Consider the following 115,343-nt stretch of genomic DNA (forward strand, 5'->3'; position numbering starts at 1 on the left):
AAGACGATCAGATCCGGCTCGGAGCAAAGTGCCATCGCCGTCATCACGCGCTGCAACTGGCCGCCCGAGACCTGGTGCGGAAAGCGTTCGCCGATGGTTTCGGGGTTCGGCAGGCTGAGCTTCTTGAACAGCGCAACGGCGCGCTTCTCGGCCTCGGCACGCGTCGCCGTACCGTGCAGCAGCGTGGCTTCCACCACCTGGTCCATAAGCTTGTGCGCCGGGTTGAAGGCGGCAGCCGCCGACTGCGCGACATAGCAGACCTCGCGGCCGCGCAGCTTGCGGAAGCCCTCCTTGCCGCCCTTGAGGATGTCGCGGCCGTTCAGGATCACCTCGCCGCCGGTGATGCGCACACCACCACGGCCATAGCCCATCGACGACAGGCCGATGGTCGACTTGCCGGCACCGGATTCGCCGATCAGGCCAAGCACCTTGCCCTTCTCCAGTGTCAGCGAGACATCGTGTACCAGCACGATGTTCTTCGGCGGTTCGCCAGGCGGAAAGACAGTGGCCTCGATGCGTAGATTGCGGATGTCGAGCAGCAGGCCAGGTTTCGCTTTGCTGTCAGCCATCACCCGCGTCCTCCCTTCAGGCTTGTCGTCCGGTTGAGTACCCAGTCGGCAACCAGGTTGACGGAAATCGCCAGCAAGGCGATTGCCGCCGCAGGGATCAGGGCTGCCGCAATGCCGAAGACGATGCCGTCCTTGTTCTCCTTGACCATGCCACCCCAGTCGGCATCCGGCGGTTGCACGCCAAGGCCGAGGAAGGACAGGGTCGACAGGAACAGCACGGCATAGATGAAGCGCAGGCCGAGTTCCGAAACCAGCGGCGATAGCGCATTGGGCAGGATCTCGCGGAAAATGATCCAGGCGCTGCCTTCGCCACGCAGCTTCGCCGCCTCGACATAGTCCATGACGTTGATGTCTACGGCCACAGCCCGTGACAGACGATAAACCCGGGTCGAGTCCAGAATGCCCATCACCAGGATCAGGATCACCAGGTTGGTCGGCAGCACGGAGAGCACGACGAGGGCCATGATCAGCGTCGGGATGGACATCAACAAGTCGACAAGACGCGACAACAGCGTATCGAACCAGCCGCCGAACACCGCTGCCGAGAAGCCGAGGATGGCGCCGAGCGAGAACGACAACGCGGTAGCCAGCACCGCGATGAAAAGCGTGATGCGCGCCCCGTAGATCATGCGCGACAAGAGATCGCGGCCGAGATTGTCGGTGCCCAGCCAATGGGTCGCCGACATCGGCTCCCAGACGTCGCCGACGATTTCGCCATTGCCGTGCGGCGCGATCAACGGCGCGAAGATCGCCGCCAGCACGAACAGTGTCGTCAGCACGATGCCGATCAGCGCGGGGATGGGGATGCGTTTGATATCGAGCATATCCGCCCCCTATTTCGGATGTCTGAGACGCGGATTGGCGACGATCGCCGCGACGTCCGCAATGATGTTCAGGCTGATATAGACGGCAGCGAAGATCAGGCCGACCGCCTGCACCACCGGCACGTCGCGCTTGGTGACGTGGTCTACAAGATACTGTCCCATGCCTGGGTAGACGAAGATCACCTCGACCACGACGACGCCGACGATGAGATAGGCGAGATTGAGCATGACGACGTTGATGATCGGCGCGATCGCGTTGGGGAAGGCATGCTTGCGGATGACGTTGAAGGCCGACAGGCCTTTCAGTTCCGCCGTCTCGACATAGGCCGACTGCATGACGTTGAGGATCGCCGCGCGCGTCATGCGCATCATGTGGGCCAGCACCACCAGCGTCAGCGCCGTCGCCGGCAAGGCGATCGCCTGCATGCGCTCGCCAAACGGCATGCCGTCATAGACGGTCGAGATACCGGGGAAGATCTGCCACTTCACGGCGAAGAAATAGACAAGCACATAGCCGATGAAGAATTCAGGAAACGAGGTCGAGGCCAGCGCCACTCCGGAGATCAGCTTGTCGACCCAGCCATTGCGGTAGCGCACCGCGATCAGGCCGAGGATAATCGCCAGCGGCACAGCGACGATCGCCGCCCAGAAGGCAAGGAACAGCGTGTTCCACAGCCGGCCCTTGATCGACGTCGCGATATCCTGGCCGCTCGACATGGCTGTGCCGAGATCGCCGGTCAGGACGCCGCCGAGCCAGTGGAAATACCTGACATAGGCGGGATCGTTGAGACCGAGCTGCTCGCGCAGATTGGCGAGCGACTCCGGTGTCGCCGATTGTCCGAGGATGGCTTGGGCAACGTCGCCGGGCAGAATCTGTGTGCCGGCGAAGATCAGGACCGAAACGGCCAGCAACAGGAGAAGGCCCAGCGCAACGCGCTGGGCAATTAGCTTCAGGATGGGTGAAGACATATCCGCAAAGCCGGGCTCAGGCCTGCAGCCAGCACTTCGCCAGGGCGTAGCCGTTCATCAATTCCTGATGCGGATCATCGACCCAGCCATCGACCTTGGCGCCGGTCGCGTCGATGAACTGGTTGAACATCGGCAGGATCAGGCCACCGTCGTCGCGCACCATGACGGCCATGTCGTGGTACATCTGCTTGCGCTTGGCCTCATCGAGTTCGGCGCGCGCCGCCAGCACCATCTTGTCGAAGTCCGGACGGATGAAGCGCGTGTCGTTCCAGTCCGCCGTCGACAGATAGGCTGTCGAATACATCTGGTCCTGCGTCGAGCGGCCGCCCCAGTAGGAGGCGCAGAAGGGCTGCTTGTTCCAGACCTCGTTCCAGTAGCCGTCGCCCGGCTCGCGCTTGATCTCCAGCGTGATGCCGGCCTTGGCCGCGCTCTGCTGGAACAGCTGAGATGCATCGACGGCGCCGGGGAAGGCGACATCCGAAGTGCGCAGCAGCACCGAGCCGTCGTGACCAGATTTCTTGAAGTGGAACTTGGCCTTGTCGGGGTCGTACTTGCGCTGCTCGATCTCGGTGAACAGTGGATAGGACGAATTGATCGGGAAGTCGTTGCCGAGCGAGCCATAGCCGCGCAGAATCTTGTCCAGCATTTCCTCGCGGTCGATCGCCAGCTTCAGTGCCATGCGCAGGTCGGCGTTGTCGAACGGTGCCGTGTTGCAATGCATGATGAAGACGTAGTGGCCAGGGCCCGCGTGGTTGCGGATGGTGACGCCCGGCAGGCGCTTGATCAGGTCGACGATCTTCGGCTCGACGCGGTTGATCATGTTGACCTGGCCGCCCTGCAGGGCCGCCGTGCGTGCCGTGGCGTCGTTGATGACGATGACTTCGACCTGGTCGGCATGGCCCATCTTGTCGCCTTGCCAGTAGTTGGCGAAGCGCTCGCCGCCGTGGCGCACGCCTGGCTCGTTGGTCTTGACCACGTAGGGTCCGGCCGAGATGCCGGCATCGGGCTTGTCCTTGCCGCCGTTGGGCTGGACGATCAGGTGATAGTCGCTGAGCAGGTAGGGCAGGTCGGCATTGGCTTCCTTCAGCGTCAGCACGACTTCCTTGCCGCTGGCCTTGATGGTCTCGATGCCCTTCATGTAGCCCAGCGCGCCGGACTTGGACTTCTCGTCCGAATGGCGCTCGAGCGTCGCGGCCACGTCTTCGGCGGTCACGGTCTTGCCGTTGTGGAATTCGACGCCGTCGCGGATCTTCAGCGTCCACACCTTGGCGTCGTCCGAAGAGCCGATCTCCTCGGCAATGCGGTTCTCGAGCTTGCCTTCCGGCGACAGCTCGACGATCATTTCGCCCCAGCACTTGCCGAAGGCGAAGGGCACCTGCGTCATCATCAGCGCCGGGTCGAGGCTGTTGGTGGATTCGCCGCCGACCAGACCGGCCTTCAGCGTGCCGCCCTTGATCGGGCCTGCCGCGCGCGCTGCACTCGAAAGCAACGAGTTGGCGAAGGGCGCGGTGACGCCGAGCGCTGCCGCCCGGCCGAGAAAATCGCGACGGCTCAGTTTGCCGGATGCGACCCGCCGGCTAAGGAATTCGAGTTCGTTTGACATGTTGAGTTCCTCACTCTGTTGGTTCGACTCTGCGGTCGTTTTTCTTGTTTCTTGTGAGAAGAATAATGACCGCAAGGGAAAGCGGTAAGCAAGACCGAATGCGACATGCCGTGGCGTAAATCGTACGTCGCATTTGGACCAACGGAATCCGTGCTCAAAGGAGCGCGCGCGGCACCTTCTCCTCGAAGTTGCGCTCGAAAACGAGAGTTTCGCCCTCATAGGCCTCGATTCGGGCACTGACGATGAAGTTTTGCGCGTCCGATCGCATCTCGGCTGTTGTTTCGGTGCGCACCGACCATCCATTTCGCGACAGGGTCTGCGTCCAGTGCGTTTTCCCCGAGGCTGACAAGGGATGGTCGGGATGGATCGTCCAGGTCTCGCGGGCGATGCTGCCATGGGCCAGGCCGTGCTCGAGATCGCGCAGCTCGCCGAAATCATCCGTTATGGAAAGCGTCACAATTCCCGTCTTCTCGTCGCGGTTGACATGACGCTCGGAATTGGCGGCGCGGATCGTTTCGGTCGCCCAGGGCGTGGCGGCTTCAGGCTCGGAGAACGTCACTTCGTCGCCTGTTGCCAGCGGGCGCAGCGGCAGGGCGAGCGTGGCGGCCGACAGAGCGAGTCGGACCGGTTCCGGCGACGGCCAGATCATCGGCCAATAGGCGTTTGACACGGCGATGCGCAGATGGTGACCGGCCGGCACGCGATAGGCACATTGATCGAGCACCACGCGCACAGACACGGTTTCGCCCGGCACCAGCGCCTCGGGGAACTCATGTGACTTGCGATGCGTCAGATTGAGCACGCCGTAGGAGATCAGCTCAGACGCACCGTCTGGATGCACGTCGCAAAGCCGGATCGCGATGTTGGCCTGCGGACGGTCGCAGGAAAGCCGTACCTCAACTTCGGGCGCGCCGACGATGTCGATCGCCTCACGGAGTTCCGGCTGGTCGAAACACACCGACAAGGCGTCGTCGGGACGCTGGTCGCCGGGCAGTTCGGGGCCGAAGGTGAACGGGAAATACTCACCGCCGGCGAGGCCGCAGCTTTGCGGCGAGGCGACGATGGCGGGCTTGCTGCTGTCGGCGACAAGCTCGATCGATTGCGTCTTGACGGTAGACGACGGCCATTCCTGCTCCGCGACCCAGCGGCCGGGCCGCTCGGGATGCCAGCGGGCGGGGCGGACACTGTCCATGACATAGGCACGGTAGGCCGGGTCGGTCTCGACGCCGGTATCGATGCCCTTCAGCCAGCGGTCCCACCAGCGCAACGCCTCCTGCAGAAAGCCGATGGCGGGTTTGGGAGCGGCGTAATGCGGGTATTTGTGGATCCACGGCCCAACGATGCCCTTCACCGGAGACGGGATGTTGGTGACGAGGTGCGAGATCGTGTTGCGGTAGCCGTCATGCCAACCGCCGATCGACAGCACCGCGGCCTGGATGGCGGAATAATCCTCGCAGATCGAGCCGCGTTTCCAATAGGCGTCGCGATGTTGATGGCTGAGCCACAGCGGCGCCAGGAAAGGCTGGTTTTCCAGCCGGGTCAGCCACAGATCGCGCCACCGGTTGTCGCCGGCCAGCAGCGGATCCGGCGGCCTTGACGAATAGGACAGCATGGTCGAGGCCCAGCCGAAATTCTCGATCAGCAGGCAGCCGCCCTTGTAGTGGATGTCGTCGGCGTAGCGGTCGACGGTCGAACACAGGCTGATCACAGCCTTCAGCGCTGGCGGCTGCTTGGCCGCCACCTGCAGGCAGTTGAAGCCGCCCCAGGAAATGCCCATCATGCCGACATTGCCGTTGCACCAGGGCTGCGATGCCGCCCAGGCGATGACATCGCAGGCGTCCTGCAATTCCTGCTCGGAATATTCGTCGTCCATCAAGCCTTCGGAATCGCCATTGCCGCGCATGTCGACGCGGATCGACGCATAGCCGTGGCCGGCGAAATAGGGATGGGTCAGCTGATCGCGAAAGATGGTGCCGTCGCGCTTGCGATAGGGCAGGTGCTCGAGGATCGCCGCCACCGGGTCGTCGCCGGCATCTTCCGGCATCCACACCCGCGCCGACAGCCGGCAGCCGTCGTGCATGACGATCCCCATGTCCGGAAATTCGATGACCTTGCGGGGAAATTCAGTGACGGTTTTCATGCGGGACTCCAGGATCGCCAGATGATGGAGCCGGTGGGGTCGCGTCGTGGGCCAGACAACGAATTCGGCTGGTCAATCCGCGTCAATTCAGCGGAATGTCGTTTTCGGCCTTGCTCGCCTGGTAGGCGTCGGACAGGTCGTCATAGCGTGTCGAGATCTTGCCGATCCGCGTTTCCAGGCGCTGACGCTCGGCTTCGGGGAGCGACCGCACCAGCCTGCGGATCGAAAAGCTCTTCCAGTAGGCGTTCTCGGCATTGTAGCCGCCGGGATCGAGGGTGAAGACCTCCTTCAGGATCTTCAGATCATGCGGGATGGCGAAGCTGTCGCGCGAATCTTCATGGCTGAACAGATAGTAGAAATTGTCGAAGCCGGTCCAGGTGATCGCTGACAGGCAGAGCGAACAGGGTTCGTGCGTGGCGATGAAGATGGCGTCTTTCGTATCGACGCGTTCAGCCTTGGGCATTTCGTAGAAGCGCTTCAGGCAGTGCACCTCGCCATGCCAGAGCGGGTTTTCCATCTCGTTGTTGGTCTCGGCCAACACCAGCGAACGGTCGTCCTTGCGCAGGATCGCCGCGCCGAACAGCTTGTTGCCGTGGGTAACGCCTTCTGCCGTCTTCGGCACGATGTCCTGCTCGATGACATCGAGCAGCCGGTCGATCAGGGAAATGTCGGTCATTACAGGCTCTCGTCGGGAAGATGGATCTCGTAGGCGTGCGAGAAATGGAACTCTTCGAGGTTGGAGCCGTCGCCGCCACGGTCGACGATCAGGAAATCCTGAGCCTCGCCGAGCGGCGTCAGCACGCCGTGCCACAGATTGCGGGAATAGTTGATGCCCTGTCCGGGCGCGGTGATGAAGGCATGCGGCTCGCCTGGCCCCTCATCGCCATCATGACAGACGACGACCAGGAATGGCCGTGGCGACAGCGGGATGAAGGCCTGGCTGCCGAAGGGGTGGCGCTCGACCATGGTCAGCTTCAGCGGCAATTCATAAGGCGTGCCGCGCACCATCGAGATCAGCACGCGGGCGTTCGGCCCAGTCGCTTGCGCCGTGGCGAGGTCGTGGTAGCGCTCGGCCTTGCCGCCATTGATCGGGTAGTGATTGTCGCCGCCCATGTCGATGACGTCGCCGAATTCGGCAAAGCTCTCGCGCGTGAGCGGCCGCGCGACGATGCGGGTCACGGCGCCCGCCTTGCAATGCCGGCGCCGCCGAGCTTGGCGTGGCGGTTGACGTCCTTGTAAAGCAGATAGCGGAATTTGCCCGGGCCACCGGCATAGCAGGCCTGCGGGCAGAAGGCGCGCAGCCACATATAGTCGCCGGCCTCGACCTCGACCCAGTCCTGGTTGAGGCGGTAGACCGCTTTGCCTTCCAGCACATAGAGCCCGTGCTCCATGACATGGGTCTCGGCGAAGGGAATGACCGCGCCGGGTTCCAGCGTCACGATGGTCATGTGCATGTCGTGGCGCAAATCGGCCGGATCGACGAAGCGTGTCGTCGCCCATCGGCCCTCGGTGCCGGGCATCGGCGTCGGCGCGATGTCCTGTTCATTGGTGAAAAAGGCTTCCGGCGCGTCGAGACCGTCGATCGCCTCGTATGCCTTGCGGATCCAGTGGAAGCGGACAGCGGCCTTGCCTTCGTTGCTAACCGTCCAGCCGCTGGCCGGCGGCAGGAAGGCGAAGCCGCCCGGCCGCAACACATGTTTCCTGCCGGCAAGCAGAACCGTCAATTCGCCCTCGACCACGAACAGGGCGCCCTCGGCGCCGGCGTCGGGCTCCGGCCGCTCGCTGCCGCCACCGGGCGCAACCTCGACGATGTATTGCGAGAACGTCTCGGCAAAACCGGACAGCGGCCGCGACAGTATCCAGACGCGGGTCTTGGCCCAGAACGGCAGGGCGCTGGTGACGATGTCCTGCATCACCCCCCTGGGGATGACGGCATAGGCCTCGGTGAAGACGGCGCGGCCGGTCAGAAGTTCGCTCTGGCCGGGATGGCCGCCATGCGGCGCGTAGTAGGTTCGGTCGGGCATCCGGATCGTATCCATGGGTTCAAGCCTATTGCGGGAGCATGTCCTTGAGGCGGAGCAGCGCGATGCGCTCGACCTGTTTGCAGGCGGTCTCGAATTCAACGCCGCGGCCGTTGCCGATGCGCGCCTCGAATTCCGCCAGGATCTCCTCCTTGGTCTTGCCCTTCACCGCGATGATGAATGGAAAGCCGAAGGTGGTGACGTAGGCGGCGTTGAGCTTGGAAAACAGTTCGCGTTCCTTGTCGGTTAGTGCGTCGAGACCGGCCGAGGCCTGTTCCCTGGTCGATTCGGCCGTCAGCCGCCTAGCCTTGGCCAGTTTGCCCGCAAGATCGGGATGGGCATTGAGCACCGAAAGCCGCTCGGTCTCGCTGGCGGAACGAAAGATGCGGCAGAGCGCGTTGTGCAGGCCGCCTGACGTGTCGTGCGCCGCACCCAGTTCCAGCTCGTAGGCACGTTCGGCGATCCACGGCGAATGCTCGAACACGCCGCCGAAGGTGTGGACGAACGTCTCGAATTCCATCTTCGACGGGCGCAGTGCCGCCGGCCGATAGGGATGGTTCTCTTGCCAGTGGCGGGCGATCTCGATGCGCCGCGCCAGCCAGACCTTGTCATGCGATTTGACATAGTCGACGAAGCGTTTCAACGCCGCCACGCGGCCCGGCCGTCCGACGAGGCGGCAGTGGAGGCCGATATTCATCATCCGCGGCCGGCCAGCCTTGCCCTCGGCATAGAGCGTGTCGAAACTGTCCTTCAGATAGGCAAAGAATTGGTCGCCCGAATTGAACCCTTGCGGCGTGGCGAAACGCATGTCGTTGGCGTCGAGCGTGTAGGGGATGATGAGCTGCGCCCCATCCGCGTGCTCGAACCAGTAGGGCAGTTCGTCGTCATAGGTATCCGACACATAGTCGAAGCCGCCTTCTTCGGCCACGAGCCGCACGGTGTTGACCGATGTGCGGCCCGTGTACCAGCCGGTCGGGCGCTGGCCGGTCACCTCGTAATGCAGGCGGATCGCCGCTTCGAGATCACGGCGCTCGTCCTCGGCGCTGTGGTCGCGGTAGTCGATCCATTTCAACCCGTGCGAGGCGATCTCCCAACCGGCTTCCTGCATCGCCGTGACCTGGTCGGGCGAGCGCGCAAGTGCTGAGGCGACGCCGTAGCAGGTCACCGGCACCTCGGCCTCGGTGAACAGGCGATGCAGCCGCCAGAAGCCGGCGCGGGCACCGTATTCGTAGATCGATTCCATGTTCCAATGGCGCTGGCCCACCCACGGTGCCGCGCCGACGATTTCCGACAGGAAGGCTTCCGACGCTTTGTCGCCGTGAAGGACGCAGTTCTCGCCGCCCTCTTCATAGTTGACGACGAACTGCACGGCGACATGCGCACCGCCTGGCCATTTCGGATCTGGCGGGTTGGCTCCATAGCCGCGCATGTCTCTGATGTAACGCATCGTTCCTCCCGCCGGACATCGCCCGCAGTATGATCAGGATATCGAAAGGGCTGCTTGCGCATTCCCCCGAAAATTTTTGAAAGTGTTTTTGTCGCACTCCGCTCGACCGGGACTTATGCATCGCCTTTAATTGGCGCACAATTCATCAGTAACGTTCGACTGTACCGGAATGGGAGGCGGCCAGTGGCAGAAACGTCGAAAGCCGATGGCGGGCGTCTGACGACCCACGTCCTCGACACGGCGACCGGCAAGCCGGCGGCGGGATTGTCGATTGCGCTCTATCACCTCGACGGCGATGGGCGGACACATCTGAAGACCGTGGTGACCAATGCCGATGGCCGTTGCGACGCACCGCTGCTTGCCGGTGCCGAGTTTCGCGCCGGCGAATACGAACTGGTCTTCGCCGCCGGCGACTATTTGCGCCAGCAGGGGTTGAGCCTCGCGAAACCGGCCTTTCTCGACCTGATACCAATCCGTTTCGGCATGGCCGAAGCGGTGCACTATCATGTGCCGCTGCTCGTCTCGCCCTATGGCTATTCGACCTACAGGGGGAGCTGAAGCATGGCCAAGGTCAGCATCCGCAACGAGATCCGTTTCATTCTCAATGGCAGGGATGTCGTGCTTTCATCGGTGGCATCAGACGCCACCTTGCTCGACTGGCTGCGGCTCGACCGTTCGCTGCGCGGCACCAAGGAAGGCTGCGCCGAGGGCGATTGCGGCGCCTGCACCGTGCTGGTCGGCAAGCTCTCGGCCGGTGGGCTGGTCTACGAAAGTGTCAACGCCTGCATCCGCTTCCTCGGCTCGCTGGACGGCACCCATGTCGTGACCGTCGAGCATTTGCGCGGCCTTCCCGGCCAGTTGCACCCGGTGCAGCAGGCGATGGTCGATTTCCACGGCTCGCAATGCGGCTTCTGCACGCCGGGCTTCGTTATGTCGCTCTATGGCCTGTGGATGAAATCATCAGACCCATCGAACGCAGCCATCGAAAAGGCTCTGCAAGGCAATCTCTGCCGCTGCACCGGCTACGAGGCGATCATGCGCGCGGCCCGTGCCATCTCCAGCTACGGCAAGGTGGCGAAGGACCCGCTGGCGGTGGAGCGCAAGGCGATCACCGCGAGGCTGGAGGCGATGCATGACGGCGCACGGGTCGAGATCGGCTCGGCCGAGAAGCGGCTGATCGTGCCGGCTGATGTCGACGATTTCGCCGCCCTGCTGGACAAGGAACCTGGCGCTACCATCGTTGCCGGCTCGACCGATGTCGGCCTGTGGGTGACCAAGCACATGCGCGATATCTCACCGGTGATCTTCATCGGCGATCTCGACGGGCTTGGCACCATCGCCGAAGACAAGGGCGTCATCACCATCGGCGCCGGCGTCACCTACACCGAGGCGTTCTCGACGCTCGCCAAACGTATCCCGGCACTGGGGCCGCTGTTCGATCGTATCGGTGGCGAACAGGTGCGCAACATGGGCACCATCGGCGGCAACATCGCCAATGGTTCGCCGATCGGCGATACGCCGCCACCCTTGATTGCGCTCGGCGCGCGGCTGACGCTGCGCAAGGGCAAGAAGCGGCGGACGATCCCGCTGGAAACTTTCTTCATTGCCTATGGCAAGCAGGACCGGCTGCCCGGTGAATTCGTCGAGGCGGTGCACGTTCCCATCCCCGCCAAGGGCACGAAATTCGCCGTCCACAAGATCACCAAGCGCCGCGACGAGGACATCACGGCGGCACTCGGTGCCTTCTTCCTGACACTGGCCAAGGATGGCACGGTCGCGGATGTGCGCATCGCCTACGGTGGCATGGCGGCGACGCCAAAGCGGGCGTCGGCTGTCGAAAAGGCGCTGCGTGGCAAGCCGTGGACCGAACAGACGGTCGAGGCAGCGATGGCTGAATATGCCAAGGATTTCACCCCGCTCACCGACATGCGGGCCTCGGCCGAGTATCGGGCGCTGGCGGCGCGCAATCTGTTGCTGCGCTTCTTCGCCGAGACCAGCGGCACCAGGGAGCCGATCCAGGTTTCAAGGCATGAGGCGGCATGATGAACAAGCACGCCACCCCCAACCCCAGGGCTGAAAAGATCGCCGGCGGCGTCGCCACCGACCAACGCCACGATTCCGCCCACAAGCATGTCGACGGCACTGCGGTCTATATCGATGACATGCCGGAACCGGCCGGCACGCTGCATGTCGGCCTTGGCCTGTCCAAGGTGGCGCATGGCATTCTGAAAAACGTCGACCTTTCGGCGGTGCGGGCCGCACCGGGTGTCGTCGATGTGCTGACCTATGCCGACGTGCCAGGCGAGAACGACGTATCGCCGAGCAACATGCATGACGATCCGGTCCTCGCCCAGGACAAGGTGCAGTTCTTCGGTCAGCCGATCTTTGCGGTGATTGCCGAGACCCGTGACGAGGCACGCCGCGCCGCGCGACTGGCAAAGATCGACTATGACGAGCTTCCAGCGGTCATCGATATCTGGGACCTCGATCCGGTGAAGGACAGGCAGGTTACCACGCCGCTGACTCTCAGGCGTGGCGATGCCGCCGCTGCTATTCAAGCCGCGCCACGCCGCATCAAGAACCGCATGTGGCTTGGCGGCCAGGACCACTTCTATCTCGAAGGCCAGGTTTCGCTGGCCATCCCCGGTGAGGACGATGAGGTGATCGTCTATTGCTCGACCCAGGGGCCGAGCGAGACGCAGCATCTTGTCGCCCATGCGCTTGGCGTGCCAAGCCATGCCGTGACGGTGGAAGTCCGTCGCATGGGCGGTGGCTTCGGCGGCAAGGAAACGCAGGCCAATCAATGCGCCGCGATCGCCGCGATCGCTGCCAAGAAGCACAAGCGCGCGGTCAAGATCCGGCTCGACCGCGACGAGGACATGACCGCCACCGGCAAGCGGCACGATTTCGCCATCGATTATGAAGTCGGCTTCGATGACGAGGGCAACATCCTCGGCGTCGACTTCACCTTCGCCTTGCGCTGCGGCTTCTCCGCCGACCTGTCGGGCCCGGTTGGCGATCGCGCCCTGTTCCACTGCGACAACGCCTATTTCTATCCGAACGTGCTGGCCAAATCGGCGCCGCTCTACACCAACACCGTTTCCAACACCGCCTTCCGCGGCTTCGGCGGTCCACAAGGCATGGTCGGTGCCGAGCGCGTCATCGACGAGGTCGCCTTCGCTGTCGGCAAGGATCCGCTCGAAATTCGCAAGCTGAATTTCTACGACCCGATGGAGGCGATCGGCAGCCGCAATGTCACGCCCTATCACCAGAAGGTCGAGGACAACATCATCCACCGCATCGTCGCGGACTTGGAGGAAAGTGCCGGCTATGCACGGCGCCGCCGCGAAATATCGGCCTTCAATGCCAACAGCCGCTTCATCAAGCGCGGCCTGGCGCTGACGCCGGTCAAGTTCGGCATCTCCTTCACCAAGACCGAGTCCAACCAGGCCGGCGCGCTGGTGCATGTCTATGCCGACGGCTCCGTGCACATGAACCATGGCGGCACCGAAATGGGGCAGGGCCTGCACCTCAAGGTGGCGCAGGTCGTGGCGGAAGAATTCCAGATCGATCTCGACCGGGTGAAGATCACTGCCACCACCACGGCCAAGGTGCCGAACACGGCGCCGACGGCGGCGTCTTCTGGCGCCGACCTCAATGGCATGGCGGCCCAGAACGCCGCCCGGCAGATCCGCCAGCGGCTGACCGACTTCGCCGCAGAGAAATATCAGGTCCCGCTCGACCAGGTGGTGTTCCTGCCCAACCGGGTGCGCGTCGGCAACCAGGAAGTCAGCTTCAACGATCTGGTCAAGCAGGCGTATGTTGCACGCGTGCAGCTCTCGGCTGCCGGCTTCTACAAGACGCCGAAAATCCACTGGGACCGCAGCAAGGGCCAGGGCCACGCCTTCTACTACTTCGCCTATGGCGCGGCCTGCGCCGAAGTGTCGGTCGACACACTGACCGGCGAATATGTCGTCGAGCGCGCCGATATCCTGCACGATTGCGGCCGCTCGCTGAACCGGGCGATCGACATCGGCCAGGTCGAAGGCGGCTTCATCCAGGGCATGGGCTGGCTGACAACGGAGGAACTGTGGTGGGATGACAAGGGCCGGCTGCGTACGCACGCGCCGTCAACCTACAAGATCCCGCTCGCGTCGGATCGTCCGAAGATTTTCAACGTGGCGCTGACCGACTGGTCGCAAGCCTATGAGCCGACCATCCATCGTTCCAAGGCGGTTGGCGAGCCGCCCTTGCCTCACGGCATGGCGGTTCTGCATGCGCTGTCGGATGCGGTGGCCAGCGTCGCCGACCACAGGATCTGTCCGCGCCTCGATGCTCCGGCAACGCCGGAACGGGTGCTGATGGCGATCGAGCGGCTGAAGAACGAGGTCAAGGCCAGCGCCTGAATCCGGCAAAACGTGCAATTCAAGCCGAAAAAGCCTATATTTCCCAATCGGGAACGAGAGCGATGAACTCGAAAGTGCAAAGCCTGAAAGCCCTTCTCAGCGCTGCCGGCCGGGTTGCCCTGGTCGAAGTGGCCGGCACCAAAGGCTCGACGCCACGCGAGAAAGGCGCCTTCATGCTCGTCTCGCAAGCGGCAATCTTTGGCACGATCGGCGGCGGCCAGCTCGAGTATATGGCCATCGACAAGGCACGGCAGATGCTGGGGTCTTCACCGGCCGGCCAAGGCCGTCGGGACAAGCAAGCCCGCATCGAGGTCGACGAGGTCTGCGCGACCCTCGACGTGCCCCTCGGCCCCGAGATCGGCCAATGCTGCGGCGGCCGCGTCGAAGTGTTGATCCGGCTCGTCGATGCGGCGTTGGCGCAGGAGCTGGTCGCAGCCGCGGAAGCCGAAGAGGCGCACCTTCCCTATGTCTACATCTTCGGCGGCGGCCATGTCGGCCAGGCGCTGGCCTCCGCGGTGGCCCTTCTTCCTGTGCATGCCGTCGTCATCGAGACGCGGGCCGAGGCTCTGGATGGCATGCCGGAAACCGTCGAGACGCGGCTGACGCCGATGCCGGAAGCGATGGTGCGCGATGCTCCGGCCGGCAGCGCTTTCGCTATCCTCACCCATGACCATGCGCTGGATTTCCTGATCGTCGCCGAAGCGCTGAAGCGCGACGACACCGCCTATGTCGGCATGATCGGCTCGAAGACCAAGAAAGCGACGTTCAAGAACTGGTTCTTGAAATCGGCGGACGGCAGCGAAGTCGAATTCGCCCGCCTCGTCTCGCCGATCGGCGGCGATGCCGTCAAGGACAAGCGCCCGCCCGTCATCGCGGCGCTGGCGGCGGCCGAAATCATGACGGCGCTGGTTGTCCACGTCGCAAAATCAGCCGCCGATCGGGCCTCGCGCCCCAAGGTCATAGCCGGCTAAGCTTGTGTCGCGGCTTATGCCGGCCGTTTCAAGCCCAGGTGGTCGCGCAGCGTGCGGCCTTCGTAGTCCTTGCGAAACAGGCCGCGCCGCTGCAGTTCCGGTACGACCAGCTTGGCAAAGGCGTCGAGTTCCCCGGGGAAGAAGGAGGGCATGACGTTGAAGCCGTCGGCTGCGCCGCCTTCGAACCGCGCCTGCAGCTCGTCGGCGATCTGGGTCGCCGTTCCAACGATGCGCCAATGGCCACGCGCACCCGCGAAATGCCGCGCCAGCTGGCGGATGGACAGGTTGTCGCGACGTGACTGCTCGATGACCAGCGCTTGCCGGCTCTGCATGCCTTCGCTTGGCGGCAGCTGCGGCAGCGGTCCGTCGATCGGATAGCGCGACAGATCGGAAATGCTGAGATAGCTGGACAGCAGTGCTACGCCAACATCGTCGGGGATGAGTTCCTGCAACTCCTCGTATTTTGCCTGGGCTCGGGCCTCGGTTTCCGCCACCACCGGTGCGACGCCGGGCATGATCTTGATGTCGTCCGGCGCGCGCCCATAGGCCGCCAGACGCCCCTTCAGATCGTCATAAAACGCCTTCGCCTCCTCGAAAGTCTGTGCTGCGGTGAACACCACGTCGGCGGTGCGGGCGGCTAGGTCGCGGCCGACATCCGAGGCGCCGGCCTGAACCAGCACCGGTGCGCCCTGCGGCGAACGCGGCAGGTCGAGCGGATCCCGAACCGAAAAGCTCTGGCCGTCATAACCGGAAGCTCCGTCGAGCGTGCCGCGCCAAAGCCCGGCGACCACCTCGGCGAATTCACGCGCCCGTTCATAGCGATCGGCATGTGGACGCAAGCCGGTCGAGCCGAAATTGGCGGCTTCAATGGGACTGGCTGACGTCACCAGGTTCCAGCCGGCCCGGCCGCCGCTCAGATGGTCGAGCGCCAGGAAGGTCCGCGCCAGCCCGTAGGGCTCGTTGTAGCTTGTCGAGGCCGTGGAAACGAGACCGATGCGGCTGGTCTGGGCGGCCAGAGCCGAAAGCAGGCTGATCGGCTCGAAGCCGATCGAGCGTGACGTCTGGCTGGCGATGCCGACATTGGCTTCCCGCAGGCCGGCGGCGTCCTCGCAGAAGACCATGTCGAACTTCGCTGCTTCCGCCGTGCGCGCCAGCTGGATGTAATGGTCGATGTCGATGCCTGCTGTCGCATGCGCCTTGGGGTGGCGCCAGGCGGCGATATGGTGGCCAGTCGCCCACAGGAAGGCGCCGAGCTTCATCTGGCGGGGAGCAGTCATTGGTCGCCTCCCGCCGTCAGGCCGAGGTGCGAGCGCAGGGTTGCCCCGTGATAGCTCTCTCGAAACAGGCCACGCCGCCGAAGCTCCGGCAAAACCAGATCGACGAAATCGTCGAGTGCCGAAAGTTGCGCCGGCATCAGCATGTTGAACCCGTCGCAGCTTTTCGCCCGGAACTGTTCGTCAAGTTTCTCGGCGGTGACAGCCGGCTCACCATCCATGATCGGCGAGACATTCATCAACGCCTTCACGGCATCGGGGTCGCGCCCGCAGGCTGTGACGCGGCGCTTCAGATCGTCATAGCGTGCTTTCGCACTGTCGATCAGCCCGTCGTCCAGCAGGACGACATCGGCGGTGCGGGCGGCGCGATCCATGTCTGATACCAACAGGCCGGACAGGACCAGCACCGGTCTGTCCTGCGGCGACCGCGCGACGTTCAGCGGTCCGCGCACGGAAAAGAACGCGCCCTTGTGGTCGAGCAAATGCATCTTTTCGGGATCGTGGAAGCGGCCGCTGCCCTTGTCGAACTTGAGCGCGTCGGCATCCCAGCCCTGCCACAAGCCTTGGACGATGCCAATGTATTCCTCGGTACGGCGGCGAAAGTCGTCGGGCGAAAAGCCCTCGGGACGACTGAAATTGGCCGCTTCGCGCGGATCCTGCGCCATGGTCACATTCCAGCCGGTGCGGCCATGGCTGATGATGTCGAGCGACGCGAAACGGCGCGCCAGATTGTAAGGCTGGTGCGCGACCGTCGAGGCAGCGGCGACCAACCCGATCCTGCCCGTCACCGTCGCCAGTGCGGCCAGCAACGTCGTCGCTTCGAAGGGCGTCTGCCTGTTTGCAGCATCGCTGCCGGACGCCGGCGCGGAATCGGCGAAAATCACCATATCCAGCCCGGCCGCTTCGGCCTTTTGCACAAACCGCGCCAGAAGGCTGAAGTCCGGCTCGCCCCCGGACGATGGATCGGTGGTTACCGGAAACGGCGAAACGGCAAGATGCATTGTGGCGCCGTTGTCCATCGATGGTCCCTGCAAGACGAAATGCCATCGGAACTATGTTCGCCACATCCAGCGATGGCAACCGCTGGCGCTGGGCCAACTACTGGTCACTTGCCGGCCAGCCATCACTTTCCGGCCAACCCCTATTTGCCAGCAAGCAGGTCGTTGATCAGCCGCTGACAACGCTCGGCCATGAAATCGAGCAACAGCCGCACCTTGGGGTCCTGCAGCTTCTTGTGTGGATAGACGGCGGCGAATTGCACCGGCGTTGGTGGCGTGCTGCTCAGGATAACCTTCAGCCGCTGGTCGCGGATGAAAGGTTCGACCTCGAAGCGCGGCTTGTTGATGATGCCGCGGCCGGACAGCGCCCAGCCGGTCAGCACATCGCCATCGTCGGTGTCGTAGGGTCCGTGCACCTCGAATTTCTGCGGGCCGGTGGGGGTCTGCAGCGTCCACACATATTCGCGCGCGCCGGAATAACGCAGCATCAGGCAGTCGTGCTTCTTGCCGATCAGTTCCTGCGGCTCCGTCGGTTCGCCGCGCGCTTCCAGATATTTCGGCGCCGCCACCAGCACGCGTTCGCATTCCATGATGCCGCGCATCCTGAGGCTGGAATCCTCGATGATGCCAAGCCGGAACGCGACATCGATGCCCTCCTTCATGATGTCGACATTGTGGTCGGACAGCCTCAGCCGCACCTCGATGTCAGGGTATCTGTCGTGGAAGTCAGGAATGCCCGACGCCACCAGCCTGCGGCCGAGGCCGAGCGGTGCCGTCACCTTTATGGTGCCGCGCGGCTGACCGGAAAGCGCCGAGACGGCGGCTTCCGCTTCGGTGATCGCCTCCAGCACCTGCTTGGCTCCCGAATAGAAAACCGTGCCATGCTCGGTCGGCATCAATTGACGTGTGGTGCGGTTGAACAGCCGCACGCCAAGGTGCTTCTCCAGTTCCTTGATGCGGTTGGAGGCGACCGCCGGCGAGATTCGCATGTCACGCCCTGCCGCCGACAGATTGCCGAGTTCGACCACGCGAACGAAGACGGCGATGTTGTCGAGATAGGCCATGCGGATTTCGTGGCTTTCATCCAGCTGCGCGCAACGACTCTAGTATTTTCCATTTTTTTTTGAAAGTCATCGCACACCTCGCCTCTTTCCGTTTGCGCGCGACACCGTAAAGTCGCGTCATCGGCAGGGACGACTTCAATGATGGATTTCGCGATTTTCTGGGACTGGCTGAGCTTTGCGGTGCGCTGGCTGCATGTCATCACCGGCATCGCCTGGATCGGCTCGTCTTTCTATTTCGTCGCGCTCGATCTCGGCCTGCGCCAGCGGCCGGGCATGCCCGTCGGCGCCTTTGGCGAAGAATGGCAGGTGCATGGCGGCGGCTTCTACCACATCCAGAAATATCTGGTGGCGCCTGCCGAGATGCCCGAGCACCTGACCTGGTTCAAATGGGAATCCTACGCCACCTGGCTGTCCGGCTTCGCCATGCTGTGCGTCGTCTATTATGCCGGGGCGGATCTGTTCCTGATCGATCCCAACGTGCTGCCAATGTCGGTACCGGTCGGCATCCTGCTGTCACTGGCGACAATCGGCGTCGGCTGGGTGGTCTACGATCTGTTGTGCCGCTCGCCGCTAGGAAAAAGCGACACCGGCCTGATGCTGGTGCTCTACTGCGTGCTGGTGTTCATCGCCTGGGGGCTCACCCATCTGTTCACCGGGCGTGCCGCCTTCCTGCATCTCGGCGCCATCACCGCGACGATCATGTCGGCCAATGTCTTCATGGTCATCATCCCCAACCAGAAGATCGTCGTCGCCGACCTCATCGCCGGCCGCAAGCCCGATCCGAAATACGGCAAGATCGCCAAGCAGCGCTCGCTGCACAACAACTACCTGACGCTGCCGGTGTTGTTCCTGATGCTGTCGAACCACTATCCCTTAGCGTTCGGCACGCAGTTCAACTGGGTCATTGCCTCGCTGGTGTTCATCATCGGCGTGCTGATCCGGCACTATTTCAACAGCGTCCATGCGCGCAAGGGCAACCCGACCTGGACCTGGCTGGGAGCCCTTGTGCTGTTCATCATCATCATCTGGCTGTCGACCGCGCCGAAGGTGCTGACCGGCGAACCCAAAGAGTCCGCCGCGGCGCAGGTCTATGTCGCCTCCGCGCACTTCCCGGCCGTGCGAGACACGGTGCTCGGCCGCTGCTCGATGTGCCATGCGGCGGAGCCGGTCTATGAGGGCATCTATCATGCGCCCAAGGGCGTGATGCTCGACACCGACGCCGACATCGCCAACCACGCCCGTGAGATCTATCTTCAGGCCGGACGCAGCCACGCCATGCCGCCCGCCAACGTCTCCCAGATCACCGACAAGGAACGGGCGCTGCTGGTGGCCTGGTTCGAAGGCGCGGGGAAATAAGCATGACCTCGACACTTCTGCGCGGCCGCACGCTGTCCTTCGTGCGCTGGCCCGAGACCATCGATGACCATTCCGCCTGGCGCTACGAGGAGGATGGCGGCCTGCTGATCCGCGACGGTCGTATCGTCGCCGCCGGCGCCTATGCGCAAGTCGAGAAACAGGCCGGTGAGGGCGCAAGGAAGGTCGACCACCGGCCGCATCTGCTGCTGCCGGGCTTCATCGACGCGCATGTGCATTTCCCGCAGATGCAGGTCATCGCTTCCTATGGCGCCGAACTGCTCGACTGGCTCAACACCTACACCTTTCCGGAAGAGACGAAGTTCGCCAATGCGCAGCATGGCCGCCGCATCGCGCGGCTGTTCCTCGACGAGATGGTGCGCCATGGTACAACGACGGTGGCAGCATACTGCTCGGTGCACAAGGCGTCGGCTGAAGCCTTCTTTGCCGAGTCGCATGACCGCAACATGCTCAACATCGCCGGCAAGGTGATGATGGACCGCAATGCGCCCGACGGCGTGCTCGACACGCCGCAATCCGGCTATGAGGACAGCGAGGCGCTGATCAGGGAATGGCACGGCAAGGGGCGCCAGCACTATGCGATCACACCGCGCTTCGCCATCACCTCGTCGCCGCAGCAGATGGAGATGGCTGGCGCGCTCTGCCGTGAACATCCCGACCTGCATATGCAGACGCATCTGTCGGAAAACCACGCCGAGATCGCGTTCACCCAGGAACTCTATCCGTGGTCGCGTGACTACACCGACGTCTACGAGCATTACGGGCTGCTGGGGAACAAGAGCCTGTTCGGCCATTGCATCCATCTGTCGGAGCGCGAGGCGGACGCGCTCTCGGCAACGGGCTCGGTGGCGGTGTTCTGCCCGACCTCGAACCTGTTCCTCGGCTCTGGCCTGTTCGACTATCAACGCTTCCGCCGCCGCGAAAAGCCGATCCGTATCGCCGCTGCCACCGATGTCGGCGGCGGCACCAACTATTCGATGCTGCGCACCATGGACGAAGGCTACAAGGTAATCGCGCTGAACGGCGAGAAGCTCAATCCCTTCCAGTCCTTCTGGCAGATAACGCGCGGCAATGCCGAAGCACTGTCGGTGGCGCAAAAGATCGGCACGCTGGACGAAGGCACCGATGCCGACATCGTCGTGCTTGACGCCAGGGCGACGCCGGCGATGCGGCTCAGGATGGAGACGGTCGAGACGCTGGCGCAGGAGCTGTTTCTCCTGCAGACCTTGGGCGACGACCGCGCCGTGCGTGAGGTCTATGTCGCCGGGCGGGCGGCCAAGACCGACCTGGCGACGTAGAACGCTTCGATGTGTTCTTTGCTTGACCCGGCGGCAGCCATCGGTCAAAGCGTGCGGCGAAGTTGACAGGGGAACGACATGGCCGTTGCTGACGACATCGCTCTGATCAAGAGACAGGAAGAAGTTCTTGTCTTCCCCGCCTTCGATGAGGCCGTCGCCTTCAAGATCGGTTCGGCCATCCGTGATCGCGCGCTGACCGAGAACCTGCCTGTTATCGTAGACATCAGAACCTTCGACCGGCCGCTGTTCTATGCCGCGATGCCCGGCTCGAACGCTTCCAATCCCGACTGGGCGCGGCGCAAGATCAATGTCGTCAAGCGGTTCCTGAAAAGCAGCTATCGCAGCGTGCTGGAGCAGCAGCGCCCCGATCGCACCTTCAAGATCGGCGAAGGGCTGGATATCGCTGACTATGTGCTGGCCGGTGGTGGTTTTCCAGTCACCGTCAAGGGTGCCGGTGTCATCGGTGTGATCGCCGTCTCCGGCCTGCCGGAGCGCGAGGATCATGGCGTCGTCGTAGAGGCGCTGTGCGATCATTTGGGCATCGACAAGCGCGGGCTGGTACTGCCCCCGGAAGAAAAATGAGCGATCCCAAGGCCTTCCTCACCGCCATTTTCGGCGCCGCCGTCGCCGCCGCCGATCCCGAGCGAACCATCCGGGATCATTTGCCGGCGAAGCCCGGCGGCCGCACCATCGTCATCGGCGCCGGAAAAGGCTCTGCGCAGATGGCGGCGGCCTTCGAGAAGGTCTGGGACGGCCCGATCGAAGGGCTGGTCGTCACCCGCTACGGTTATGGTGCGCAATGTGAGCGCATCGAAATCATCGAGGCGGCACATCCGGTTCCGGACGCCGCCGGGCTGGAAGCTTCGCGACGGTTGCTGGCCAAGGTCCAGGGTCTGACGGCGGACGATCTGGTCGTGGCGCTGATTTCCGGTGGCGGTTCGGCGCTGTTGCCGTCGCCCGCCGGCAGCCTGACGCTGGCTGACGAGATTGCCGTCAACGAGGCGCTGCTCGCGTCCGGTGCCCCGATCGCGGCGATGAACACTATCCGCAAGCATATCTCCACCATCAAGGGTGGCCGGTTGGCGGCCGCCGCCTGGCCGGCCAAGGTGGTGTCGCTGGTCGTTTCCGACATTCCCGGCGACAATCCGGCGCTGGTCGCCTCCGGTCCGACCGTCCCCGACACCGGCAGCCGCGAGGACGCACTGGCGTCGATATCAGCCTACGGCATGAAACTGCCGGCTGCGGTGATGGCGCATATCAACGCGCCGGCCGCCGATGCACCAAGTCCCGGCGATGAACGCTTTTCGCGCAACGAGGTGCACCTGATCGCCTCCGCCGGCGTGTCGCTCGAAGCGGCGGCGGCGGAAGCCAAGCGGCAAGGCGTCGAAGCGGTCATCCTCTCCGACGCCATCGAGGGTGAGGCGCGCGAGGTTGGCGGCGTCCATGCGGCAATCGCCCGCGAAGTGGCGACGCGCAACCGGCCATTTCCAAAGCCGGTGCTGGTCCTGTCCGGGGGTGAGACAACCGTGACGCTGCGCGCCAAGGGCAAGGGCGGCCGCAACTCGGAATTCCTGCTTGCCTTCGCCATCGGCATCAATGGCGTCGATGGCATCCACGCGCTGGCCGCCGACACGGACGGCATCGACGGTTCGGAAGACAATGCCGGCGCCTTTGCCGACAGCTCGACCGTGTCACGCATGCGTGCAGCGGGTGTGGACGCCAAGGCAATGCTGGCCGGCAACAATGCCTGGACGGCCTTCAACGCCGTTGGCGATCTGTTCCTACCCGGCCCTACGGGCACGAATGTCAACGACCTACGAGCCATCCTCATCAGGTAATCTCAACCGGCCATGAGCCGCTTCACCTGTTTCATGTCGCGCAGGAAACGCTCGCGTTCGGCTTCCTTGTCGGCAGGTTCATGGATGCGCAGGATGAAGGAGGGGTGGATGGTGATGAAGATGCGTAAGCCGTCCGCGCGCTCGATCACCTGGCCGCGCATCTTTGTCACCGCGATCGCCTTACCCAGCAGCGACAACGCCGCCGTTGCGCCAAGTGCCACGGCAAGGTCTGGCTTGATCAGTTCGAATTCCCTGTCGATCCACCAGCGGCACGCCTGAACCTCGCCGGCATTCGGCTTGGAGTGGATGCGCCGCTTGCCGCGCGGCTCGAATTTGAAGTGCTTGACCGCGTTGGTGACGTAGACCTTTTGGCGGTCAACCCCCGCGTCAGCGAGAATGGCGTCGAACACCTTGCCTGCCGGACCGACGAAAGGTTTGCCGGCGAGGTCTTCCTGATCGCCCGGCTGTTCGCCGACGAACACCACCTTGGCGTCATCAGGACCTTCGCCGAACACGGTCTGGGTCGCGTCGCGCCAAAGCGGGCAACGCTGGCAGCCCTTCGCCGCCTGGCGCAGTTCGGAAATGCGTGCCGCATCGCCTTCCTGCGTGGCGGGCTCACGCTTCGGCCAATGCCTGGCCTGCACCTTGGCGTGGTGCGGCGCGGGCGTGGTCGGCATTCTGGTGATCATGTCTTTGGCGGCCTTGTCCGCACCTGCGATCAGATCTGGAATGAGCGAGGCCTCGGGAAGGTTCCGCCAGTATTTCTTAGGCATCTCCTTCTGCATTGCCTTTACCTTCAGCCGCGCCGGATTGAAGATGTGCTCGAAATAGGTGAGCCACAGCGCTTCGGTGTCATCCTGCGTTGGCGCATCGCCCTTGGCAGCGCCTGGCCCGATCGCCAGCCTCTCGCCATCCCAATCGGCTGACACATGCGGCGTCAGGATCGTCCAGCGCATGCCGGTGAAACGCCTGACGAAGAAAGCCGCGTTGCGCTCGACGATGAAATGATCCGGCTCGAACCAGGCAACATAGCGCTCCTCATCACCGTCACCGATCTTCCGGAACCGCACGAAGGCGCGCATCTTGTGGATGTCGCGCCGCACCGCCGTTTCCATAGTATCGAGGCGCCCGGTGTCGGGATCCGATGCGATCGCTAGCAGCTTGGGTTCTGTGCGCAGCCGCCACAGCACCCGGTAGAGAAGGGCGAACCGATCGGGGTCGGCGTGGCAGAAGGCGATTTCGGCATGCTCGATGAAGTCGCGCGGGACAACGAGTTGCACGCCCGCAGGCACGGTCGGCAAATCGCTTTGATTGGAGCCCGGCTCGACATGCCAGCCGATGTCCTCGGGCCTGACCTCATTCAGCGCCAGCCGTCGTGCCGCATCACGCCAACCGGAAAAGTCCGTTTCGCTGTCGAGCCGCACGCTGTATCTGGCAAAGTCGAACTGTGCCGGCTGCATGGTCAAAACAGCGACAATTGTTCGCAAGGTGGCACGATCTTGGCGCGCAATCCGGCCTTGTCAGTGAGCGTACCCGGCGACCACCCTTCTGCAATGATGAACGGGCGTAATTTTGCGATCGATTGGCAGAGGCGTCCGACGTCTTCCAGCCGCAGCCGCCGGTGGCGGCGGGTCTCCAGGATTTTCGCGATCAACTTCGTGCCAAGACCCGGAACGCGCAGCAGCGCCTCACGGTCGGCACGGTTGATGTCGATGGGAAACTGTCCCCGGTTGCGCAGCGCCCAGGCCAGCTTCGGATCGATGGCGAGGTCGAGCATGCCATCGCTGCTGCCAGCCAGGATCTCCGGCTGCGAAAATCCGTAGAACCGCATCAGCCAGTCCGCCTGATAAAGCCGGTGTTCGCGCATCAGCGGCGGCTTCTGCAAGGGCAGGGACGACGACAAATCCGGGATCGGGCTGAAGGCGGAATAGTAGACGCGTCGCAGATGGTAGCTGCCGTAGAGCCGCGCGCTGGTGTGCAGGATGCCGTCATCAGAGGTCTTGTCGGCGCCGACAATCATTTGCGTCGACTGCCCGCCCGGCGCGAAGCGTTCGCGCTTTTTGGTCCTCAGTGTAGGTTCGGCTTTTTCTTCCATTTTCTGGCGCAACCTGGCCATGGAAAGTCGGATTGTTTCCGGCTTCTTTTCCGGTGCCAATTTCCTGACTCCCTCGTCGGTGGGTAGTTCGACATTGATCGACAGCCGGTCTGCGTAGAGTCCTGCCATCTCGACCAGTTCCTGCGAGCTCTCCGGGATGGTTTTCAAATGGATATAGCCGGAGAACTTCTCCTCCAGCCGCAGCCTTCGCGCCACCTCGACCATCTCGCCCATGGTTTCGTCTGGCGAGCGGATGACGCCTGAGGATAGGAACAGGCCTTCAATGTAATTGCGCCGGTAGAAATCCATGGTCAGCTTCACCACCTCGTCGATGCTGAAGCGGGCGCGCCGCACATTCGACGACGAGCGGTTGATGCAATAGCTGCAGTCATAGATGCAGAAATTGGTCAGAAGGATTTTCAGCAGCGAAATGCAACGCCCGTCCGGCGCGTAGGAATGGCAGATACCCATGCCTTCGGTGGAACCAATGCCGCCGGATTTGAGCGAATCCTTTTTCGCCGCACCCGACGAGGCACAGGAGGCGTCGTACTTGGCGGCATCGGACAGGATTGCAAGCTTTTCGCGGACGGTGAGTGCGCTCATCCGTTCATGGTATGTTCTTAAGGGCTGGCGCGCCACCTCATTTGTTGGACGCGGCTAAAAAGTGATCGCCGCCCGATCACAGAGCCATCACACCTCGTGCAGATAGAGGTGGTAGTCCAGTTCGCTGACCGTGCGTGCCACGCGCAGGTATTCGGACTGCTTGATCGCCACGAAGGTGCGGTGCAGGTCCTCGCCGAGCGCGCCCTTCAGGAAGCTCGACGCCCTGGCTGCTTCGATGGCGGCACGCCAGTCGACCGGCATCGTCGTGCGCGTGATCGCTGCCTCATAACCATTGCCTGTCGTTTCCGGGCCGGGGTCGAGACCTTCGTCGAGGCCTTTGATGATGGCGGCAAGCACCGTCGCGGCGATCAGATAGGGGTTGGCGTCGACGCCGGACGGCCGGTGCTCGATGCGCCGGTTCTTCGCGTCGCCCGCCGGCACGCGCAGCGCCACCGAACGGTTGTTGACGCCCCAGGTCGGCGCCACCGGTGCATAGGATTGCGACACGAAGCGCCGCCAGGAATTGGCGTGCGGTGCAAACACAAGCATCGATTCGGCCATCGTCTGTATCAGGCCGCCGAGCCCCTGCAGCAACGGCAGCGACCAGCTCTCGCCACCGGATTCGGCAAAGACGTTTCGGCCGGCCTTGTCCTGCAGCGAGACATGGAAATGCATGCCCGAGCCAGCATATTTCTCGATCGGCTTGGCCATGAAACAGGCGGTGACGCCGTGGCGCCGCGCTTGCGCCCGCACCAGCCGCTTCAGCATGACCAAATCGTCGGCCGCCCGCATCACGTCCTTGCGGTAGTTCAGCGTCAATTCATACTGGCCGGGCGCATACTCGGAAATCACCGTCTCGGCCGGAATGCCTTGCGCCTTGGCCGCCGCATAGATGTCTGAGAACAGCGGCTCCATGCCGTGCAGGTGATCGACGGAATAGACTTCGGTCTTGCCCGAGACGCGGCCATCGAGCACCGCGCGCGCCGGCTGCACCTTGCCGTCGGCATCGCGCTCATTGGCCAGCAGGAAGAATTCCAGCTCGAAGGCGCCGGCCGGATAAAGTCCCTTGACCGCGAGCATATCGACCTGCCGTGCCAGCGCCAGCCGCGGATCCGACGACATTGGCTGGCCGTCGAGGTAATACATCGCCATCAGCAACTGGCCGCGCGGCGGATTTGTACCGTAGAGCGGCACCAGCGTGCCGGGGATCGGCCAGGCCCTGAGGTCGCCATCACCGGTGGTCCAGATCAAACCGGTCTCGTGCACGTCCTCCCCGGTGATGTCGAGGCCGAGGATCGAGATCGGCATATGCCGGCCGCTCTCGAAAATGCTTTTCAGCTCGTGCCGGCGCACGATCTTGCCGCGGCCGACGCCATTGGCGTCGGTCAGCACGATATCGAAGGCTTCGATCTCGGGATGGGCGTCGAGAAAGGCTTGCGCCTCGGTGGGCGTCGAGCCCGAAGGTGAGGTCATGATCTGTCCGGCTTTGCTTGGCGCGCCCATCGGTCAGCTTGTCTCATGCCGCAAGCTTTGCCGCAACCGCGCCGAAGGCGGTGATCAGCCGGTTAACCTGGGCGCCGGTGGTTGCAGGCGAGATCAGCATCATGTTGTGGAAGGGCGCGATCAGCACGCCGAGATTGACCAGTGCGATATGGATGGCCGCTTCCAGTTCCGGCGCATGCGCCGTCTCCGCCTCGGCGCCATTGCGCAGCGGGCCGGGTGCGCAGATGAACTCGACGCGCGCCCCGACGCGGGCAACATGCCAGGGCAGCCGATAGCGGTCGATCACGCCGGTCAGCCCGGCATCGAGCCGCCGCGCCAGATGGTCCATGCGGGCGTAGTTTTCCTCGGTCATCACCTGTTCGAGCGTCGCGCGCATCGCCGCGAACTGCAGCGGATTGGCCGAGAGCGTCGTGCCCATGCCGGAATAACCCGGCTCCTTGGTCCTGTTGTAGTCGGCGCAGCGCAAGGCGACATCGTCGCTCATGCCCCACACACTTGCCGGCACACCGCCGGCGATCGGCTTGCCCAACACGAAGAAGTCCGGCTCCAGCCCGTATTTCCTGGTGTAGCCGCCGGGGCCGGTTGAGATCGTATGCGTCTCGTCGATCAGAAGCAGGGTGCCGGCTTCACGCGTCAGTCTGCGCAGCGCGTCATGGAAGCCCGGATCGGCCAGCACCATGCAGGAATTGGTCAGCACAGGCTCGGCGATGACGCAGGCCACGTCCTTGTCTTTCAGGGCCGCTTCCAGAGCGGCGACGTCGTTGAACTCAATCACCTTGGCCGTGCGGGTCAGGTCACGGAATTCGCCCGCCAGCCCTGGCCGGTTGACCGGGATACCATCGACCAGCCGCACCATCGTCTCGTCGACCGAGCCATGATAGCAGCCATTGAAGACCAGGATCTTTTCGCGCCCGGTGACGGCGCGGGCAACCCGCAGCGCAAAGCGGTTGGCATCGGTCGCCGTCGTCGCGATCTGCCAGAACGGCAGGCCGAAACGCTGCTGCAGCAGGGGGCCGATGGCCAGCGCGTCTTCGGAGGGCAGCATATAGGTCAGGCCGCGCCCGGCCTGGCGGCGGATGGCGCGCGCCACCGGCGGCGGCGAATGGCCGAACATCGAGCCGGTGTCGCCGAGGCAGAAATCGTCGAGCCTAATACCGTCGATGTCGGTGATCGTGGCGCCCCTGGCGTTGTCGACCAGGATCGGAAACGGCGTCGGCCAGTCGTTCATCCAGTGCATCGGCACGCCACCGAAGAAGCCGGGCAGGCCGTTGCCGACCTTCGCCAGTGATTTCGGCCGCGCCTTGCGGAAGGCTGCCGCCTCGATCTCCAGCAGATCGGCAATGCGGTCGCGATCGATGCCGCCGATGGACGTCCTTGAAGTGTCGCTGCTGTGCATGAAAACCCCTCTGGTCGGTTCCCTCTTAGCCAATCCGTGTCCGCAACCGCAATCGGCCGCGCATCTGCCCTGCATTGGCTCAGCCGCTGGTGCGGTGCTTGACCTGGAACCCGAAGTCAGCACCAATGTGGATGGCAATGGGCGTGCTGGGAGGGGAAATGCGGACGATCATCTGTGCAGCGGCGCTGTTCCTGTCGGCCGGCACGGCCTTCGCCTCCGGCGGCATCTGGTGCAATGTCGATGATACGGCGGTGAAATTCGAGGTCGGCGCCGGCGTCACCAGAGGCATGGGCGGCCCTACTTTTAATTTCAACGGTAACCTTGAAATTCTTGGTCGGCCCGCCAGTGACGATCTGCGCAAGACGGTGTTTGAGGATTCCAACCTGACCCAGTACTGGCTGGACAACAAGGAGTTGCGGCTGAACGTCTACCAGGAGCATCAGCTCGCAGATGCCTACAACTATGTCGAACTGACGATCCTGACCAAGACCAGCGACGAAGGCGTCTATCACGGGCAGTACACGCTTGCCGTCTATGACAGCACGGCTGACAAGGACGGCGATGGCAAAACCGCCGATCTGACCGGCAAGGTTTCCTGCGGCGCCGAGTGACCCGCTGTTTTGAAGCTACCCGGTGATGTCGATGACGCCGCAGTCGCCGGCAGCACTGCCGAAGGCGACGCGGCGTTCTTCCTTGTCCCACATCATCGAGGTGATCGCGCCCTTGCCCGGTCGCCGCAACAGCACTTCCTTGGCATCGGAAAAGCGCACCGCCATCACCATGCCGTCATCATAGCCGACGGCGACGACATCCTGGCTCGGGTGGCAGGCGACCGCCGTCACCATGGCGTTGCCGCGCGTGCCGAGTTCCAGCGGCGCCTTGCCCATCGGCCCGTCCTTGCCCGAAAACGGCCAGACGATCGCCGCCGGCGCGCCGGAACTCGCCAGCCATTTGCCTTTCACGCTCCACGACAGGCTTTTGACCTTGCCGGGATAGCCGGTCATGCGCATGTGCTTGCCGTCGGCGAGCTTCCAGCCGTGCAGCGCGTTTTCTTGCATGGTGGTGACAAGGAAGGCACCGTCCGGCGAAAACGTGATGCCGGTGTGGGCGCCGGCCCATTCGAGCTCCGCCGGCTTGCCTTCCGTGGCCGGGAAATGCAGCGTCGCGCCATTGTAGCGGGCAACGCCGAAGCGCATGCCCTTGGGCGAGAAGGCGAGTCCTTCGACCGAGCGCGGATGGGCGAATTCCCCGGTCTTGCCGTCGGCAAAACGTACGAAGGCGGTCTTGCCCGTCGCATAGGCGATGGCGCCCTGCGGCCCGGCGGCGACGCTGGTGATCCACTTCTTCCCGGCGCTCGCCAGTTCCTGGATGTTGCCGCCTGCCTTCACGGCAAACACCTTGCCGTCCTCGCCACCGGTGATCAGCCGGTCATTGGCAGTATCATGGAAAGCGGCGAGCAGCCCGTCATTGGCCTGGACTGTCTTGTGGCCATGCTCGAGTCGATGGACGGCGCCATCGGCCAGCGCGAAATGCGGCACGTCGGCGAGGAAGACGGCGGCGATGCAATGGCCTTCGAGATCAAGCGGGGCGACGGTCGGCATGGGAGACTATTTCCATTCGAGATTCTGCTTGCGACTCACCCTTACGGGGTTGGGCCATAGGTCTCAACCCGTGCTTCGGAGCGTCGTAGGGAGAGAAAGGGGCGCCAGCGCGGCTTCTTCCTTCTCCCCTTGTGGGAGAAGGTGGATTGGCGCAGCGCCAAGACGATTGAGGGTGCTGGACGGAGTTCTGTCAATGCCAAGCTGGAACACCCCTCTTCCGACCGAGCTTCGCTCGGCCACCTTCTCCCACAAGGGAAGAAGGAAGAAGGACAGCGAAATCAGGCCGCCTGGCAGGCGTCAAAGCTCTTCTTCAGCCGCTCGGCGTCGAGTTCGCGGCCGATGAACACCAGCCGGCTCTCGTGCTTCTCGCCATCCTTCCACGCGCGCTGGTGGTCGCCTTCGATGATCATGTGCACGCCCTGGATGACATAGCGCTCGTCGTCGCCCTTGAGCGCGATGATGCCCTTCAGCCGCAAGATGTTCGGGCCTTCCATCTGGGTGATCTTCTCGATCCACGGGAAGAATTTCTTCGAGTCCATCTCGCCGCCGCGCAGCGACACCGACTGCACCGTCACGTCATGGATATCGGAAGGATGCGCGTGATGGTGGTGGTCGTGTCCGTCATGATCATGGTGGTGGTGGCCATCGTGATCGTGGTGGTCATGGTCATGATCATGATGATCGTGATCGTCATGCGCCTCGAGGAAATGCGGATCGTTTTCCAACGCCCTTGAAAGGTCGAAGGCACCGCGGTCGAGCACTTCGGACAAGGCGACGCCGGCGCGTGTCGTGCGATGGATCTTCGCCGCCGGATTGATAGCACGGATCGTCGCCTCGACCTTGGCGAGCTCTTCCGGGGTGACGAGGTCGGTCTTGTTGAGCACTACGACGTCTGCGAAGGCGATCTGGTCCTCGGCTTCCCTGGAATCCTTGAGCCGCAGCGGCAGATGCTTGGCGTCGACCAGTGTCACCACCGCGTCGAGCCTGGTCTTGGAGCGCACGTCGTCGTCCATGAAGAAGGTCTGCGCCACCGGCACCGGATCGGCGAGGCCGGTGGTCTCGACCACGATGGCGTCGAAGCGGCCCGGCCGGCGCATCAGCCCCTCAACGACGCGAATCAGGTCGCCGCGCACCGTGCAGCAGACGCAGCCATTGTTCATTTCGTAGATTTCCTCATCGGATTCCACGATCAATTCGTTGTCGATGCCGATTTCGCCGAACTCATTGACGATGACGGCGTAACGCTTGCCGTGGTTTTCCGACAGGATGCGGTTGAGCAGCGTCGTCTTGCCGGCGCCGAGATAGCCGGTGAGAACGGTTACGGGAATCTGCGTCTGTGCGTCGCTCATGGCTTGCCTCGAAGAATTTGCGCCTTGAAAAAGGCCTCGAAAAAGGGATTGTCGGCTCCATATAGGATGTGTGCCGGGCTTTTGCACGAGGCAAACCGATGGGCCAAACCGGCTTGCCGAAATTACCGAATTTTCATTGGTGAGAGCCGCCATCGCAGCCTGGATCAGGACGCTGGAGGCCAATTGGAGAGGCAGATATGTCCGGCAAGCCATCCTCCTTCTCCTTGAGCCGGCGCAAGGCGCTCGGCTTGATCGCGGTGACCGCCGGTGGTGGTGCCTTCCTGCCAGCCGCGGCAATCGCCGCCCAGTCTTCGGCCCATGCCGGGCTTACCCTGTTCGAAAGCGGTGCCGGCGTCTGTGCCATCACACCTGAGGTGACGGAAGGGCCGTTCTATTTCGACCCGAAACTCGAACGTGCCGATGTCACCGAAGGCAAGAAGGGCCTTGCCCTCACGGTCAGGCTGCAGGTTGTCGACGCGGCCTGCCGCCCGCTTGCCGGCGCCCGTGTCGACATCTGGCATTGCGACGCGCAAGGGGCCTATTCGGGCTACCCGGGACAAGGTGACGGCCGCGATGTCGACACGTCGGGCCAGACCTTCCTGCGTGGCTGGCAGAGGACCGATGCAAACGGCATCGTTTCCTTCGCCACCATCTATCCCGGCTGGTACCGCGGCCGCACCACCCATATCCATTTCAAGGTCTTCCCCGACGACAGTTCGGTGATGACCGGCCAGCTGTTTTTCCCCGACAGTCTCAGCGAACAGATCTTCACCACTGTCGCGCCATACAATGACAGGCCCGGCAAGCGTGACACCTCGAACGCCAGCGACGGCATTGCCAGGCAGGCTGGACCGCTGTCGCAGGCCGCACTGCGCGAGGTGGAGGATGCCTATCAGGCGCTGATGGTCGTCGCGATGAAGCCCGGCTGAGCCACATTTCCTCACGCACGTCGCCCGCGGCGAAAACTCCTGTCCCGAAAAGTCGTTTGTCATCTAACTGAAATAAACATCTGGCATTAGCCAGGGCGGACACCACAATGCTTGCCGGCAAAGCTGTTTGGAGCGCCGGAATCTTTTTGATCGTCGATTGCCAACCGGCCGGCTGCCTCTATGCTGATCGCACCGGTACGGCCGAAGAGGGATGACCATGGCCAAGGCGGACAAGACTGCAACAATGAGCCGGCTGCATTCGGCGGCAAGGCTGGCAAGAACCGCGCTCGCGGCGCGGCTTCTGGCGCACGGCTTCTATGCCGGCCAGGACCAGATCATGCTGGCGCTCGACCGTGAAGACGGCCAGACGCCGGGTAATCTCGCCGGTCGCCTCGGCGTGCGCCCGCCGACCATCACCAAGACCATCAACCGGCTGCAGGCGCAGGGTTTCCTGGAAAAGCGCGCCTCCTCGGCCGATGCTCGCCAGGCTCATATTTTCCTCACCGACACTGGCCGCGACATCATCCACGCCATCGAGAAATCGGTGAAGAAGACCGAAAAGCAGGCGCTGAAGGGCCTCGACAAGAAGGACCAGAAGGCGCTGTTCAAGCTGCTTGCCCGCATCGAGGCCAACCTCTCGAACGAGGAATTGGTGTTGATCGACGACGACGCCGAGACGGACGACTGATCGCCGGCGCAACGATCAAGCCGCTGCCGCCGCAGCGCCCTGGATCAGCGACGACCACCGCCCCGGTGTCATGCCGAACGCTTTCTTGAATTGCCTGATAAAATGGCTTTGGTCGCTGAAGCCGGCCGCGATGGCGATCTGCGCCAGGGGCTCGCCGGCAGCGATCATCCGCCTCGCGCGCTGAAGCCGGCGCATTACCAGGAAGCGATGCGGGCTGGTGCAGAAGGCGGTCCGGAACTGCCGTGACAGGGCATAGCGGTCGAGCCCGGTGATCGCTTCCAATTCGCCCGAACGCACGGGGCGGCCGAAGTTTTCCGTGAGATAGTCGCGCGCCAGCGTGGCCGCCCGCCATGCCGTTCTGGCCATCGGCTTTGCCGGCTGGCCGGCATGCCGGGCCAGGCTTTGCATCAGCCGCGCGAGGAAGTCGGCAACGAACAGCTCGTCGAGTTCCTCCTCCAGCGGCCCCAGCGCCGAAAGCAGCGTTGCGCACAAGGTGTCGTCCGTCAGCACGCCCTCCCTGACGAAGGGCAGCGACGCGCCGCCAAGGCAGTCGAGCATCAGCGACGGCTCAAGATAGAGCATCCTGTAGCGCAGGCCGTCCTCGGTGCCGGCGCCGCCGTCATGCAATTCGTCGGGATGCAGCGCGATGATCTGGCCTGGCAGGCTGTGGCGTGTCGCGCCGCGGTAGCGAAACGTCTGCACGCCGTGCAGCGTCACCCCGATCGCATAGGTGTCGTGGCGATGCAGGTCGAAGGCGCTGCCATGGAAGCGCGCCTCGATCCGCTCCATGCCGGCAGGGTCGGAGGCGGAGATGATGCAGTTTTCCGCTGCATCAGTGCACAAACGTCCAAGACCCTCGAAGGCCTGGCTGCCTAGATCGTGCGACATCTTCTCCTTCAGCCTCGCATTGGGGCACAAACTCGAATGGTCAATGTCTCATGTTCGATACGAAATTTGCAATCGTCCTCAGGGAGGATCTGCCGGTCTGGCAGAAACTCAACGTCACCGCTTTCCTGACCAGCGGCATTGTTGCCCAGTTTGCGGACATCATCGGCGAATCCTATCGCGACCGCGCCGGCAATCTCTACAATCCACTGTCAATCCAGCCGGTCATCGTGCTGTCCGCCGACCAGGCGACGCTCGGCACGATCCACCGGCGCACGCTGGAGCGCGGCGTGACGACATCGCTCTATGTCGAGGAGATGTTCGCGACCGGCCACGATGTAGCCAACCGCGCCGTCTTTGCCGAATTCGCGCCCGATGACGCCAAGGTGGTCGGTATCGCGCTTCGCGCCGACAGGAAGATCGTCGACAAGATCACCAAGGGTGCCCGCATGCACGCCTAAGGTGTGTCGAGATTCAGGTGATGCCGGCCTGCAAACGGCGGCCTCCTGCGCTTCCGGTGCTCACGTACTCTAAGTACGCTCCGCTCCGGTTCTCGAAAGCCACCGTTTTCGGCTCGGCCTGACCTGAATCTCAACACACCATCGCCCCATGGACTAAGCCTGCCGGCGGCTGTTGTTGTGCCAGCCGGCTTTGGCGTGGCGGCGCGCGACAATTGGCTTGCTGGCAAGCCGCATTTCCCGCAAAGGTGGGCTTCAGCCCAGCTTTCCATCCGGCCTGCACGTGAATGCTCCCCAAAGACATCCAGAAAGCGCAACGCCGCCGGTGGCGATCCTCTGCATGCTTTCCACTTATGTCTTCTTCACCTTTCTCGACACCAGCAGCAAATATCTCGTCCTGGCCGGCGTATCCGCGCTGATCGTCGCCTGGGTACGCTTTGCCGTGCATGTCGTGCTGGTCGGCACGCTTTTGCGCGGCTGGCGCCAACCGGTGCGGTTTCGCCCGGTCAACCTGCCGGCCCATATCCTGCGCGGTCTGTTCCTGTTCGGCTCGACCATGTTCAACATCCTGGCGCTCAGGTCCCTGCAACTGGCCGAGACCACCTCGATCTATTTCTTCGGGCCGATGGTGATCACCGCACTCGCCGGCCCGTTGCTTGGCGAATGGGCCGGCTGGCGGCGCTGGCTGGCGATCCTGGCTGCCTTCGCCGGAGTTCTCATCATCACCCGGCCAGGCGTAGGGGTCTTCGGCATCGGGCATCTCTTCGCGCTCGGCTCGATGCTGTCGAACTGCTTCTACGTCATCATGACGCGCCGCATGTCGGCGAGCGAGACCTCGGAAAGCCTCATCCTGTTCTCGGCACTGGCGCCGGCGGTGCTGCTTTTGCCCTTGCTGCCGTTTTCGTTCTCCCTGCCGCATGACGGCTGGCACTGGTTCGTGCTGCTCATGCTTGGCGTGTTCGGCGGCGTCGGTCACTGGCTACTGGTCCAGGCCTACCGGCTTGCGACGACCACGGCACTGGCGCCCTATCCCTATTCGCAGATGGTATGGATGATCATTTCCGGCTGGATCGTCTTCAAGCAGTTTCCCGACCGTTGGACACTGCTTGGCGCCGCAATCATCGTCGCCAGCGGCCTCTACATCGTCCATCGCGAGCACCGGCTTCGGCTGCAGAGCCGCGCGGCCTCGGATGTCGAGGCGGAAGCGTTGGCAAAAAAACTTTGATTTGCCGCCGATCGATGGCATAACGCCGCCTTTAAACAGTTTAGGTCTGGAACTCAGGTCGTTCGGGGAGCGCAAGGCGCTGGCACAAAAAATCAAGCTTTCGACGATCGCGGATGCGCTCGGCGTATCCACGGCCACGGTGTCGCTGGCGCTGCGTGACAGCCCGCTGGTTGCCGGCGCCACACGCGACCGCATCAAGGAACACGCCCGCGCCATCGGCTATATCTACAATCGACGCGCCGCCAGCCTGCGCACCTCGCGTTCGGGCATTGTCGGCGTCGTCGTCCACGACATCATGAACCCGTTCTTCGCCGAGATCCTGCGCTCGATCGAAAGCGAACTCGACCGCAGCCGGCAGACCTTCATACTGTCCAACCACTATGACCAGCTGGAGAAGCAGCGCACCTTCATCGACACGCTTTTGCAGCTTGGCGCCGACGGCGTCATCATGTCGCCGGCCATCGGCACACCGGCTTCCGACATCCTGATGGCCGAGGAGAACGGCCTGCCTGCGGTGCTGATCGCTCGCACCGTCGAAGGCGCCGACGTGCCGGTCTTTCGCGGCGACGACGCCTATGGCACCGGGCTCGCCACCAACCATCTGATCTCGCTCGGCCACAAGCGCATCGCCATGATCGGCGGCACCGACCAGACCTCCACCGGTCGCGATCGCTATCAGGGCTATGTCAACGCCATGGAGGCGGCCGGGCTGGAGGTCAGGCCGTCTTGGCGCATCGCCGGCCCGCGCACCAAACAGGCCGGCTTCGAGGCCTCGGGGCAGTTCCTGGCGCTGAAGGACAAGCCGACGGCCGCCTGCTGCTGGAACGACCTTGTCGCCATCGGCCTGATGAACGGCATTGCACGTGCCGGCCTGGTGCCGGGCGTCGACATCTCCGTCACCGGCTATGACGATCTCGAAGAGGCCGCGATCGCGACGCCGGCGCTGACCACCGTCTGGAACGGCCAGCGCGAAGTTGGCCGCCGCGCCGCCAGTGCGCTGCTCGACAAGTTGAATGGGCAGACGGTGCGTCCGTCGCAGGAATTGATCAAGCCGGAACTGCATGTGCGTCAGTCGACCGGCAAGCCGGTGGAGCGTGCATGACCAAGGCCGAACAATTGCAGACCGTCGCCGTTCTGGTGCCGGGCGATTTCAACGGTCATGCGATCGACCGCATCGACCGTACGTTCCATAGAGTCAGAATCGAACGCGCCGATCCGGCCCTGGTCACCGATGAGATGCGCAGCAACGTGCGTGCCATTGCCTCGTTCGCCGGCATCAATGCGGCGATGATGGATGCATTGCCTAATCTCGAACTCATCGCCTCATTCGGCGTCGGCTATGATTCGGTCGATGCCGGCCATGCGGCCGCGAACAACATCATGGTCACCAACACGCCGGATGTGTTGACCGAGGAGGTTGCCGACACCACGATCGGGCTGCTGATCAACACTGTCCGCGACCTGCCGCGCGCCGAAACCTGGCTGCGTGACGGCAGCTGGGTGCGCAACGGCAACTATCCTTTGAGCCGGCTGACCCTGCGCGGGCGCAAGGTTGGCATTTTCGGCATGGGCCGCATCGGGCTGGCCATTGCCCGTCGGCTGGAAGCTTTTGGCCTGCCGGTCGCCTATCACAACCGGCGTCAGGTCGAAGGCTTGGGCTACCAGTACCATCGGACCCTGAAGGGCCTCGCCGAAGCGGTCGACACGCTGATTTCTGTGGCGCCCGGCGGTGCCTCGACGGAAAAGGCGGTCGGCGCCGAAATCCTGTCGGCGCTCGGCGCCAACGGCGTCTTCGTCAACATCGGTCGCGGCAGCACGGTCGACGAGGCAGCGCTGGCGGCAGCGTTAGCCAACGGCACAATCGCCGCTGCCGGCCTCGATGTCTTCGCCGACGAACCGAACGTGCCCAAGGCGCTGCTCGACGCGCCGAACACCTCGCTGTTGCCCCATGTCGGCTCGGCCTCGCACCATACACGCCGCGCCATGGCGGATCTCTGCGTCGACAATCTGGTGTCCTGGTTCACCGAGCGCCGGCCGCTGACCCCGGTGCCGGAAACGGTCAACGTGAAGGCTGCCAGCTAGCCAAAGGCAACTCGATGGCTGTGAAGCCGCCCGAAAATTCCACGATATCGATTGTCACCAGTGGCCGGGAACAGATCGTTTCGATTCCATACCCAAAGCCGCCGGCTGCCACCTATCTCGCAGGCGTATTCATTCTTTTCTGGCTAGGCGGCTGGGCTGTGGGTGAGGTTTCCGCCGCCCGTGAACTGATGACGATGCCTGTTGGAGGCGGAACGGCATTTCTCGTATTCTGGCTTTGCGCATGGACGGTCGGGGGCCTGTTCGCAATGCTGTCCATTCGCCGCGTTTTCCAGAAATCCGTGCCTGAAGTGATAAAGCTCGAGGTCGCCGGGCTCGTCTATGATTCGGGAACGCCGCCCTTCAAGATGCCCATCTCCAGGTCATTCCCAGCATGGCCCGCTCTGTTTCCGAAGCGGACCGCACTTAAGATCGACCGGACCCAGCTCAAATCGCTGAGACTCCGCGAGGGCGATACATGCAACCGCCTGACAGTCGACGCTGGTGCCCAGCGAGTCGAACTCGCTTCGGCCGCCACCGATGTCGAGCGCGAATGGCTCTTCAAGTTCCTTTCCGATCGCTATTCGCCGGCTGTCCCGCAATAGTTCGACTCGTTCCGTTTTCGTCCTCGGCAGCCATTGATGCTCTGCATTGCCACACCTATTAACGTCCGCTTAACCCTTTGAAATCATTCTTCATCCTGTCCGGATGCGGGATGAAGACGATGAAAATGCTTTCCGTAGTGATCGCCGCCGTCGCGCTGTTTGGCGGCGTTCAGTTGTTGCATGATGGCAGTGGTGAAAGTGCCGCCGGTGAGGTCGCGCCGTCCAACAGCTTCAGGCTGGTGGCCAATGGCGACGAAGGCAATTGCGCGGTCACGCGCGGCGCTGCGGTTTCGGATGACCTGTCGCTGTTGACGGTGGCACCGAACTGCCGCCGGCTCCTGCCCGGCATCGAGCGGGCCAAATTCTGGCGGGAGGAACAGGACGGCACCGTCGCCTTCAGCGCCAACGGCGTTGATCCGATCGTCACCTTCGCCGTTGCTGACGGCGACGGTTACGAATCCTATGCCCCGGCCGCGCCATTGTTGTCGCTGGCAGCCACCGGTGATCCGAGGGACTGATTATTCCGCAGCGGCACGCGCACCGGCCTTCGCCACGGCGTGCTGCCGCACGGCATCGCCGAAGGCACGGAAAATCTTGGCCGAGTTGCTGTCCGATTTGACCCAATATTCCGGATGCCACTGCACCCCGACGGCGAAGGCGCGTGAGTCGCGCACCGAAACCGCCTCGACCGTGCCGTCGCTCGCGACCGCCTCGATCTGCAGCTTCGAGCCGAGCCGGTCGATCGCCTGGCGGTGCAACGAATTGACCTTGATGTCGCCTGCACCGAACACGCCGGCCAGACAGCTTCCGGGCTTGATCGAAATGGTCTGGTGGATGGCGAAGCGTTCGTCCTGTTTGTCGCTCACCGGCGCGCGGTGGTCGAGCGAACCCTCGCGCTCCTGGATCTCGGTGCCGAGCGTGCCGCCAAGAGCCACGTTCATCTCCTGGATGCCGCGGCAGATGGCGAGCAGCGGCACGCCGCGCTCAACCGCCCTGCGGATCAGCGGCAGCGTGGTGGAGTCGCGCGCCGGGTCATAGGGGCCATTCGCCTCACTGGCGTCGCCACCGTAGAGCGAGGGATGCACATTGGATTTCGAGCCGGTGACCATGACGCCGTCGACCGACGATAGAAGTTCGTCGAAGTCTAGCCTGTCGCCGAACGATGGCACCAGCAGCGGGAACACGCCGGCACCGGCAATCGCCGCTTCCAGATATTGCTGCGGGGCGGCATGCCAGGTGTAGTTGTCGAACTGACGGACGTCGGTCGATATGGCGACGAGCGGCTGATGCATTTTGGCTCTGTTTTCCATCTGGGCAAAGGGTGTCCTGCCCACAAAATAGGCGATCCGCCGGCATTTTTCCATGACAAGTTTCGCCATGTTGCATGGGCCACGAAACGGCCTGTTAGACTATAGTTGCAGGGCAGCTGGGCTTCGCCGTCAAATCGGGCCGCCGCGCTGGACTCGACTTCTTGCCTGTGTATTGTTTCGCGCGGACCGATGCGGGAGCGAGGATTTCCCGAACGTCGGTCTGTTGGTCCAAAAGGGAGGAACTGCATGGATCGTCGTTCATTCATTCGCAAGGCTGGTGTTACCGGCGTCGGTGCTGCAGCGGCGGCGGCCACGCTCGCGGCGCCGGCAATAGCCCAGTCCAATCCCAAGGTGACGTGGCGACTGGCCTCGTCCTTCCCCAAGTCGCTCGACACCATCTATGGCGGCGCCGAAGTGTTCTCCAAGATGCTGTCGGAAGCCACCGATGGCAACTTTCAGATCCAGGTCTTCGCCGCCGGCGAACTCGTGCCAGGCCTTCAGGCCGCCGACGCCACCACGGCCGGCACCGTCGAGGCCTGCCACACGGTGGCATATTATTACTGGGGCAAGGACCCGACATGGGCGCTCGGTGCGGCGGTTCCCTTTTCGCTCAACGCGCGCGGTATGAATGCCTGGCACTACCATGGCGGCGGCATCGACCTGTTCAACGAGTTTCTCGCCACGCAGGGTCTTTTCGGCCTGCCAGGCGGCAACACCGGCGTGCAGATGGGTGGCTGGTTCCGCAAGGAGATCAACACCGTCGCCGACCTGTCCGGCCTCAAGATGCGCATCGGCGGCTTTGCCGGCAAGGTGGTGCAGAAGCTCGGCGTCGTGCCGCAGCAGATCGCCGGCGGTGATATCTATCCGGCGCTGGAAAAGGGCACCATCGACGCGGCCGAATGGGTCGGCCCGTATGACGATGAGAAGCTCGGCTTCTACAAGGTCGCGCCCTATTACTACTACCCCGGCTGGTGGGAAGGCGGTCCGACCGTCCATCTGATGTTCAACAAGGCGAAATACGACGAGCTTTCGCCGGCTTACAAGTCCCTCCTGCGCACCGCTGCCCAGGCTGCCGATGCCGACATGCTGCAGAAGTACGATTCTCTGAACCCGGCAGCGGTGAAGCGGCTGGTGGCCGGTGGTGCGAAGCTGCGCCCGTTCAGCCAGGACATCATGGCCGCCTGCTTCGAAAAGGCAAACGAGGTCTATGCCGAAATGGAGGCCACCAACGCGCCGTTCAAGAAGATCTGGGAATCGATCAAGGGCTTCCGCAAGGAGCACTATCTCTGGGCGCAGGTGGCCGAATACAATTTCGACACCTTCATGATGGTCCAGCAGCGCAATGGCAAGCTGTAGACCATCCATTGCCTCCTTGGAGAGACCCCGGGCCCGCTCGCCCGGGGTCTTTCTTTTCAGGCTGGCGAGGAACTGATCTCGACTAGGATTCCGCCGGGGGCAAGGCAGTAGAAGGTGGTCGAATTGACGCCGCCGCGCGTCAGCTCCTGGACCTCGCCCGGCGCGAGGCCCGCATCGGCAAGCTCGGCCTGCTTGGCGTGCACAATGTCTGGTTTGCCGACGAAGAAGCCGACGTAAAAACCATCGGGATAGGCGGCCGTCTCTCCCTTGCCCGGTGTCATGAGGTTGAGGGCAAAGCCGTCGGCTCCCCGTAGGAGCGCGAAGGCGTCCTTGCCGCGCATGGCGAGAAGCTCGAAGCCGAAATGGCTGGTGAAGAAGCCGGCAAGAGCTGCGACTTCGGTGGTAACGAGATTGGCATGGTTCAGTTTCATGGTCTTTGTCCTGTCGCGGGTTGAAAGGCGGACAGGCATGGCTGCAGACCGTGAGCCGGCGGGGCCGTGGCATCAGGAAATCCGGACACGACCCAACCGGCCCACGGACTTTCGCCTCGCTTGCCGGCCGCGGGTTCTCCCGCAAATCATGCGGCGAACAGGCCTCCGTTCAAAAGCGGAAGAGACCGGACTACCGAACCGGCCATGTCTTTTTCGGCGCGCACCCAATAGCCGATCGATGGATTGCCGGCAAGCGCGCAAGGCCAAGCGATGGCCGGGCCGCTCAGCCTGGGTGCGGCACCACCAGCACCTTGACCTCGCCAGGCGCCGGCGGATTGGCGATCACCGCTGCCGCGTCTTCGAGCGCCACCTGCCTGGAGATCAGCCGGTCGATCTCGATTGCGCCCGATGCAATGAGCTCGGCGGCGCGGCGATGCGTGAAGGGATTGAGGAACGAGCCGAGCACTTTCAATTCCCGGAACAGCAGGTCGAAGGGCTCGAATTCCGCTTTCATGCCTTGCGGCGTCACGCCGACGATGACGACCGTGCCGCCGGCGCGGGCCAGCCGCATTGACTGCTCGACGGTCTCTCGCACGCCCGCGCATTCGAAGACGACGTCGACACCGCCTGGCGCCATGCCCGCCGGTCCGGCCACGGCATTGATGACATCGACGGCGGTCGGATCGACCGATGCCGTGGCCCCGAGATCCTCGGCGAGCGCGCGCCGTGAGGCTTGCCTGGTCGACAGTATGATGGTCGTGGCTCCGGCCAGACGCGCCAGCTGCACGGTGAGCAGTCCGATCACGCCGCCGCCAAGCACGACCACCGAGCTGCCTGGTCTGATTTCGGCCAGGTCGACGCCATGCAGGCAACAGCCGAGCGGTTCGCAGAAGGCACCATGCGTCGGTTTCAGGCTGGCAGGCAGGAGGAAAGCCTGCTTCTGCGGCAAGGCAAGGTATTCGGCAAAGCCACCATCGCGATGAATGCCGATGGCGCGCAGGTTGCTGCAGAGATTGACCCGCCCGGCATGACAGTGCGCGCAACGCCCGCAGGCGATGTTGGGGTCGCCGGTGACACGGTCGCCAACGGCAAAGCCCGATACGGATTTTCCGATTGCCTCGATGGTGCCGGAGAATTCATGGCCGGGCGTCACCGGCGGCGTACACGGAAATTCGCCGTGGAACAGATGCCGGTCCGTGCCGCAGACGCCGCAGGCTTCAACGCGGACCAGAAGCTCATCCGGCCCGATGTCGGGTTTGTCGACCTCGCGCAGGGCGATGCTGCCCACCGCTTCCAGCCGCACCGCTTTCATGATCCTGGCCATGCTGGTTTCAGTTGAAGCTTGGCGGTTGCGACAGGTCCGGCTGCGGTGCCGCCGGTTTGGCCGGCGGCGTGTCGCCGAAACTCGGCGGTTGCGACAGATCGGGCGCGGCAGGAGCGGCCGGGGCCGTGCCGCCATTGGCCGGCGGTGTACCAAGCGGCGAAAGGCCGGGAATCTCCGGCACCTTGTAGTCGATCGTGCCGGGATCGACCACCGTACCCTTGTAGTGCATCACCATCTGCGGGAAGGCGATGGTCAGCCCGATCATGATCACCTGGATGCAGACGAAGGGCACCGCGCCCCAATAGATCTGTCCGGTGGTCACTGGCGCGATCTGTTTGCCGGTGAGGCGGTCGAGGTAGGGCACGCGGGCGGCGACCGAGCGCAGGTAGAACAGCGCGAAGCCGAAAGGCGGATGCATGAAGCTGGTCTGCATGTTCACGCCCAGGAGCACGCCGAACCAGATCAGGTCGATGCCGAGCTTGTCGGCGGCCGGCGCCAGCAGCGGCACGATGATGAAGGCGAGTTCGAAGAAGTCGAGGAAGAAGGCAAGGAAGAAGACGAGGATGTTGACGCCGATCAGGAAGCCGACTTCGCCGCCCGGCAGCGAGGTCAGCAGGTGTTCGACCCAGATGTGGCCGTTGACGCCGTAGAAGGTCAGCGAGAACACCCGCGCGCCGATCAGGATGAACAGCACGAAGGACGACAGCCGCGTCGTCGAGGTCAGTGCCTGCTTGACCACGTCCAGCGACAGGCGACCTTTCGCCGCCGCCATGATCAATGCACCGACAGAGCCCATGGCGCCGCCCTCCGTCGGGGTGGCGATGCCGAGGAAGATGGTGCCCAGCACCAGGAAGATCAGTGCCAGTGGCGGGATCAGCACGATGATCACCTGCTGCGCCAGCCTGGACATCATGTTGAAGTTCAGGCGTTTGTCGGCAATTGCCACGATGTAGATGAAGAGCACGCCGGCAGTGGCCCCGAGAATGTCGGCATTGTCGCCATGCGCCGGCGCGAGATAGCGATACGCCGCATAGGAGATGGCCGCCGTTACCGCCAGCGCCACCAGCAGCGACGTGACGCCATGGCCTAGCGTGCGCGCTTCCAGCGGCAGCGCCGGCACCAGTTTCGGCCGGAAGATCGAAACGATCAGGATGTAGAGCGCGTAGAGACCGGTCAGGACAAGGCCGGGAATCAGCGCGCCCGCATACATGTCGCCGACCGAGCGGCCGAGCTGGTCGGCCAGAACGATCAGCACCAGCGACGGCGGGATGATCTGGGCGAGCGTACCTGACGCGGCGATGACGCCGGATGCCAGCCGGCGATCGTAGCCATAGCGCAGCATGATCGGCAGCGAGATCAACCCCATGGCGATGACGGAAGCCGCCACCACGCCGGTGGTCGCCGCCAGCAGTGCGCCGACGAAGATCACCGCATAGGCGAGGCCGCCGCGGATCGGTCCGAACAGCTGGCCGATCGTGTCGAGCAGGTCTTCGGCCATGCCTGATCGCTCGAGCACGATACCCATGAAGGTGAAGAACGGAATGGCGAGCAGCGTGTCGTTCGACATCACCCGGCTGCCATAGAAATTATCCGGCAGTGCGTGCAGAAGCGGCCAGGCGAGGTTGATCGATCCTCCGGAGTAGGGCGAGAGGAGCACGCCGATGAAGAAGAACATCAAGCCGTTGGCGGCCAGCGAAAAGGCGACGGGGTAGCCGATCAGCAGGAAGATGATCAGCGAGGCGAACATGATCGGCGCCATGTTCTGGGCGATGAATTCCATCACGAGCGCACCTCGTCGGCCAGCGCCTTGGCTTCCAGTTCGGCCTGCTCATGCGCGGAGATGAAGGGATTTGGGTCGTCCATGTGGCCACGCATGATGGCGATCTTCTTGATGATCTCGGAAATGCCCTGCAGCGCGAGCAGGAAAAAGCCGACGAGCAGGATGGCCTTGGCCGGCCAGATGATCAGTCCACCGGAGTTGTTGGACATCTCGCCGCTGCGAAATGACAGCGACACATAGGGAACGAAATAGATGACCATCAGCGTCACGAACGGCATCAGGAAGAGGATATGGCCGAGCAGGTCGATCCAATGCTGCACGCGGCGCGAAAACAGGCCGTAGACGATGTCGATGCGGATATGCTCGTTCTGCTTCAGCGTATAGGCGGCGGCCAGCATGAAGGCGGCGCCGAACAGATACCACTGCAGCTCCAGCCACGCGTTCGAGGATATGTCGAACACCTTGCGGATGATGGCGTTGGCGGCACTGACCAGGATCGCCAGCAGGATCAGCCACGACACCCATTTGCCGATGAATTCATTGAGGCGATCGATACCCCGCGACAGAGCGAGCAGCCCTTGCATGCAGTCCTCCCTTGTACGGAGGCGTGCCGGCTCCCCCTCGTTCCGTCACGCCGCGTGGCCCAACGGTATGCCGCGCGTGGCCGGACGGGTCAACAAGGATAGAAGCAGCAAACGTCATCGCGTGGGAGGGCAGGGCCGGATACCGCCGGTCTGCCCCGGCGTCATGCAACCAAAGTCTGAGGGATTCAGGCGATTTTGCCGGTGTCGCGGCCGGCACCGATCAGCACCAGCGTGGCGACCAGGAACAGATACATCCAGGCGTCGCGCCATTCGACCGGGAAATAACCGGCCCACAGCGATTCAGCCATGCCGAAGGCGGCCGCACCCAGCGCCGCGCGCGGCGGCGAGAGATAACCGCCGACCGCGGTCACGAACAGGATCTTCAACCCGTAGACAAGGCCGGAGCCGAAGCTGACATTGCCGTAATAGAGGCCGGCCATGACGCCGGCGAGCGCGGCGCAGAAGCCGCCGAACAGCACGGCCTGCCGGAACACGCCGCGCACGTCGACGCCGCACATCGCGGCTGCCTTGGGGTCGTCGGAGACGGCGCGCCAGCGCCGGCCGAAGCTCGAGCGGGCAAATGCCCAGGCGGCCAGCGCGATTGCCGCCAGCACCACCGCGCAATCGATGAGCTGGATGAGCGTCAGCGTTGCCCTGAAGGTCGCGTCCTGCGCGAAAATGATCGGCTGCGCCAGCATCGGCGGCAGCCACAGATCATGTGTGTCGGAGGCGATGCGGCTTGCCTCCGACAACAGCAGCAGGATGCCGAGCGTCGTCACTACGATCGCATTGGGCGAGCGGTCGGCCAGTGGTTCGAAGACGCTGCGTGACAGGACATGGCTGACCAGCGCGGCGTAGAGGAAAGCCGAGACGATGCCGAGTGCCACCGCCGCCAGCAGCGTCAGCCACAGTACCTGATAGCCGAAGGCCGCGGTGAGGATCATCGTCTGGCCGCAAAAGGCGAACAGCGCGCCATAGGCAAGATTGGTGCGGTGCAGGATGCCGTTGGTCAGCACATAGCCGAAGGCAAGCAGCGCATAGAGCGCGCCCGAATGCAGCCCGTTCAGCACCTGCTGGAAGAAGTAGAGCATGCAAAACCCTCGGATCATGTCGTCCAGAAGCAACTGACGTGACGACGACATGTTCAAAAAGGCTGCGGGGGACCGCATCCCTGCGAAGGTTTGCATCGCTGAATCTAACTTGTCAAATGCGATTTATCGGTTAGATTTTCGGCATGACGGTATCCTGGACCCCACACCGCTTCACTGGCGGCCTGCTTGCGCTCGACACGACGAACACCGTGGTGCTGCGCGGCGATCCGGAGCGAACCTTCGATCGCTTCGATGATCCGATCGAGATCGCCCGCTTCGCCGATGCGGCGAGCGGCTTTCGCGCCGCCGAGCTGGGCGACAGGCAACTGGTGGTATCCTCGCCGGTGGCAATCGCACCCGTCGTGCTGTCGATCCGCGAGGCGACGGACCGGCTGTTTCGCGGCGCTGTGTCGAAAGGCACGGTTGCCACCGCCGATCTGCCCGGGTTCCTGACGGCCTGCGCGGCGGGGCTGGCTGGCAGCCGGACCGAGATCGGTGCGCCGGGTAGGCCGTTCGGTGATCCCCTGACGCCGATCGCCTTCGAGGCGGCGCTGGCGGTTTCCGCCCTGTCGCTGCTGCGCGACGACACCGTCGCGAGGCTCAGGATCTGTCCCAACTGCACCTGGCTGTTCGTCGACAGAAGCCGCAATTCCAGCCGTCTTTGGTGCGACATGGCGGTGTGCGGCAACCGTCAGAAGGCAAGTCGTCACTATCGCCGCCGCCGCATGGCGGCCAATGAGGTCTAGGATGCTTAGAGGATTTTCCCGTTTGATCGTTGTCGGCGCCGCCCTGATTGCCGCCGTCGCGCTCGGCGCCTGCCGCGATACCGGCAACAACGAAGGCAAACTGTTCGAGATTTCCGGCAAGATTTTCGTCTTCAACTACCGTCTCGCCAGGGCGACCTATGTCGTCACGCTGCGGCCGCTGCAGCCGATGGGAGACGGCCAGGTGGCGGTCGCCAGCTTCCAGGATCCCGCCGGCGGCGCGCCTTTGGTGGTCGAGCAGAAGGTCTGGCCGAAGCTCGACAAGGTGACGCTGGAGAGCCCGGCCCTGACTTGCGTCGTCAAGAACAAGCCCTATGCGATCGCCATCAGCATCAAGGGCGCCGACGGCGCCATCCTGCAGAAGATCGACACCACCTTGATGTCGACGGAGGACCAGTCGGTGCTGCCCGACCGGCCGCTGGTCATCGATCAGCTCTACACGGCCAATCCCGATCTCGTCGGCCATCCCGACGGCAAGTTGCCGGGCGAACCCAAGCCGGATTGCTCGAAGGGCATCTGACGCATCGCCGCCATGTCCGGCCGCGCGGAAATTTTCGTGCGCCGGGCGACGTCCGCGGAGCGGTTTCGCACACGATTCGGGATCGCCGCGGACTGTTCGTTGCGCGTTGCCTGGCCCCTTCGATTTTGTTTGACCTGTCTTGCAAGGGGAGAAAGGATGCGTCATCCGACTCCGACGTTGGCTGCCTGCCCCCGCGCGGCCTCCGCACAGGAAATGCCTGATGACGCTGCATGACGTCGCGCTCGACGACAAGTTCGACCTCGCAAAGGAGCGCATCTTCCTGTCCGGCGCGCAGGCGGTCATCCGCATGCTTCTGATGCAGCGCGAGCGCGACCGTCGTGCCGGCCTCAACACAGCCGGATTCGTCTCCGGCTATCGCGGCTCGCCGCTCGGCGGCCTCGACATGCAGTTGTGGAAGGCGAAGAAGCAGCTTGCCCAGGCCGACATCGTCTTCCAGCCCGGCCTCAACGAGGAGCTTGCCGCCACCGCTTGCTGGGGATCGCAGCAGACGGAACTGCTGGGCGAGGGCACCCATGATGGCGTCTTTTCGGTCTGGTACGGCAAAGGTCCGGGCGTGGATCGTTCAGGAGACGTGTTCCGCCATGCCAATCTCGCCGGCTCGTCCAGGCATGGCGGTGTGCTCGCCCTGATGGGTGACGACCACATGGCCGAATCGTCGACCAATGCGCACGCCACCGAATTCCTGTTCGTCGACACGATGGTGCCGATCCTCAACCCGGCCGGCGTCCAGGAGATCATCGATTACGGCCTCTACGGCTTTGCCATGTCGCGCTTTGCCGGCACCTGGGCGGCGATCAAATGCGTCAAGGACAACATCGAATCGACGGCCTCGGTCGATGCCGCGCTCGAACGGCTGAACATCGTCGTGCCCGAGTTCGACATGCCGCCCGGTGGCCTCAACATCCGCCACGAGATCGACATGCTCGGCCAGGAGGAGCGGCTGCATGAACACAAGCGCGCCGCGGCCTCCGCCTTCATCCATGCCAACGGGCTGAACCGCATCGTCTATTCGGGCGGCCGCAACCCGAAGCTCGGCATCATCACGCTGGGCAAGAGCTATCTCGATGTCCGCCAGGCGCTGGAGGACATCGGCATCGATGAGGCGGTGGCCAACCGCATCGGCGTGAGGCTGTTCAAGGTCGGCTGTCCCTGGCCGCTCGACCTGCATCATATCGCCGACTTCGCCCGCGGCCTCGACACCATCGTCGTCGTCGAAGAGAAGCGCTCGCTGATCGAGGTGCAATTGCGCGAAAGCCTCTACGGCACCGCCACGCAGCCGGTCATTGTCGGCAAGAAGGACGAGCGCGGCGACTGGCTGTTCCCGGCCAAGGGCGCGCTCGATCCCAACGAAATCGCCATTGCGCTTGGTGAGAGGATTGTGCGGACGATCGGCCCGTCGGAAGAGATCTCTGCGCGGGTGGCGAAGCTGCGACAGTTCCAGGCAATGCTGGCGGACGCCACCGACATCGGCTCACGCACGCCGTTCTTCTGTTCCGGCTGCCCGCACAATTCCTCGACCAAGGTGCCGGACGGCTCGATTGCCGCGGCCGGCATCGGCTGCCACTTCATGGCTCTGTGGATGGACCGCAACACCCTTGGCTTCACCGCGATGGGCGGCGAGGGCGCGCAATGGGTGGGCCAGGCGCCGTTCTCGAAACGCGATCACATCTTCCAGAATCTCGGCGACGGCACCTACAATCATTCCGGCACGCTGGCGATCCGCTTCGCCCTGTCGACCGACGCCAACATCACCTACAAGATCCTCTACAATGACGCCGTCGCCATGACCGGCGGCCAGCCGCACGAAGGCGGGCTGACCGTCGACATGATCGCCAGGCAAGTGCGAGCTGAAGGTGTCGGCCGCATCGCCATCGTCACCGACGAGCCGGATAAATATGCCGGCAAGGCCGAATTCCCGGCCGGCGCCACCATCCATCACCGCGACGACCTCGATCTCGTCCAGCGCGAGCTGCGTGGCGTCCAAGGCGTATCGGTGCTGCTCTACGACCAGACCTGCGCCGCCGAAAAACGCCGCCGCCGCAAGCGCGGCACCTTTCCCGATCCCGACAAGCGGGTCTTCATCAACGAACTGGTCTGCGAAGGCTGCGGCGATTGCGGCGTGCAGTCGAACTGCGTCTCGATCCAGCCAGTCGAGACCGAGTTCGGCCGCAAGCGCAGGATCGACCAGTCGAGCTGCAACAAGGATTTCTCCTGCGTCAACGGCTTCTGCCCGTCCTTCGTTACCGTGCACGGCGCCAAGATCCGCAAGGCCGAAGGCATGGCCGGCAAGGCTGACCCGCTCGACGGCGTGCCGGTGCCCGCCGAATTCCCGCTTGGCGAGCAGGGCTGGGCGGCCATCATCAACGGCGTCGGCGGCACCGGCGTCGTCACCGTCGGTGCGGTGCTCGGCATGGCGGCCCATCTCGAGGACAAGGGCTGCGGCATGATCGACATGGCCGGCCTCGCCCAGAAGGGCGGCTCGGTGTTCACCCATGTCCGTATCGCCCGCACCCCGGACGACATCCATGCCATCCGCGTTTCGGCCGGCAAGGCCGACCTCGTGCTTGGCTGCGATCTCGTCGTCTCGGGCGCCAAGAAGGTGCTGACGGCGGTCCGCGAGGGCCACACCATCTTCCTCGCCAACACCGCCGAGATCATGCCCGGCGAATTTGCCCGGTCGGCCGATTTCTCGTTGCCGGTCGAGCGCCTGAAGAAGGCGATCCGCACCGCTGCCGGCGAGGACAGGGCGCATTTCTTCGACGCCACGCGCACCGCCACCGCGCTGTTCGGCAATTCGCTCGGCGCCAACATGTTCATGCTCGGCTTTGCCTTCCAGCACGGCGGCTTGCCGCTGTCGGCCGAGGCCGTCGAGAAGGCGATCGAGCTCAATGGCGAAGCCGTGGCGATGAACATCGCCGCCTTCCGCTGGGGCCGCCGTGCCGCCCATCAGCCGGATTTCGTGCGCGGCCTCGTCGCCCAGCCGGGTAAGACCGCGCAGGCTGCCGCGGTCGCCGAGACGCTGGACGACATCATTGCCCGCCGCGTCGCATTCCTGACCGCCTATCAGAACGCTGCCTATGGCAAGCGCTACGCCGAAAAGCTGGCCGTCTTGCGGGCCGCCGAGGCCAAGGCCGTGCCCGGTTCGACCGCGGTATCGGAAGCTGCCGCCAGGAACCTGTTCAAGCTGATGGCGATCAAGGACGAGTACGAGGTGGCGCGGCTCTATACCGACGGCTCGTTTACCGCCGAACTGCGCAAGCAGTTCCAGAGCTACGAAAAACTCGAATTCCATCTCGCGCCGCCGATCATGGGCCGCCGCGGCAATGACGGCACGCCGCGGAAATCGAGCTTCGGTCCCTGGATGATGAAGGGTTTTCGCCTGCTGGCGGCGATGAAAGGCCTGCGCGGCACCGCCTTCGACCTGTTCGGCTACACCGCCGAGCGGCGCATGGAGCGGCAGCTTCTTGCGCAGTACGAAGCGGATCTGGAGCTGGTCGCCAACTCGCTGGCGCCGGCCGGGGTCGATGCGGCAATAGCCCTTGCCTCGGTGCCGGCCCTCATTCGCGGCTATGGCCACGTCCGCCAGGCCAGCGCCGAAAAGGCCGCGGGCGAACGCCAAAGGCTGCTCGAACGCCTGTCGGGGACGCCGGCACGGCCGAGACTTCAGGCCGCCGAATGATGGCCTTGTTTACCTGAAGCTAGATTTCCCAGTCTGTCCGGCATTTGCGCACCCTCGGCAACCGAGCCAAAACCACCGTTCTAAGCCTTTCTTAAGGCGGGTGTGGCATGACAAGGCCTAGCGTTGGGCCGACGATATGGGCAGAACAAAGACCGAAAACATCCCCGCGGATGTTTATATCCAGTTTGTGCGGTCGTTGTTCGACAACGCCCACATGCTGGTGATCGGCGGTGCGTGCTACTGGATCCTCGGATTCATGATCTACTTGCGCACGCACAATCCGTTGTTCCTGGCTTTCTCTTTTGTTCTGCTGTCCATCAGCCTTTTCCGCTACTTCGGCATTCGCGCCTTCAGGAAAGCTGGCGGTGTAATAGCCAATGTTGAAGAAGCGCAGCAGTGGGAGCGCAATTACATCCTCAAGGGCAGCCTGCAGGGCCTCGGGCTGGGCACGCTATGCTTCATATCGATCTATGTGTATCCCGATCCCTTTGCCGAACTGGCCGCGACGTCGCTGACCTTGGCAACCTTGGTTACGGTTGTTGGCCGGAACTACGGATCTCCGCGCATGGTGCGGATTTTTTCCGTGACCTTCATTGGTCCGGCAGCACTTGGACTCCTGCTGCGCATGGATGTCCCCTCGGTCCTTCTGGGGCTGATGATCATCCCGTTGACTTTCATCACGATCAACAGCGCCGACCACGTCCGCAACGTGCTTTTCTCGGCGGTCATCGGCCACAAGGAAGCGAGGAAGCTCGCGCGCAGGTTCGATCGCGCCCTCAACACCATGTCGCACGGCCTTGTCATGCTCGGCCCGGACGGGCGCGTGGCGGTGGCCAATGCCGAAGCGGCGCATCTGATGTCGCTCAAGTCGCCGGATGCGCTGCTCGGGCGGTCGATCCATGGTCTTTTGATGCGTGGCGTCGCCGGCGGCATGCTGGCACCGAAGGATTGCCGCTACATCGAAGCCCAGCTGACCCGCGCCCTGCGCGAGGGCCGCGACCGCAAGGTGCTGGTTTCCCTCGCCAACGGCCAGCACTATGAATTCTCGGCTCGCGAAGGCAGCCAGGAACTGGGCGTCATCACCTTCGAGGACGTCACCGCCCGTGTCGAGGCGGAAGACAAGATCCGCTTCATGGCACGCTACGACAACCTTACCGGCCTGCCCAACCGCGCCTATTTCCACGAACTCGTCGGCGAGGCCATGGCGTCCGGCGACCTCGACCGTCTTTGCGGGCTGGCAGTGCTCGACCTTGATGATTTCAAGAGCGTCAACGACACGCTTGGGCATCCGATCGGCGACGGTTTGATCTACGCCGTCGCCGAGCGGCTTGCCGCCATTGCCGGGCAAGGCATCACGGTCAGCCGTTTCGGCGGCGACGAATTCATGATCTTCTTCGACCGCGTCGAGGATGAGAGCCATCTGACCGGCCAGCTCGACGAGATTTTCGCCGGCTTGCAGGGGGAGGTCGACGTCGCCGGTCACGGGCTGCGCATCCAGGCCAGCGGCGGCGCAGTACTGTCGCGGGTCAAGGATACCGATGTCGACGCCATGATCGTCAAGGCGGACCTCGCGCTCTACAAGGCCAAGGAACTCGGCAAGAACAGCTGGCGGCTGTTCGAGGCCTCGATGGATGCCGCCTTCCGCAATCGTCAGCTGATGAAGGCGGATCTGCGCACCGCCGTGGAAAGCAAGGCCCTGAGGGTAGTCTATCAGCCGATCGTTGCGATGAACACCATGCGTATCGCCAGCTGCGAGGCGCTGTGCCGGTGGGACCATCCAGATCTCGGGCCGATCTCGCCCAGCATCTTCATTCCGCTGGCCGAGGAAATGGGCATCATTTCCGAGATCAGCACCTTCGTGCTGCAGGCGGCCTGCACCGAATGCGCCAAATGGCCAGACCAGACCACCGTCTCGGTCAATCTCTCCGCCAAGGATTTCCGCAACCGCGACGTCGTCCAGAAGGTTCGTGATGCGTTGACCAGCTCCGGCCTCGCCGCCGGCCGGCTGGAGATCGAGGTCACCGAAACGGCGTTGCTCGACGACAAGTCGCTGACGCGCCAGTACATCGAGGAGCTGAAGCAGCTTGGCGTGCGCATTGCGCTCGACGATTTCGGCACCGGCTATTCGAGCCTGAGCTACCTGCACAAGCTGCCGCTCGACAAGATCAAGATCGACCGTTCGTTCCTGATCGACGTCACCCAGAACAGCCGTTCGCTCGAACTGCTCAAGGGCATCGTCAATCTGTCTCGACCGCTCGGACTTTCCGTGACCGTCGAAGGTGTCGAGACCTTCGAGCAGCTCAAGATCCTGGCCTTGCAGGTCAAACCGGATCTCGTGCAGGGCTTCCTCTTCGGTGCCGCGCTTAGTGCGTCGGGTATCGAGACGATGTCGAGTGTCACCTGGCCATTCGTCGCGGACCTGCGTCTAACCGGCAAACGGACAGCCCGTTAGAGCAATTCCAGGAAAGTGTGAAACGGTTTTCCGTCCGAAATTGCGTCAAAACAAAGGGATAGAGCAGTTCGCCGTGTTCCGTGAAACGGTGAGCTAGTGTCGTCGTTTCGAAGTTCGCTTGGACTCCTCCCTCGGCGCTGGGTCGTCGAGCGAACGTTCGGCTGAGCCATGCCATGGAGCCTCCTGGTGCGCGACTTCGAAACGCATCGAAGTCTCAGAACGCCATGATCCAGATCGCCCTCGGCGGCATCCTTCTCACGCGAATTGCTGACCAACAAACATTCTCAAACGGCGCTCAGCCGTTAAGGTTAACAGAAGGTAAATCAACAACATCGATATTTCAGCTTGTGTCTCATTTCAGCTCGAATAGCTTATCAGCAGGCGGATTTTCGAGGACAGATAATGGATGCTGCAGGGGCTGCAAGGAATGCGTCTGGCGTGGTCAGCACAGCCGGGGATTCAGTGCTGAATCGATCGATCATGCAATTGCTGGAGCATGTCGATTATCGCCTCATTACAGGCGGCGAAGATCTGGAGGCGATCTACCGACTGCGCTACAAATCCTACCTGCGCTCAGGCATGTGCGGCCCGATCGCCAGCGGAATGTTCGAGGATCGTTGGGACGATCTGCCGAACTCCTACAGGTTCGGTGTCTATTGCTATGGCGAACTGGTCAGCACCATCCGCTTCCATTACATTTCTAGCGAGCACCCGAATTCGCCCTCCGTCGATGCCTATCCGGAAATACTGATCGATGGACTTGCCCGCGGCGAAACCTTCATTGACGGAACCCGGTTCGCAACCGATCCCGACAGCGCGCCGGCGCCCGGAGTGCTGCCTTTCCTGACACTCAGGCTTGCCATGGTGGCCTCGCGCTACTTTGGCCAGAACTCGGTGCTTACGCCGGTCAAGCTCGAGCATTCCAATTTTTATGCCCGTTACTTCAACGCCGTGCAGAGGACCGAGGGTAAAGTGTTTCCGGGCGTTCTTGCCCCGATCGCACTGTTCGAAATCCCTTCCGGCGAAAATATGCGTCTGACGCTCGAACGGTTCCCATTCTTCAGGTCGACGCCGATGGAACAGCGGCTGATGTTTGCCAATCCGGCCATCAACGGACTGACACCCCTGTCCGTCGTGCCAACAGCGAAATATTATCGCGACGCCGCCTGAGGCTCGCGATTTTCGTAAAGCGCCTGGAGCTTTCCGACCACTTCCGCGTTTTGATGACGGCGGCGCTGTCGCCCCAGTCTCTGTCATCATCCCGACGGATTTGTCAGAAGGAACCGGACATGACCATTTCCACGCTTGCGCTCACCCCGCTCATCTCGCTGATCGCCGGCGTGCTGATCCTGGTGATGCCAAGGCTGTTGAACTACATCGTCGCGCTCTATCTGATCGTCGTTGGATTGCTCGGGCTTTTCCCGCACCTCGTCCGCTGAAGGGGCGCTGCGGCGAGGTCACCTCGGGAGCATCCTCCTAGACGCCTGGACCCGGAGATAAGGGTCAAGGCGCAATCCGGCAGCAGGGCCGCCTGCGGGCGCCGGCTGTTTTCCGGCTCCAGCAAGCCGGCTTCAATTTTCCTTTGAGGCAGTTGTCGGCTGTGATGCGGCAATAGCGCCATTGCTCTCGGCCCGGCTTTTCGCTATGTGCCTGAAAGATGTCTTCGAAGGGGTATTGCTATGGCTGATCACACGCCGACCGGTCCTGTCGAACTGGGCGCGAAGATGGACTATGCCGAGCATGACCGCACCTATGCGGGTTTTCTCATGCTCGCCAAATACGGATCGCTCTTTTGCCTAGCCATACTCCTGGCGATGGCTTTTGGCTTCTTCGCGGGCGGCTTCTTTTCGGCGACCATCCTGTTCGTTCTGATTCTGGCCGCCGGCGCCTTTATCCTCCGATAGACTTTTCCGATACCCTGTCCACGGCGCCGCCGCGAGGCCGGTCGGCGTCTTGCGGGAACAGCTTCCGGCCGAAAGGATCATGCGGTGGGACAGACGGTTTTCATCCCTCGTGAACTCGATGCCAACGAGCCGCGCGTCGCGGCTTCGCCCGATACGGTGAAACGGCTGGCGGCGTTGGGTCTCAACGTCCTCGTCGAGACCGGTGCCGGGACGCGGTCGCGCATTCCCGACGAGGAATTCGCCAAGGTCGGCGCCACGATTGGCAAGGCCTCCGATGTTGCCAAGGGCGATGTCGTGCTGAAGGTGCGGCGGCCAACGGAAGCCGAGTTGAAGAGCTACAAGCCGGGTGCGGCGGTCATCGCCATCATGGATCCCTACGGCAATGATGCCGCCGTGGCCGCCCTGGCCAAGGCGGGCGTCACCGCCTTTTCGATGGAATTCATGCCGCGCATCACCCGGGCCCAGTCGATGGACGTTTTGTCCTCGCAGGCCAATCTCGCCGGCTACCAGGCAGTCATCGACGGCGCTTCGGAATATGACCGGGCACTGCCGATGATGATGACGGCGGCGGGCACGGTGCCGGCGGCGAAAGTCTTCATCATGGGCGTCGGCGTCGCCGGCCTGCAGGCTATTGCCACGGCGCGCCGCCTCGGCGCTGTCGTCACCGCGACCGACGTTCGCCCCGCCGCCAAGGAGCAGGTCGCCTCGCTTGGCGCAAAATTCCTCGCGGTCGAGGACGACGAATTCAAAGCGGCCGAAACGGCCGGCGGCTACGCCAAGGAAATGTCGAAGGAATACCAGGCCAAGCAGGCGGCACTCACCGCCGAGCATATCGCCAAGCAGGACATCGTCATCACCACGGCGCTGATCCCCGGCCGGCCGGCGCCCAAGCTGGTGTCGGCGGCGATGGTCGCATCGATGAAGCCGGGCTCGGTGCTCGTCGACCTCGCGGTCGAACGCGGCGGCAATGTCGAAGGCGCTGAAGCCGGCAAGGTGGTCACCACGGCCAACAACGTCAAGATCGTCGGTCACCTCAATGTTCCCGGCCGCATCGCCGCATCGGCCTCGCTGCTCTACGCCAGGAACCTGTTCGCCTTCCTCGAAACGCTGGTCGACAAGACGACGAAGACGCTTGCCATCAACCGCGACGACGACCTGGTCAAGGCGACAATGCTGACCGACGGCGGCAAGATCGTGCATCCTGCTTTCATGAAGGCCGACCGGCAGCCACATGTCGAGCCGGCTGCAATCCCAGCCACGACCATGGTCGCCGACGCTTCGGCCAAACCGGCTGCATCTAAGAAAGCGGCGTCCAAGAAACCGGCCGCACCCAAGTCGCCCTCGTCGAAGTCGAAAGGCATTGCGTGATGGATCAGACCTTGCAGAAAGCCCTCGACCAGCTAGACCAGGCCTCCGCCGCCGTTCGGCTGGCGGTGCAGAATATGGCGACCGCGCCTGGCGGTGCCGATGCGGCGGGTGACGCCGCGCACGCGCTGTCCGGCGGCGCCATCGATCCCTTTGTCTTCCGCTTCGCCATTTTCGTGCTGGCGATCTTCGTCGGCTATTATGTCGTCTGGTCGGTGACCCCCGCCTTGCACACGCCGCTGATGGCGGTCACCAACGCCATCTCATCGGTAATCGTCGTCGGTGCGCTGCTCGCCGTCGGCATCGCGGCTTCCGGCATCGCCGCCGGCTTCGGCTTCGTCGCGCTGATGCTGGTCTCGGTCAATATCTTCGGCGGCTTCCTGGTGACCCAGCGCATGCTGGCCATGTACAAGAAGAAGGACAAGTAGAGCGCCATGAACGCCAACTTCGCGTCCTTCCTCTATCTGGTTTCCGGCGTCCTGTTCATCATGGCGCTGCGCGGCCTGTCGCACCCGACGACCAGCCGTCAGGGCAACCTCTATGGCATGATCGGCATGGGCATCGCCGTCGCCACCACGCTGGCGCTGGCGACCCCGTCGGCTGGCCGCTTCGGCCTGATCGTGCTCGGCCTCGCCATTGGCGGCGGCGTTGGCGCCATCACCGCGCGCCGCATCGCCATGACGTCGATGCCGCAGCTGGTTGCGGCCTTCCACTCGCTGGTCGGCCTTGCCGCCGTCATGGTGGCGGCCGCGGCGATCTATGCGCCGGAAAGCTTTGGCATCGGCACGAATGGCGACATCCATGCCCAGGCTTTGATCGAGATGAGCCTTGGCGTCGCCATCGGCGCCATCACCTTCACCGGTTCGGTCATCGCCTTCTTGAAACTCGACGGCCGCATGTCGGGCAAGCCGATCATGATCGGCGGTCGCCACTTCATCAACGCCGCCCTTGGGATCGCGTTGATCGTGCTGATCGTGCTTCTGGTCGGCACGGAATCGAAACTGGTCTTCTGGCTGATCGTCGCGGCCTCGCTGGTACTGGGCATCCTGCTCATCATCCCGATCGGTGGCGCCGACATGCCGGTCGTCGTCTCGATGCTGAATTCCTATTCGGGCTGGGCAGCCGCGGCTCTCGGCTTCACGCTCGGCAACCTGGCGCTGATCATCACCGGCGCGCTGGTCGGCTCTTCCGGTGCGATCCTGTCCTACATCATGTGCAAGGGCATGAACCGGAGCTTCATCTCGGTCATTCTCGGCGGCTTCGGCGGCGAGACGGCGGCAGCGGCAGATGACGGCATCGAACGCACCGTCAAGCAGGGTTCGGCCGACGACGCCGCCTACCTGATGATGAACGCGCAGAAGGTCATCATCGTGCCGGGCTACGGCATGGCGGTCGCCCAGGCGCAGCATGCGCTGCGCGAGATGGCCGACAAGCTCAAGGCCAACGGCGTGGACGTGAAGTACGCTATTCATCCTGTGGCCGGCCGCATGCCCGGGCACATGAACGTGCTGCTCGCCGAGGCCAACGTGCCCTATGACGAGGTGTTCGAACTCGAAGACATCAACTCCGAATTCGCGCAGGCCGACGTTGCCTATGTCATCGGCGCCAACGACGTCACCAACCCTTCGGCCCGAGACGACAAGTCGTCGCCGATCTACGGCATGCCGATCCTCGATGTCGACAAGGCGCGCACCTGCCTGTTCGTCAAGCGCTCGCTCGGCTCCGGCTATGCCGGCATCGACAACACGCTGTTCTACAAGGACGGCACCATGATGCTGCTCGGCGACGCCAAGAAGATGACCGAGGAGATCGTCAAGGCGATGGATCATTGATCCGACCATGGCGCGATTGAACACACATAAAAGCCCGGCCTCACAGCCGGGCTTTCTTGCTTTTTGAACGAGCGGAACCGGTTCAGCGGCTTGTGATAAACACCGCTTCGTCGTCGTCGCGCTGCCTTCCACCGAGGGCCGCTGCAGCACTGGCGATGAAGGCACCGATGACCAGCGACAGTGCACCAAGCAGTGCAAAAGTCGCACTGCCTTTCCTGGCTGTGTCTGCCGCCTGCTTGGCCTTGACCTTGGCGTCCTCAACCTTCGCAACAAGAGCATCGACACGCGCCTTGGCGTCGGCCTCGGACAGGCCGGTGCGGGCGGCGACCAGCTGCGACAGGTAGGTCTTGTCGTCGGCCGAAATCTCACCCGCCGTGGCACTGGTGATCAGGATGCGCGAGGCCTGTCCGACCGCAGCAGCATCGCTGTCCGTATTGGCGGCCGCGAGCTTGCTCGGATCGGCCGGACGGAACAGCGAATCCACCAGATAGGACGTCGGATTGTCAGTCGAAGCGCCGCCGGCGTTGGCCGAAGCTCCCATGGCGGCACCCGAAGCCACGGTGGAGACTGCCTGCACGCCTGAACCGAGCGCGGTAGAAAGAGCCGAGCCAAGCACGCCGACGACGAGCAAGGTTGCCAATGCCCACGCGAGGAAGCCGTGGGCGGTATCACGGAAATAGACCTCGTCGGTGTGGATGCCGACCCATTTGGTGCGCAGGCGTCCCGCAAGGTAGCCGCCGACACCGGAGGACAGCCATTGCACGATGATCAGCCAGATCGCGGTGGACACGGCGAAGGTGGTGACCGAAGCTCCTGAGCCCGACCAGGGTGAAACCATGCTCAGCCCAAGCCCTGAGCCGAGCAGCATGAGGATGAAGGTCAACGTCGAGGCCGCGAAGGCGCCGGCAATGATCGGTCCCCAGCTGACGGCGGTAGTGGAGGATTCTGTGGATGAGGAAACATCGACAGCCGATAGGGTGGACTGCATGTATTCCCCCTACCGTACAAAAAGCATGATCAGAATAATGATTGGAATCGGGATTCCGAGCAACCAGAGTAAGATACCGCGTCCCATGAAGGCCTCCTGTGAGAAATTGGGGTCGATACCGTCACAATGTCCCTCAGGGACTTCTGTTCCGGCGGGTTTCAAATGATTCCAGGGCGCCGTTGGCGCGTGAGCGCGCCAGACATGGTGAAACCGGAACTGGCAGGATAGCCTTGCCAATTCCTTCGAAGCGCCACTTTCCTTGTCGAGTAGGAAGACAAATGACTCAGAAGACATTCCTGGAGGCGCGAAAAGCAAAAGCCCGGCGGATTTGGGCTGCTGTCCGCAGGCCGCGCTCAGCAATTTTCGTCGGCCTGGTCTTGCTCTCCGGTCTGTTCACCTGGGGCGGGACTCTCGCCGCTACAGTTGGTGCGCCGATTGGCGCGACGTCGGCCAGTCTGGTTGCCAAAAACATCGCGCATCTTTCCCCCGTGGGCTTTGAAGTCGTTCGCGTTCCCAATGGCGGCGAACCGCCACTGGTCGCCGGTATCTGGTACCCGACAACCGCCGAGCCGCACGATGTGCCGCTGGAAAGCTTCAACCAGCGCGTCGCGCCTTCCGGTCCGGTAAAGGGCAGTGCGCTGCCGCTCATCGTGATCTCGCATGGAGGCGGCGGATCCTACGCCGGTCATTATGATACGGCGCTCGCATTGGCGAGAGCTGGGTTCGTCGTGGCCGCGGTCAGCCATGCCGGCGATACTTACGACGACCAGAGCAAGGTGCTGATGCTATGGCGCCGGCCCGCTCAACTAAGCCGGCTGATCGATTTCATGCTGAAGGACTGGCGGGGACACGCCGACATCGATCCGCGGCGCATCGGCGCCTTTGGGTTCTCGAATGGCGGCTTCACCGTACTCGTCGAAGCGGGGGGAATACCCAACCTCGACAGGATTGACCCCTACTGCGCGGCAAATCCCCGACACGATCTTTGCACCGCGCTGGCGAGAGCGGGGGTCCATTCAGTTGCAGAAGCGGTCCAACCACCGCCGGAGGCGTGGAAGCCTGATCGGCGAATCCGCGCCATTGCAGCTGCCGCGCCCGCGTTCGGCTTCATCTTCGACCGCGCCGGCCTCGCCTCGGTTCAAATCCCGGTGCTCATATGGCGCGCGGCCAACGACCGGCATCAACCCAACCCCTGGTATGAAGAACACGTCCGTTCGGCTCTGCCTCGACCACCAGAGTATCGTGTTGAACCCCTGGCGGGCCACTATGCATTCTTGCCCCCATGCAGCGCCCAACTGCGCGCCGCCGCTCCCACGATTTGCATCGACGCACCCGGCTTCGACCGGGCCGCGTTTCATCGGCGCCTGAACGCCGCCCTGGCAAGCTTCTTCAGAGCATCGCTACGGTCTTAAATATCCAGGTTGGCGACCGACAGCGCGTTGTCCTGGATGAACTCGCGCCTCGGTTCGACCTCGTCGCCCATCAGCCGCGAGAACAGCGAGTCGGCGTCGGTGGCGTCATTGACCTTGACCTGCAGCAGCGAGCGCACATTCGGGTCGAGCGTGGTTTCCCAGAGCTGTTCGGCGTTCATCTCGCCGAGGCCCTTGTAGCGCTGCATGGTCAGACCCTTGCGGCCGGTCGCAAAGACGGCGTTGAGCAGCGCCAGCGGCCCCGAGATGGTTTCGGACACGTCCTTGCGGCGCAGCACCGGCGGCGTGCCGTAGACGTCGCTAAGGCGCTGTGCGTAGCGGTCGAGCTGGCGTGCATCGGCCGAATTGATCAGCGCCAGATCGAGATGCGCGTATTCCTTGACGCTGCGCACCGTACGTTCGAACACATAGCCGCCGACGCCTTCATTCGAAGTCGACATGCGGCCGGTCCAGCCGCGCTCGGTGTCCTCGGCGATGATGTCGAGACGTTTAGCAACCCGCTCAGCCATGGTATCGGCGCGGCCGAGATCGGTGAAGACGTCTGGGTTGAGCCCGCCGGCAATCGCCGCCTGTTCGACCACGCCTCTGTTGTAGCGCGTGTGCAACCCGTTGATGAGTTGGCGCACGGCCAGTGCATCGTCGATGGCGCTGCGCAGATCCTGCCCGGCGCGAACCTCGCCCGAGCCCAGCGAAAGCGATGCTTCCTCCAGCCCCGAACCGATCAGGAACTCCTCGAAGGCGCTCTCGTCCTTGATGTATTGCGAGCTCTTGCCGCGCGTCACTTTGTAGAGCGGCGGCTGGGCGATGTAGAGATGGCCGCGCTCGATCAGCTCCGGCATCTGCCGGAAGAAAAAGGTGAGCAACAAGGTGCGTATGTGGGCGCCGTCGACGTCGGCGTCGGTCATCAGGATGATCTTGTGATAGCGTAGCTTGTCGGCGTTGAACTCGTCCTTGCCGATCGAGGTGCCGAGCGCGGTGATCAGCGTGCCGATCATGTCGGAGCCGAGCATGCGGTCGAAGCGCGCCCGCTCGACATTGAGGATCTTGCCGCGCAAGGGAAGGATCGCCTGGTTCTGGCGCGAACGCCCACCCTTGGCCGAGCCGCCGGCGGAATCACCCTCGACGATGAAGATTTCGGATTTCGCCGGGTCGCGCTCCTGGCAGTCGGCCAGCTTGCCGGGCAGCGAGGTGACGCCGAGCGAGCTCTTGCGGGTGATATCGCGCGCCTTGCGTGCCGCTTCGCGCGCCGCCGCGGCCTGGATCACCTTCTCGATGACCACCTTGCCCTCGGTCGGGTGTTCTTCCAGCCAGGTGCCGAGCGCCTCGTTGACCAGACCTTCGACAACCGGGCGGACTTCCGACGAGACCAGCTTGTCCTTGGTCTGCGAGGAGAATTTCGGATCGGGAACCTTGACCGAAAGCACCGCCGTCAGCCCTTCGCGGCAGTCGTCGCCGATCAGCGAGACCTTTTCCTTCTTGGTCAGGCCCGAGGAGTCGCCATAACCGGTGATCTGACGGGTCAGCGCGCCGCGGAAACCGGCCAGATGCGTGCCGCCATCGCGCTGCGGGATGTTGTTGGTGAAGGCCAGCACGTTCTCGTGGTAGCTGTCGTTCCACCACATCGCCACTTCGACGGTGATGCCGTCGCGCTCGGCCTTGATGGCGATCGGCTTGTCGATCAGCGGTTTCTTGACCCGGTCGAGATATTTGACGAATTCCTCGAGACCGCCGTCATAGTGCAGCTCGTGGCGCACGACGTCGGCATGGCGGGCATCGGTCAAAACGATGCGCACGCCGGAATTCAGGAAGGCGAGCTCGCGCAGCCGGTGCTCCAGCGTGCCGAGGTCGAACTCGACCATGGTGAAGGTTTCGGATGACGGAAAGAAGGTGATCTCGCTGCCGCTGCGTCCTTCATAGGTGCCGGCAACCTTGTTCTGCTCATAGCTGCCCGTCGCCTTCAGCGGCGCGTCGGCATTGCCGTGTGTGAAGCTCATCTCGAAGATCTGGCCGTTGCGGCGGATCTTCAATTTCAGCCATGCTGAGAGAGCGTTGACCACCGAGACGCCGACGCCATGCAGGCCGCCCGACACCTTGTAGGAGTTCTGGTCGAACTTGCCGCCGGCATGCAGCTGCGTCATGATCACTTCGGCCGCCGAAATGCCTTCGCCGGTGTGGATATCGGTCGGAATGCCACGGCCATTGTCGATCACCGTCACCGAACCGTCGGGGTTGAGCGTCACGGTGACGAGGTCGGCGTGACCGGCCAGCGCCTCGTCGATGGCGTTGTCGACCACCTCATAGACCATGTGATGCAGGCCGGAACCATCGTCGGTGTCGCCGATATACATGCCAGGGCGTTTGCGGACAGCATCCAACCCCTTCAAAACCTTAATGGAATCGGCGCCGTATTCGGCTTCAACGCCGTTGTTGTTTTCGATCTGGTCGCTCATGAAAACCTGTTGTCTGGATGCCGCTAGCGCGGCGCTAAAAATCGGCCCCGAATCGCGCCTCTGATATTGCGTAGATATAGGCGCAAAAGGCGGTTTTTCCAAGGTTTGCAGGCATTTCCCGAGGGATGAGCCGGCTATTGACGGCGGGCTTCGATCTTCGCCAGCCGCTCGCGCAGAAATTTGATCATGAACTGGTAGCGCGGGGCCAGCCGGCCGCTGCGGTCGAGCTCCAGTGTCATGTCGAGCGCTTGGGAAAGCACCGCCTTGGGGTTCTTGGCAACCTGAGCGTAATCAATCATGGCGACCACCAGATCGCGTTGCCAGGTGGCGTTGTTCGGATCGGCGTCGGCGAGTTTCTGGCGGATGTCGAGACTGTCCTGGAAGGCCTGACGCGCGCCTTTGATGTCGCGCTGCTTGACTTTGAGCATGCCGATTTCGGACAGCGTGATCGACAGGTCGCGTTGCCAGTCGGCATTGGCGGGATCGAGCTTGGCCAGCCGGTCTGCGATGGCGAAACTGTCGGTATAGGCCTTGAGCGCGCCCGCCCGATCGCCTTGTATCGCAAGGATGCCGGCGACCTTCTCGAGGCAAATCGAGAGATCACGCTGCCAGTCCGTGTTGGCAGGGTCGCCGGCCGCCAGCACGCGGGCTATCCCCAAGGCGTCCCGATAGGCGGCCAGCGCCGCCGGCCAGTCTTCCTGGTCGCTCAACGCATTGCCGATCTTGGCGTTGCCGACAGACAGGTCGCGCTTCAGCTCGCTATTGTCCGGATCGCGGTCCACCAGTCGTTCGGCGATCGCTTGGCCCGCCCGATAGGCCGCGAGCGCGCCCGCCGCATCGCCACGCTCGCGCTTGAGATCGCCGATGGTCGTATGGCTGACCGAGACATCGCGCTGCCGCTCGGCATCCTGCGGTTTCTTCGCGGCCAGCGCCAGCCGGATCTTCAGGCTCTCTTCATAGGCCGCCTGTGCATTGTCCAGCTGGCCGGCGGTACGCGCCAGCGCGCCGATCTCGTCATAGCTGATGGTCAGGTCGCGCTGCAGCTCGGCGCGATCCGGTTCATGGTCGGCGAGCTGTTTCTTGATCGACAGGCTTTCCTGGTAGATCTGTGAAGCCCCCGCCAGATCGCCTTGCGTCACCAGCACGTTGCCGATCTTGTCGTCGGCCATGGCGAAGTCACCGAACCACGGCAGATGCTCGGGCTCGGCCGCCGTCAGATCTCGCAGCATGGTTCTGGCGGTCTGATAGTTCTGCAGCGCTGCCGGCAGGTCGCCTTGTGCCAGCCTGATGTTGCCGAGCTTGATGTGGCTGACGGCGAAATCGCGCTTCACGCTCGGGTCGGTCTCCCGGCTGGAACGCAGCTCGAGTATGGACACCAGCGCTGCAAAGGCGCGGCCCGCCGCATCGGTGTTGCCGACCAGGGTGTAGAGCTTGCCAAGCTCATCCAGCGTACGGATATGACGGTCGGCGTCGTCCGGCGTCAGCGCCGTTTGCCCAGCTTCGCCATAGAGGGCCAACACCGATTCATAATCCTTGATGGCGTTAGCATAGTCGAGGTCTGCGCGCGCCGCGCCGCCTGACAGAAAATGCGTCGCGGCTTCGGACAGCGTGCGGCTGACGAAATTGGCCTTCAGCGCGTTGCGCGAGACATTGTCGATGTCGGCGGCCCTGGCGAGGATCGCTCGTGCGCCATCGAAAGCGCCGAGCGACAGCTGCTCCTCGGCCTGCCGGCGCAGCTCCGCCACTTGGGGATCGTCGGAGGCGAGCGTCTTCATTTCGCTGCGCACCTTGACGAAGGCGTCGGCCGCCTCGTGCAGCCTGGCGTTCAGGCTGTCCGCAGACAGATGGCTGGTGTCGGAACCGATCAGCGCGCCATAGAGCGGCGCCAGCGGCATGTCGGCGTCGCTGGCGATCTGCTCGACTTCGCCACGCATTTCGGGCGTCACGTCGGCCATGGCGAGCAGCAGGCGTTCGCGCTCCGGCAGCTGCTCCTTGGCCGCCGTGGCAAAGAACAGCTTCGGCAGGCCGCTCTCGACATAAGGCAGCTGTTTTCCGCGCGACAGGTCATAGACCTCCTGCTGCACGAGCGTCAGCACCGAGCGGATCTCGAGACCGTCGGTGCCGAGATATTTGGTCAGCGCGGTCGTGAACGGCGAATTCTGGCCGCTGCCGTCGGCGGCAGTCTCGCCGGGCGCGGCCGAGAAGGCGAACAGGATGTTTTCGGCGCGGCCAATCCGGCCAAGTCCCGGCTTGACCTTGTCTGCGACGTCCTTTGCCAGGGACGTCGCGCCGCGCCCTTCGCCGCCACTGCCCGAGAAGGGATCGCTGCGGCAGGCGTCGAGCACGATCAGCCCGACCTTGGCCGTGGCGGCCACGGTGTCGCGCACCTCTTCGAGCGGCAGGCTGGTCTTCTCAAGCGCGTCGAGCGAAGAGGCGTCGGCGTCGATCGGCAGCAGCCGGTTGTCGCCAGAAATTTCGACGCCATGGCCGGAGAAATAAACCAGCGCCACGTCGGCATCCTTGGCATCCTCGCGAAAATCGTCGAGCGCGCGGCGCATGCGCCTGAGATCGCGATTGGTTTCGAGAAAGACCTCGAAGCCGAGCTTCTTCAGCGCCGCTGCCATCGCCTCGCCGTCATTGACCGGATTGGCGAGCGGCCGGATCAGGCGGTAGTCGTCATCGGCGATGACCAGCGCCACGCGCCGCTCCGCCACCGCCGAGGCGGTGGTCATAAGCATCAGCAGCAAGGCAAACAGCAAGCGCAAGTCGAACCGCCCCCCGGCTCAGTCGATTGCCGACCATTCCACCTCTTTATGGCATGAGCAAGCCGGGCTTTTGGCCGAAAACCGGCTCCTTCAGGCCGCCCGCATCGGCTTCAGGGCCTCGCTCCAGCGCAACAGCTCGTCCAGCATGGTCCTGGTTCCGCCCTGCACCTGCTCGCTCGCCTGGAAAGAGCCGTCACTCTCGAGCAGTTTCTGATACAGCGGCAAGGAAACCCCTTCGGAAATCGGCATTACACCGACCGCGGTCAGCAGCGGCTTGAGAGCTTGCGCGGCGCGCAGGCCGCCGGAGACGCCGCCATAGCTGAGGATGGCGGCGGGTTTGTATTTCCATTCGCGCGCGAGATAGTCGATCGCGTTGACGATCGCCGGAGCGACGAAATAATTGTATTCCGGCGCCACGAACACAAAGGCGTCGGCGGCATCGATCTCCTTCGACCAGGCCTTGGTGTGGTCGTTCTGGTAGTTGCCAAGCTTGGGGTGATGCGGCTCGTCCAGAACCGGCAGATTGAACGAGGCGATGTCGGTCAGCACCGGTTCGAATTTCCCGTGCTCGCGCGCGAATACCTCCAGCCACTCGGCAAAAACCGGTCCGGCACGGCCGGGCCGCGTGCTGCCGATGATGATGTTCAACTGGTGCTTCAAGGCGGGCTCCTTCCATGGGCAGTATCTGTTGGTGACTGTCACCTACGGCAGAGCATGACCGCGGACAAGGCGGCACCTCCGGGCGAACGGTCACATTCGGCTGAACAGACCGTCTGCTTTCACACTTAGGCTTGCCGTTCGGTCACATGGACGCTCGGATTGCCAGCCACTACATTGATGTATCAGCGGAGCATCCGATGGACGTCCAGCCCGCCCCATTCGTTCCCCCGGCGCCAAAGCCGCGCACGACGCCTCCCTCGACGCTGGAGATGATCCGCATCGTCTACCGCAACCCGCTCGAACTGTGGGGTGAGCACACCTACAACGAGCCCTGGATTTCGGTGAATGGCGTTGGCGGACATCTAGTTGTTGCCAACGATCCTGGCCTCATCCGCCATGTGCTTGTCGACAATGCCAAGAACTACAAGATGGCGACGGTGCGCCAGAAGATCCTGCGGCCGATCCTGCGCGACGGCCTGCTGACCGCCGAGGGCGAGGTCTGGAAGCGGTCGCGCAAGGCGATGGCGCCGGTGTTCACGCCGCGCCACATCTTCGGCTTCGCCCAGCCGATGCTCAGGCGCACGCAAGAGTTCGTCACCCGCTACGAAGACGGTGGCACGTCCGACATCGCTCATGACATGACTCTGCTCACCTACGACATCCTGGCCGAAACGCTGTTCTCCGGCGAGATCGCTGGCGAGCCGGGCAGTTTCGCCAACCAGATCGACCGCCTGTTCGAGACCATGGGCCGCGTCGATCCGCTCGACCTGTTGCGCGCGCCCGACTGGCTGCCGCGGCTGACCCGCATCCGCGGCCGCAAGACCATGGCCTATTTCCGCAAGATCGTCACCGACACGGTCAAGATGCGCGAAGAGAGATTCAAGCGCGATCCCGATGCCGTGCCGCAGGATTTCCTGACACTCCTGCTCAAGGCCGAGGGACCGGAGGGGCTGACGCGGGCCGAGGTCGAGGACAACATCATTACCTTCATCGGCGCCGGCCACGAGACCACGGCGCGCGCACTCGGCTGGACGCTTTACTGTCTCGCGGAATCGCCATGGGAGCGCGACAGGGTCGAGCAGGAGATCGACCAGGTGTTGGCGCGCGAACCCGATCCGACGAAATGGCTCGACGCCATGCCGTTCACCCGCGCCGCCTTCGACGAAGCGCTCAGGCTCTATCCGCCGGCGCCGTCGATCAACCGCGAGCCGATCGAACCGGAGATGTGGAAGGATCTTTATATCCCGAAGCGCGCTGCGGTGCTGGTCATGCCGTGGGTCGTCCATCGCCACAGGAAACTGTGGGACCGGCCCGACGCCTTCCTGCCCGAACGGTTCCACCCGGGAAACCGCGAAAAGATCGACCGCTTCCAGTATCTGCCGTTTGGCGCGGGTCCTCGCGTCTGCATCGGCGCCAGCTTCGCCATGCAGGAAGCGATCATCGCGCTCGCCATCATGCTGTCGCGCTTCCGCTTCGACACCACCGTCGACACGAAACCCTGGCCGGTGCAGAAGCTGACCACGCAGCCGCAAGGCGGCCTGCCGATGCAGGTCACTCGACGTTAGTTCTGGTACTGACGTACTCTCAACACACCTTCGGACTGTCGAATCAAGCCGCGGGCTTGCGCTGCTGGAACTGGCCGGCGGCGCGGAAGCGCCAGAGGTAGCTTGGCAGGATCGTGGCGATCGATTGCGGCTGGATGCCGAGCCCAGCCAATGTCCGGTTGGCCTTGGCCGCCGCGTCCGAAACGATGTTGTGCTCGCGCAGCTGCATCACCTGGTCCTTAGTCAGCAGCGGATTGGGTAAGAGGCCAAGGATCGATGCCTGGATGTTCGCCACCCACCACGGCACCGGCACCAGCAGGCGCTTGCGCTCGATCACGTCAAGCAGTTCTTCCATGCATTCCTTGAAGGTCAGCACCTTGGGGCCGCCAAGCTCGTAGATCTGGCCGCCATCGACCTTGCCCTCGACCGAGCGCGCCACTGCTTCGGCGACGTCGCCGACATAGACCGGCTGGAACTTGGTCTGACCACCGCCGATCAGCGGCAGCACCGGTGAATAGCGCGCCATGTTGGCGAAGCGGTTGAAGAAGTCGTCCTCGGGCCCAAAGTTGATCGACGGCCGGAAGATCACGGCGTCCTTGATCGTCTCCAGTACGGCCTTTTCGCCCAGCGCCTTGGTGCGCGCGTAATCCGATCCGGAGTTCAGATCGGCGCCAAGCGCCGAAACATGGGTGAGGCCGGCGCCGACGGCGCGCGCCGCCTCGGCCACCGCGCGGGCGCCGAACTCGTGGACGGCGGAGAACTTCTGCCGGCCGCTCTCATGCAGGATAGCGACCAGATTGACGACATGGTCAGCGCCCTGCACGGCGCGGTCGATCGACCAGCGCATGCGCACATTGGCCTGCACCGGCTGGATCTGGCCGACATTGCCGAGCGGCTGCAGATGGCCGGCAAGATCGGGCCGCCGGCAGGCGACCCGGATGCGATAGCCGCGCTTGGCCAGCGCGCGCACGACATGGCGGCCGACAAAGCCCGACCCGCCAAAGACGACGACGAGCTTTGGGGTCTGCAGGATTTCGGTCATGGCTGGCTCCGGCGCTCGCAAGCTTGGCTGAAGCCGTTTCATAATCCGTTTTGCGTCGAAGGCAAAGGGCGACGCGTCGTCGCTGCTGTCCTTGTTTCGACCTTGTCAGAACGCCTTGCCGATGCGGGCGTCGACCGAATGGCGGTTGCCACCGCGAATGACGAAGAACAGCAGGATCGCGGCCCACAGAAGCGACTTTTCCGCGCCCGAAAAACCCTGGCCCATGGTGACCCAGTGGAACCACACGGTGACCAGCAGCACGAACAGGCCGGCAAAGGCGGCCGGCCGCGTCAAAAGGCCGATGACGAGTAAAATGCCGCCGAAAAATTCGGTGCAGGCCAGCAGCAACGACCAAAAAGCGCCAGGATAAAAGCCGAGACCCTCGACCATTTCGGCGGCGCCGAAAGGATTGGTGATCTTCTGCGAACCATGGACGGTGAGAAACGCACCGGCAACAGTGCGAAGAACGGTTTCCGCGCCATCATGCAAGGCTGCGTAAAGCCTGCCAAGGACCGGGATGACAAGGTTGTTGCGGGGACTGTCCGTGCTTGCCGACATTGTGACTCCTTGGTTTGCTGATCGTTGCAGACGGCCGATCGGGCCGGTCGAAGTCAAGTAAACAAAAGTTGACATTTTTAAACATGTTTTATTGACGCATCTTGCAGCACCGGCGATTCTCCAAGGTCATGGAGTGACGCAGAAAACCCCGCCGAGGCGGGGTTTCCGGGTGACATCCACGCGAAGCCAGGGGCCGACGGAGCGGCCTGACCTGAGACGGTATCAGGAGGGCGTGAAGCAAGTACGCCCACCCCAGCCCTGAACATCCGACATGGTGCCGCCGACCTTCTTGCAAGCCGCGATGAAATCGGCGCTGCAGTTGGCGAATTTTGCGTGGCCGTTCTTGCAGTAATGATCCTCGGTGGCACCGCCACTCGGGGCGGTGATGACGCCGGGCGCGGACGGTTTCACCGGCGCGGCCTTCAAACTGGCCGCCTGGGTGGCGCCCATGAACGAGCCGAGAAGAAGGACTGCGGTCAGCATAGTGATCTTGGTGTTGGTCATGGCAATTTTCCTTTTGATTTGGGTTGGGTTTCCGAGGCGCAAAGGGACATCCTCCGCGCGAAACAGGCTTTCGTTTCGGTTTGCTGTTCCCCTCGGGGTGGATCGGGCAAGCTCGCCTTGCCCTGGACAAAGCTGGGTCGCAGCGATGCGCGGAAAGGTTCAGCGGCGCGCAAAAAAAATTTGCACCGCACCGCGCTTTGAGCGGGCGGATTTCAGATAACTATTTGATAAATAATGGATTATTTAGGAAGAATAACGCGCGGCGAATTCGGAAATGCGCTGCACCACCGCCTTGGGCGCGGTGATGCCCCGCGCTTGCGCCTTCTCGGCGGCCTCGGCCCGGGCACGTCCCGGCACATGCACGCCGAAGCGCCGCCGCAGCCGGTCGAGTTGGTCCTTCATGCGCTGCTCGAAGTCGGGATCGAGCAGCTTGGGCTCGACGGCAAGCACGAACAGCCCGGTTCCGGGACTGTCCGGTCCGCCGCTGAACCACGGCGCGTCGAGCGACCAGTTGGCGCCCGACAGGCCCGCCGCCAGCACTTCGACCATCAGCGCGATGTTGGCGCCGCGCTGGCCGCCGAAGGCAAGCATGGCGCCTTTCATGGCGGCGGCCGGATCGGTGGTCGGGTTGCCGCTGGGGTCCAGCGCCCAGCCTTCGGGGATTGTCTTGCCGTCCTCCGCCGCCTTGCGGATGTTGACGAAAGCGGTGGCGCTCGACGACTGGTCGATGACCAGCGGCGCGCCGTCGGCGGCGGGTGCTGCAAACGACATCGGGTTGGTGCAGTAGACCGGCTTGACCGAGCCCGAGCCGGCAAGCACGGCCGGCCCGTTGGTGGCGGCGAACGACACCAGCCCAAGTGCTGCCAGCCTTCCGGTGAAGTAGCCGAGCGCGCCGCATGTATAGGCGTTCTTCTGCGAGAAGATGGCGACGCCGAACAACCGGGCGGCCTTGGCGAGGTCGTCTATGGTGCGGTCGAAGCCGGTATGCGCCAGCCCGCCGCGCGCGTCGGAGAGATAGACCGCCAGCGCCGGCCGGGTGATCACCGGGTCGGCATTGCCGTCGATGCGTCCGGCTTCGAGCGCCTCGAGATAGTCGATGAAATGCGTCAGGCCGACGGTCGAAAGTCCTTCGGCCTCGGCGGCGATGATCGAGGCGGTGAGCGATTGCGCCGCTTCCTCATTGGCGCCGGCGCCAAGTGCCGCCATCCGGCACAGTCCTTTTGCCTGGTCGAGACTGAGTTGCATTATGGCCGTCCTGCGATTGCGGTAATTGTTCGGGTTGGCTGACCCTGTGAGTAGCAGCACATGAGGGGGCGTTTGTGTTGAAAATCGTCCGCAACTGCAAGAAAAGCGGCGGACCTGTCCGTCGCCCCCAACCAAGGCCCTTGCCTGTGCGTTTCTAACCGATCTTGTTGGGGATCCGTGCCTCGATCCTGCTGAAGGCGAAGACCAGAATGCCGGTGATCGTCATGTAGATCAGCGCCAGCAGCAGCAAGGGTTCGTAGGTGAGGTAGGTGTCCTGCCGCACCTTGGACGAAACGGCGAAGATGTCGATGACGCTGATCGTCGCCACCAGTGGCGTCGACTTCAGCTGCAGCACCGTTTCGCCGGTCAGCGTCGGCAGCGCCCGGTAGATGGCTTGCGGCAGCCAGATGCGGCGAAATGCCTTCCAGCGGCTCATGCCGAAGGCGCGGGCGGCCTCGAGTTGGCCCTTGGGAACGCCGGCAAAGGCGCCGCGCATCACCTCGCCCTCATACCCGGCGAAAGACAAGGTCAGCGCCAGCACGCCATAGGGCCAGGCTTGCCGCAGATACGGCCACATCCAGGATTCGCGGATCCACGGATATTGCGGAAACAGCGAGCCCAGGCCGTAATAGAGCAGCCACAGCTGGATCAGCAGCGGCGTGCCCCGGATCACCGTGCAGAAGACCTTGGCCGGTGCGGCGAACCAGAAGGAGCCGGTGGCCTGCGCCAGCCCGAGCGGCACGGCGAGCAGGAAGCCCAGCACGCAGGTGACGGCCAGGATCCACAGCGAGCGCCAGATGCCGATCAGTCCCATTTCATAGTACTGCGGCAGCCAGTCCCAGCGCATGAAAAAGGCGGCCGCCAGAACCAGGCCCAGGGCGATCAGAATCAGCACGATGCGGTGCGGCTGCAGCCACAGCGACGTTCGCGCGACGACATTGATGATGGCCGCTTCGCTCGCCATCAGCGCGCCTCCTTGAGCGAAGGCATGCCGCGCCGCGACCAGGTTTCGACACGGCCGATGATCAGATTCGAAAACAGCGACAGCAGCAGATAGAGCACGCCCGCAGCGAAAAAGAAGGTGAAATAGGCTTTGGTGACGCCCGCGGCCTGGCGCGTTGCCAGCGCCAGTTCATAGAACCCGACGACCGCCAACAAGGCGGTGTCCTTGGTGGCGATCAGCCAGAGATTGGCGAGGCCCGGTATGGCGAAGGGCAGCATCGCCGGCAAGGTGATGCGCCGCAGAAGCAGGCCGGGAGACATTCCATAGGCGCGCGCGGCTTCGATCTGGCCTTGTGGAATGGCCAGGATCGCGCCGCGGATCACCTCGGTCGAATAGGCGCCCTGGACAAAGCCGAGCACGGCGATGCCGGCGGCAAGCCCGCTGATGTCGACGCGCTGATACCCCATCGCCGTCAGCGCCTGGTTGATCAGGTCGGTTCCGGCATAATAGAGCAGCAGGATCAGCACAAGTTCGGGCACGGCACGCACGACGGTGGTGTAAACCGCCAGCAGGTCGCGCGCCACCGGCCCGCCATAAAGCTTGCCATAAGCGCCGCCAGTGCCGATCAAGAGACCGAGGCACGTGGCGCCCAGCGCGATCTCGATCGAATGGAGCAGCCCAACCAAAAGAGTTCCGCCCCAGCCCGGCGGGTAGGGCGAGAGAAGCTCGATGATGCCGGCCGCGGAGGCCGAAAGAAATGCGTCGATCAGCGTCGCCCCCGAATTGCTGGCGTCAGCCGCTGTCGATTGTCGTCAGCGGAAAGCGTGCGTGGACAGGTTTCGGCGAAACCGCACGGCGGGATGCCGTGCGGTTGTTGCTTATGCGTTGGCGATGTCAGTTCGACTGCGTCGAGCCGCCGTAAATATCGAAATCGAAGTACTTCTTCGATATCTCGTCATACTTGCCGTTGGCGCGGATGGCCTTGATGCCGGCGTTGATCTTGTCCTTCAGGTCAGTGTCCTCTTTGCGCACGCCGGCGCCGACGCCCGGTCCGAGCACTTCATCGTCCGGAGCCACCATGCCCTTCAGATCGCAGCAGGCTTTGCCCTGGTCCGACTTGAGGAATTCGCCAAGCGCGATGGAATCGGCCTGCACCGCGTCGAGGCGGCCGGCGGCAAGATCGTTGTTGGCTTCGTCCTGGGTCTGGTATTCCTTGATCTCGGAAGCCGTGGCGCCGAAGTGCTTCTTGGCGTAGACGGCATGCACGGTCGACACCTGGACGCCGATGACCTTGCCCTTGAGGTCGTCCGGAGCGGAGCCGAATTTCTGGTCCTTGGGGCCGATGATCGCGGTCGGCGTGTTATAGTATTTGTCGGAGAAGTCGATCGTCTTCTTGCGTTCGTTGGTGATCGACATCGAACTGACAATGAGGTCGATCTTCTTGGTCGTCAGCGCCGGGATGATGCCGTCCCAGGCAACCGGTGTGATGACACAGTCGAGCTTCTCCTCGGCACAGACGGCGTCGATGAATTCGATCTCCCAGCCGACCCACTTGCCCGAAGCATCCGGCGAGGTGAAGGGCGGATAGGGCTCGGCGGCGACGCCGATCTTGACCGGATCGGCCTTGGCCACGCCCATGGCGGCGACGCCCAGCAGCAGCGCTGCGGCAAATGTCTTCAGAACAGTCTTCATTTCACGACTCCCAGTTTGTTGTTGGTTCCCGGTTTTCTTCCGTCCCGGCCTGTCCTAGCCGATGTTGCGGATGAACTGCTTGAGCCTTTCGGATCTGGGCGCGCCGAAGATCTGCTCCGGCGGTCCTTCTTCCTCGACCAATCCATTGTAGAGATAGACGACATGCGTCGCGACCTCGCGGGCGAACTTCATCTCGTGGGTGACCAGCACCATGGTCCGGCCTTCGCGCGCCAGGTCGCCGATCACCTTCAGCACTTCGCCGACCAGTTCGGGGTCGAGCGCCGAGGTCGGCTCGTCGAACAGCATAACGCGCGGATTGATGGCCAGCGCCCGAGCGATCGCGGCGCGCTGCTGCTGGCCGCCCGACAAATAGGCCGGATAGACGTCGCGCTTTTCGGCCAGGCCGACACGGGCGAGCAGCTTTTCGGCCTCGCTGATCGCCACGTCGCGCTTGACGCCAAGCACATGCACGGGAACCTCGATGACGTTCTCGATCAGCGTCATGTGGCTCCACAGGTTGAAGTTCTGGAACACCATGCCGAGCTTGGAGCGGATGCGTTCGATCTGCTTGCGGTCGGCCGGAACCGTGTGGCCGTGGCTGTCGGCCTTCAGCTTGATCTCCTCGCCATTGACGCGGATGATGCCGCTGGTCGGGTTCTCCAGGCAGTTGATGCAGCGCAGCAGCGTCGATTTGCCCGAGCCTGAGCCGCCGATGATGGCGATGACCTCGCCGTCGCGCGCCGACAGTGAGACGCCCTTCAGCACATGCAGCTCACCGAACTTCTTGTGCAGGTTCTCGACATGGATGGCTTCGGCGGCGCCGTCTTGCGCCGTGTGTTTCAGTGCGGATGCAGCGCCTTGCGACATCATCCCTTCGACGCTCCGCGGAGTGGTCGAGCCCGTCGCTGCTGGATTCTTTTACCCATTAACCGTCACTGACAGAGTTCCCGTTCTCAAGATGGACCGTTCCGCTTGCCTCCGTCAACCATGGTTTTTGGACTATTGATCACAGCTTGCTGTAGTGGTTAGTGGCGGCAACGGACGTCTCGGGAGAAATTAGTGGGCAAATCATACGGGTCGCAGTCCATGGCCGGGCCGCTGAAACGCGTGCTTATGCGGTCCGCCGCCAGCGCCATGCGTCATGCCAGGGCGCAGGAATGGCACTACGGCCCAGGTTTCGAGCCGGGAAAGGCCGCTGTCCAGCATGAGCGATTGACGCAGCTGGTTTCGGCTTCCGGCGCCGAGATCGAATGGCTGACGGAGGCCGATGACGGCTTGGCCGATTCCGTCTTCACCCATGATCCGTCGCTGATGACCGAGCATGGCGCGATTATTCTTTCCATGGGCAAGGCGCTGCGCCGGACTGAGCCTGGCCTGCACGAAGCAGCTTACAACCGCATGGGCATTCCCACCCTCGGCCGCATTGAAAGCCCTGGCCAGGTGGAAGGCGGCGACTGCGTCTGGGTGGATGCAAACACGCTGGCCATCGGCCGTGGCGTGCGCACCAACCAGGATGGCATCCAGCAGCTTTCAAACCTGCTTGCGCCGAAAGGCATTTCGGTTCTTGGCTTCGATCTGCCGCTCTGGCACGGCGAGGAAGCCTGCCTGCATCTGATGTCGGTGATCAGTCCGCTCGCCGACGATCTGGCGCTGGTCTACGCGCCTCTGCTGCCGGCCGCCTTCTACCAGTTGCTGCGCGGGCGCGGCATCAAGCTGGTCGAGGGCGATGCCGATGAGTTCCATGCTTCCAACGGGCTCAGTCTCAACGTGCTGCCGACGGCGCCGCGCCAGGTGATCGCCGTCGCCGGTTTTCCGAAGACGGCTGCTGCCATGCAGGCGGCCGGCTGCACGGTTTCCACCTTCGAGGCGGATGCGCTCTGCATCGCTTGCGAGGGTGGCCCGACCTGCCTGACGCGACCGGTGCTGCGCCAATGACCACCATTGGGACCACCGTCGGCGAGGCGCTCATTTCGCTGCTCGAAGCCCATGGCGTCGACACGGTCTTCGGCATTCCCGGCGTGCACACGGTCGAACTCTACCGGGGGCTGGCGCGCTCGAAAATCCGCCATGTCACGCCGCGCCACGAGCAGGGTGCCGGCTTCATGGCCGACGGCTATGCGCGCGCCAGCGGCAGGCCGGGCGTCGCCTTCGTCATCACCGGACCGGGGCTCACCAACACCATCACCGCCATGGGACAGGCGCGTGCCGATTCGGTGCCCATGCTGGTGATCTCGGGCGTCAACGCCACGCCGACGTTGGGCAAGGGCCTGGGCCATCTGCATGAACTGCCCGACCAGCGCGGCATGATGGAGAAGGTGGCGCTGTCTTCGCAGCGGGTCACCGAGGCTGGTGAATTGCCCGGCGCGCTGGCGCACGCCTTCGCGCTTTTTTCATCGGCTCGCCCCGGCCCGGTGCATATCGAAATCCCGACCGACGTCATGGTCAAGCCGGCGGATGGCATCGCTGCCATGCTGAGCAATGCAGCGCCGCCCGCGCCGGACGGTGCGGCAATTGCCAGAGCAGCCAAACTCATCGCCGCGGCGCGCCGTCCGCTGGTCCTTGTCGGCGGCGGCGCCAAACGCGCCGAGGCGCCATTGCGGCGGCTGGCCGAACGGCTCGGAGCGCCGGTCGTCCAGACCGCCAATGCGCGCGGCCTCTTGCATGCCCATCCGCTTTGCGTGCCGGCCAGTCCCAGCCTGAAGGCCGTGCGGGCGCTGATGGCCGAAGCGGATCTGGTCATTGCCGCCGGCACCGAATTCGGCCCGACCGACTATGACGGCTACAGCGATGGCGGTTTCGTCTTGCCCGCCAATCTGATCCGCATCGATATCGGCGCGGACCAGCTTGCCCGCCGACCGGCGACGGTGTCGATTCAAGCCGATTGCGCCGAGGCGCTCGAAGCGCTGCTCGAGGAAATCGGCGATGGCCCGGCGAGCGAAGCTGGCCCGGCGCGCGCCGCTGCGATTCGGAAAGCGGCCTTTGCCGAGATCAATCCGACGCTGCAGGCGCAGGTACGTGCCGTAGAGGTGATTCGCGATGCGCTGCCGGGTGCGTTCATCGTCGGCGATTCGACGCAGCCGATCTATGCCGCCAACCTCTACTACGACCATGATCGGCCAGGCGGCTGGTTCAATGCCGCCACCGGTTTTGGCGCGCTCGGCTACGGCCCGCCGGCGGCGATTGGCGCTGCCCTTGCGGTACCCGATGCGCCAGTCGTCTGCCTGACGGGGGACGGCGGCTTCCAGTTCACGCTGCCGGAACTGGGCGCCGCGCTCGACGCCCAGGCGCCGGTCATCTTCGTCGTCTGGAACAACCGCGGCTACCGCGAGATCGAAACCTCGATGCTGGATGTCGGCGTCGAGCCGGTCGGCGTGTCGCCGGCGCCGCCGGATTTCTGCAAGCTGGCCGAAGCCTATGGCCTTGGCGCCGAACGGCTTGCCGACATCGATGCCCTGGCGGACGCGTTGAAACGCGCACGGGCAACCGGACTGCCGCGCATCATCGAAATCACAGTCGACTGAAGGGTGGCGGCGCAACGGCTTCAGGCTTCAGCCGGCCTGGATTCCGGCTGCGGCGGGCTGATGCATGCAAAGACGCAACAACTGCCATGTCGAGATATCAATTGAGTGATCGTACGAAAGGCGCGACGCTCTGCGTCGGCGCGGGACAAGAAACGACCTAACTACAAAAAAATGACAGGAGCGGTCCAGGATGACGGAAACACTTGAAGGCAGGCATATTGTCGTGACCGGCGGAACCGGGGCACTCGGTGGTGCGGTCGTCGGCAAACTGCTGGGCGAGGGCGCGATCTGCCATGTGCCCAATGCCCATGCAGCGGCGCCCGCGCATTTCCCCTTCACCGCGCATGACCGTGTCAAGCTTGTGCACAATGTCGATCTCTCGGACTCCACCAAGGTCGAGGCGTTCTACAGCCAGGTTCCAGGCCTGTGGGGCTCGATCCATCTGGCCGGCGGCTTCACCGCGGCGCCGGTCGAAAAGATCGAATCGGCATCCTTTGCCGAGATGATGGACACCAATGCACGCACTGCCTTCCTGTGCTGCCGCGCGGCGGTGCGCTCGATGCTGGCGTCGGACATTGCGGGCCGGATCGTCAATGTGACGGCGCGCGCCGGGCTCGACCCGCGGCGCGGCGGCGGCATGGTCGCCTACGCCGCCAGCAAGGCGGCGGTGGCCGCCATGACGGTGGCGATGGCGGAGGAACTGAAAGGCAAGGGCATCCTGGTCAATGCGGTGGCGCCATCGACGCTCGACACGCCGGCCAACCGCGCCGACATGCCGGATGCCGATGTCACCAGATGGGTCAGCCTCGAAGCGGCCGCCGAAGCCATCGCCTATCTCGCCTCGCCGGCCAATCAGGCGATGAGCGGCACGCTGGTGCCGCTTTACGGCCGAGCCTGAGCGGAAGCCGTCGAAACAGGACAGGCGGCGTCCGATCCATCGGCATTTCGGTAGCTGTAAAGGCGCAGCGGCGAGGACGCATCCGTCGGACACTCCCTGAGCCATGACGGCGGGTGGCCCTCCATCAGCGCGGCCGCGAATGGATAGGCGGCCTCGAGATATGGCGACGGCGGGCCTCTGTGCGCGCAAAGCGCAACATGTGTCGCTCTGGAGGCATCGAGAAACGAGCGCGGGTCGGCGGTCGAAGGATCGAGAAAACGATAGCTGCGTTCGATACCATGGGCTGACGGGTGGTTGGGGACTGTCACGACCTTGGGACCTTCGGCAAGGGCGAGAAAATGCGCTCCGATCAACGGTGGCGTCAGAACGATGGCGGCTGCCGGCCAAACCGGTTGCGGCTCGAAATGCGTGAGATCGCAGCTGTCGGCGAACTCGGTGGCGGGAATGGCGTCCGGGGCTGGCCTCACAGACAGCTGGTAAAGCGCTATCGCCGCGGACAAAACGAGGCCGGGCAGGACTAGCGCGTATCCGCGCGATCCCAACGACATGGGAGATTTCAACGTGCGGGCCAGTCTGGCATCTGGCGGCAGGAAACTCGCCAGCACGAAGACCAGACCGATGCCGGAAAAAACCGGAAGATAGCGGAAATAGCGGAAGTAATCGATCGACAGCACCAGCGCGAGCAGCGAGAACAGCGCCAGGATGACGAGGGCCCGGCTTCGGCCATGCGGCCCAAGGCAAAGGACAGCCGGGGCGAGCGCGCCGACGAACAGCAGCATGATGCTGGGAAAGCTCGCGGACAGAACGACATCAGGGCGCCGAAACAGGCTCAATTCCTGAGGGATCCTCTCGAGCATGTTGTCGCGTACATAGGCGTCGAGCGAAGCATAGGGGCCGGCCAGGCATTGCGGGAACAACAGCGTCAGCGCCGCCGCGCTGGCGGCCGCGAACACCAGCAGAATTGCCGTCCGCATTGCCCATCCGCCACGTCGGCCGACAAGCAAGGGCACCACGGCAAATGACAGCCCCGCCGCGACCAGCGCCGTCACATGCGGTGCCGAATAGGTGTCGCATTTGACGGCGGCATAGGCTGAAGGCGGCACGATCGCGGCGAACAGGCCGACCCCGCCCAAGGCAAATGCCAGCCCAAAGCGGACGATCCTGTCCGCACCCTCTTCGCGGCCGAAGATCCAGTCAAAGGCATAGACTGCCATCACCAGCACATAGAACGGAGCGAATTCCACGCTGATCGCAAGCGCCAAGGCCGCCAGCAGCCCGTTGACGAAGGCAGCAAAGTGGTTTTGCGACAGCGTCAAAACCAGCGCCGCCAGCAGAAGCAGTATCTGCAGATTGTGGTAGTCGATCCGTCCCGGGGCGTATTCGAAAAAGCTGCGCGCGGCAAAGATCAGAGCCAGCGGCAGTGCAACGGCCGGGTTGGCAAAGCCCATCGCGATCACCAGCCGATTGTAGAAATAGAGCGCGGGCGCAAGCAGCAGCAGCGGGACGGCAAAGCTTGTCACCGTCAACGCGGGCTCGAAGCCGGCAAGCGGCGTAAGCAGACGCGCGAAGGCGGCATAGGGCAGGTCCACGATCCATGGCCAATGCGAGAGATAGGGCTCCGGCTGGGCAACGCCGGGCAGCGTCCGGTCGAAGATGTTGCCCGTTTCAAGCAAGGTGCGGACTTCATGCAGTTTGACGAGGTCGTCCACATCGCCGTTGAGCTGGAAGCCCAGCGCCCGGAGGGCAATCATCAAGATTGCCATTCCGCAAAAGCAGAACAAGGCGGGCGACCTGGTGTAGAGACGCAGCAACCACGAAGATCCCGGAGCGGAACGATCGTCGTCATTGCGCATGGAAAGCCTCCTCGGATTGCTGGCAAATACGCGAGGAAGTTTATCTTACCGTAAAGAAAAACCCCGCCGGATCGCTCCGGCGGGGTTTTGAAGTGACCACCATGCAAGACGGTGGGGCAGAGGGACTTAGCTGCCCTGCTTCTTCAGCGCGGCACCCAGGATATCGCCCAGCGAAGCGCCAGAGTCGGTCGAGCCGTACTGGGCGACCGCTTCCTTCTCTTCGGCGATTTCCAGCGCCTTGATCGAGACCTGCAGCTTGCGGGTCTTCTTGTCGAAGGCGATGACGCGGGCGTCCACCTTCTGGCCGACGGTGAAGCGCTCGGGGCGCTGCTCGTCGCGATCACGGCTGAGGTCGGAGCGCTTGATGAAGGTCTCGATGCCGCTGTCGACCAGCCGCACTTCCAGGCCGCCATCCTTGACGCCGATGACTTCGCAGGTGACGACGGCGTTCTTGCGCAGTTCGCCTGAAGTCGCCGCTTCGCCAACCGTATCCTTGGCCAGCTGCTTGATGCCGAGCGAGATGCGCTCCTTGTCGATGTCGACGTCGAGCACCTGCGCCTTGACCATGTCGCCGCGATTGTACTCTTCGATGACCTGCTCGCCCGGACGGGTCCAGTCGAGGTCGGAGAGGTGGACCATGCCATCGACGTCGCCTTCGAGGCCGATGAACAGGCCGAACTCGGTCTTGTTCTTGACCTCGCCCTCGACCTGGCTGCCGACCGGATGGCTGCTGGCGAAAGCCTGCCACGGATTCTCAAGCGTCTGCTTGAGGCCGAGCGAGATGCGGCGCTTGGCCGGATCGACTTCGAGCACCACCACGTCGACTTCCTGGGTCGTCGACAGGATCTTGCCGGGATGCACGTTCTTTTTCGTCCACGACATTTCCGAAACGTGGATGAGGCCTTCGATGCCGGGCTCCAGCTCGACGAACGCGCCGTAGTCGGTGATGTTGGTGACGGTGCCCTTGATCTTCTTGCCGATCGGGAACTTGGTGCCGATCTCGGACCACGGATCGCTCTCGAGCTGCTTCATGCCGAGCGAGATACGGTGAGTTTCCTGGTTGATGCGGATGATCTGCACCTTGACCGTCTGACCGATGTTGAGGATTTCGGTCGGGTGGTTGACGCGGCGCCATGCCATGTCGGTGACATGCAGCAGGCCGTCGATGCCGCCGAGGTCGACGAACGCACCGTAGTCGGTGATGTTCTTGACGACGCCTTCGACAACCTGGCCTTCTTCGAGGTTCTGCACGATTTCCGAACGCTGTTCGGCGCGGCTCTCCTCGAGCACGGTACGGCGCGACACCACGATGTTGCCGCGGCGGCGATCCATCTTGAGGATCTCGAATGGCTGCGGGTTGTGCATCAGCGGGGAAACGTCGCGGATCGGGCGGATATCGACCTGGCTGCGCGGCAGGAAGGCCACGGCGCCGTCGAGGTCGACGGTGAAGCCGCCCTTGACCTGGTTGAAGATGACGCCTTCGACGCGCTCACCCTTGGTGAACTTCTCTTCGAGCCGGACCCAGCTCTCTTCGCGGCGGGCCTTTTCACGGCTGAGCATCGCTTCGCCAAGCGCGTTTTCGATGCGCTCGACATAGACTTCGACCGTATCGCCGACCTTGAGCGTCGTGTCCTTGCCCTTGACGCCGAATTCCTTCAGCGGCACGCGACCTTCGACCTTGAGGCCGACGTCGATGATGGCCATGTCTTTTTCGATCGCGGTGATCGTGCCCTTGACGACCTGGCCTTCGCCGGAATGGCCGGCGGTAAATGATTCTTCGAGCAGGCTCGCGAAATCATCGCGAGTGGGATTTGCAGCTGACATTGTTTCTCCTGGAATGCCCCGCTTCTGTCGCGGGACGGGCGCCGTGGGTTAGCGTTGCGTTGGCCTGCCGGCGTTCCGGGCTACAAAAGCCCTGGGCCGCTCTTTAAGCGGCAATTCCGGCGCATGAAGAATGCTGGCAGGCTGGTTCGTGTCCGATATGGGTGTTTTCTTCGCGTCCGACAACGGAAACACGAGGGAAAAACCCGGATCAGGCCTTGTTTCTCTTGTCCAGCACGTCGTCGATGATCGCCATGGCCGCAAGAAACGCGGCTTCTATAGCCATTTCGCTGGTATCAAGCAAGTGCGCGTCGGCGGCCGGCTTCAGCGGAGAGTCGGCGCGGCCCATGTCGCGCTCGTCACGACGCATGATGTCGGCGAGAATCTCGGCGAAATCAGCGGTGCCGCCGATGCTCTCGATCTCGGCCAGCCGGCGCCGTGCCCGCACCTCGGCGCTGGCCGTCACATAGAGTTTTATGTCGGCGTCGGGGCAGACGACGGTCCCGATGTCGCGCCCGTCGAGCACCGCGCCCGGGGGTGTCTTGGCGAAGTCGCGCTGCTTTTCGACGAGGATGCGCCGCACGGTCGGATACACCGCGACCTTCGAGGCCGCCTCGCCGACCGCATGCGCCGACAACACCGCACGGTCGAGCTTTGCCAGATCGACCTGGCGGGCAGCGGTTTCGGCGGCCGAGACGTTGTCGAGCGGCAGCGCGTGCTGGATCAATGCGTAGGCTACCGCGCGATAGGTGAGGCCGGTGTCGAGCAGGTTCAGCCGGTAGTGGTCGGCGAGCCGCCGCGCCAGCGTGCCTTTTCCGGCACCGGCAGGACCGTCGATGGCAATGGTGAAGACGTGTGTCATTGGCTGGTCAACGCTTTGTTTGCTCGGGCAGCAAGCCCTCGCGCATGGGGCCAATCGCCAAAGTTTGTGATTGCCACTGTCACTCGATCTCCGCGCCCAGCTCCTTCATCAGCCCCATGAATTCCGGAAAACTGGTCGCGATCATCGCCTGATCGTCGATGGTGACGGGCTTTTCCGTCGCCAGTCCCATGACCAGAAAGCTCATGGCGATGCGGTGGTCGAGATGGGTTTGCACCGTTGTGTCCGGGCCGTTCGGATGGCGACCGAGACCCTTGCCGCCCGGTTTGCCGCGTACCGCAAGCGAAGCCTCGCCCTCGGTGCAGTCGACGCCGTTGAGCTTCAACCCGTCGGCGACGGCCGACAGCCGATCGGATTCCTTGACCCGCAATTCTTCCAGCCCTTGCATCAGCGTTTCGCCCTCGGCGAAGCTGGCGGCGACCGCAAGCACGGGATACTCGTCGATCATCGACGGCGCCCGCTCGGGCGGCACGGTGACGCCCTTGAGCTCGGAATAACGCACGCGCAGGTCGGCGACATCCTCGCCGCCGGCATTGCGCGGGTTGAGGATGTCGATCTTGCCGCCCATTTCCTGCAGCGTCAGCAGAAGCCCGGTGCGGGTCCGATTCATCAACACGTTCTCGATCAAGATGTCCGAACCCGGCACGATCAGCGCAGCCACCAGCGGGAAACCGGCCGAGGAAGGGTCGCCCGGGACCGCGATGGTCTGGCCGGTCAGCTTGCCCTGGCCTTCGATGAAGATGTGGCGCACGCCGCGCTCGTCGGTCTCGACCGACAGATTGGCGCCAAACCCTTTGAGCATCTTTTCGGTGTGGTCGCGCGTCATGACAGGTTCGATGACGGTGGTGATGCCTGGCGTGTTCAGTCCGGCCAGCAGCACCGCGGATTTCACCTGTGCCGAGGCCATCGGCACGCGGTAGGTGATCGGTGCCGCATGCTTTGGGCCATGCAGCGTGATCGGCATGCGGTCGCCCGGCGTCGCCTTCAGCACCTGCACGCCCATCTGGCGCAAGGGTTCGAGCACCCGGCCCATCGGCCGGCCGGACAGCGAGGCGTCGCCGATGAAGGTCGTTTCCATGTCGTAGGTGCCGACCAGGCCCATCGTCAGCCGCGAGCCGGTGCCGGCATTGCCGAAATCGAGCGGGCCTTCCGGCTGCAGCAGCGCGCCATTGCCGGTGCCGCGGATCACCCACTCGGCGCCGCGCTTCTCGACAAGCGCGCCCATCGCCTTCATGGCCGCACCGGTGCGCATCACGTCCTCGCCTTCCAGCAGGCCGGTGATGCGGGTCTCGCCGGAGGCGAGGCCGCCAAACATGAAGGAGCGGTGCGAGATCGACTTGTCGCCCGGCACGCGGGCGGTGCCGGCAAGTGCTGGTGATTTGCGGGCGGTGGCCGACTTTGGGGCGGCGGCGTGAGACATGGAATTTCCCTGGACGGAATGCCGGAGGGCCGGCGCTTTTCATTTGTTGCGGCGGTCTCGTATCACGGCGGGCCGAAATGGTCATCCCCCATGGTCGTCATCGACGCGAGGCCTTTCAATGCATGGTTTTGTGACGCCGGCTTTTCGCTTTGACAGCGCTGCAAACTGTGGTTAAGGGGACCACTCTTTTATTGACGAGGCTTGCCGTGGCAAAAACCGAACTTGGCACAAAACGCATCGACCCGGAGACGGGCCGAAAATTCTACGACCTGAACAAGGACCCGATCGTCTCGCCCTACACCGGCAAGACCTATCCGCGTTCCCATTTCGAGGAAGGCAAGATCGCCGCTCTCGAAGAGGAAGAGGAAGTGGTCGAGAAGGAAGTGGACGCCGAGGAAGAAGAGGGCGTCGAGGTCGTCTCGCTCGAAGAGGCGGACGAGGACGTCAAGGGCGACGACCTGCCGGATCTCGGCGACGATGAGGACGACGTCGATCTCGGCGACGACGAGGATGACACATTCCTTGCCGACGAAGAGGAAGAAGACGACGACGTCGCCGACATGATCGGTGTCGGCGACGACGACGACGAGGTCTGATCCGGCCTTGGAAGCAGGCGTTTGCGGGCTTTCTTGGCCTGTGAAGAAAAACCGGCTCTCGAAGGCTTGATATTGACGAAAGGCGGGGTTAGAAGCCGCCTGCACTAACGGCGCGGTCTCCAACCCGCGCCGGATCTCTTCGCCGGAAACGGCGCCGGTTGACTGCCGGAAGTGGGGCCATAGCTCAGTTGGGAGAGCGCTTGAATGGCATTCAAGAGGTCGTCGGTTCGATTCCGATTGGCTCCACCAAACAGTCACTCTCCTCATCGAGGATATCAGGCCAGCTGTTGCACGGATCGCCGACATCGCGCCGATCTTCCACATGGTCATCCGCTCTTTCGGAACGACTTCACCAGGCGCTCCGGGTCTGGGTCGGTCAGCCAGATCATACAGTCGACCGACTGGAGGACGACTGGTATGCGGCTGGCGCGACAGACGGCTTTCTTTTTGCCTCACCCGCCAGCCGGGTCAGCCAGTCACTTTTGCTGATACGCTTTTCAATCTGATGATAACTCAGCATCGCGACTGGGATGGCCATCACCAAGAATGACAGCGCCAACGCTATCAGCGGCACTTTACCCACAAGGCCAAAGTTCACACACAGAGCCGCCATAACCGCGAACAGCATTTGATGCCACAAATACAGTGAGTAGGACGAATCTCCCAGGGCGACCCAACGCTTGGAGAATTGCCACTTCGACCGAAGTTCGATGGCCACAAATCCATTGACAACAAACGCGCTCGGCAGGCCAAAACACACCACGCGCCACATCTGAGGCAGCTCAAACCATCCTGCCCCATAGTGCCGGAAAACGATCGCTCCGAGCAAAATTCCGCCGATGCCGATGCTCAGGGATGCCACAGCGTATTTTGAGAATCCTCGCTTGACGAGCAAGGCAACCACGATCCCGAACACGAACTCCAGAACCAGTGGCGCCATCGGTGCCGATGGTGTGAAGACGCCCGTGATCCATACCGAGAAAACAGCAACGAACCAGAGACCTAGGACAAGCAGGATGCGACGCGGGGAGATCAAAATCCCCAACGCGCACATAGTGTAGAAAATCATCTCATATTGCAGTGTCCAGGCCGCGAGAATTCGGTTGTTCGGCTGGTCGATCAGAAGAACCAATTTCCACCACGGTTCCTGTTCGAGCGATGTCGGGGCAAGTTCAACCTTTGTCATCAGCAGCGTCGCGACACCAAACGCGATCAAATAGATCGGGTAGATGCGAAACACGCGCCGCACGGCAAATCCTCGGAACGCTTGCCATCGCCCGACGATGGCGGCCCTTTCCCCCGCTTTCCCGGCGGACAAAAAGACCACAAAGCCGGATATGACGAAGAACAGATCGACGCCGGCCGGACCGATCGAGTCCCCCAATTGCACGATCCAATGGCCCCTCAGGGGCTCCAGCGACCAGAAAGTATGGCTTGATACAACCATTAGTGCCGCGACGGCGCGAAGACCTTGGATGTTTCTGTAAAGCATAGTGGAGGCATAACAACGAAAGATAGAAGCGGCAATACACGCGTCGATAAAAACCCGATCAGAGCCAAAACATCAGCAATGATTCGCCTCTGATAGAGGTATGGATTTGAATTTTCCGTCGATTCCGCAGACTTTGACCGCGATGGCTGTTAGAATTTCAATAGAGAGACGAAAGTTACTTCAGAAGAAGCTAATAAGACGGTCAGGTTCGTCGGGCGTGTGGCGGATAGCAGGCCCCGTGGGGGACGGGGCGCTGGGATAACCTGGTGGCGCAGTGCCTTGTCGGGCGTCACATCTCCTACTTTGCAGGAATGTCTACCGGTTTCGGTTGCGCGTCCTGGCGCTGACACCAAGCTTCGCCAGATGGGCCGGCCGCGCGTTCTGGAGTTGGCGATCCCCTTCAAAAGCTGCCAGGCAAAGCGACGAAGCACTTTCCTGAAGCCATCACCTTCGAAGCCGTTCAATTGGCTACTGAATGCGATGGATTTGGGATGAAATCTTGCCCCGTCGAACAGCCAAACCAATCGGGCAGCCGAGAGCGGTATGGAAGCGATCGATTTCCTTCCCGCATGCGCTCATTTCGAGTAAAGCTATGACTGGGCGCCTTCCGATCGCGCGGGGACGGCGCTGTTAGGTGGCGGCGTGACCGTGATCGCCTTTGATTGCAGCGTTTGCCATCGAAGATTGCGTGCTTCGAGGCTGGAACATGGAACACAGGCTCGCGGCGGTGCTGGCAGCCGACATGGCTGGATACTCTCGGCTCATGGAAGCCGACGAGAGGGGTACCCTTGCGCGGCTCAAAACGCACCGGATCGAACTCATTGATCCGGCAATCGCCAAGAACCAAGGCCGCATCATCAAAACCACCGGTGACGGCATGCTGGTCGAGTTCCAGAGCGTGGCAGATGCGGTGCGCTGCGCTGCGGAGGTGCAGATCCGCATGCGCCGCCGCAACACCGACGTGCCGGATACCGGACGCATTCAGTTCCGGATCGGCATCAATCTCGGCGACATCATCTTTGATGAAGGCGACATTTATGGCGATGGCGTGAATGTCGCCGCCCGGCTGGAACAGATGGCTGAAGTTGGCGGGGTGTGCGTCACCCAAGCCGTATACGAACAGGTCTTCGACCGGCTCGAAATCAAGTTCGAGGACCTCGGCGAGAAGGTCCTGAAGAACATCTCTCGTCCGATACGGGTCTGGCGCGCGGTGCTGGACGATGCAGCCGATCCGCGAGCGGTGGACGGCTCGGCCCGGCGCAGCGCGGTAAAGCCGTCGATTGCGGTCCTGCCATTCGCTAATATGAGCGGCGAATCCGAACAGGAATTTTTCGTTGATGGTCTGACCGAGGATATCATCACGGAACTTTCGCGCCGGCACGAACTGTTCGTCATCTCGCGCAATTCCACCTTCGTCTACAAAGGGCAGTCGGTAAACCTCCGTGAAATCGCCCGGAAGCTGGGCGCGCAATACCTGGTGGAGGGCAGCGTCCGCAAATCGGGCGATCAGCTCAGGGTGACAGCGCAGCTGATCGATACTGCCACCGATACACACATCTGGGCCGAGCGATACGACCGCAAGCTCGACGATGTTTTCGCCATTCAGGACGAACTGACCGCAGCGATCGTGGCCACGCTGCCAGGCCGCGTCGAAGCCGCGCAGCAGGATCTCGTGGCGCGCAAAACACCCGCCAACATGGCAGCATACGAATGCGTGCTCGCGGCCAAGGTCCGCCACCATCGCAGCAATCGAGCCGAGAATGAGGAGGCGCTGAAGCTGGTGACACGAGCGCTAGAACTCGACCCCGAATACGCGCATGCCCACGCCTGGCGGGGCTGCATCCTGGGGCAAGCCTGGGGCTACGGCTGGTGCGCTGATAAGGACGCCGCTTTCGACGAAGTCGTTCGCGAGCTTGAGTTGGCGCAAGCACTGGACAGCAACGATGCGGACGTCCAACGGATATTGGCAGCCATTAGCATCAGCCGCAACGATCTGACGAAGGCTCGGCACCACCAGGAACGGGCTCTCGCACTCAATCCAAACTACGATCTCGTCGTGGTCCAGCACGGCGAGCTTTTGACTTGGCTCGGTCGCCCCAAGGAAGGATCCCACTGGATTCGCAAGGCGATGCAGTTGAACCCTCACCACCCGGAACGCTTCTGGAGCCATCTTGGGAAAGCTCATTTTGCAGCCCACGAATATGCCGAAGCAATCGAGGCCTTCATGCATCTGTCGAAGATGGATGCCAACCAACACGCCTTTGTCGCGGCAGCCTATCACTGGCTGGGCGATCGGACCGCTGCGTCCGCTCATCTCGCTCAAATAGACAAGGTCGATCCGGAATTTACGATTGATGCTTTCGTCTCTACCCTGCACTACGAGAACGAGGCGGATCTTCATCATCTGGTTGATGGACTGAAGTCTCCCGAAGCGGCGCAGGTGAGAGTATAGTATTCGAACCTCGCGAGCCTCCTTGTTCAGTCGCGCTTGCGCGACTGAAGGCCAATCCCGTCACCACTCGGCGAAGGAACCGTCCTTGTGGCGCCAGATCGGGTTGCGCCAGCGGTGGCCTTCCCTGGCGCGCTCCTTCACATACTCTTCGTCGATCTCGACACCGAGACCAGGGCCATCGGGGATGGCGACATAGCCATCCTCGTAGCGGAAGACATCCTTGTTGGCGGCGTAGTCGAGCAGGTCGTTGGCAGCGTTGTAGTGGATACCGAGGCTCTGCTCCTGGATGAAGCAATTGTAGCTCACGGCATCGAGCTGCAGGCATGCGGCGAGCGCGATCGGCCCGAGCGGGCAGTGCGGCGCCACCGCCACATCATAGGCCTCGGCCATCGCCGCGATCTTGCGGCATTCGGTGATGCCGCCGGCATGCGACAGGTCGGGCTGGATGATGTCGACGACGCCTTCCTCGAACACCGACTTGAAGTCCCAGCGGCTGTAGAGTCGCTCGCCGAGCGCAATCGGCGTCGAGCCAAGCGCGGCGATCTCCTTCAGCGCCTCGCGATTTTCGCTCAGAACCGGCTCCTCGATGAACATCAGCCTGTAGGGCTCGAGCTCCTTGACCAGGATGCGCGCCATCGGCCGGTGCACGCGGCCGTGGAAGTCGACGGCGATGCCGATGCTGGGGCCGACGGCCTCGCGCACCATGGCGACGCGTTCCACCGCGGCATCTATTCTGTCGTGGCTGTCGACGATCTGCAGCTCCTCGGTGCCATTCATCTTGAGCGCCAGGAAGCCGCGCGCCACCATTTCCCTGGCGCCCGCCGCGACCTCCGCCGGACGGTCGCCACCGATCCAGGAATAAACTTTGATGCTGTCACGCAACTTGCCGCCGAGCAGTTCGTGGACAGGAACGCCGAGCGCCTTGCCCTTGATGTCCCACAGCGCCTGGTCGATGCCGGCAATGGCGCTCATCAGGATCGCTCCGCCGCGGTAGAAGCCGCCGCGATGCATCACCGTCCAGTGATCCTCGATCAGGCGGGGGTCCTTGCCGATGAGATAATCACCAAGCTCCTTGACCGCCGCCTCGACGGTCAGCGCCCGGCCTTCGACGACCGGCTCGCCCCAGCCGGTGACGCCGGCGTCGGTCTCGATTTTCAGGAACAGCCAGCGCGGCGGAACGATGTAGGTGGTGAGCGAAATGATTTTCATGCTGTCTCAGTTGTTCTTGAGTTTCTTGGCGCTGACGAGGTCGCGCGCCGCAAGGTCGAGGATTCTGTTTGCCGCGCCGCGCGCTGCCTCGGCGTCGCGCATGCGCAGCGCCTCCACCACCTCGCGATGCGCCGCCACCGCTTCCAGGCGCCGGTCGAGCGAAATTGTCGCCGTCGCTTCCAGCGAGAATTTGAGGCCGGTGTCGATCAGATTGCCGATCTGGCGAAAGATCGGGTTGTGGCTCGCGGCATAGACGATCTGGTGGAAGGCGATGTCGGAGCGCGAGAACATCACGAGGTCCTCGCCGGCGCCTGCCATGCCGCGCCAGGCCGCTTCGAGATCGGCGATCTCCTGCAGTGTCGCGCGCGTCGCGGCCAGTTCGGCGACCAGCGGTTCGATGGCGCGGCGTGTTTCGAGAATGGCGTCGAAGAGCTTGTCGTCCAGCGCATGCGGCGCGTGCCAGGCCAGCACCTGCGGATCGATGATGTTCCAGTCGTCCTCGTTGCAGACGATTGTGCCAACACGCGGCCGCGACAGCACCAGCCCCTTGGCGGCCAGCACCTTCAGGGCCTCGCGGATCACGGTTCGGCTGACGCCGTATTCGACGCCAAGTTCGTTTTCCGTCGGCAAGGAGGATCCGGCCGGATAGCGTCCGGAAAAAATGTCCGAGGCCATAGCCTTGGTCACGTCGGGCATGACGCGCGGGCGGCGGGTCGTCGTGTCGCCCGGTGTCTTCTTCGAAATCTCGGTCACCTTAGCCCTCCTCCAAGGCGGCGAACCTGCCAGTTCGCACAACCGGCCCGGCATTAGCGGATGCAAACGAGTTGCGCCAGCGATCGCTGCTCAGAGCATGTACATTAATTATCATACCAGATCAATTGACGAGTATGATAAAAGCGAATAGAGAGTCCGCATCCGGGCTGAGCGCCCGGCCTATCGCTGGGAGGAAATCATGCGACTTTTGAAGACCGCGCTCGTCGCGGGCGCGCTTGCCGTGCTGTCCGTCACGACCATCGCTTCTGCCTATGCTCAGGACACCAAGATCGGTTTCATCGTCAAACAGCCCGAGGAGCCGTGGTTCCAGGACGAATGGAAGTTCGCCGACCAGGCCGCCAAGGAAAAGGGCTTTACCCTCGTCAAGATCGGCGCCGAGGACGGTGAGAAGCTGATGTCGGCGATCGACAATCTCGGCGCCCAGGGCGCCCAGGGCTTCATCGTCTGCACACCGGACGTGAAGCTCGGGCCTGGCATCGTCGCCAAGGCCGCCGCCAACAATCTCAAGCTGATGACCGTCGACGACCGTCTGGTCGGCGCCGACGGCAAGGCGCTCGAAGACGTGCCGCATATGGGCATCTCGGCCACCAAGATCGGCGAGGCCGTCGGCCAGGCGATCGTCGACGAAATGAAGGCGCGCGGCTGGAAGGCCGACGAGGTCGGCGCCATCCGTGTCTCCTATGATCAGCTGCCGACGGCTGTCGATCGTGTCGAAGGAGCCATCTCGGTGCTGAAGGCGAACGGCTTCAAGGCCGAGAACATCTTCGACGCGCCGCAGGCCAAGACCGACACCGAGGCTGCGCTGAACGCGGCGACGGTCGTGCTCAACGCCCATGCCGACATCAAGAAGTGGGTCTCTTTCGGCCTCAACGATGAAGCAGTACTGGGGGCCGTGCGCGCTTCCGAAAGCGTCGGCATTCCGGCCGACGGCATGATCGGCGTCGGCATTGGCGGCGCGGATTCGGCGATCAACGAGTTCAAGAAGCCGACCGCCACCGGCTTTGTCGGCACCGTGATCATCTCGCCGAAGCGTCATGGCTACGAGACGGCGCTCAACATGTACGATTGGGTAGCCAACAACAAGGAACCGGAGAAGCTGATCCTGACCTCCGGTGCGCTGGCCAAGCGCGACGACTATCAGAAGGTCCGCCAGGGCCTCGGCATCGAATAATCCTCCCTGTACAAACAGGCGGCGGCTCATCCCCGCCGCCTGTTTGCCATCGCACAAGAAGGATCGATGCCCGTGTCCTTTCTCGACTTCTCGCACATCACCAAGACTTATCCGGGCGTCAAGGCGCTGTCGGACGTGTCGTTCGGCGTCGACAAGGGCGCGGTGCATGGCCTGATGGGCGAGAATGGCGCGGGCAAGTCCACCCTGATCAAGATCCTTTCCGGCGACCAGCATGCCGATGAGGGCGAGATAAGCATCGACGGCAAGGTCCAGGCCTATGCCTCGACCCGGGATGCCTTCGACAATGGCGTCATCGTCATCCACCAGGAACTGCAGCTGGTTCCCGAGCTTACCGTGGCCGAAAACCTCAGCCTCGGCCGCTTTCCCGCCAGCGCCGGCATCATCGCCGGCCGCCGGATGCTGGAAGACGTCGGCGCCAAGCTGAAATCGGCCGGCATCGACATCGACATGCGCCGCAAGGTCAAGACGCTGTCCATCGGCGAACGCCAGATGATCGAGATCGCCAAGGCGATCATGCTCGACGCGCGCGTCATCGCACTGGACGAGCCGACCTCGTCGCTGTCCTCGCGTGAAAGCGAAATCCTCTTTGCCCTGATCGATCGCCTGCGCGGCGAGGGCAAGGTCATCATCTATGTGTCGCATAGGCTCGACGAGGTGTTCCGGCTCTGCGACAGCTTGACCGTGCTGCGCGACGGCAGGCTCGCGGCGCACCATGCCTCACTTAAGGACGTTACGCGCGATCAGGTCGTCGCCGAAATGGTCGGCCGCGAGATTTCGGACATCTGGGGTTTTCGCCCGCGCAAGACCGGCGATATCAGGCTCAAGGTCGAGACCCTGTCCGGGGCGAAGCTGATGACGCCCGCCAGCTTCGAGGCCCGCGCCGGCGAGATCGTAGGCTTCTTCGGCCTGATCGGCGCCGGGCGCTCGGAACTGATGCGGCTGGTCTTCGGCGCCGACCCGCGCTCGGGCGGCACCATCACCGTCGACGGCAAGATCGTCCCTGCCACCGACCCGCATGGATCGATCCGGGCCGGCATCGTGCTGTGCGCGGAAGACCGCAAGCATGACGGCATCATCCAGGGCCGCTCGATCGAAGAGAACATCAACATCTCGTCGCGGCGCCATCACACGCGCTTTGGCGTGCTCAACAGCGCCAGCGAGATCGCGACGGCCGAAACCTTCATCAAAAAGCTCAAGGTGCGCACGCCGTCGCGCAGGCAGGACATCATCAACCTCTCCGGCGGCAACCAGCAGAAGGTCATCCTTGGCCGCTGGCTGTCCGAGCAGGGCGTGCGGGTTCTGATCGTCGACGAACCGACGCGCGGCATCGATGTCGGCGCCAAATCGGAAATCTACGAACTGCTCTACCAGCTTGCCGAGGACGGCATGGCGATTGTCGTCGTCTCGTCCGAACTGCCGGAGGTGATGGGCATCTGCGACCGCATCCTGGTGATGTGCGGTGGCCGCATCAGCGCCGAACTGGCCCGCGACCAGTTCGCTGAGAAGGCGATCCTGGCTGCGGCTCTTCCCGACAAGAAAACCCCCGACGCGATCGCATCCTGAGGATTTTGCCATGACCGATCAGTTGAAGAAGATCCTGCTCGGCGAACAGGGGCTTGTCGTCATCTTCCTCGTTGCCTTCGCGCTGGTGTCGGCTCTCGTGCCGAACTTCCTCACCGACCGCAACATGCTCGGCCTGCTGCAGTCGGTGGTCACCGTCGGCATCGTCGCCTGCACAATGATGTTCTGCCTCGCGGCGCGCGACTTCGACCTGTCGGTTGGCTCGATCGTCGCCTTTGCCGGTATGGTCGCGGTGATGGCGTCCAACGCCACCGGCTCGATCCTGCTCGGCCTTCTGGCGGCAATCGCTTGCGGCGCCTTCGTCGGCTTCATCAACGGCGTCGTCATCGCCAAATTCCGCATCAACGCGCTGATCACCACGCTGGCCACCATGCAGATCGTGCGAGGTTTCGCCCTGATCGCGTCCGACGGCCGCGCCGTCGGCATCAACAGCCCTGATTTCTACCAGCTCGCGCTGTCGAAACTGTTGGGCATACCGACACCGATCTGGGTGCTGGCCGCTCTCTTCGGCATCTTCGGCTTTGTGTTGAACCGCACCGTCTTCGGCAAGAACACGCTCGCCATCGGCGGCAATCCGGAGGCCTCCCGGCTTGCCGGCGTCAATGTCGACAGGACGCGGATCTGGATTTTCGCCCTCCAGGGCGTCGTCTGCGGCATCGCGGGCATCCTGCTGGCATCGCGCATCACTTCCGGCCAGCCCAACGCGGCGGTCGGGCTGGAGCTTTCGGTCATCTCAGCCTGCGTTCTCGGCGGCGTTTCCCTGGCCGGCGGCCGCGCCACGATGTCGGGCGTCATCGTCGGCGTGCTGATCATGGGCATCGCCGAAAACGCCATGAACCTGCTCAACATCCCGGCCTTCTACCAGTACATCGTGCGCGGCGTTATTTTGCTCCTGGCAGTGCTGCTCGACAATCTGCGCTCGTCGGCATTGGGGCGGCGTTGATCGTCTTCGATTGGAGTGACCAAAATGGCTGAGCGCCTGTCCGGCAAACGCATCTTCCTGACGGGCGCCGCGCAAGGCATCGGGCTGGCAATCGCCGAGGCCTGCCTTGCCGAAGGGGCAAAGCTATTCCTGGTCGACCAGGATGGCGCGCTGCTGGACAAGACCGTCGCCGGTCTTGCCGCACCGCAGGGCCATGTCGGACATATCGCCGCCGACATCAGTGACGGCACCGCGATTGCCGCTGCCGTTGGTTGGGCAAACGATGAAATCGGCCCGATCAACGCGCTGATCAACAATGCCGGTGTCAATGTGTTCTCGACGCCGCTCGACACCAGCGAGGAGGAGTGGAACCGCAATTTCGACGTCAACGTCAAGGGCGCCTGGAACTGCAGCAAGGCGGTGCTACCGGGCATGATCGCAAGCGGCGGCGGCGTCATCCTCAACATCGCCTCGACGCACAGCTTCACCATCATTCCGCACACCTTCCCCTATCCCGTCGCCAAGCACGCGCTGCTCGGCCTGACCAAATCGCTGGCGCTGGAATATGCGGGGCAAGGCGTGCGCGTGAACGCGCTGGCGCCCGGCTATGTCGAGACGCAGAAGGCGATCGACTACTGGAACAGCTTTCCTGACCCGGCCGCGGCGCGCGCCAACACCATGGCGCTGCATCCTGGCGGCCGTATCGCCTCGGTGCGCGAGATCGCGCTTGCCGCGGTGTTCATGATTTCCGACGAGTGCCCGTTCATGAACGCGGCCAGCCTCGTCGTCGATGGCGGGCTGAGCCAGCTGCAGCACCCCGCCTGAACACTGGGAAGACCATGACCAAGAGACGATCGCAGCACTGGTTCGGCGGTTTGGGGAAGGATGCCTTCATCCACCGCAGCTGGATGAAGAACAACGGCCTGCCCGACGATGCCTTCGACGGCCGCCCGGTGATCGGCATCTGCAACACTTTTTCCGAATTCACCCCGTGCCACGTGCACTTTCGTGGCCTGATCGAACACATCAAGGCCGGCGTGCTGGAGGCCGGCGGCCTGCCGCTCGAATTCCCGGTCTTCTCCTGCGGCGAGTCCAATCTGCGGCCGACTGCGATGCTGTTTCGCAACCTCGCCTCGATGGATGTCGAGGAGGCGATCCGCGGCAATCCGATGGATGGCGTCGTGCTGATGGCCGGTTGCGACAAGACCACACCGTCGCTGGTGATGGGCGCCGCTTCCTGCGACCTGCCGTCGATCGTTATCTCCGGCGGGCCGATGCTCAACGGCCGCTTCCAGGGTCGCGAGATCGGTTCCGGCACCGATGTCTGGAAATTCTCCGAAGACGTCCGCGCCGGGGTGATGAGCGAACAGGATTTCGCCAGTGCCGAGAGCGCCATGTCGCGCTCGCCTGGCCATTGCATGACCATGGGCACCGCCTCGACCATGGCATCGATGGTCGAGGCGCTCGGCCTGTCGCTGCCGGGCAACGCTACCTATCCAGCCGTCGACGCCCGCCGCAGCCGCATCGCCCGGATGACCGGGCGGCGCGTCGTCGAGATGGTCAATGAGGATCTTCGGCCATCGGCGATCCTCAAGAAGGCGGCCTTCGCCAACGCCATCCGCGTCAATGGCGCGATCGGCGGTTCGACCAATGCGGTCGTGCACCTGCTGGCGATTGCCGGCCGCGTCGGCACTGAGCTTACGCTGGACGATTGGGACCACTATGGCCGCGACGTGCCGACCATCCTCGACCTGATGCCGTCCGGCCGCTTCCTGATGGAGGATTTCTGCTATGCCGGCGGCCTTCCAGCCGTGATGAAGGAGATCGCCGACCTGCTCGACCTCGACGCGCTCACGGTCAGCGGCAAGAGCGTGGGCGAGAACATCGCCGACGCCAGGAACTATAATCCCGAGGTGATCCGCCCGCGCGACAAGGCGCTTACCGCCCAGGGCGGCATTGCGGTGCTGCGCGGCAATCTGGCGCCCGACGGAGCCATCATCAAGCCGTCGGCCGCCTCGCCGGCCTTGATGAAGCATCGCGGCCGCGCCGTCGTCTTCGAGGATATCGATGACTACAAGGCGCGCGTCGATGATCCCTTGCTCGACATCGACGAGGGTTCGATCATGGTGCTGAAGAATTGCGGCCCCAAGGGCTATCCGGGGATGGCCGAAGTCGGCAACATGGCGCTGCCGCAGAAGCTGCTCAAGCAAGGCATCCGCGACATGATCCGCATCTCCGATGCCCGCATGTCGGGCACCGCCTTCGGCACGGTCGTGCTGCATGCGGCCCCCGAGGCAGCTGTCGGCGGCCCGCTGGCGCTGGTCAGGAGCGGCGACATCATCAAGCTCGATGTCGAAACGCGGAAGCTGCATCTCGACGTGTCCGAACAGGAACTCGCGCGACGGCGGATATCCTGGATCGCACCGGAGCCGGCGATGCGCGGCGGCTATCAGGGCCTCTACGTTGACCGTGTGTTGCAGGCGGATCGTGGCGCCGACCTCGATTTTCTTGTCGGCAGCCGAGGCCACGCTATCCCGCGCGAAAGCCATTGAGGGTGACCGGGATGCCGAATTTCCGGCCCGATGATATCCATGGCATCCACGCCATCCTCTACGCGCTCTTCGACAAAGACGAGCGGCTTGATCGCGCGGCAATGCGCAGGCAGGTCGAGATCTGCCTGGCGACCGGCGTGCATGGCATGGCGGCGCTTGGCCTGGCGACGGAAGTCGCCAAGCTCACCGAAGCCGAGCGCCGGACGATCATGGACTGGACGGCGGAAGACACAGCCGGAAAAGTGCCGGTAGCCTGCACCATTTTCGGTTCTTCGGTTGCCGAGCAGGTATCCCAGGTCCGCCACGCCGAAAGTGTTGGGGCGGATTGGGTTATCCTGCAGCCGCCACCCGTCGGTTCCTATGGAGCGGTGGAATACATCCGCTTTTTCGGCCGTGTCGCCGAGGCGACCGACCTGCCGGTGGCGATCCAGAACGCGCCGGCCTTTTTCGGGCGCGGCCTGACATCGGACGAAATCCGCGACCTCGTCACGCTTCATCCCAACATCCGGCTGATCAAGGGCGAAGGTCCGGTCACCGACATCGCCGGGGTGATCGAACGCACCGAAGGCCGCATTCCCGTCTTCAATGGGCGCGGCGGCCTGGAACTGATCGACAATTTCCGCGTCGGTTGCCGCGGCATGATCCTGGCGCCCGATTGCATCGACCTTGCCGTGCGCGCCTGCAATGCATTCCGCACCGGAGACGAAGCAGCGGCCGAAACCCAGTATGTAAAAATGCTGCCGGCGGCGGTCTTCGTCATGCAGGGAATCGAGAACCTGATCTGCTACGGCAAGCGGCTGTTTGGCGCCCGCGCCGGCATCCCGATACACGATCGGGCTCCGGCGATGCGGCCTAGCGAGGCTGGCCTTGCAATGGTGGCACGCTTCGCTGCCCATCTGGGGCGATTGCCGGGCTAGTTGCCGACGCCGAGGCCTTTGTGCGCCGAGCGAGCCGGGTTGCCACCACCGGCCGAGGAGAGAAATTCTAATCCCTGTCACGGATTTAGAATAAACTAACTCTACAGAATTTATAGAATAAGCAATCTGCACTGGCGATCTGGTTTCCACCCGGACAGGACCACGCCATGCCCACCCTTTTGCGCCCGCCCCCGATCTCATCAGGCATAGAAGGTCGCCGCCCGACCGCGGGAGGCAAGCCTTGACCCGGGATATTCCAGACCGCATCAAGGTGCTCTGGTTCCTGCCGACGCATGGCGACAGCCGCTACCTCGGCACGTCCGAAGGCGGCCGGGCCGTCGATCTGCCCTATCTGACGCAGGTGGCCAAGGCCGCCGACACGCTGGGCTATTACGGCGTGCTGTTGCCAACCGGCCGGGCCTGCGAGGATTCCTGGGTGATCGCTTCGGCGCTGGTGCCGCTGACCGAGCGCTTGCGTTTCCTCGTCGCCGTGCGGCCCGGCCTGCAATCGCCGACCCTCGCCGCCCGCATGACCGCGACGCTCGACCGCATCTCCAATGGCCGCCTGCTGATCAATGTCGTCACCGGCGGCGATCCGCTCGAGAACAAGGGCGACGGCATCTTCCTGTCGCATGCCGAGCGCTATGAGGTGACGCAGGAATTCCTGCAGATCTATAAGCGCGTGCTGAGCGGCGAGACGGTCGCACATGAGGGCAAGCATTTCCGCATCGAGGACGGCCGGCTGCTGTTTCCACCGGTGCAGACGCCGTACCCGCCGCTCTATTTCGGCGGCTCGTCCGATGCCGGATCCGTGGTGGCGGCGCAGGAGATCGACAAATATCTGACCTGGGGCGAGCCGCCCTCCGATGTCGAGCGCAAGCTTGACGGCGTGCGTGAACTGGCCGAGAAGGCCGGCCGCAAGCTTTCCTTCGGCATTCGCCTGCATGTCATCGCCCGCGAAACGACCGAGCAGGCCTGGGCAGCGGCCGACAGTCTGATCAGCCGGCTCGACGACGCGACGATCGCCTCGGCCCAAAAAGTCTTTGCCCGCATGGATTCGGTGGGCCAGGCGCGGATGAGCGCACTGCATGGCGGCAACCGCGCCAAGCTCGAGATCGCGCCCAATCTGTGGGCCGGCGTTGGCCTGGTGCGTGGCGGCGCCGGGACAGCACTCGTCGGTGACCCCGACACGATCGCCGAACGCATCGATGAATACCGTCGCCTCGGCATCGATACCTTCATCCTGTCCGGCTATCCACATCTCGAGGAAGCCTACCGTTTCGGCGAACTGGTGCTGCCGAAACTGCCGACCGATCATCCGGTGAAAGTCGCTGGTTCGTCGGTCAACACCGGCCCGTTCGGCGAGACCATCGCCGGCGATCATCGGCCGAAGTCGCTCGCCAGCGCCTCGTGAACGCGCTCCCTCCAGCCCGCCGATTGCGCGTCGCCATCATCGGCGGCGGCTTTTCCGGCGCTGCGGTGGCCTGGCATTTGGCACGGACAGCTCGACCGGAATGCCCGTCGATTTCCGTGATCGATCCGCGACCGGTGATCGGCGGCGGCCTTGCCTATTCCAGCGCGGAGCCGTCGCATCGGGTCAACGTCCCCGCAGTCAGAATGAGCATGGCGCCTGACGATCCGCAGCACTTTGCGCGCTGGTTGAGCCGCGATGGCGAACTCGAGCGCGACCCGGACGCCATCTGGAAGAATGGCGACGTCTATCCGCGCCGGCGCGTGTTCGGCCGCTACGTCGCCGAGCAGCTGGCGCCCTGGCTCAGCGCGGGCGCGGTGCGCCACGTCAGCAGTCTCGCCACAGGCGCCGCACGTGACGCGGGTGGCAGGGCCTGGACCGTGCACACCTCCAGCGGGCCGGTTGCCGCCGACATCGTCGTCCTGGCGGCGACGCATCCGCTGCCCAATATTCCCGCTGCGTTGACCTCGCTGGCGGAAGCGCCAGGTTTCATCGCCGACCCATACGCCTCTGCCGCGCTTGCCGGGATCGGGCCGGACGCGTCTGTGTTGATCGTCGGCTCCGGACTGACCTCGGCCGACATGGTCGCCGAACTCGATCGCCGTGGCCATCACGGCCGCATCCTGGCGCTGTCTCGCCGCGGGCTGCGCTCGCGCGGCCACCCGGACATCAGGGGCGAGCCGTTCGGCGACTTTGCAACCACGCCGGCCACGACGGCGCTTCAGCTGCTCGAAAACATCCGCGCCACGCTGGCAGCGGCGCGGGTGGCCAACGTCAACTGGCAGTCCGTCTTCGACCAGCTGCGTCTGCAGGGGCCGGTGCTGTGGGCCGCACTTGCTCCGCCGGAACGGGCAAGGCTGGTCCGCCAGCTGCGCGTATTCTGGGACGTGCATCGTTTCCGGATCGCACCGCAGGTCGCGGCCGTGCTCGACCGGCGTCACGCAGCCGGCACGTTCGACAATATTGCCGCCAGGCTTGTTGCATCGAACCATGAGGACGGCGGCCTGGCTGTCAGCCTTCAATGGCGCGGGCGGACGCAGATCGAGACTGCGCGCTTCGATGCCGTCATCAACACCACGGGCCCGGCTCATGGGCAGTCGCTTCAGCTGAACCCGGCATTGCGCTCGTTGACCGAGGCCGGGCTGATCAGGGCCGACCAATATGGGCTGGGTATCGAGACAAGTCGCGACAGCCGCGCCGTCGGCCGGGACGGCAGGGCGGTCGCGACACTCTTCGTCGCCGGTCCGCTGGCGCGAGGGACTTTCGGCGAACTCATGGGCCTGCCGGAGGTTGCCCGCCATGCCCAGGCCGTCGCGGCCGAGATTGCAAAGTTGCTCGACACGCCAGCCGAGGCCGTCGGCGCCAATGCCGCGCACGGTCCGGTCGCGGGCTGACAAGCGGGAGCCGGATGGGCCGCGCAAAAAATTGGTATTTCCATCCCGATAGGGTCCCAAAAACGAAAAATCCTTCTTTGTATATATATTCTATAAACATAATAAATATCGGCGAAACCCGGCTGCGGTCGGACCGAGCAACGACACGGCCTGAAGGGGAGACAGTTCATGGCACACGCAGAATCCGACGCGATCAAATTCGCCTACTGGGTGCCGAATGTTTCGGGTGGCCTGGTGATCTCCAACATCGAGCAGCGCACCAGCCATTCGGCTGAGTACAATCGCAAGCTGGCGCAAATCGCTGAGAAGGCCGGTTTCGACTACGCGCTGAGCCAGATCCGCTTCACCGCCGGCTACGGCGCCGACGAGCAGCATGAGTCGGTGGCGTTCAGCCATGATCTGCTGGCCGCGACCACCACGCTCAAGGTCATCGCCGCGATCCTGCCCGGACCATGGAACCCGGCGCTGGCGGCCAAGCAGATCGCCACCATCAGCTACCTGACCAATGGCCGCGTCGCCATCAACCTCGTCTCCGGCTGGTTTCGCGGCGAGTTCCACGCCATCGGCGAGCATTGGCTCGACCATGACGAGCGCTATCGTCGCTCGGAGGAATTCATCCGCTCGCTGCGCGGAATATGGACGCAGGACAGCTTCACCTTCCGTGGCGATTTTTACCGCTTCAACGAATATTCGCTGAAGCCGAAGCCGCCGCATCCGCTGCCCGAAATCTTCCAGGGCGGGTCGTCGCGCGCCGCGCGCGACATGGCATCGCGCGTCTCGGACTGGTACTTCACCAACGGCAACACGCCGGCCGAGATCGCCAAACAGGTCGACGACATCCAGGCCAAGGCGAAGGCCAGCAGCCATTCCGTCAAGGTCGGCGTCAATGCCTTTGCCATCGTCCGCGACACCGAGGACGAGGCCAAGGCGGTGCTTGCAGAAATCATCGCCAAAGCCAATCCCGAGGCCGTCAACGCCTTCGGTCACGAGGTCAAGAATGCCGGCAAGGCCTCGCCGGAAGGTGAGGGCAATTGGGCGAAGTCGTCGTTCGACGATCTGGTGCAGTACAATGACGGCTTCCGCTCGAACCTGATCGGCACGCCGAGCCAGGTCGCCGAACGCATCGTCGATCTGAAGCGTGCCGGCGCCGATCTCATCCTGCTCGGCTTCCTGCATTTCCAGGAAGAGGTCGAGTATTTCGGCAAGCATGTCATCCCGCTCGTTCGCGAGCTGGAGAATGCCGAGTCGGCTGCGTCGTTGGCAGCAGAGTAGCCACCCCACCGACTGGCCGGACAGGCTTCCGGCCAGCACACGAATGAACGTTCCCGGCGCGCTCGAGCCATCGAGCAGCAACGAGAGTTTGCGCGCCTGCCGATGCAATCGAGGACGATCGGAATGCCTCTGCCCAGTTATGCCTTAGGAGCGATGGAGGCTTCGGTCTATGCACCGGAGGTCTTGGCGCGCGCCCTGCCGTTAGCACTGCGTCGGGAGCAGCAGCCCGAACGCAACGGCGAGCCGACAGGGTCCGCCGCCACCGTTCCGCTGCTTTCGCTTCAGGGCATTGGCCTTTCATTTGGCGGTGTCGTCGCGCTGGCCGATATCGACCTGTCGGTTCACCCCGGCGAGATTCGCGCGATCATCGGTCCGAACGGCGCCGGCAAGAGCTCGCTGATCAACGTCATCAGCGGCGTCTACCAGCCGGATCGCGGCCATGTCCTGCTCGACGGCACCAGCTATGCCCAGGTACCGACGCAGCGGCTGGCGCATCTCGGTGTCGCCAGGACCTTCCAGAACCTCGCTTTGTTCAAGGGCCTCAGCGTCCTCGACAATGTCGCTTCCGGCCTCGCCTACAAGGTCCGCTCCAATTTTGCCGGCCAGGTGCTCGGCATAGGCCGCTCGCGCGGCGAGCAGCGTGACACTCTGAGCCGCGCCGACCAGATCCTCGAATTCCTCGACCTCGCCGCCGTTCGCGATCGGCTTGTCGGCACCTTGCCCTACGGGCTGCAGAAGCGGGTCGAACTGGCCCGTGCGCTGGTCGCCGAACCGCGCCTGCTTCTTCTCGACGAACCGATGGCCGGCATGACCGCAAGCGAAAAGAGCGAGATGGCGTCCTTCGTCCGTGCCGCGCGCGACCGCTTCGCCACCACCGTCGTCTTGATCGAGCACGATGTCGGCGTCGTCATGGGCCTGTCCGACCGCATCGCCGTTCTCGACTATGGCCGCAAGATCGCCGACGCCACGCCCGACGAAGTCAGGAACGATCAGCGCGTCATCGATGCCTATCTCGGCGTCGCCTCGGACAATGAAGACGGGGCAGGCATATGATCGCCGATTTCGACTATCAGTTCTTCATCGAGGTGCTCGTCGGCGGCCTGCTCTCCGGCGTCATGTACTCGCTGGTCGCGATCGGCTTCGTGCTGATCTACAAGACCTCGGGCGTGCTCAATTTCGCGCAAGGCGCGATGCTGCTGTTCGCCGCGCTCACCTTCGTCAGCCTTGTCGAACGCGGGGTTCCGTTCGCGCTGGCATTGGTCGTCACCTTCGCCATCATGGTGGCGATCGGCATCGCCATCGAGCGCACGGTGCTGCGGCCGCTGACCAACAAGCCGCCGATAACGCTGTTCATGGCGACGCTCGGCCTGTCCTACATCATCGAAGGTGCTGCCCAGCTGATCTGGGGCACGCAGGTCCATGGCCTCGATCTCGGCATCGAGGACGTGCCGCTCGAAGTTGGCGGCGTGCTGATCAGCCAGTTCGACATCTTCGCCGCCGTGGTTGCCGCCGGCATGGTTCTCCTGCTGTCGCTGTTCTTCCGCTACACCCGTATCGGCCTCAGCTTCCGCGCCGTCGCCGACGACCAGTTCGCGGCCCTCGCGGTTGGCCTGCGCCTGCCGTTGATCTGGGCCACCGTCTGGGCGGCCGCCGGTCTCGTCGCGCTGGTGGCGGGCCTGCTCTGGGGTGCGCGTCTCGGCGTGCAGTTCTCGCTGTCCCTGGTGGTGCTCAAGGCGTTGCCCGTGCTGGTGCTCGGCGGCTTCGATTCCATCCTCGGCGCCATCGTCGGCGGGCTGCTGATCGGCGCCAGCGAGAAGCTCGCCGAGGTCTATATCGGCGACTATTTCGGTGGCGGCATCGAGAGCTGGTTCGCCTATGTCGTCGCGCTCGTCTTCCTGTTGATCCGTCCTTCCGGCCTGTTCGGCCAGAAGCTGGTCGAGAGGATCTGAGCCATGACCGCGATATCAAGCGATTTCTCCTCCGCCCCGGTGCTGCCGAAATGGCTCGCGCCAGCCCTGCTGCTCGCCTTCGCCTATGGCGTCGTGCCGCTGATCGGCTCGAGCTATCTGTTCGAGGCCATCCTGCTGCCGTTCCTCGCGCTCAGCCTTGCCGGCGTGGGCTTGAACATCCTGACCGGTTATGCCGGCCAAGTTTCGCTGGGCAGCGCCGCCTTCATGGCGGCGGGCGCCTTCGCCGGCTACAATTTCAACCTGCGGGTCGAGGGCCTGCCGCTGATCGGCAGCATTTTCCTGGCCGGCATCGTCGCGGCCGCGATCGGCATCGTCTTCGGCCTGCCGAGCCTGCGGCTCAAGGGTTTTTATCTCGCGGTCTCGACGTTGGCCGCGCAGTTCTTTGTCCAATGGGCGCTGACCAAATTCAGCTGGTTCTCCAACGACTCGGCGTCCGGCGTCATCGACGCGCCGAGGCTATCGATAGCCGGCTTCGCTCTCGATGGCGCCATCGGCCGCTACCTGTTCGCGCTGACCATCGTTGCCATCCTTACCTTCCTTGCCTACCGGCTGGTCTCGTCGCAGACCGGGCGCAACTTCATCGCCATCCGCGACAATGAAACCGCCGCCCGCATCATCGGCATCCCGGTCCTCAAGACCAAGCTGCTGGCCTTCGCCATCTCGTCCTTCATCATCGGTGTCGCCGGCGTCATCTGGGCCTTCGCCTATCTGCGGACGGTCGAGCCGGATGGCTTCGATCTCGATCGGTCGTTCCAGATCCTGTTCATCATCATCATCGGCGGCCTGGCTTCGATCCGCGGTGCCTTTTTCGGCGCCGCCCTCATCGTGGTCTTTCCGCTCGCTCTGTCTCGCCTCGGCGGCCTTTTGCTCGGCGATCTTTTCGACTCGGGCGTGCTCGACATGAGCCAGCGCATCGTGCTGGGCGCGCTCATCATCCTGTTTCTGATCCTCGAACCCGACGGGCTGGTGGCGCTGTGGGACAGGATCCGAAGACGGCTCCTGTTCGCCTGGCAGTCGACTTGAGCCAATGCATCCGAAAATGAACCAGAGGCCGGACCCAAGACGGCCCATACCGGGAGTACCCTAACCATGACCTTCCTGAGCACCATCAAGGCGGCGGCGCTGTCCGCGGCGATGATCGTGTCGGTGGCCTTGCCCGCCGCCCACGCCGACGAACAATATTTCCCGCTGCAAAGCTATCGCGTCGGGCCTTACGCGGCCGGGGGCACCGGCTTCTTCGGCGGCTTCATCGACTATCTCAACCTTATCAACATCCGCGACGGCGGTGTCAACGGCGTCAAGCTGACCTGGGACGAATGCGAGACCCAGTATGAGGTCGAGCGCGGTGTCGAATGCTACGAGCGGCAGAAGAGCCATGCTGGTGCCGCCGCCTGGAACCCGCTCTCGGTCGGCATCGCCTATGCCATGATCGACCGCATCACCGCCGACAAGGTGCCGCTGATCACCGTCAACCACGGCCGCACCGATTCCACCGACGGACGCGTCTTCCCTTACGTCTTCCCGCTGCTGCTCAATCCCTACAGCGAGACCTCCGGCATCGTGAACTACATCGCCTCCAAGGAAGGCGGCATCGACAAGCTGAAAGGCAAGAAGATCGTCGTGCTCTATCACGGCTCGCCCTACGGCAAGGAGACCATCCCGATCTATGAATTGCTGGCGCAGAAATACGGCTTCACCGTGCAGCAGATCGAGGTGCCGCATCCCGGCAACGAGCAGCAGTCGCAGTGGCTGACCATCCGCCGCGCCAAGCCGGACTTCGTCGTCCTGCGCGGCTGGGGCGTGATGAACCCGGTGGCGCTGAAGACGGCTGTGAAAGTCGGCTTCCCCGTCGATCATATCGTCGGCAATGTCTGGTCGAATTCCGAAGAGGACGTGATCCCGGCCGGCGATGCCGCCAAGGGCTACACGGCCATCACCACCCAGGCCTCGGGCAACTCCTATCCGGTGGTGCAGGAGATCGTGAAGACGGTCTACGGCGCCGGCAAGGGCAATCTGGAAGACAAGTCGCGCATCGGCTCGGTCTACCACAACCTCGGCATCGTCAACGGCATCCTCAATGTCGAGGCGATCCGCGTCGCGCAGGAGAAGTTCGGCCATCGCACGCTGACCGGCGACGAGGTCCGCTGGGGCTTCGAGCATCTCAAGCTCGATCCGGCCAAGGTCGAGGCGCTCGGCGCCAAGGACCTGTTCCATTCGATCAATGTCAGCTGGGACAATCACGAGGGCGAAGGCTACGTGACCTTCCAGCAGTGGGACGGCAAGAAGTGGAATGTCGTCTCCGACTGGATCGCGCCGGACTGGGCACTGCTGCGGCCAATCATCGAGAAGTCGGCCGAAGCCTATGCCGCCGAGAAGGGCATCAAGCTGCGCACCGCCGACGATGCTGACGCGGTGACCACCAACTGATCAATCAGCGCCGGGCGCAACGGATCGGTTTCCGCGGCGCCCGACCTTTTCGGTTCATTGACCACGGAAGAAGAGCCCATGCCGAACGATGACGTCATTCTTGCCGTGGACGCAGTTCATGCCACCTACAACCACGCCATCACGGCGCTGCATGGCGTCAGCTTCGAGATCAGGCGCGGCGAGATTCTGGCGCTGCTCGGCGCCAATGGCGCCGGCAAGACCACCACGCTGAAGGCCGTCTCCAACCTGCTGCCGGCCGAGCGTGGCCAGGTCAACGCGGGCACCATCCGCTACGATGGCGGCGATGTCTCACGCCGCAAGCCGGGCGATCTGGTGCGCGCCGGGCTGGTTCAGGTTCTGGAAGGCCGCCACTGTTTCAAGAGCCTGACCGTCGAGGAAAATCTGGTCGCCGGCGGCATCGGCCGCAGCAGCCGCCGTGCCGAGATCAACGGGGATCTCGAGCGGATCTACGGCTATTTCCCTCGCCTCAGGGAGAAGCGCCGGACCTTGTCCGGTCTCACCTCCGGTGGCGAGCAGCAGATGACGGCCATCGGCCGGGCGCTGATGTCGCGGCCGCGTCTGCTGGTCCTCGACGAGCCGTCAATGGGGCTCGCACCGCTGATCGTCCAGGACATCTTCCAGACGCTGAGAAAACTGAACCGCGAGACAGGCCTGTCGATCCTGGTCGCCGAGCAGAACTCGGCGGTCGCCCTTGGCTATGCCGACCACGCCACCGTGCTCGAAAACGGCGTCTCCGTTCTCTCTGGCGCGGCTGCCGATCTTCGCCAGCGCGAGGATGTGCGGGCCTTCTATCTCGGTCAATCGACCTCCGGACAACAGCCATCACTAACCGCCAAGTCAACTCATCTCCATGCCGTTGCCTGAAACGAAATCCGAAGGAGCAGTAAAATGACCGTCTCGACCGTCAAGACCGACCACGCTTCTGCCGCCGTGCCGCCAATCGCAAGGCCAACCGCGTCGGCGCACATCATCAAGGACGACGCCGAGGCGATCGCCATCGCTCACGCACTCGCCGCCGAATTCGTCAAGGATTCCTCTCGGCGCGACCGTGAGCGGATCTGGCCTGTCGCCGAACTCGATGCGTTCTCGCAAAGCGGCCTGTGGTCGATCAATGTGCCGAAGGCGTTCGGTGGTCCCGAACTGTCCTACGCCACGCTCGCCAGGGTGATCGAAATCATTTCGGCGGCGGATTCCTCGATCGGCCAGATTGCCCAGAACCATCTTGGCGTCGTCGCAGCCATCCGGACCGTGTCGGATGCGGATCAGCAGAACCTGCTGTTCGCCGAAGTGTTGAAAGGGACTCGGTTCGGCAATGCCTTTTCCGAGTTCGGTTCCAAGCGTGCCGCCGATTTCGAGACCCGCTTCACCGATGCCGGCGATCATGTGGTCGTCAACGGCCGGAAATTCTATTCATCCGGGGCGCTGCTCGCTCATCTGGTGCCGATCGTGGCGCTCGATGACGAGGGTCGCGCCTGGTATGCCATCGCCGACCGTGGCGCGCCCGGCCTGACCGTCATCGACGACTGGTCGAGCTTCGGCCAGCGCACGACGCTGTCCGGCACCGTCATCATCGACAACGTCAAGGTGCCAAAGACGCATCTGGTGCCCGGTTACAAGGGCTATGACAAGCCGACCGCCGACGGCGCCATCTTCCAGATCATCCAGGTGGCGGTCGACACCGGCATCGCCCAGGCGGCGATCGACGAGACGGTCAGTTTCGTCAGGACCAAGAGCCGCGCCTGGATCGACAGCGGCGTCGACAATGCCTGGGACGATCCCTACACAATCCAGGCCGTCGGCGACCTGACGCTGCGGCTGCACGCGGCGCAGGCGCTGCTGGAAAAAGCCGGCCGCGCCATCGACCGGGCGGTAGCCGAGCCGACCGCCGAGACGGTGGCGCATGCGCAGATCGTCACCGCCGAGGCGAAGATCCTGTCGACCGAAATCGCCATCGCCGCCACCAACAAGTTGTTTGAACTGGCGGGAACCCGCTCGACGCTGGCCGAGCACAATCTCGACCGGCACTGGCGCAATGCCCGCACGCACACGCTGCACGATCCGGTGCGCTGGAAATATTCCATCCTGGGCAAATATTTCCTCAACGGAGAAAATCCGCCGCTGCACGCCTGGAGTTGATTTCCCACCGACGGGCGGGCGGCCCGCCACATCAAAACTTCGACCATCCAAGAGGCCCACTGCCATGTCAAACCCAACAGTCGTCGGCTTTTCCGGCAACATCACCCGGCCGTCAAAGACGCGCGCCTTCGTCGATCTGGTCACCAGGGACATCGCCGCCAGCCACGGCCTGTCGGCGAGCACCTATGACGTAGAGGATCTCGGTCCGTCGCTGGGAACGGCAAGATGGGCCCGCGATCTCGACGGCCAGGCGCGCGCAATCCTGGAGGAAGTCCTTGCCGCCGACGTGCTGGTCGTGGGGTCGCCGACCTACAAGGGCAGCTACACCGGCCTGTTCAAGCACTTCTTCGACCTCATCGATCCGGCTGCGTTGCGGGGAAAGCCAATCCTGTTGACCGCGACCGGCGGCGGCGAGCGCCACGCCCTGATCGTCGAGCATCAGCTGCGGCCGCTGTTCGGCTTCTTCGAGGCCTTCACGCTGCCCACAGCCGTCTATGCCACAGACAAGGATTTTACGGACGGCGTGCTGCGCTCAGATGCGATCCTGAAGCGTGCGGCGCAGGCCGTGTACGAGGTCGGCTTCGTGCTCGCCAACCGCTCTTCAGGCAGGATCGCCGCCGAGTAGCATTCTCTCCGGCCGATTGTGCCGATAAATCCGCGAAGGTAGTGCCCTCGCTTACGCGCAATTTACGACCGCCCGCCTACATCTGTTCCTGTCTGATTCGTCTGGGACAGGAACATCATGAGCAAAGCCCTCGCCTCCTTCGCACTCGTCGCCGTGCTGACCGGCTTGCTCATGGCGTTGAGCCTGGCCGTGGCCAGGCACGGCTATCCCTACGGCGCGATTGGCGTCAGGCGTCTCGATGGCATAGCCGATGCCGGAACGTTCATTCCGCTTGCATCAGTCTATTTCTTCAGTGCGCTGCTGATGATGATCCTGCCGATCAGGGCGGCCAGCATCGTCCTGACCCATGCCGCCGACGCCCTGTTCTGGACGGTGATCGTGCTGTTTGCCGCCATCGTCGGCTGTCTCGCCGCCAGATGGGCCTTCGGCCAGGGCAGCGCTGTGTGGGCGCTGCTCAACTGGCGGTTCCTGTTTGCCGCGGCGATCGTCGGCTGCCACCTCGTCCTGAACGAGCTGCGTCGCAACGTGCTGCTGCGCAGCCTGTTCTTCGTGGTCTTTGCTGCGGCCACGCTGGCCTGTCTGTTCTGGTCGTTCACTCTCTGAACGATAAGATAGCCGGCTAATTCGATGCGGCGATATTGCTGGCCGCTGTGTCCATCCATGTCCAGAGATAGGCCGCAAGACCGCGGTCGACATGAATGCGCAGCCTGCCCTGATGGCGATAGACGACGGCGCTGATACCGGCGAAGGAAAGTGCAGCACTGGCGCTCTCCTGCTTGGGATCGAGCGTCGTTCCGCGCGCGATGAAAGCGTCGAGCGCCGAGCCCTCGACCTCGAACACCTGCAGCCCGGCGCTGATCGCCGTCACCGCGAAGCCTTCTGCGTGCCAGCCAGTCGTGATGGCGACAGGGGTGTTCGACACGACCAGCAGCCGATCGCGCGCCAGCCGCGCCGCATAGCGCTCACCCTGCGCGGTGCCAAAGGCACCCGCACCAGTCCCGGCCGTTCCGGATGCCCGTGCCCACGCCTCGAGGTCACCGCTGACCAGCAACTGGTCGAGGCCAGAGATCGCGCGCACCAATAGGCCGGGCGCCGTGATGACCGCCGACTGCCAGTCCGGCGCGACGGACCATTTCTCCGCGAGATCACGCATGCAGCCGGTCTCCTGCCGGATCGAAGGCGCAAGGCGCGGCGATCGTCGCCGTCCTGACCTTGCCGAGATGCTGGATTTCGATCGTCTCCCCGTGGCGGGCCGCGCCGCGCTCGATCAGGCCAAGCGCCACGGCACAGCCAAGCGTCGGGCTCTGGTAGCTCGAGGTGACAAAGCCCTGGCTGCGCAGTCTGCCATCACTCCGCCTGACGCCGTGCGCGCCAGTCGGCAGCGGCGCTTCGCCTTGTGGCACCGTCAGTCCAACAAGCTGCATGCGGTTGTCGCGTGACGCCTCCTCGGTGAACAGCGACCGGCGGCCGACGAATTCGCTCTGGCGTTTGGCGCGCGGACCGTCGACGCCGAGATCATGCGGCAGCGTGGTGCCGTCAGTGTCCTTGCCGATGACGACAAAACCCTTCTCCGCCCGCAGGATCATCAGCGCCTCGAGGCCGATGACAATGGCGTCGAACGCCTGGCCGGCTTGGCGCAGATGCGCCCAGACCGGCGCGGCGCGATCCGCCCGGATCGAGATCTCGTAGCTCCTGTCGCCGGTGAAGCTGACGCGGGCGATGCGCACCTCGTCGGCGCCATAGGTGCCATGGCCGACCGCCATGTGCGGCAGGTCGACGTCGTTGAGCGAGAGACCTAAGCCAAGCGTTTCGAGCAGCTTCCGGGCGTTCGGCCCCGAAACGGTCAGCGTCGCCATTTCGGCGGTGGCGTTGTGGATGTAGACCGCACCGCGCCCGAAGCGGTCCTGGCGCCATTCCTCCAGCCGCGCATGCACGGCAGTGACATGCGAGGACGAGCACGACACGACGAAACGATGTTCGTCCAGTCGCACCAGCACGCCGTCATCGAAGACCACGCCGTTTTCCGACAGCATGAAGCCATAGCGGCAGCGGCCGGGTTTCAGCGTCGACATAGTGTTGTAGTAGATGAAATCGACGAATTCGGCCGCCTTGGGTCCGATCACCTCGATCTTGCCGAGCGGCGAGCCATCGAACAGCGCGACCGACTGGCGTGCGCGCCGCGCCTCGTCTTCGATCGAACGTTCCGCATCGGCGTCGCCGCCATAGTGCGCCGGGCGCAGCCAGCCGCCATATTCCTGGAAGACGGCGTCGCTGGCGCGATGCATGGGCTCCAGCGGCAACCGGCGCACCGGCGCCATCAACTCGCCGCTGCGCGCGCCGGCAAAGCTTGCCAGCGGCACCGGCGTGAATGGCGGACGGTAGGTGGTGGTGCCGACTTCCGGCACAGTGCGGCCGGTGATCCCGGCCATCAACGCAAGACCTGGCAGGTTGGAGGTCTTCCCTTGGTCGGTCGCCATGCCGAGCGTCGTGTAGCGCTTGAGATGTTCGACCGAGACGAAGTTTTCGCGTGCCGCCAGCTCAACGTCCTTCACCGTCACGTCGTTCTGGTAGTCGATCCAGATGCGTCCCTTCGAGCCGGGCATCGGCCATGCCGCGATAATGCCTCCCGTGGCCTCCGGTCCGGTGCTGCGCGGCACTGCTGCCGTCGTTGGGCCAAGGGATGCAATCGCCTTGCCGGCGCCTGCAAACACCTCCGACAAGGAAACCGCACCGGCTGCTGCGCCTGTCACGGCGATACCATCGACCGGATCGCCCGGGAGAAAGGCGGCGCGCGCCTCGCTCCAGGCGAGCTTGCCCTTGGCCTGGCCGAAGAGATGAATGGTCGGCGTCCAGCCACCCGAGACCAGCACGCAATCGGCATCGACCGTTGTGCCATCATCGAGCGTTACCGCTTCGACGCGCAGCTTGCCGCTGGCGGAAGCGAGCGCGCGCCCTTTGATCAGCCAGACATTTGCCGGCGTGGAAGGCGTGCCATCGCGCCGCAAGTCGACAAGGGTGACTTTGGCGCCTGCCTTGACGATCGCCTCCGCCACCTCATAGGCACTGTCATTGTTCGTGGCGATGACGATGCGGCGGCCGACAAGCACCGCATGCCGCTTGAGATAGGCAAGCGCCGCATCCGCCGACATGATGCCAGGCAGGTCATTGTTGGCGAAAGGCAGCGGTCGCTCGATGGCGCCGGTCGTCAGCACGATCTGGCGTGGCCTGGCCCGCCACAGCGTGTCCGGCCGGCCGTCTGGATGGCGCTGGTTCAACCCGACCAGATTATGGTCGTAGATGCCGAAGGCGGTGGTCGACGGCAGGACCAGGTGACCGGCCGCGGCGAGCTCCGCGACCGTCTCTCCGATCCAGACGGCCGCCGGCTTGCCGTCGATCTCCCCAGCGCGGTGGCCGAGCGATCCGCCTGGCCTCGGTTGGTCGTCGACCAGCATGACGGAGAGGCCTGCGTCTGACGCCAGCCTTGCCGCCGCCAGGCCGGCCGGTCCGGCGCCCACCACCAGCAGGTCGCAATGGTGATTGACCTGGTCGGCCGTGCTGGGCGATGTCCAGTCCGCATCGACCTTGCCCAGCCCCGCCATGGCGCGGATGCGTGGCTCGAACAGGTGCCAGTCAGGCCACATGAAGGTCTTGTAGTAGAACGCCGCCGGAATGAAGCGTGAAAAGCAGTCGAGGAACGCATTGCGGTCGCTCAATGCACTGGGCGTGGCGTTGACGCTCTTCGCCACCAGCCCGTCGCGCGCCGCCTCGGTCGTGGCGCGCGTGTTGGGCGTCGCCCGCAGGCCGCTGATGTCGACCAGCGCGTTCGGCTCCTCGACGCCGGCGCCCCAGATGCCGCGCGGCCGGTGGTATTTGAAGCTGCGGCCGACAACCGCGACATCGCCGGCCAGCAGCGCCGAGGCGATGGTGTCGCCGGCAAAGCCGTGCACGGCGGCGCCGTCGAAGCTGAAGCGGATCGGCCGCGACCGGTCGATGGCGCTGCCGCCGGTGGCAAGACGCGAGGCGGTCACGCCGCGTGCTCCCCACCGAGAGCGGTTGAGGACAGCACCTTGTGGGTGACGGTGTCACGTTCCATGAAGAAGAACTCGCCGCAGTTCATATGCACCCAGATTTCGCGCGCCGTGCCTTTCGGATTGGTGCGCAGATAGAGGTAATCGGCCCAGCGCTCGATCGGCACATCGACGCCATCCGGCCGCGTGTTGCCGGCATCGCCGCCATAATGGAACTCGGTCTCGTCGCGAGGACCGCAGAACGGGCAAGGGAAAAGCTGCATAAAGTCCTCTTAATGCGCGATGCCGGACCCGGCCGCTTCGTCGATCAGCCGCCCGCTGGCGAAGCGATCCAGATCGAACGGACGGCTGATGTCGTTGTGCTTGCCGGTTGCCAGCAATTGCGCCAGCAGCGTGCCGCCGGCGGGAATGGCCTTGAAGCCGCCCGTGCCCCAGCCGCAATTGAGGAACAGGCCGGGCAACGGCGATTCGCCGATGATCGGCGAGGAGTCCGGCACGACATCGACGATGCCGGCCCATTGCCGCATCAGCTTGAGCTGGCCGAAGATCGGGAACATCTCGAGCAGCCCGGCAATCACCGTCTCCAGCGTCGGCAGATTGCCGCGCTGCGCGTAGGAGGGGATGCGGTCGAGCCCGCCGCCGATGACGATCTCGCCCTTGTCCGACTGGCTGACATAGACGCCGGTGCCTGGCGACAGCACCACCGTGTCGAGGATTGGCTTGATCGGCTCGGAAACGCAGGCCTGCAGCGCGTAGGAATTGATCGGCAGCCGGAAGCCGGCCTTGGCCGCCAGCGCCGAGGAATGCCCGGCCACCGCCATGCCGACGCGCTCGGCACGGATCGCGCCGCGCGAGGTCTGGACGCCGCGGCAGCGGCCACCCTCGATGATAAAGTCGGTGATCTCGCAGTTCTGGATGATGTCGACGCCGAGCCGGCTCGCGGCCCGCGCATAACCCCAGGCGACCGCGTCGTGACGCGCCGTCCCGGCCCGGCCTTGCCAGATGCCGCCGAACACCGGGAAGCGGGCGTCGGCTGAGAAATTATAGATCGGCGCCACGCGGCGCACATCTTCGGGGGAAAACAGCTCGGCATCGATGCCGTTGATCTGCATGGCGTTGACGGTTCGCGCACCGACCTCCATTTCGGCGATGCTGTGACAAAGATTGACCATGCCGCGCTGCGACAGCATGACGTTGTAGTTCAGGTCCTTGGACAACCCCTCATAGAGCCGGTGCGCCAGCCCGTAGAGCTCGACGCTTTCCGGATAATAGTAGTTGGAGCGCACCACGGTGGTGTTGCGGCCGGTGTTGCCGCCGCCGATCCAGCCCTTTTCCAGCACTGCCACCCGGGCGATGTTGTGGTTCTTGGCCAGGTAATAGGCCGTCGCCAGCCCATGGCCGCCGCCGCCGATGACGATCGCGTCATAGGACGGCTTCGGCTCGGGCGAGCGCCAGGCCGGCTGCCAGCCGGTC

Annotated in this window: 100 protein-coding genes and 1 tRNA gene (1 of these 101 running past the window's edge); 53 read left to right on the forward strand and 48 right to left on the reverse strand. The window is 63.5% G+C overall.

The features are described from left to right. The 9 genes from AC1D10_RS12565 to puuE form a co-directional block, all read right to left on the reverse strand. On the reverse strand, positions 1–569 hold a 569-nt coding region (locus AC1D10_RS12565), incomplete at its 3' end, for an ATP-binding cassette domain-containing protein (RefSeq protein WP_477272100.1). Then, positions 569–1,393: an ABC transporter permease gene (locus AC1D10_RS12570; protein ID WP_477272102.1), complete on the reverse strand. Its 825-nt coding sequence runs from the start codon at positions 1,391–1,393 to the stop codon at positions 569–571. The genes AC1D10_RS12570 and AC1D10_RS12565, both read right to left, overlap by 1 nt. A gap of 9 nt (positions 1,394–1,402) precedes the next feature. After that, positions 1,403–2,362 (reverse strand): ABC transporter permease, encoded by a 960-nt coding sequence (locus tag AC1D10_RS12575; RefSeq protein WP_477272104.1) that lies wholly within the window; start codon positions 2,360–2,362, stop codon positions 1,403–1,405. A gap of 16 nt (positions 2,363–2,378) precedes the next feature. Continuing rightward, the gene (locus tag AC1D10_RS12580; RefSeq protein ID WP_477272106.1) at positions 2,379–3,965 is read right to left on the reverse strand and encodes an ABC transporter substrate-binding protein; all 1,587 of its coding nucleotides are present in this window, start codon (positions 3,963–3,965) and stop codon (positions 2,379–2,381) included. A gap of 154 nt (positions 3,966–4,119) precedes the next feature. Beyond that, positions 4,120–6,105 carry a CocE/NonD family hydrolase gene (locus AC1D10_RS12585; RefSeq protein ID WP_477272108.1) on the reverse strand — a complete coding sequence of 662 codons (1,986 nt, stop codon included), beginning with the start codon at positions 6,103–6,105 and terminating at the stop codon, positions 4,120–4,122. Positions 6,106–6,187: 82 nt separating this feature from the next. Next, on the reverse strand, positions 6,188–6,781 hold the full coding sequence (locus AC1D10_RS12590; protein ID WP_477272110.1) for a nucleoside deaminase: 594 nt from the start codon (positions 6,779–6,781) through the stop codon (positions 6,188–6,190). Further along, the gene (locus tag AC1D10_RS12595; RefSeq protein ID WP_477272112.1) at positions 6,781–7,284 is read right to left on the reverse strand and encodes an ureidoglycolate lyase; all 504 of its coding nucleotides are present in this window, start codon (positions 7,282–7,284) and stop codon (positions 6,781–6,783) included. The genes AC1D10_RS12590 and AC1D10_RS12595 overlap by 1 nt, the downstream gene beginning before the upstream one ends. Beyond that, positions 7,281–8,144: a bifunctional allantoicase/(S)-ureidoglycine aminohydrolase gene (locus tag AC1D10_RS12600; RefSeq protein WP_477272114.1), complete on the reverse strand. Its 864-nt coding sequence runs from the start codon at positions 8,142–8,144 to the stop codon at positions 7,281–7,283. The genes AC1D10_RS12595 and AC1D10_RS12600 overlap by 4 nt, the downstream gene beginning before the upstream one ends. 10 nt (positions 8,145–8,154) lie before the next feature. Next, complete coding sequence (gene puuE / locus AC1D10_RS12605) at positions 8,155–9,573, reverse strand: allantoinase PuuE (protein WP_477272116.1); 1,419 nt, start codon at positions 9,571–9,573, stop codon at positions 8,155–8,157. Positions 9,574–9,756: 183 nt separating this feature from the next. On the opposite strand from puuE, the gene uraH reads away from it, so the two are divergent. From uraH to xdhC, 4 genes are all read left to right on the forward strand, one after another. Beyond that, positions 9,757–10,131, forward strand: coding sequence for a hydroxyisourate hydrolase (gene uraH / locus AC1D10_RS12610; RefSeq protein WP_477272118.1), 375 nt, complete (start codon positions 9,757–9,759; stop codon positions 10,129–10,131). Positions 10,132–10,134: 3 nt separating this feature from the next. Then, on the forward strand, positions 10,135–11,616 hold the full coding sequence (gene xdhA / locus AC1D10_RS12615; protein WP_477272120.1) for a xanthine dehydrogenase small subunit: 1,482 nt from the start codon (positions 10,135–10,137) through the stop codon (positions 11,614–11,616). Further along, complete coding sequence (xdhB, locus tag AC1D10_RS12620; protein WP_477272122.1) at positions 11,616–13,979, forward strand: xanthine dehydrogenase molybdopterin binding subunit; 2,364 nt, start codon at positions 11,616–11,618, stop codon at positions 13,977–13,979. Before xdhA ends, xdhB begins: the two co-directional genes overlap by 1 nt. A 62-nt stretch (positions 13,980–14,041) precedes the next feature. Continuing rightward, positions 14,042–14,950: a xanthine dehydrogenase accessory protein XdhC gene (xdhC, locus tag AC1D10_RS12625; protein WP_477272124.1), complete on the forward strand. Its 909-nt coding sequence runs from the start codon at positions 14,042–14,044 to the stop codon at positions 14,948–14,950. A gap of 14 nt (positions 14,951–14,964) precedes the next feature. Here xdhC and AC1D10_RS12630 read toward each other — a convergent pair whose 3' ends face one another. From AC1D10_RS12630 to AC1D10_RS12640, 3 genes are all read right to left on the reverse strand, one after another. After that, complete coding sequence (locus tag AC1D10_RS12630; RefSeq protein ID WP_477272126.1) at positions 14,965–16,227, reverse strand: LLM class flavin-dependent oxidoreductase; 1,263 nt, start codon at positions 16,225–16,227, stop codon at positions 14,965–14,967. Next, on the reverse strand, positions 16,224–17,243 hold the full coding sequence (locus tag AC1D10_RS12635) for an LLM class flavin-dependent oxidoreductase (protein ID WP_477272128.1): 1,020 nt from the start codon (positions 17,241–17,243) through the stop codon (positions 16,224–16,226). Before AC1D10_RS12635 ends, AC1D10_RS12630 begins: the two co-directional genes overlap by 4 nt. A 122-nt stretch (positions 17,244–17,365) precedes the next feature. Then, positions 17,366–18,286, reverse strand: a complete 921-nt coding sequence (locus tag AC1D10_RS12640) for a LysR family transcriptional regulator (RefSeq protein ID WP_477272130.1) — start codon at positions 18,284–18,286, stop codon at positions 17,366–17,368. A gap of 138 nt (positions 18,287–18,424) precedes the next feature. Here AC1D10_RS12640 and AC1D10_RS12645 point away from each other — a divergent pair, with 138 nt between their 5' ends. The 4 genes from AC1D10_RS12645 to AC1D10_RS12660 all read left to right on the forward strand — a co-directional run bounded on the left by AC1D10_RS12645 (position 18,425) and on the right by AC1D10_RS12660 (position 22,796). Then, complete coding sequence (locus tag AC1D10_RS12645) at positions 18,425–19,642, forward strand: urate hydroxylase PuuD (RefSeq protein WP_477272132.1); 1,218 nt, start codon at positions 18,425–18,427, stop codon at positions 19,640–19,642. Between the two features lie 2 nt (positions 19,643–19,644). Further along, positions 19,645–20,958 (forward strand): guanine deaminase, encoded by a 1,314-nt coding sequence (gene guaD / locus AC1D10_RS12650; RefSeq protein WP_477272134.1) that lies wholly within the window; start codon positions 19,645–19,647, stop codon positions 20,956–20,958. Positions 20,959–21,036: 78 nt separating this feature from the next. Then, on the forward strand, positions 21,037–21,540 hold the full coding sequence (locus tag AC1D10_RS12655) for a heme-degrading domain-containing protein (RefSeq protein ID WP_477272136.1): 504 nt from the start codon (positions 21,037–21,039) through the stop codon (positions 21,538–21,540). Then, positions 21,537–22,796, forward strand: coding sequence for a glycerate kinase type-2 family protein (locus AC1D10_RS12660; protein WP_477272138.1), 1,260 nt, complete (start codon positions 21,537–21,539; stop codon positions 22,794–22,796). Before AC1D10_RS12655 ends, AC1D10_RS12660 begins: the two co-directional genes overlap by 4 nt. A 2-nt stretch (positions 22,797–22,798) precedes the next feature. Here AC1D10_RS12660 and AC1D10_RS12665 read toward each other — a convergent pair whose 3' ends face one another. The 4 genes from AC1D10_RS12665 to AC1D10_RS12680 all read right to left on the reverse strand — a co-directional run bounded on the left by AC1D10_RS12665 (position 22,799) and on the right by AC1D10_RS12680 (position 28,393). Continuing rightward, positions 22,799–24,256, reverse strand: a complete 1,458-nt coding sequence (locus tag AC1D10_RS12665; RefSeq protein WP_477273080.1) for a UdgX family uracil-DNA binding protein — start codon at positions 24,254–24,256, stop codon at positions 22,799–22,801. Between the two features lie 2 nt (positions 24,257–24,258). Continuing rightward, positions 24,259–25,494 (reverse strand): putative DNA modification/repair radical SAM protein, encoded by a 1,236-nt coding sequence (locus tag AC1D10_RS12670; protein WP_477272141.1) that lies wholly within the window; start codon positions 25,492–25,494, stop codon positions 24,259–24,261. Between the two features lie 87 nt (positions 25,495–25,581). Then, positions 25,582–26,967: a glutamine synthetase family protein gene (locus AC1D10_RS12675; protein ID WP_477272143.1), complete on the reverse strand. Its 1,386-nt coding sequence runs from the start codon at positions 26,965–26,967 to the stop codon at positions 25,582–25,584. Between the two features lie 43 nt (positions 26,968–27,010). Next, a complete protein-coding gene (locus AC1D10_RS12680) occupies positions 27,011–28,393 on the reverse strand; it encodes an aspartate aminotransferase family protein (RefSeq protein WP_477272145.1) in 1,383 nt (460 codons plus the stop codon). A 158-nt stretch (positions 28,394–28,551) separates the two neighbouring features. Here AC1D10_RS12680 and AC1D10_RS12685 point away from each other — a divergent pair, with 158 nt between their 5' ends. Continuing rightward, on the forward strand, positions 28,552–29,004 hold the full coding sequence (locus AC1D10_RS12685; protein WP_477272147.1) for a hypothetical protein: 453 nt from the start codon (positions 28,552–28,554) through the stop codon (positions 29,002–29,004). 15 nt (positions 29,005–29,019) lie between these two features. Here AC1D10_RS12685 and AC1D10_RS12690 read toward each other — a convergent pair whose 3' ends face one another. Next, on the reverse strand, positions 29,020–29,994 hold the full coding sequence (locus AC1D10_RS12690; RefSeq protein WP_477272149.1) for a WD40 repeat domain-containing protein: 975 nt from the start codon (positions 29,992–29,994) through the stop codon (positions 29,020–29,022). 278 nt (positions 29,995–30,272) lie between these two features. Then, complete coding sequence (locus tag AC1D10_RS12695) at positions 30,273–31,343, reverse strand: CobW family GTP-binding protein (protein WP_477272151.1); 1,071 nt, start codon at positions 31,341–31,343, stop codon at positions 30,273–30,275. A gap of 197 nt (positions 31,344–31,540) precedes the next feature. Here AC1D10_RS12695 and AC1D10_RS12700 point away from each other — a divergent pair, with 197 nt between their 5' ends. Both AC1D10_RS12700 and AC1D10_RS12705 read left to right on the forward strand, forming a co-directional pair. After that, on the forward strand, positions 31,541–32,272 hold the full coding sequence (locus tag AC1D10_RS12700; protein ID WP_477272153.1) for an intradiol ring-cleavage dioxygenase: 732 nt from the start codon (positions 31,541–31,543) through the stop codon (positions 32,270–32,272). 217 nt (positions 32,273–32,489) lie between these two features. Further along, positions 32,490–32,960, forward strand: a complete 471-nt coding sequence (locus tag AC1D10_RS12705; RefSeq protein ID WP_095084311.1) for a MarR family winged helix-turn-helix transcriptional regulator — start codon at positions 32,490–32,492, stop codon at positions 32,958–32,960. Positions 32,961–32,975: 15 nt separating this feature from the next. On the opposite strand, the gene AC1D10_RS12710 is transcribed toward AC1D10_RS12705, so the two are convergent. After that, positions 32,976–33,848 (reverse strand): AraC family transcriptional regulator, encoded by an 873-nt coding sequence (locus AC1D10_RS12710; RefSeq protein WP_477272155.1) that lies wholly within the window; start codon positions 33,846–33,848, stop codon positions 32,976–32,978. Between the two features lie 50 nt (positions 33,849–33,898). Between AC1D10_RS12710 and AC1D10_RS12715 the strand changes: the two genes are divergently transcribed. The 6 genes from AC1D10_RS12715 (at position 33,899) to AC1D10_RS12740 (ending at position 38,730) form a co-directional block, all read left to right on the forward strand. After that, positions 33,899–34,306, forward strand: a complete 408-nt coding sequence (locus tag AC1D10_RS12715) for a DUF2000 family protein (protein ID WP_477272157.1) — start codon at positions 33,899–33,901, stop codon at positions 34,304–34,306. 337 nt (positions 34,307–34,643) lie between these two features. Continuing rightward, entirely contained in the window at positions 34,644–35,528 is an 885-nt protein-coding gene (locus AC1D10_RS12720) for a DMT family transporter (RefSeq protein ID WP_477272159.1), read from the forward strand. A gap of 79 nt (positions 35,529–35,607) precedes the next feature. Then, entirely contained in the window at positions 35,608–36,630 is a 1,023-nt protein-coding gene (locus tag AC1D10_RS12725) for a LacI family DNA-binding transcriptional regulator (RefSeq protein ID WP_379101671.1), read from the forward strand. Then, the gene (locus tag AC1D10_RS12730) at positions 36,627–37,610 is read left to right on the forward strand and encodes a 2-hydroxyacid dehydrogenase (protein WP_477272161.1); all 984 of its coding nucleotides are present in this window, start codon (positions 36,627–36,629) and stop codon (positions 37,608–37,610) included. The genes AC1D10_RS12725 and AC1D10_RS12730 overlap by 4 nt, the downstream gene beginning before the upstream one ends. Before the next feature lie 14 nt (positions 37,611–37,624). Further along, positions 37,625–38,212, forward strand: a complete 588-nt coding sequence (locus tag AC1D10_RS12735) for a hypothetical protein (protein WP_477272163.1) — start codon at positions 37,625–37,627, stop codon at positions 38,210–38,212. A gap of 119 nt (positions 38,213–38,331) precedes the next feature. Continuing rightward, a complete protein-coding gene (locus AC1D10_RS12740) occupies positions 38,332–38,730 on the forward strand; it encodes a hypothetical protein (RefSeq protein ID WP_477272165.1) in 399 nt (132 codons plus the stop codon). Here AC1D10_RS12740 and AC1D10_RS12745 read toward each other — a convergent pair whose 3' ends face one another. Then, entirely contained in the window at positions 38,731–39,504 is a 774-nt protein-coding gene (locus AC1D10_RS12745; protein ID WP_477272167.1) for a gamma-glutamyl-gamma-aminobutyrate hydrolase family protein, read from the reverse strand. Positions 39,505–39,768: 264 nt separating this feature from the next. Here AC1D10_RS12745 and AC1D10_RS12750 point away from each other — a divergent pair, with 264 nt between their 5' ends. Continuing rightward, positions 39,769–40,878, forward strand: a complete 1,110-nt coding sequence (locus tag AC1D10_RS12750) for a TRAP transporter substrate-binding protein (RefSeq protein ID WP_477272169.1) — start codon at positions 39,769–39,771, stop codon at positions 40,876–40,878. 56 nt (positions 40,879–40,934) lie between these two features. Here AC1D10_RS12750 and AC1D10_RS12755 read toward each other — a convergent pair whose 3' ends face one another. The 5 genes from AC1D10_RS12755 to AC1D10_RS12775 all read right to left on the reverse strand — a co-directional run bounded on the left by AC1D10_RS12755 (position 40,935) and on the right by AC1D10_RS12775 (position 46,088). Beyond that, positions 40,935–41,309, reverse strand: a complete 375-nt coding sequence (locus tag AC1D10_RS12755) for a VOC family protein (protein WP_477272171.1) — start codon at positions 41,307–41,309, stop codon at positions 40,935–40,937. Positions 41,310–41,592: 283 nt separating this feature from the next. Beyond that, complete coding sequence (locus AC1D10_RS12760) at positions 41,593–42,621, reverse strand: zinc-dependent alcohol dehydrogenase family protein (protein ID WP_477273082.1); 1,029 nt, start codon at positions 42,619–42,621, stop codon at positions 41,593–41,595. Between the two features lie 19 nt (positions 42,622–42,640). Then, on the reverse strand, positions 42,641–44,416 hold the full coding sequence (locus AC1D10_RS12765; protein WP_477272173.1) for a TRAP transporter large permease: 1,776 nt from the start codon (positions 44,414–44,416) through the stop codon (positions 42,641–42,643). Continuing rightward, positions 44,413–44,997, reverse strand: coding sequence for a TRAP transporter small permease subunit (locus AC1D10_RS12770; RefSeq protein ID WP_477272175.1), 585 nt, complete (start codon positions 44,995–44,997; stop codon positions 44,413–44,415). Before AC1D10_RS12770 ends, AC1D10_RS12765 begins: the two co-directional genes overlap by 4 nt. A gap of 185 nt (positions 44,998–45,182) precedes the next feature. After that, a complete protein-coding gene (locus AC1D10_RS12775; protein WP_477272177.1) occupies positions 45,183–46,088 on the reverse strand; it encodes a branched-chain amino acid ABC transporter permease in 906 nt (301 codons plus the stop codon). Positions 46,089–46,231: 143 nt separating this feature from the next. Here AC1D10_RS12775 and AC1D10_RS12780 point away from each other — a divergent pair, with 143 nt between their 5' ends. From AC1D10_RS12780 to AC1D10_RS12825, 10 genes are all read left to right on the forward strand, one after another. Beyond that, the gene (locus AC1D10_RS12780; RefSeq protein ID WP_477272179.1) at positions 46,232–46,834 is read left to right on the forward strand and encodes a CGNR zinc finger domain-containing protein; all 603 of its coding nucleotides are present in this window, start codon (positions 46,232–46,234) and stop codon (positions 46,832–46,834) included. Position 46,835: 1 nt separating this feature from the next. Further along, a complete protein-coding gene (locus AC1D10_RS12785; RefSeq protein ID WP_477272181.1) occupies positions 46,836–47,372 on the forward strand; it encodes a hypothetical protein in 537 nt (178 codons plus the stop codon). 220 nt (positions 47,373–47,592) lie between these two features. Continuing rightward, the gene (locus AC1D10_RS12790; RefSeq protein ID WP_477272183.1) at positions 47,593–51,072 is read left to right on the forward strand and encodes an indolepyruvate ferredoxin oxidoreductase family protein; all 3,480 of its coding nucleotides are present in this window, start codon (positions 47,593–47,595) and stop codon (positions 51,070–51,072) included. Positions 51,073–51,208: 136 nt separating this feature from the next. Continuing rightward, entirely contained in the window at positions 51,209–53,524 is a 2,316-nt protein-coding gene (locus AC1D10_RS12795) for a putative bifunctional diguanylate cyclase/phosphodiesterase (protein WP_477272185.1), read from the forward strand. 462 nt (positions 53,525–53,986) lie between these two features. Continuing rightward, entirely contained in the window at positions 53,987–54,694 is a 708-nt protein-coding gene (locus AC1D10_RS12800) for an N-acyl amino acid synthase FeeM domain-containing protein (protein ID WP_477272187.1), read from the forward strand. Between the two features lie 119 nt (positions 54,695–54,813). Then, a complete protein-coding gene (locus AC1D10_RS12805) occupies positions 54,814–54,963 on the forward strand; it encodes a DUF3096 domain-containing protein (RefSeq protein WP_111544933.1) in 150 nt (49 codons plus the stop codon). A gap of 240 nt (positions 54,964–55,203) precedes the next feature. Next, positions 55,204–55,428, forward strand: coding sequence for an aa3-type cytochrome c oxidase subunit IV (locus AC1D10_RS12810; protein WP_111544932.1), 225 nt, complete (start codon positions 55,204–55,206; stop codon positions 55,426–55,428). An 84-nt stretch (positions 55,429–55,512) separates the two neighbouring features. Beyond that, positions 55,513–56,796 (forward strand): Re/Si-specific NAD(P)(+) transhydrogenase subunit alpha, encoded by a 1,284-nt coding sequence (locus tag AC1D10_RS12815; RefSeq protein ID WP_477272190.1) that lies wholly within the window; start codon positions 55,513–55,515, stop codon positions 56,794–56,796. Then, positions 56,796–57,221 carry a proton-translocating transhydrogenase family protein gene (locus tag AC1D10_RS12820; protein ID WP_006339983.1) on the forward strand — a complete coding sequence of 142 codons (426 nt, stop codon included), beginning with the start codon at positions 56,796–56,798 and terminating at the stop codon, positions 57,219–57,221. The genes AC1D10_RS12815 and AC1D10_RS12820 overlap by 1 nt, the downstream gene beginning before the upstream one ends. A 6-nt stretch (positions 57,222–57,227) precedes the next feature. Continuing rightward, entirely contained in the window at positions 57,228–58,625 is a 1,398-nt protein-coding gene (locus tag AC1D10_RS12825) for an NAD(P)(+) transhydrogenase (Re/Si-specific) subunit beta (protein WP_477272193.1), read from the forward strand. Between the two features lie 82 nt (positions 58,626–58,707). Here the strand turns inward: AC1D10_RS12825 and AC1D10_RS12830 are convergent, their stop codons facing one another. Then, positions 58,708–59,613 carry a hypothetical protein gene (locus AC1D10_RS12830; protein WP_477272195.1) on the reverse strand — a complete coding sequence of 302 codons (906 nt, stop codon included), beginning with the start codon at positions 59,611–59,613 and terminating at the stop codon, positions 58,708–58,710. 278 nt (positions 59,614–59,891) lie between these two features. Between AC1D10_RS12830 and AC1D10_RS12835 the strand changes: the two genes are divergently transcribed. Then, a complete protein-coding gene (locus AC1D10_RS12835; RefSeq protein ID WP_477272197.1) occupies positions 59,892–61,025 on the forward strand; it encodes an alpha/beta hydrolase family protein in 1,134 nt (377 codons plus the stop codon). Here AC1D10_RS12835 and gyrB read toward each other — a convergent pair. The 3 genes from gyrB to AC1D10_RS12850 form a co-directional block, all read right to left on the reverse strand. Continuing rightward, entirely contained in the window at positions 61,022–63,493 is a 2,472-nt protein-coding gene (gene gyrB / locus AC1D10_RS12840) for a DNA topoisomerase (ATP-hydrolyzing) subunit B (RefSeq protein ID WP_477272199.1), read from the reverse strand. The two genes, AC1D10_RS12835 and gyrB, sit on opposite strands and share 4 nt — an antisense overlap. Positions 63,494–63,627: 134 nt before the next feature. After that, on the reverse strand, positions 63,628–66,258 hold the full coding sequence (locus AC1D10_RS12845; protein WP_477272201.1) for a caspase family protein: 2,631 nt from the start codon (positions 66,256–66,258) through the stop codon (positions 63,628–63,630). Positions 66,259–66,348: 90 nt separating this feature from the next. After that, the gene (locus AC1D10_RS12850; protein WP_477272203.1) at positions 66,349–66,918 is read right to left on the reverse strand and encodes an NADPH-dependent FMN reductase; all 570 of its coding nucleotides are present in this window, start codon (positions 66,916–66,918) and stop codon (positions 66,349–66,351) included. Between the two features lie 197 nt (positions 66,919–67,115). Between AC1D10_RS12850 and AC1D10_RS12855 the strand changes: the two genes are divergently transcribed. Then, positions 67,116–68,483: a cytochrome P450 gene (locus AC1D10_RS12855; RefSeq protein WP_477272205.1), complete on the forward strand. Its 1,368-nt coding sequence runs from the start codon at positions 67,116–67,118 to the stop codon at positions 68,481–68,483. Positions 68,484–68,526: 43 nt separating this feature from the next. Here the strand turns inward: AC1D10_RS12855 and AC1D10_RS12860 are convergent, their stop codons facing one another. From AC1D10_RS12860 to AC1D10_RS12895, 8 genes are all read right to left on the reverse strand, one after another. Beyond that, entirely contained in the window at positions 68,527–69,504 is a 978-nt protein-coding gene (locus tag AC1D10_RS12860) for a complex I NDUFA9 subunit family protein (RefSeq protein ID WP_477272207.1), read from the reverse strand. A 105-nt stretch (positions 69,505–69,609) separates the two neighbouring features. Continuing rightward, positions 69,610–70,062 carry a DoxX family protein gene (locus AC1D10_RS12865; protein WP_477272209.1) on the reverse strand — a complete coding sequence of 151 codons (453 nt, stop codon included), beginning with the start codon at positions 70,060–70,062 and terminating at the stop codon, positions 69,610–69,612. Between the two features lie 222 nt (positions 70,063–70,284). Further along, positions 70,285–70,566, reverse strand: a complete 282-nt coding sequence (locus AC1D10_RS12870) for a hypothetical protein (RefSeq protein ID WP_379101327.1) — start codon at positions 70,564–70,566, stop codon at positions 70,285–70,287. A 243-nt stretch (positions 70,567–70,809) separates the two neighbouring features. Further along, entirely contained in the window at positions 70,810–71,811 is a 1,002-nt protein-coding gene (locus tag AC1D10_RS12875; protein WP_477272212.1) for an Ldh family oxidoreductase, read from the reverse strand. A 154-nt stretch (positions 71,812–71,965) separates the two neighbouring features. After that, the gene (locus AC1D10_RS12880; protein WP_477272214.1) at positions 71,966–72,775 is read right to left on the reverse strand and encodes an ABC transporter permease; all 810 of its coding nucleotides are present in this window, start codon (positions 72,773–72,775) and stop codon (positions 71,966–71,968) included. Then, positions 72,775–73,488, reverse strand: a complete 714-nt coding sequence (locus AC1D10_RS12885; RefSeq protein WP_477273084.1) for an ABC transporter permease — start codon at positions 73,486–73,488, stop codon at positions 72,775–72,777. Before AC1D10_RS12885 ends, AC1D10_RS12880 begins: the two co-directional genes overlap by 1 nt. A gap of 160 nt (positions 73,489–73,648) precedes the next feature. Continuing rightward, positions 73,649–74,446, reverse strand: coding sequence for a transporter substrate-binding domain-containing protein (locus tag AC1D10_RS12890; RefSeq protein ID WP_477272216.1), 798 nt, complete (start codon positions 74,444–74,446; stop codon positions 73,649–73,651). Positions 74,447–74,500: 54 nt separating this feature from the next. Next, positions 74,501–75,313 (reverse strand): ABC transporter ATP-binding protein, encoded by an 813-nt coding sequence (locus AC1D10_RS12895; protein WP_379101679.1) that lies wholly within the window; start codon positions 75,311–75,313, stop codon positions 74,501–74,503. A gap of 219 nt (positions 75,314–75,532) precedes the next feature. Here AC1D10_RS12895 and AC1D10_RS12900 point away from each other — a divergent pair, with 219 nt between their 5' ends. The 3 genes from AC1D10_RS12900 (at position 75,533) to AC1D10_RS12910 (ending at position 78,865) form a co-directional block, all read left to right on the forward strand. Beyond that, complete coding sequence (locus tag AC1D10_RS12900) at positions 75,533–76,381, forward strand: dimethylarginine dimethylaminohydrolase family protein (RefSeq protein WP_477273087.1); 849 nt, start codon at positions 75,533–75,535, stop codon at positions 76,379–76,381. Next, entirely contained in the window at positions 76,378–77,967 is a 1,590-nt protein-coding gene (locus AC1D10_RS12905; RefSeq protein ID WP_477272218.1) for a 5-guanidino-2-oxopentanoate decarboxylase, read from the forward strand. Before AC1D10_RS12900 ends, AC1D10_RS12905 begins: the two co-directional genes overlap by 4 nt. Positions 77,968–78,157: 190 nt before the next feature. Then, positions 78,158–78,865 (forward strand): SDR family NAD(P)-dependent oxidoreductase, encoded by a 708-nt coding sequence (locus AC1D10_RS12910; RefSeq protein WP_477272220.1) that lies wholly within the window; start codon positions 78,158–78,160, stop codon positions 78,863–78,865. Here AC1D10_RS12910 and AC1D10_RS12915 read toward each other — a convergent pair. The 4 genes from AC1D10_RS12915 to aroA form a co-directional block, all read right to left on the reverse strand. Beyond that, a complete protein-coding gene (locus tag AC1D10_RS12915) occupies positions 78,850–80,616 on the reverse strand; it encodes a hypothetical protein (RefSeq protein WP_477273089.1) in 1,767 nt (588 codons plus the stop codon). The two genes, AC1D10_RS12910 and AC1D10_RS12915, sit on opposite strands and share 16 nt — an antisense overlap. Positions 80,617–80,844: 228 nt before the next feature. Beyond that, on the reverse strand, positions 80,845–82,542 hold the full coding sequence (rpsA, locus tag AC1D10_RS12920) for a 30S ribosomal protein S1 (RefSeq protein WP_008872513.1): 1,698 nt from the start codon (positions 82,540–82,542) through the stop codon (positions 80,845–80,847). A 208-nt stretch (positions 82,543–82,750) separates the two neighbouring features. Beyond that, positions 82,751–83,401: a (d)CMP kinase gene (cmk, locus tag AC1D10_RS12925; RefSeq protein ID WP_477272222.1), complete on the reverse strand. Its 651-nt coding sequence runs from the start codon at positions 83,399–83,401 to the stop codon at positions 82,751–82,753. Between the two features lie 79 nt (positions 83,402–83,480). Further along, positions 83,481–84,839 carry a 3-phosphoshikimate 1-carboxyvinyltransferase gene (gene aroA / locus AC1D10_RS12930; RefSeq protein WP_477272224.1) on the reverse strand — a complete coding sequence of 453 codons (1,359 nt, stop codon included), beginning with the start codon at positions 84,837–84,839 and terminating at the stop codon, positions 83,481–83,483. A 206-nt stretch (positions 84,840–85,045) separates the two neighbouring features. Here aroA and AC1D10_RS12935 point away from each other — a divergent pair, with 206 nt between their 5' ends. Continuing rightward, positions 85,046–85,435 (forward strand): TIGR02300 family protein, encoded by a 390-nt coding sequence (locus AC1D10_RS12935; protein ID WP_477272226.1) that lies wholly within the window; start codon positions 85,046–85,048, stop codon positions 85,433–85,435. A 173-nt stretch (positions 85,436–85,608) separates the two neighbouring features. Then, positions 85,609–85,684 (forward strand) — tRNA-Ala (locus tag AC1D10_RS12940). 136 nt (positions 85,685–85,820) lie between these two features. Here AC1D10_RS12940 and AC1D10_RS12945 read toward each other — a convergent pair. Then, positions 85,821–86,927 (reverse strand): acyltransferase family protein, encoded by a 1,107-nt coding sequence (locus AC1D10_RS12945; protein WP_477272228.1) that lies wholly within the window; start codon positions 86,925–86,927, stop codon positions 85,821–85,823. A gap of 706 nt (positions 86,928–87,633) precedes the next feature. Here AC1D10_RS12945 and AC1D10_RS12950 point away from each other — a divergent pair. Further along, a complete protein-coding gene (locus AC1D10_RS12950; RefSeq protein WP_477272230.1) occupies positions 87,634–89,379 on the forward strand; it encodes an adenylate/guanylate cyclase domain-containing protein in 1,746 nt (581 codons plus the stop codon). Between the two features lie 60 nt (positions 89,380–89,439). Here AC1D10_RS12950 and dgoD read toward each other — a convergent pair whose 3' ends face one another. After that, a complete protein-coding gene (gene dgoD / locus AC1D10_RS12955; protein WP_477272232.1) occupies positions 89,440–90,588 on the reverse strand; it encodes a galactonate dehydratase in 1,149 nt (382 codons plus the stop codon). Positions 90,589–90,594: 6 nt separating this feature from the next. Then, positions 90,595–91,284 carry a FadR/GntR family transcriptional regulator gene (locus tag AC1D10_RS12960; RefSeq protein ID WP_477273091.1) on the reverse strand — a complete coding sequence of 230 codons (690 nt, stop codon included), beginning with the start codon at positions 91,282–91,284 and terminating at the stop codon, positions 90,595–90,597. A gap of 256 nt (positions 91,285–91,540) precedes the next feature. On the opposite strand from AC1D10_RS12960, the gene AC1D10_RS12965 reads away from it, so the two are divergent. The 17 genes from AC1D10_RS12965 (at position 91,541) to AC1D10_RS13045 (ending at position 110,445) form a co-directional block, all read left to right on the forward strand. After that, positions 91,541–92,533: an arabinose ABC transporter substrate-binding protein gene (locus AC1D10_RS12965; protein WP_477272234.1), complete on the forward strand. Its 993-nt coding sequence runs from the start codon at positions 91,541–91,543 to the stop codon at positions 92,531–92,533. A gap of 72 nt (positions 92,534–92,605) precedes the next feature. Continuing rightward, on the forward strand, positions 92,606–94,117 hold the full coding sequence (araG, locus tag AC1D10_RS12970; protein WP_477273093.1) for an L-arabinose ABC transporter ATP-binding protein AraG: 1,512 nt from the start codon (positions 92,606–92,608) through the stop codon (positions 94,115–94,117). Positions 94,118–94,127: 10 nt separating this feature from the next. Continuing rightward, positions 94,128–95,078, forward strand: a complete 951-nt coding sequence (gene araH / locus AC1D10_RS12975) for an L-arabinose ABC transporter permease AraH (RefSeq protein ID WP_477272236.1) — start codon at positions 94,128–94,130, stop codon at positions 95,076–95,078. Between the two features lie 24 nt (positions 95,079–95,102). Beyond that, positions 95,103–95,882 carry an SDR family oxidoreductase gene (locus AC1D10_RS12980; protein WP_477272238.1) on the forward strand — a complete coding sequence of 260 codons (780 nt, stop codon included), beginning with the start codon at positions 95,103–95,105 and terminating at the stop codon, positions 95,880–95,882. A 14-nt stretch (positions 95,883–95,896) separates the two neighbouring features. Next, entirely contained in the window at positions 95,897–97,609 is a 1,713-nt protein-coding gene (locus AC1D10_RS12985) for an IlvD/Edd family dehydratase (protein ID WP_477272240.1), read from the forward strand. A gap of 11 nt (positions 97,610–97,620) precedes the next feature. Further along, positions 97,621–98,526 carry a dihydrodipicolinate synthase family protein gene (locus tag AC1D10_RS12990; RefSeq protein ID WP_477272242.1) on the forward strand — a complete coding sequence of 302 codons (906 nt, stop codon included), beginning with the start codon at positions 97,621–97,623 and terminating at the stop codon, positions 98,524–98,526. Positions 98,527–98,767: 241 nt separating this feature from the next. Further along, on the forward strand, positions 98,768–99,940 hold the full coding sequence (gene ssuD, locus AC1D10_RS12995; RefSeq protein WP_477272244.1) for an FMNH2-dependent alkanesulfonate monooxygenase: 1,173 nt from the start codon (positions 98,768–98,770) through the stop codon (positions 99,938–99,940). After that, the gene (locus AC1D10_RS13000) at positions 99,937–101,391 is read left to right on the forward strand and encodes an FAD/NAD(P)-binding protein (protein WP_477272246.1); all 1,455 of its coding nucleotides are present in this window, start codon (positions 99,937–99,939) and stop codon (positions 101,389–101,391) included. Before ssuD ends, AC1D10_RS13000 begins: the two co-directional genes overlap by 4 nt. 168 nt (positions 101,392–101,559) lie before the next feature. Beyond that, a complete protein-coding gene (gene sfnG, locus AC1D10_RS13005; protein WP_477272248.1) occupies positions 101,560–102,663 on the forward strand; it encodes a dimethylsulfone monooxygenase SfnG in 1,104 nt (367 codons plus the stop codon). 123 nt (positions 102,664–102,786) lie between these two features. Beyond that, entirely contained in the window at positions 102,787–103,716 is a 930-nt protein-coding gene (locus AC1D10_RS13010; RefSeq protein WP_477272250.1) for an ABC transporter ATP-binding protein, read from the forward strand. Further along, positions 103,713–104,612: a branched-chain amino acid ABC transporter permease gene (locus AC1D10_RS13015; RefSeq protein WP_477272252.1), complete on the forward strand. Its 900-nt coding sequence runs from the start codon at positions 103,713–103,715 to the stop codon at positions 104,610–104,612. Before AC1D10_RS13010 ends, AC1D10_RS13015 begins: the two co-directional genes overlap by 4 nt. Positions 104,613–104,615: 3 nt before the next feature. Further along, positions 104,616–105,656, forward strand: a complete 1,041-nt coding sequence (locus AC1D10_RS13020) for a branched-chain amino acid ABC transporter permease (protein ID WP_477272254.1) — start codon at positions 104,616–104,618, stop codon at positions 105,654–105,656. A gap of 66 nt (positions 105,657–105,722) precedes the next feature. After that, the gene (locus AC1D10_RS13025; RefSeq protein ID WP_111544900.1) at positions 105,723–107,060 is read left to right on the forward strand and encodes an ABC transporter substrate-binding protein; all 1,338 of its coding nucleotides are present in this window, start codon (positions 105,723–105,725) and stop codon (positions 107,058–107,060) included. A gap of 78 nt (positions 107,061–107,138) precedes the next feature. Beyond that, the gene (locus tag AC1D10_RS13030) at positions 107,139–107,945 is read left to right on the forward strand and encodes an ABC transporter ATP-binding protein (protein ID WP_477272256.1); all 807 of its coding nucleotides are present in this window, start codon (positions 107,139–107,141) and stop codon (positions 107,943–107,945) included. A gap of 24 nt (positions 107,946–107,969) precedes the next feature. Continuing rightward, positions 107,970–109,217 carry an SfnB family sulfur acquisition oxidoreductase gene (locus AC1D10_RS13035; protein WP_477272259.1) on the forward strand — a complete coding sequence of 416 codons (1,248 nt, stop codon included), beginning with the start codon at positions 107,970–107,972 and terminating at the stop codon, positions 109,215–109,217. Between the two features lie 64 nt (positions 109,218–109,281). Then, positions 109,282–109,842 carry an FMN reductase gene (gene msuE / locus AC1D10_RS13040; RefSeq protein ID WP_477272261.1) on the forward strand — a complete coding sequence of 187 codons (561 nt, stop codon included), beginning with the start codon at positions 109,282–109,284 and terminating at the stop codon, positions 109,840–109,842. Between the two features lie 117 nt (positions 109,843–109,959). Then, positions 109,960–110,445, forward strand: coding sequence for a hypothetical protein (locus tag AC1D10_RS13045; RefSeq protein WP_477272263.1), 486 nt, complete (start codon positions 109,960–109,962; stop codon positions 110,443–110,445). A gap of 16 nt (positions 110,446–110,461) precedes the next feature. On the opposite strand, the gene AC1D10_RS13050 is transcribed toward AC1D10_RS13045, so the two are convergent. The 4 genes in view from AC1D10_RS13050 to AC1D10_RS13065 are tightly spaced (at most 9 nt apart) and all read right to left on the reverse strand, a layout consistent with a single transcriptional unit that may run on beyond the window. After that, a complete protein-coding gene (locus tag AC1D10_RS13050; RefSeq protein WP_477272265.1) occupies positions 110,462–110,995 on the reverse strand; it encodes a hypothetical protein in 534 nt (177 codons plus the stop codon). After that, a complete protein-coding gene (locus AC1D10_RS13055) occupies positions 110,988–113,870 on the reverse strand; it encodes a sarcosine oxidase subunit alpha family protein (protein WP_477272267.1) in 2,883 nt (960 codons plus the stop codon). The genes AC1D10_RS13050 and AC1D10_RS13055 overlap by 8 nt, the downstream gene beginning before the upstream one ends. Further along, positions 113,867–114,133 (reverse strand): sarcosine oxidase subunit delta, encoded by a 267-nt coding sequence (locus tag AC1D10_RS13060; RefSeq protein ID WP_477272269.1) that lies wholly within the window; start codon positions 114,131–114,133, stop codon positions 113,867–113,869. The genes AC1D10_RS13055 and AC1D10_RS13060 overlap by 4 nt, the downstream gene beginning before the upstream one ends. A 9-nt stretch (positions 114,134–114,142) precedes the next feature. After that, on the reverse strand, positions 114,143–115,343 hold the 3' portion of the coding sequence (locus AC1D10_RS13065) for a sarcosine oxidase subunit beta (RefSeq protein WP_477272271.1). Its footprint extends 53 nt past the window's final position; 1,201 of the gene's 1,254 nt are visible here — the last part of the coding sequence; its start codon lies off the right edge, out of view — the gene reads right to left on this strand; the stop codon is at positions 114,143–114,145.

It is taken from the genome of Mesorhizobium sp. P2_A8 (assembly GCF_056404935.1).

Excerpts from the sequence above, each read along its gene's own strand:
- guaD (WP_477272134.1), top strand. The coding sequence starts at position 19,645 with ATGACCTCGACACTTCTGCGCGGCCGCACGCTGTCCTTCGTGCGCTGG.
- AC1D10_RS12720 (WP_477272159.1), top strand. The coding sequence starts at position 34,644 with ATGCTTTCCACTTATGTCTTCTTCACCTTTCTCGACACCAGCAGCAAA.
- AC1D10_RS12980 (WP_477272238.1), top strand. The coding sequence starts at position 95,103 with ATGGCTGAGCGCCTGTCCGGCAAACGCATCTTCCTGACGGGCGCCGCG.
- AC1D10_RS12635 (WP_477272128.1), bottom strand. The coding sequence starts at position 17,243 with ATGGACAACGGCGCCACAATGCATCTTGCCGTTTCGCCGTTTCCGGTA.
- AC1D10_RS12905 (WP_477272218.1), top strand. The coding sequence starts at position 76,378 with ATGACCACCATTGGGACCACCGTCGGCGAGGCGCTCATTTCGCTGCTC.
- AC1D10_RS13025 (WP_111544900.1), top strand. The coding sequence starts at position 105,723 with ATGACCTTCCTGAGCACCATCAAGGCGGCGGCGCTGTCCGCGGCGATG.
- AC1D10_RS12745 (WP_477272167.1), bottom strand. The coding sequence starts at position 39,504 with ATGCATCAGCCGCTCGTCGCCATATCGACCGACGTCCGTCAGTTCGAC.
- AC1D10_RS12695 (WP_477272151.1), bottom strand. The coding sequence starts at position 31,343 with ATGAGCGACGCACAGACGCAGATTCCCGTAACCGTTCTCACCGGCTAT.
- AC1D10_RS12990 (WP_477272242.1), top strand. The coding sequence starts at position 97,621 with ATGCCGAATTTCCGGCCCGATGATATCCATGGCATCCACGCCATCCTC.
- AC1D10_RS12710 (WP_477272155.1), bottom strand. The coding sequence starts at position 33,848 with ATGTCGCACGATCTAGGCAGCCAGGCCTTCGAGGGTCTTGGACGTTTG.
- xdhB (WP_477272122.1), top strand. The coding sequence starts at position 11,616 with ATGAACAAGCACGCCACCCCCAACCCCAGGGCTGAAAAGATCGCCGGC.
- AC1D10_RS12875 (WP_477272212.1), bottom strand. The coding sequence starts at position 71,811 with ATGCAACTCAGTCTCGACCAGGCAAAAGGACTGTGCCGGATGGCGGCA.
- AC1D10_RS12775 (WP_477272177.1), bottom strand. The coding sequence starts at position 46,088 with ATGCTCTACTTCTTCCAGCAGGTGCTGAACGGGCTGCATTCGGGCGCG.
- AC1D10_RS12830 (WP_477272195.1), bottom strand. The coding sequence starts at position 59,613 with ATGCAGTCCACCCTATCGGCTGTCGATGTTTCCTCATCCACAGAATCC.
- AC1D10_RS12780 (WP_477272179.1), top strand. The coding sequence starts at position 46,232 with ATGACGGTATCCTGGACCCCACACCGCTTCACTGGCGGCCTGCTTGCG.
- AC1D10_RS12575 (WP_477272104.1), bottom strand. The coding sequence starts at position 2,362 with ATGTCTTCACCCATCCTGAAGCTAATTGCCCAGCGCGTTGCGCTGGGC.
- AC1D10_RS12865 (WP_477272209.1), bottom strand. The coding sequence starts at position 70,062 with ATGTCGGCAAGCACGGACAGTCCCCGCAACAACCTTGTCATCCCGGTC.
- AC1D10_RS13030 (WP_477272256.1), top strand. The coding sequence starts at position 107,139 with ATGCCGAACGATGACGTCATTCTTGCCGTGGACGCAGTTCATGCCACC.
- AC1D10_RS12950 (WP_477272230.1), top strand. The coding sequence starts at position 87,634 with ATGGAACACAGGCTCGCGGCGGTGCTGGCAGCCGACATGGCTGGATAC.
- AC1D10_RS12755 (WP_477272171.1), bottom strand. The coding sequence starts at position 41,309 with ATGAAACTGAACCATGCCAATCTCGTTACCACCGAAGTCGCAGCTCTT.
- xdhA (WP_477272120.1), top strand. The coding sequence starts at position 10,135 with ATGGCCAAGGTCAGCATCCGCAACGAGATCCGTTTCATTCTCAATGGC.
- AC1D10_RS13060 (WP_477272269.1), bottom strand. The coding sequence starts at position 114,133 with ATGCAGCTTTTCCCTTGCCCGTTCTGCGGTCCTCGCGACGAGACCGAG.
- AC1D10_RS12580 (WP_477272106.1), bottom strand. The coding sequence starts at position 3,965 with ATGTCAAACGAACTCGAATTCCTTAGCCGGCGGGTCGCATCCGGCAAA.
- AC1D10_RS12645 (WP_477272132.1), top strand. The coding sequence starts at position 18,425 with ATGATGGATTTCGCGATTTTCTGGGACTGGCTGAGCTTTGCGGTGCGC.
- AC1D10_RS12640 (WP_477272130.1), bottom strand. The coding sequence starts at position 18,286 with ATGGCCTATCTCGACAACATCGCCGTCTTCGTTCGCGTGGTCGAACTC.
- AC1D10_RS12805 (WP_111544933.1), top strand. The coding sequence starts at position 54,814 with ATGACCATTTCCACGCTTGCGCTCACCCCGCTCATCTCGCTGATCGCC.
- AC1D10_RS12670 (WP_477272141.1), bottom strand. The coding sequence starts at position 25,494 with ATGAGCGCACTCACCGTCCGCGAAAAGCTTGCAATCCTGTCCGATGCC.
- AC1D10_RS12770 (WP_477272175.1), bottom strand. The coding sequence starts at position 44,997 with ATGCAAGGGCTGCTCGCTCTGTCGCGGGGTATCGATCGCCTCAATGAA.
- aroA (WP_477272224.1), bottom strand. The coding sequence starts at position 84,839 with ATGTCTCACGCCGCCGCCCCAAAGTCGGCCACCGCCCGCAAATCACCA.
- AC1D10_RS12735 (WP_477272163.1), top strand. The coding sequence starts at position 37,625 with ATGGCTGTGAAGCCGCCCGAAAATTCCACGATATCGATTGTCACCAGT.
- AC1D10_RS12960 (WP_477273091.1), bottom strand. The coding sequence starts at position 91,284 with ATGCCCGACGTGACCAAGGCTATGGCCTCGGACATTTTTTCCGGACGC.
- AC1D10_RS12590 (WP_477272110.1), bottom strand. The coding sequence starts at position 6,781 with ATGACCGACATTTCCCTGATCGACCGGCTGCTCGATGTCATCGAGCAG.
- araH (WP_477272236.1), top strand. The coding sequence starts at position 94,128 with ATGACCGATCAGTTGAAGAAGATCCTGCTCGGCGAACAGGGGCTTGTC.
- AC1D10_RS12660 (WP_477272138.1), top strand. The coding sequence starts at position 21,537 with ATGAGCGATCCCAAGGCCTTCCTCACCGCCATTTTCGGCGCCGCCGTC.
- AC1D10_RS12740 (WP_477272165.1), top strand. The coding sequence starts at position 38,332 with ATGAAAATGCTTTCCGTAGTGATCGCCGCCGTCGCGCTGTTTGGCGGC.
- AC1D10_RS12890 (WP_477272216.1), bottom strand. The coding sequence starts at position 74,446 with ATGAAGACTGTTCTGAAGACATTTGCCGCAGCGCTGCTGCTGGGCGTC.
- AC1D10_RS13020 (WP_477272254.1), top strand. The coding sequence starts at position 104,616 with ATGACCGCGATATCAAGCGATTTCTCCTCCGCCCCGGTGCTGCCGAAA.
- AC1D10_RS13035 (WP_477272259.1), top strand. The coding sequence starts at position 107,970 with ATGACCGTCTCGACCGTCAAGACCGACCACGCTTCTGCCGCCGTGCCG.
- AC1D10_RS12700 (WP_477272153.1), top strand. The coding sequence starts at position 31,541 with ATGTCCGGCAAGCCATCCTCCTTCTCCTTGAGCCGGCGCAAGGCGCTC.
- AC1D10_RS12715 (WP_477272157.1), top strand. The coding sequence starts at position 33,899 with ATGTTCGATACGAAATTTGCAATCGTCCTCAGGGAGGATCTGCCGGTC.
- AC1D10_RS12760 (WP_477273082.1), bottom strand. The coding sequence starts at position 42,621 with ATGAAAGCGGTGCGGCTGGAAGCGGTGGGCAGCATCGCCCTGCGCGAG.
- puuE (WP_477272116.1), bottom strand. The coding sequence starts at position 9,573 with ATGCGTTACATCAGAGACATGCGCGGCTATGGAGCCAACCCGCCAGAT.
- AC1D10_RS12825 (WP_477272193.1), top strand. The coding sequence starts at position 57,228 with ATGAACGCCAACTTCGCGTCCTTCCTCTATCTGGTTTCCGGCGTCCTG.
- AC1D10_RS12785 (WP_477272181.1), top strand. The coding sequence starts at position 46,836 with ATGCTTAGAGGATTTTCCCGTTTGATCGTTGTCGGCGCCGCCCTGATT.
- AC1D10_RS12790 (WP_477272183.1), top strand. The coding sequence starts at position 47,593 with ATGACGCTGCATGACGTCGCGCTCGACGACAAGTTCGACCTCGCAAAG.
- AC1D10_RS12820 (WP_006339983.1), top strand. The coding sequence starts at position 56,796 with ATGGATCAGACCTTGCAGAAAGCCCTCGACCAGCTAGACCAGGCCTCC.
- cmk (WP_477272222.1), bottom strand. The coding sequence starts at position 83,401 with ATGACACACGTCTTCACCATTGCCATCGACGGTCCTGCCGGTGCCGGA.
- AC1D10_RS12570 (WP_477272102.1), bottom strand. The coding sequence starts at position 1,393 with ATGCTCGATATCAAACGCATCCCCATCCCCGCGCTGATCGGCATCGTG.
- AC1D10_RS12870 (WP_379101327.1), bottom strand. The coding sequence starts at position 70,566 with ATGACCAACACCAAGATCACTATGCTGACCGCAGTCCTTCTTCTCGGC.
- msuE (WP_477272261.1), top strand. The coding sequence starts at position 109,282 with ATGTCAAACCCAACAGTCGTCGGCTTTTCCGGCAACATCACCCGGCCG.
- AC1D10_RS12860 (WP_477272207.1), bottom strand. The coding sequence starts at position 69,504 with ATGACCGAAATCCTGCAGACCCCAAAGCTCGTCGTCGTCTTTGGCGGG.
- AC1D10_RS13015 (WP_477272252.1), top strand. The coding sequence starts at position 103,713 with ATGATCGCCGATTTCGACTATCAGTTCTTCATCGAGGTGCTCGTCGGC.
- dgoD (WP_477272232.1), bottom strand. The coding sequence starts at position 90,588 with ATGAAAATCATTTCGCTCACCACCTACATCGTTCCGCCGCGCTGGCTG.
- AC1D10_RS13050 (WP_477272265.1), bottom strand. The coding sequence starts at position 110,995 with ATGCGTGATCTCGCGGAGAAATGGTCCGTCGCGCCGGACTGGCAGTCG.
- sfnG (WP_477272248.1), top strand. The coding sequence starts at position 101,560 with ATGGCACACGCAGAATCCGACGCGATCAAATTCGCCTACTGGGTGCCG.
- AC1D10_RS12655 (WP_477272136.1), top strand. The coding sequence starts at position 21,037 with ATGGCCGTTGCTGACGACATCGCTCTGATCAAGAGACAGGAAGAAGTT.
- AC1D10_RS12835 (WP_477272197.1), top strand. The coding sequence starts at position 59,892 with ATGACTCAGAAGACATTCCTGGAGGCGCGAAAAGCAAAAGCCCGGCGG.
- AC1D10_RS12585 (WP_477272108.1), bottom strand. The coding sequence starts at position 6,105 with ATGAAAACCGTCACTGAATTTCCCCGCAAGGTCATCGAATTTCCGGAC.
- AC1D10_RS13010 (WP_477272250.1), top strand. The coding sequence starts at position 102,787 with ATGCCTCTGCCCAGTTATGCCTTAGGAGCGATGGAGGCTTCGGTCTAT.
- AC1D10_RS12855 (WP_477272205.1), top strand. The coding sequence starts at position 67,116 with ATGGACGTCCAGCCCGCCCCATTCGTTCCCCCGGCGCCAAAGCCGCGC.
- AC1D10_RS12600 (WP_477272114.1), bottom strand. The coding sequence starts at position 8,144 with ATGGATACGATCCGGATGCCCGACCGAACCTACTACGCGCCGCATGGC.
- AC1D10_RS12675 (WP_477272143.1), bottom strand. The coding sequence starts at position 26,967 with ATGACCTCACCTTCGGGCTCGACGCCCACCGAGGCGCAAGCCTTTCTC.
- AC1D10_RS12985 (WP_477272240.1), top strand. The coding sequence starts at position 95,897 with ATGACCAAGAGACGATCGCAGCACTGGTTCGGCGGTTTGGGGAAGGAT.
- AC1D10_RS12880 (WP_477272214.1), bottom strand. The coding sequence starts at position 72,775 with ATGGCGAGCGAAGCGGCCATCATCAATGTCGTCGCGCGAACGTCGCTG.
- AC1D10_RS12665 (WP_477273080.1), bottom strand. The coding sequence starts at position 24,256 with ATGCAGCCGGCACAGTTCGACTTTGCCAGATACAGCGTGCGGCTCGAC.
- AC1D10_RS12910 (WP_477272220.1), top strand. The coding sequence starts at position 78,158 with ATGACGGAAACACTTGAAGGCAGGCATATTGTCGTGACCGGCGGAACC.
- AC1D10_RS12795 (WP_477272185.1), top strand. The coding sequence starts at position 51,209 with ATGGGCAGAACAAAGACCGAAAACATCCCCGCGGATGTTTATATCCAG.
- AC1D10_RS13045 (WP_477272263.1), top strand. The coding sequence starts at position 109,960 with ATGAGCAAAGCCCTCGCCTCCTTCGCACTCGTCGCCGTGCTGACCGGC.
- AC1D10_RS12895 (WP_379101679.1), bottom strand. The coding sequence starts at position 75,313 with ATGTCGCAAGGCGCTGCATCCGCACTGAAACACACGGCGCAAGACGGC.
- AC1D10_RS12915 (WP_477273089.1), bottom strand. The coding sequence starts at position 80,616 with ATGATTGCCCTCCGGGCGCTGGGCTTCCAGCTCAACGGCGATGTGGAC.
- AC1D10_RS12690 (WP_477272149.1), bottom strand. The coding sequence starts at position 29,994 with ATGCCGACCGTCGCCCCGCTTGATCTCGAAGGCCATTGCATCGCCGCC.
- AC1D10_RS12685 (WP_477272147.1), top strand. The coding sequence starts at position 28,552 with ATGCGGACGATCATCTGTGCAGCGGCGCTGTTCCTGTCGGCCGGCACG.
- gyrB (WP_477272199.1), bottom strand. The coding sequence starts at position 63,493 with ATGAGCGACCAGATCGAAAACAACAACGGCGTTGAAGCCGAATACGGC.
- AC1D10_RS12705 (WP_095084311.1), top strand. The coding sequence starts at position 32,490 with ATGGCCAAGGCGGACAAGACTGCAACAATGAGCCGGCTGCATTCGGCG.
- AC1D10_RS12965 (WP_477272234.1), top strand. The coding sequence starts at position 91,541 with ATGCGACTTTTGAAGACCGCGCTCGTCGCGGGCGCGCTTGCCGTGCTG.
- AC1D10_RS12945 (WP_477272228.1), bottom strand. The coding sequence starts at position 86,927 with ATGCTTTACAGAAACATCCAAGGTCTTCGCGCCGTCGCGGCACTAATG.
- rpsA (WP_008872513.1), bottom strand. The coding sequence starts at position 82,542 with ATGTCAGCTGCAAATCCCACTCGCGATGATTTCGCGAGCCTGCTCGAA.
- AC1D10_RS12680 (WP_477272145.1), bottom strand. The coding sequence starts at position 28,393 with ATGCACAGCAGCGACACTTCAAGGACGTCCATCGGCGGCATCGATCGC.
- AC1D10_RS12630 (WP_477272126.1), bottom strand. The coding sequence starts at position 16,227 with ATGACTGCTCCCCGCCAGATGAAGCTCGGCGCCTTCCTGTGGGCGACT.
- xdhC (WP_477272124.1), top strand. The coding sequence starts at position 14,042 with ATGAACTCGAAAGTGCAAAGCCTGAAAGCCCTTCTCAGCGCTGCCGGC.
- AC1D10_RS12810 (WP_111544932.1), top strand. The coding sequence starts at position 55,204 with ATGGCTGATCACACGCCGACCGGTCCTGTCGAACTGGGCGCGAAGATG.
- AC1D10_RS12900 (WP_477273087.1), top strand. The coding sequence starts at position 75,533 with ATGGCCGGGCCGCTGAAACGCGTGCTTATGCGGTCCGCCGCCAGCGCC.
- AC1D10_RS12750 (WP_477272169.1), top strand. The coding sequence starts at position 39,769 with ATGGATCGTCGTTCATTCATTCGCAAGGCTGGTGTTACCGGCGTCGGT.
- AC1D10_RS12730 (WP_477272161.1), top strand. The coding sequence starts at position 36,627 with ATGACCAAGGCCGAACAATTGCAGACCGTCGCCGTTCTGGTGCCGGGC.